This window comes from Herpetosiphon giganteus, assembly GCF_016907925.1.
GTDB classification, from domain to species: domain Bacteria; phylum Chloroflexota; class Chloroflexia; order Chloroflexales; family Herpetosiphonaceae; genus Herpetosiphon; species Herpetosiphon giganteus.
Genome location: NZ_JAFBCZ010000028.1, coordinates 1 through 81620, shown reverse-complemented (window position 1 = coordinate 81620; position 81620 = coordinate 1). Strand labels below are relative to the sequence as shown.

Here is an 81620-nt window from a genome sequence, read left to right as displayed (position 1 = left end):
CAAACCGTTGCGTGGCTGCCTAGACCAACACATGTTCGCTTGGTGTGTGCCATCCAAACGACAGACATAGGCATACTATGTCGTTGCTGAGTTTCTACCGTAATGTATTCGTCACGTAGCACACTAAGCCATAGGTGAGTAATATATAACACGCAATCCCGTTAGTAGAGCTGTTTCATCTCATTGCAGTGCCATAAATACACATCAATGGTGATGATAAAAGTGACAAATCCTTGGATAATGCTACCATGGTGAACGATCGGTATGTGTTACCAAGACAATGGTTTACCGTGTCACGTAGTATTTGGATGACATTATCTTCTAGGAGAAAATGATGGAGTTGATTATTCCTAAAAATATGGATGCTGAGCTATTGGCGTATCTTGGAATTGGTGTTTTGACCGCAATCAAGCATCAAACCCTTCGACCAGAGATGGGAATCTGGACGTTAGCGCTTCCAAAACTTATTAAAATTATCAACGATCATCCTCTAATCTCACCTTTCTTGCTGGATTGTTATCGCAATGGTGATGAACTTGATCTCCTTTTCAGCCTAAATCCTAGTGATTTTGACCTCCTAATAAGCGATTTGCTTGAACAATTACATAATGTATTGAAAGTTAGTCCAGACCCATCGTGGATGCAATGGACTTTCCGCAGTTCTTAGTAACGCTGGTAGAAATAACTCGCAAACATTGATAGATGGTATCAGTGTGGGGTTAAACACAAGACCACTCAAATAGGGTTAAACCCAAGATTGACTCTGCTGGCGAACCCTCAACCCGATGCCACGAGCCGCGACAGGGCGCTCCGACGCGGCGGTGTTTGGCGCGACTGATCGAGACACGCGCCGATGCGAATGACATTTAATGCCACCGCACTCAAGACATGCTGAAGATGGGTTTTCGCCAGCCCAATAAAGCGCGTTCGCCGCAGGCCTACGTGGCGAATCCCCTGGGAAATACTGCTCTCGATGCCGGAGCGCAGCGCGTATTCGCGATGAAATGTTGGGGTTCGTTGCTACTGGCGTGCCTGCTGAAGCGCTTCATGATAGATTTGAGTGCGGATGGTCACGGAGCGTGGTTCGTGTTTGCCGCGCGTGCAGTGCGTGCGAACCGGACAGGGACTACAATCCTTCCGCAAAAAGCGGATGTGGACCACCGCTTGCGCTTGCCCCGTGATATCCTGCTCGAAGCGCCATTTGCCACTCGTATGCCCTTGTGGACACCGCGCCTGCTTAATACCAGCCATGACCGAGAAGGTCGGTCATGGCTGGGTCTGCTCAATCATTGGGGGCAATTCATGCATGGTCAACCCTTGAGTCTCGATCTATCAGCGATCGCAGCAACATGTTATCAGCTTTTTGGCTGGACTCCCGATCGCCAGATCGATCCTTCGGTGCATCTCGCGGCGATTCAACACGCGAACTATCCCCTATTTCCACGTGCAGCAGCATTTCTATCCCGCTTTGGGGGCCTTTCAACCCTGTCGGTTGTGCGAACCGCTGGAGCAAATTCGATCTATTATCACCAGGCCATTCCGTATATGTTTGATCGCAATCGGCTCTTTGAGGATTTTATTCCCGCCAATGCGCAGCATTGCGATAGTGAGACGGCACCGGATTGGCGTGAGCATCCGTTTATTAAGCGGCACCAACGGCAGATTTGTCCCATTGGTTCCTATGATAACGATGCAACGATCTTTTTAACCGATGATGGCTGGGTCCTCCTTGGGAAATTTTATGGCATTCCGACCCACCGCAATCGGCAACCCATGATGAGTATTGTTGGAACAAGTCTCAGTGATGGCCTCAATCGGCTTGTTGACCGAGCAGTCTGCTATTATCATCGTACTGAGGAGCGTGGGTGATGCTGGCTTCTATCCTTGAACAACTCATGGCCGATTCACCGTGGAATCCGGCGATCCGTCCCGATCCAACGCCGTGGCTCAGCGCATTGGCGGCGCATCAGTATCCCATTTTCCCAGCAGTCGAAACCGTATTGCGCCGCTATGGAGGATGGACGTTTAATACGGCACCATGGCATGACCAGTACCTTGCACTGACCGATGATCTACAGGGAATCTTTGAATGGTCAACTGACCAGATAGCCATCCACATTGATCCGCATGCTGCCAAGGCGTTAACGGAAGCAGCGATTTGGCAAACCCATCCCTATGTGCGTCACAATAAGCTTCAGATTGCCCCCATTGGGAAGCTTATCTCCCCAGTACAGAATGAAGGATCGCTGTTTATCGTATCGACTGGCCATATTTTGCAGGGCCAGTGGGTATTTAACCCTGCTGATTGGAAGCTTCCATCGGTTCCGGTATTAAAAATGCTGGGGATGAATCTTGCGGATGCAGTGAACGAAATTGTGCATCGTGGCCTCTTAATTATTACCCATGAGGAGCAATGATCCGCCCGACACTTCTCCATGACAAACAAAAGTACAATGAAATGGAGATTAAATCCTCTTAACCATAGGGGCTGATTTGGCTACAAAATCAGTACCCTATCACCCAAAATTAGCTCAATCGCAGGGCGCAGCGGTTCCGCACTTAGGCCGCGTGTTCTACCCCAAAGCCACTATAGGGTCGTTTATAGGGCGCAAGAAAGGCAAGGACAATGGCGTGTTTCGGGATGCCCTGCTCCACCAACTGCTCGGCAATACCTGGCTCAGTACTATCGGTCTGAATCCAGACTTGGCCATCCTTAAGATCGCAGTGAATCAGACAATGGGCAATCCGGCGTGGCCCCTGCCAGCCAACCGCCATCAGCATGTAATGATCATGGACGGGATCAAGAATCAGTTGCCGCTCCAGCGTGGAGTCGGCATCCTTGGTTCGCGTATGATAGTCGGTTAACACCGCTTGGAGAATCATCCGATAGGAGGATGTGGATTCCATGTCAGCACCTCTGGTTGCACAGGGTCATAAATCAACAATCGTACCCCATAACGGTCACGCGCAGTTTGGGCAAAGGGCAGTTGAAAAAAGGTCAGGTACGCATCGAGCGGCACGGCCAAATACAACTGGCGGGTTGGATCGGTCTGTTCCAAGGCCAACTGATAATTCAAGAATTGCCCTAAGGCCGCATGAAAATCAGTAACCAAGGATGGCCCCAGAAAGCTTTTAATTTCGACGGCGATCTGCACCCCATTCCGCTTGGCGGCCACCAGATGTTCGGCACCCAAATCAATCGCAAAATCGACCCCACCAACGGTCAAGACGTAGGGATCGTGGGTAATCGTCCAGCCATGGGTTTCCAAGGCGGAGCGGACAAGCGCGTGAAAGAGATCGCGAGCGGCCATTGCGGTCTATCCTGTCCTACACAAACCATCCTCTGGGTACTCTACCATACATTTGTCATCAGGGGATCGGTTTCAGCATGCATGGCCATATGGCGAAAAACAGCCCTAGCATGAATGCTTTTTCATGGTGGAGCGTTCGGTAGCCAGCATCGTGGGGTTGTGATGAAACGCGAAAACGTTGTTCATCAGCGAAATCGCAAGAAGCGGTCATTGCCGCGCTTAACGCTGATCCCAGCGCACGGTGGGGAGAGAAACCACTGCCTGTATCCGCTGAAAATCGCTATCCATCGAGACCAGCGTGAGCTGGTATTGCAACGCAATCGCGGCAATCCACAGGTCATTTTCCGAGAAGCCCAGTTGGTGGAGCGCGGTATGCCGTTGTTTGGCTTTTTCCTTCGGGCCAACGTGCTGCAAGACGGCGGCCTTGAGGCTGCCATAGGTATGGGCCGTGATCTGGTCAATCGAAAAGATCGTGATTTCACGCAAGAAGGCATCGACGGTGCGGCGGTTTTCGGCACGCCGTGCTGACCGTTCGGCCATCAGCATTAATTCACCTTGGACAATCACACAGGTCATCACGGGCGTTTGGTCAATGGCAGCCAAGTGCTCCAGCATCACGGGATTGCCTTGGAGAATCAGGCTGCAATGGTTGGTATCCAGTAGAACCATTAATCGAGACCCGCCAGTCCACGCAGTTGGGACACTTCTGCCAGTCGCTCATGCTGATCATCGCCCGCCCAGCGGCCACGAAAGGCGGCCAGCGACTGTCCCGTGCTGGGTGCAGGTTTCAAGGGACGAGGGGCGGGTGCGGCTGCACGGCGAGCGGCCTTCTGATCCAAGACCCGCAGGCGCTGCGGTGATTTTTTTGAACTTTGGATCATGGGAGTCCTCCGTTGGTCGTCTACTGGATATAGCGCTATTTTAGCATGACGTTGGTCGATGCAGCTCCGTCATACGCTCGATTTTCCATAGGAATGGTACGGTTTTCGCCTGCCTGAGCAACGTGCTTGGCTATGATGAGTTCTGATACAAACGACACTATCAGTACTCTACACCCAAAAAAAGACTTTAATCGAGCGTCATGTCCAAATGTTCCCAGTGCAGATTTTCGAACGCCATTTCAATCGATTCATCAGCATTTCCCGCAGCGCTGCGCCCATCATCAGCCGTTGCAAAACAGGCATAGCGATAGTGCGGATTTAAGCGTGTGCCATGAATGGAATTGTAACGAATTGCAGGCAATTTTTCGATAGACTATGCCCCATTGCTCTTATTCCACTATTGTTCAAGATAATGGAATAAGAAAACGACCCAATGCTGGTTGGAACATCAGGCCGTGGAAAATTTTGTAATACCCTTGTCGTCGGGCCATCAAACCAAACTCCTATGCATCCACTTTTTTGGATAGAAAAGCCGCTTACTGTGTTCATACTCAGCTAGGACTATTCGGTCTGTGATCTGAGCGACGAATAGAACGAATAAGCCATGGCTTACGAATGGTACCATGGCTTTAATTTCAATGATTATTAATCCTACCACTAAAATTTCGTGTTTCTTGACTTACCATCTAATTATGGTAGGTGAGATTGGATATAGTGAGCATCCATAATTAAAATCCCGCCTGCACGCATACTTAGATGTTTCTTCCCTTGTATTGCTGAGACTTCATTAATGAGAGCATTTAATTTATTTATCGCAGCCTGATTATTACCTCGATCATGAGCATCAATTGCTCCATCTATCTTTACAATAAGTGAGTTTGTGATTCCTTGATTTGTAATCTCACCCATTGTACTGAGACGTAAGACGGTTGCACGCAAACTCTGAAGCGTTGCAATAAGTTCGTATGGGGCAGTATCACTTGCTTCCCATCCAGCAATATCAGTGGCTGTTACATTTAGAGTATACTCTCCAAGATTCCACCAGAATAGGTCAATTACAGCTCCACTATTTACTATTATGCCATTCGTCTCTGCAGTAACGCGATCAATACCAGAGCCTGGTGTAGGATCCTCGGCTATATAACGAACGATAAAGGGATCAATACGCGTATACTTCGACTGATCAGTCCAAGCATCAACGACTGGTCGTCGAGTATCAATTTTGACTGTGTACTGCTGGATAACTTCCTCATTCCCAGCAATATCTACCGCAGAAACGTCAAGGGTAGTTATTCCTTCAAGATTGATCACAAATGGAAGTGTAAAAGTCTTCCAATCAGACCCATTTAATCGATATCGAACCTGGTCTAGCCCAGAATGTACATCAATACCTGTAATACCTACACTAACAGGGGTAATATACCATCCATTTTCCCCCAATGTTCCACTAATCGTCGTTGTTGTAGCTGGCATCACCATATCAATACGAATTTCTCGTGTTTTTGTAGATTCTTGATTCCCACTCGAATCGACTGAATATACTTCCAAATTGCTAAGACCATTAGTATCAATTACAAACGGAGTTGTATATATCTGCCAACTACCACCATTAATACGATATTGGGTTTCGCGAATCGATGATTGGGCATCTATACCACGTAACGAAACAGTTACTGAGCTTCGATACCATCCTGCATGACCTTGCTGCCCCATAAGTTGTATAATCGTCCTTGGAGGAACAGTGTCAGCTCCAGTAGATGTTTCTTCTATAGTAGTTATTACATCAATGAGTTGAAATCCTTGACCATCGTATTGATAGATTTCGTTTGTAGTTCTTAAGGGAAATGAAGCACGCGTTATTGCGATAACAATACCATCTTCAAGAACAGCTGTTAAGCCTCGATTACTAGTAAAACCTCCAATACCAATGTTGGTACTGAGATCCTCAAGCTTTGTGCCTTGAACTTGAAAAATGCGGGTAAGCACAGAGTTAAGGCCGACTGGTGCATCTAATACAAGAAATGGTCGCTGTTGTCCGCTAATCTGAACAATCCGTATTTGTCCAACACCAAGAACATTATCGGTTAGAGTAGTGGTCCACATCACCGGACTCGTGGCATCTATAGACTCATGAACAGATACAATAACGGATCCTCGACCAAAAGCATCTGGTGTATGTATCAGGGTAACAATTTGCTGTATTCCATCATCGTCAAGATCAGTAATAAGAGATTGGATAATCGTTGGCCCTGTCATTTGCGCTTCATTTGATGCTGTACTCAGGTTAGTATCTGAGTCCGTTTGCTCCTCTATAGTATTGACTGGCATATTCATGTTCTGAAATGTATCTATAAATTGTAGTGCAACTGTCGGTTGCACTGAAGCGACTCCACCATCGTTGTACCATTGAGTAACATTTGGAACATACTCGGGTAGACCACCACCATTATATTTATTCAGTGTGCTAGACCACGCTGAAATATCGATTGAATTTGCGGTTAGTATCCCTTCCTGTCCATTTGCCTTGCGAGCATCACTTAATATCCGTGCAGAAGTTTTAATAACAAAGGGGGCATCATATAGTTGCTCTGGTGGACCAGGAAATTTATTATAATGCCAACGATAAACGACTTGTCCCAAACCATAACTAGCACTAATACGATATTGGGCTGTAATATTAGCATGTTGCAGATCATTCAGCCACGATTCCCAGGAAGCAAGACCTCGATAGGGACTAGTACAACTCTTGTATGGAGATTGAGTCAACATCGTGTAAATTGTCGTCCCCACTGGAACACTAAAGCCAGGAAGATTATCTGGTCCTTGACCAATTACCGATTGACACGGGCGTACATTATTTTGTGGAGGATTTCCCGGCAGTACCCAAGGCTGAAATTCTGGCCTACTTAACTGATTTTGTGAAGTCCAATCAGTATAAGGCTCATAGAGGTAGGCTAATGCTGGATTAAGGCCATTCGATGTGCCTAACCCGGCGGATTCATGAGCAATCATTGCTTTTAAAAGTGCTGGGGGCAGATTATAATTTTCTGCTTCACGTATAATGTCTGCATCCCACTTATTCCAATACATGCCATTTCTCGTTGGTGGCTGCCCTAACTGATACTGAGTGTTAAGGGTTGCGAGACTCTGGCGGTTAGTACCGAAATCCATAGGATAAGTACCACGTTTCATCGTATTGTGTCCGAGGTTACGGACTTCAATGGCGTATTTTACCGTTTGTCTAAGAGCAAGATCAACTTTTACAATAGCAAAGTTAGAGCTAATGGGAGTTGCTTGATAGGTTTTAAGAAAGCCATCGGGTTGTTGAACAAAAAAGTCGATTTGGACAGGATCTGTGCCTTCAATATCTTCATCTTCATACCCTGGCGCACGTTGGAAAGGAATAAGGATCGCAACTTGTACGCGATTATTAGGGAGCGGCTCCCATATACAATCACGCATTGTTGGTGTCCAGCTGCAATTTGAAGGTACTGGTCGAGGAACAAATGGATAATACGTATGCAGTTCAAAATTATTTGCTCCCCTTGGCCAACCAATAAATCCTCGCTCAAAATGCTGATAAGCACTACCTTCATCAAAATCATAGTATACTGTGGCCTCTGCTGCCGTAAAAACACCCTCATCATCTTCAGGATAGCCAATCCAGGCACTTATTGGTCCACCAGCTGCACTATAGACATTCTCAATATCACCGTGGAGTACAAAGGCACGCCCGAAGAAGGGATTATAAATAATTGATCCCCAGCCCCCCCCCCATTCAGGCTTCTCCTGAAAGTTTTGGGTAAGATATTGAACCCCATTAGCCTCGCTCTGTCCCCAGGTATGTACTCGATTAGTCATTTCGACGATATGAGTAGAGCCTCCCACCCGCTCATATGCACGCTGAAAGCTCAGGCGGATATCCTCAGTTGGTGCACCATCACCTGGTAAAGGTTGGTTGGATTGTGCCTTTAATCCTCTAGGAGTAGTTGATAAGGCCAATATGAAAAGCATAAATGATAAACAGATTCTGTGCCAACGTCGAGCTTGCACCCACATAACGCCTCCTGATAATTCAATTTCCAATCTTAAGGTGTTGATTATTCAATGTTGAGTACATCTAGATGACACGCTGGCCTAAGCCATTCATAGTTTCTCTGCGTTTAGCACCTCTAATTCGTATTCTCGAACGGCGTGTTCACTAAGCAATTCACAAATATTCACTTACTAGATGGCGGATACCTTATTCATTTGACCTATTCTCAACGTTTTGGTCTAATGCACCAGCTCTCCTGCTAGACATGAAACGCATCGTTAATGGTATGAAACATGCACGAGACGGCTGGGGAATTGGGGCGTTACTCGTCAGGTGCTCGACCACCCCGTCCTAACGGCGGTTTGGATCACACTACCGACAACTATGTCCTGCATCAGGTATACACATCGTGCATCCGACGCTGGTAGTGGTCAAACAGCTGAGTACGAAATCCGCCACGGGTACGCGGGACTGGTAAATCGTCGATCACGCCAGCGGTCGTGCAAAGGGTGCGCGAACGATGATCACGCCGTTTGTCCATGCATTCATAGGGCTGCGTACCGATGAAGGCGGCGATTTCCTCTTCCAGAATATCGATAAACGTGGCGCGAATCGCCTAGTGAATCTAGTGATTCACCAGTATCCATAATCGGGAGGAATGCGTGAGTGTATGGCCCGTTTGTCGCGAATCCTTACCATACCTCCTCATGGTTGTGGCTAAATCTTTGTGACTCACCGTCAGATGATCTGGGAATGGACATCTAGTCATAGCTATTTACCTCTGGGTACTCCTCCTGTATTAAGATCAGGCAGCGCTGTGCCGTGGTATTATTTATCTAGACTCCGCGCTGGCCCACTGATGGCCGATATTGGTAGCATACGCGTGAGGACTGACTTAAACTATAGGTTTTGTCCAAAAAGACTCCCAAATTCCTTTTTAGGTTCATTCTATGGGGAGGATATATGAGCAACGATTCAGACGGCTTAGATTCATTTGCATGGATCACGCCCACCGTTGTCGAGGGTGCTTTGAGTAAGTGGGGTCGGCGTGCGCTTGGTAACGATCACTTGGCATGGCTTTTGATTGTGGCTGCTCGTTGCCACGATAGGGGACTTCCGTTCCAAAATGTTACGGCTCGAGCAGAGGCACTACAGACAATCCTTGAGGAAATTATTCGTGAACTGAGGCCGTATGATGAAGAACCAGATTCACACAACCCTGCCTGGCATTCTTATCTTATAGCACAGAAACGGTGGGTTCACAGCGAACAGGCGAAAGTAGTTTACAAAGATTTGGACATTCCTCCTTCAACCTACTTCCCCAAACAGAAGGCTGTTCTTGAAGCTATCACAGATGCATTAGTCAAACGAGAAGAGCGACATCAATCGACCCTAAGGCCGTTGGAATGTAAGGGGCCATTTATGGCTCCTTTTCGGATGCGCTATGGGCTCGTGGGACGGGATGATCAGCAAGAAGCATTGCATAACTTGGTGAGAAATACCCATCGGGTGTTCGTTTTTGGCCCTCCTGGAATTGGCAAAACCACCTTAGTTTCTGAGGCTACCTATCACCACGAAATCTTAAGTTTGACTCCTGATGGGGTTTTGTGGGCTGGGCTGGGAAATAAACCTAATTTGATGACTGTATTGATGGCTTGGGGTCGAGAACTAGGTATCAGCAACGAGGATTTGGTTCAAGCATCCGATCTAGATTTGCGAAGCATCTTGATAAGGGATCGTATTGGCCCCCGAGCGATGCTACTGGTGGTGGATGACGTATGGGACATACATCACCTGAACCCTTTTTTGAAGGCGCAAGGGGAGCAATGTAGGATTTTAGCTACTACACGATTAAGACTATTACCGGAGGAAGCCGAAAGCTTCTCTTCTATTTCGTTACCATATTTGTCATCCAATGACTCAATCACGCTTTTATCAACTTTAGCACCTCAGGCTATGAAACGCTACCCTCATGAGGTGAAAGAACTTGTACGTGAACTTGATGGTCTACCGCTATCCATCATTCTCGTGGGGCATATGCTTAGTGAAAAGCATCCTGTTAATGAGCCAAGACGGCTTGGTGTTCTCTTAAAGCAGCTTCGTTCAGCAAAGGAGAAGATGAGACTAAAAATCCCACGATCTTCTCCACAGTCATACCCAGGACTACCCCTTGGACCAGTAATCTCTCTCAATGCGGTCATATCTTTGAGTGATGCTGCACTACCAGATGATAGTCAGGTAGCGCTTCGATTGCTATCTGTCTTTCCTGCAAAGCCCAATTCGTTCTCCAAAGCAGCAGGGATGTATGTAACAGCGCTTCCTTTTAAAGCAATCGTTACGCTTTATGAATATGGTTTGCTAGAAAGTTCTGGTTCTGGTCGCTATAGTATGCATCAATCGATTAATGACTATAGCGCGGAATATATGGAAGGAACGGCTGGTAAAAAGCGATTAGTCTCCTATTTTTGTGAATTTATAAGGACTCAATCTCATGAGTTTAGACATATAGATCCAGAACACGCAAATGTTTTAGCAGCATTATTCTATGCAGCCGAGTTTGCAATGAATAGTGATCTTATCGATCTAGCAATTGATTATTTTGGCTATCTAGAGGCTAGAGGACTTACCTTAGAAGGTAAACCTCATCTCCATGCAGCAATGCTTTCTGCTCATGTAGTAAAAGACCAAGGTTCAATTGCAAAGCTGGAGTTCTTTTTAGGACGATCTGCTCATCAGACCAGTAATTATAGAGAAGCAGAAGAATGGTACGAGAAATCGATAAAAAGCGCACATCTAGCTAATAGAAAAGATATTCTTTGTGATATTTTATGTCAATATGGCTTAATGAAGGCATATAGTGGACGTAACAGCACATTGGCAGCCAATCTATTAAATGAAGCATTGAATTTAGCTAAATCACTGAAAGATTCTAAAAGGATAGCATTTGCTTTACAAATAACTGGAACTATGTATTTTCAAATTGATAATTATGAATTAGCTTTTAAATATTATAAAGAAGGAATTGGCTTTGCATATGAATCAGAAGATAATGAAATAATTAGTGGAATATTACAAAGTCTTGGAGCTGTGGCGTTTAGGCTTTGTAATTATCAAGAGTCAGAAATATATTCATTGAAATCTCTAAATTTAGCTAGAGAGCTAGGCAATATTCAAAGACAAAGTTCATTATTACTCAATCTCGGTGCTATTACTACTAACCAAGGAAAATATCAAAAATCATTGAACTACGCTTTAGAGGGGTTAGAGCTTTCAAGAAAATCTGGTAATCGACAAAGACAATCCCTAATCATGATGAATATTGGAGCTACTCATCAGGAGATCGGAAATCTTGATGAAGCGTATATTTGGCTTAAGAAATCAGAAAATTTAGCAAGAGATATACAGAATAATGAAAGACTATGCCATACTTTATTAAACTTATCGTATCTATCAAATACAATGAAAAATTATATCGATGCTATAAATTATGCAAAAAATGGCCTTGAACTTGCCAAAGAAAAGAATTGGTACAGTCTTACTTGTGAGCTTTTGATAGCTTTGTCTGCTGCAATGATTTCAGCTAAAGATTACAACGTAGTCACTCATCTCGATATGGCGATAGATTTAGCAAAACAATCTAAGCGCAAAGATTTATGGTCCAATGCGCTAATTTATAAAGGTGAAATTGATTTCCTCAATATGGAATACCAAAAAGCGAGAAATAGCTTTATGGATGCAATTGATATTGCAGATGAAATAGAATCACTTGTTAATAAAGCTGTAGGTTTATTTGGTATGGCAAAAGTGTTAATGGCAGAAGATGATTTGAGTCAAGCTAAAAGTATCGCCTCTATCGCCAAAGAGCTACTTGAGAAAATTGGTCATCTGAGAGCAACGGAAGTTAGTGACTGGATACATCATAATTTCGGTTTTTAGGAGAGCACAAAAAAGTCGGGGGCATGCGCCTCAGGGGTTGGTGGTTCCCGCTGCGGACGCATCGGCCAAATATTTATACAGCGTCGGCTTTGAAATCTCCAGCATCCGGCAGATCTGCGCGATCGTGTACTGCTTTTCGTTATACAGTTTCACCGCCAACGCCTGCTGATCGGCGGACAGGGCTTTCAGCCGCTGAACTTTATAAGTGCCAAGGGAGAACGAATTGCATCTGCTGGGGCAGCAAATGTGGATACCGCACTCCAAGCACTTACCCGTGATTTTCGGGAGTATCTTCGGTTGCTATGCCAACGCCAGTCGATCATCATTGATCACCCTACGCGCTGGCAGCGCTGCATCGAAGGCCAGTCGTTCGTGGCCCCGGATACGGATCAGTTTCCGTTTCGCTATGGGTGGGATGCGACACACCAGACATGGGTCGATGAGCAATCAGCACAACGTCGGGATAGATTACGGACTATTGGTCATGGAAAGAAAAAGCGGCGCTGACAGTCATCGCTTCTACGACGGGTTATCTGCCTTTATGGCTGCTCGTAATGCGGCAAGATTCCCACGTGTGTGCTGGGTATCCGGATGCTCCACACCTAATACCGCTTCCATATTGGCCAATGCCCGTTCATATAAATCCTGTGCCTCGCCATACCGCCCTTGCAGCTTCAAGACCCCCGCCAGATTGTTCAGACTCCGCGCTGCATTCGGATGCTCTATACCCAAGCGCTGCTCCACAATTGCCAATGCCCGTTCATATAAGTCCTGTGCCTCGCCATACCGCCCTTGATGCGTCAAGACCATCGCCAGATTGTTTAGACTCGTCGCCGTATTCGGATGCTCTGCCCCCAACACTGCTTTCATAATTGCCAATGCCCGTTCATATAAGTCCTGTGCCTCGCCATACTGCCCTTGCCGCGCCAAAACAAACGCTAGATTATTCAGACTCGTCGCCGTATTCGGATGCTCCGCCCCCAATACCTTTTCCCTGATCGTCAACGCCTGTTCGAACAAGGGTTGTGCCTCGGTATACCGCCCTTGATAGTCCAAGACCATCGCCAGATTGTTCAGACTCATCGCCGTATCTCGATGCTCCATACCGAATAGCTTTTCCCTGATGGCCAACGCCCGTTCGAACAAGGGTTGTGCCTCGGTATACCGCCCTTGCTGCTCCAAGACCCCCGCCAGACCGTTCAGACTCATCGCCGTATCTCGATGCTCCATACCGAATAGCTTTTCCCTAATGACCAATGCTCGTTCGAACAAGGGTTGTGCCTCGCCATACCGCCCTTGCGACAATAACGCTATCGCCAGATTGTTCACACTCTGTACCGTATCGGGATGTTCCACACCCAACATCTTTTCCCTGATGACCAACGCCCGTTCATGCCATGCCTGCGCCGCCGCATAGGCCCCCCGCAGGCGTTCAAAGAAACCAAGACTATTGGCAAGGCGGGCTGTGCGTGCATCATGATAATCCAAGGCATGCATGGTTATATGGCGTAGATGGGATTCAAGCGGCAGCATTGATTGTGGCAACCCAGTCCCATTCGCACGGGATGCAGCAGCATCAATCCGCTCCTCCACCATGGCCAGCATATCCGTCGATCCCAATCGTGCCTGAACAACCTGGGCCAGCAAACGATGCAGCACCACGGCATCTGCCCCATCCAACAACCCCAATTGCTGCAAGCGACGCAGCGCATCAATCGCAGTGGTCTGGGCCGTTCCATCGGGTACAAATGCCAAGACCAGATCACGCGGAATCGGCATGCTCGGCGCACACCACGCCGCCCCATCAAGCATGCCCAAGGCCACGGCATCAATGGTTTTGGTCGGATCAAGCTGGTTAAAACTGAGCATAAACGTCGCTTCAACATTCTGTTCATGTTCGGTTGGCGAGTCAAACGCCCCATGCCCGTGCAGCGATTCATGGGCAATACTCAGAGCAGCGCGATACGCCGTGATGGCAGGCCGATAGGTATTAAGATAGCTTCCTGCCAAATGTAACGCGAGCGGCAAATGCCCTAGATCAGTGGCAATCAGATCAGCCTCAGCATCCGTGAGGTCCGCATAGAGCGCCTGCAACAGTGCTCGGCTTTCTGTGGATGAGAGCACCCCAAGCCGCACCTGAGTCACGGTTGGCCACTGATCCGACCGCGCCGTCACCAATACCCGACACCCGCCGATGGTGGGCTTCCACCGTTTGAGCAGCGCCCGATCCTCGCAATTATCGAAAATCAACAAGCGCGGCATGGGCGATTTCCATGCATGGAGCACCCGCTGCACCTGTTCATCGAGCGTCATTCCGGTCGGGTCGATGCCAACATCCAGCGCACAGGCCGCGATCTGACTCGCCACCTGCTCAGGATCGGCACAGTTCAACCAAAACACCCCACCATGAAAATAGACCCCATAGCGATAGGCAAATTCCGTCACGAGGCTCGTTTTACCAATACCACCAAGGCCCGTGGCCACTGCTGGCATGACCACCGCTGGCTGCGCCGTGCCAATTGCAGCAGCCAATTGTTTCAATTCAGCCTCACGGCCAACAAAGTGGGGACTGGATTCAAAGGGCAAGCGTGAGGCGTGAGGAAGATCGATACGGGGTTCCGGCACATGGTCGAGTGGAATTGAGGCGAGCGCAGCGAGGGCAGCGGGCAGTGGATCAAGCGGCTGGGGCTGGTGAATAGTCTGATTAATTGGCCCATAGTTATCGCGGACAACAACCCCTGAAACAACACTCTCATTGATCGTGATATCCCCATGGTGGATCGTAGCTGGTAACGAGGCACGGGCAATGAGCGCAGCGAGGGTCGGATCAATCGGCTGCGGGAGGTGGACGGTGATCGTGTGACCTGCATGCACATCACCGATGGTGATTGTGGCATTGGTGAAATCATTATTCTGGCCAAACAGCATGGAGATCGTATTGTTACCAAGCAACGCAGGATGGCCAGAAAAGACCGATTCGAGCGCTGTAGACACACTCACGCGGTCATACTGGGGGCAGTGGGCAAGAATGGCATTGGCGACGATGGCAATGAGTGCATGTACATCCATGGGGAACTCCTCACACGGCGATTGAGCGAGAATTCTTCTTTATCCTGTAGAGCGATCCTATTGTCGCACATTTTTGGCATGCAGAGCAGAAAATCACCCGCATGGGAATACAAACCTAAGATTCGTGCTACCGAATGCCACGCCATTAGTGTTTTTAATGTTGGGGCCGTTTTTCGCCGAATGGACATGCAGGGCATGGGCGCGTCCCCAAGCAGATCACCTCAGTTTTGTGTATTGAACATGCGTGCTGAAGTGGGAGTTTTTGGGGAATTTACTGCTGGAATGAGCGCGAGCTGGCAACGAGTGACCGGTACAGTGATGGCGAGCCTGTCCCCCATACGCCCAAAAATGGCAATAGGCCGCAGCGGGTGCTTTAGGTCTTGAAGTGTTTTTGAGCGAGCATTTCAGCAAACGTGATCACGGATTGCCGATCATCGGGCGATAGCTGAGCCAAGGGTACAAGGAAGGTATACAACTCAGGAACCGCCGTCATGAGCAGGTGAACCCGCTGGGAGTCGTCGAGCGGCGTTGTGGTATCAAGGTCAAAACCGCATGCTTCGAGCAAGCGCCGCAGGGGAAGTTCGAGTGCCTTCGACAGCGCCGCCATAGTTTTGAGTTCGGGGATGTAGGCGACATCGTTCATAATGCGTGACAGGGTGGGTTCGCTGACCCCTGATTCTGCGGCGAGCATGCTGCGTCGCCAGCCGCGTTTCTGCAATTCGGTGTCAAGGATGATGGACAGGCCGAGCATTGATTGATCTCCCCATAGTGAATGACGGCATAGCTGAGCGCGTAAACCCAGCTCGCCCCGAATGAGTGCAGCGAACGGGTGTGCTGATATGAATGTGTTTACTGTGATGCGTGTAGTTGGCATCCAAAAGCTAAGTGACGAATATTTTCCGGTGTCCTTCATAACGGTGGAAAAATGGCCTTAAATTGAAAAGATCTCTGTCGCAACGCGCCAAATACCAGTGTTGGCGATCCATAAAACCACATAATGGTGAGTCCAAGTGCCTCTCCTACATAATGATTGTTATGCAGGAGAGATGCGACAAAGAAGAGCATTCTATCGCGCTATTTCGTGGATGGCTCGTTCCATTGTATGAAGATTATGTTGGAAAGCGTAAAAAAATTGCCAGGTAGCTTTTGGATGCCCTGTATCGCTTATATCGATCAGTGCAGTGGCTTGCTTCAGCCGGAGGATGATGGCAGGGTCTATGCCTTTGCCCATTTGACATTGCAAGAGCAGAGCGCTGGTCGTCATTTGCTCTTTTATGAATCGCTTGATCAGCTGATGTCCCTCCGCCGCGATGACCGTTGGCGCGAGCCGATCTTCTTAGGGGTTGGCTGCCTGACCAAAGTAGGGCTTGGGAGTGCGAAAATTGACCAACTCCTGACGACCTTGGTTGATTCCGATGGGTATGAAGCGGGAGAGATGCACTCGTATGACTGGTATCGCGATCTCATCTTGGCGGCTGAGTTAGGCGCGGATTGCGACTGGGGCTTGTTGCACGGTAAACAGATCAAGGTGGATCGTATCCAGCGACGGTTGCGGGCGGGGCTGGTTAACCTGCTTGAAGACCGTGCACACGCCCAAGCGGCGCTGGAACATTACAACGGACGCCTCATGGATCCTGCACCATTATTGGTACGCGAACGGCAAAAAGCTGCTGAACTCTTGGCAGGCTTGGGCGATCCACGCTATCCGGTGAGTATGGAGCAATGGCAGCAAGCAACGCGCCAGCTTTCTCCCCAGTTTGGCCGCGAGGGTGCGCACTATTGGCGGTTTATCCCTGCGGGGCATTATCAGGTTAGCAATTGGGATGAGAAGCCAGATGTCACAACCGTCGATCTTCAGCGGTACTGGGTTGGGCGGTTTATGGTGACGGTCGATCAATATCAGGCATTTATCGAGGCCGGTGGCTATACCAACGACGATTGGTGGACAAAGTATGGTTTAAGATGGAAAAAGGAGGAAAAACGAACTGAGCCTCGCTGGTGGAACCGTCAAACCGAGCAGGAATACCGCAATCAGCCAGTCTATGGCGTGAGTTGGTATGAGGCGGTGGCGTATTGCCAGTGGCTGACGGAGCAGCTTGATATACTGTTGCTACGGGGTTATGAGATACGTCTTGCCAGCGAGGCCGAATGGGAAGTCGCTGCGGCGTATAATTCCCAAGGTCAGCGTCAAACATCACCATGGGGTGAGCATCCAACCACACCGGAGCATGCGGTCTACGATTGGAATGAAGAAAATCGTCCTTTATCTATTGGCGTAGGACTGCTAGGAGAAGCAGCGTGTGGAGCACTGGATAGTGTCGGCAATTTGTGGGAGTGGACAGCCACACCCTATGAGAAGAATGGTGGCGATGTGCAGCAGGTGCTTGCGGATAGTGATGACCCCATGGTGCTGCGGGGGGGGGCATATTATCAAAATAGAACAAAGATTCTCTGTGCAGCACGTGACAGGCTTCTTCCCAAAGGTGGATATGACCAAGGATTTCGTTGTATTCTGGCCCCTCGTTCTTAGGTACTGTATGCTGAATTCGAGGAGGTTGACCTATGCCACAGAAAAGCAATGCCGCTAAAGGATTGATTTGTACGATAATCAATCCTTCAGTGGTGTTTTCTTGCTCCTTCATCACGGCGCATCCATCCGCGCGAGCGTCGGAATCCGCACCGTCGTGGCCATGGCCTCACTCGTGGTCACAAACCCCGCTTGGGTTGCGTTAATATGCAGAAAGTCACTGGGGATGAACTGCCCGACCCACGCCATATGCGCCTGCATGCCGTGCGTCACCACGACTGCTCCCGCCTGCGCCGTATGGGGTTGGGCCATCGTAATCGGTGTCCACGGTTCAGCCCACTGGCTTTCCCACGCACTGGCCACGTGCAGCTTGTCCCGCGCGACCCGACTGAGGCAGAGCTGCGCCCGATGGCTGCCAAAGGGACGGTCGGGAAAGCGGCAGGTTGTCAGCAGCAGCACGCTGTTGGTTTGTGGGTCGTGCAGCAGCGGATTGGCTTCGACAATCACCGAGGACGGCGTGGCGAGCCGCGTGACCTGCCAATCCTCGTCGAGCGTCGAACTGGCGAGCCACAGCACCCGTGCCCCATATTCTTCATGCATCATAACCATGCGATCCCCTACTGCACTCAAGGCCAGCGCATGCGGCGTAGCACTGGCAATGGTCTGTGGTTGCCACGTTGCTCCGTCTTGCGTTGTGGCAAGTTGTACCCCACCGGCCATGCCTTGAGCAATGACGAGCTGCGGCAACCCTCCCTGATCGCTCCGCACGTTGTCCCGCTGCCATACCGCCACCACCGCACTGGCGCTAGGAGGCAATGGATTGGCAGCCTGCCACGACCCACTGCCTGCGCTGGTTTCGCTGGCGATGGTCAGATGAAACTGCATGCCACTGCGGGTGAGCAGTGCCAGCACGGCGCGGCCATTGGGCAGGATGGCTGGCTGGGCCGACATGGCGCGCACCGGACTGGCCAGCTCACGCCACGTTGCCCCACCATCGCGGCTTTCCCACAGGCGCACCGTGCTATCGAGGGTTGCCGCGACAATAATCCGTCCTTGGCGCGCCGTGATCGCCGTTGGGCCAGCGCTGGGTTCGCCCTGCCACAATCGTCGTTCATAGCGATCGCCTGCGCGGGTCACGCCCTGCACAATCAGCGCACTATGACTGGCATTGGCCATAAATTCGCTGGCCCGCAGGTAGCTGGTATGGGCATAGCCCTGTTCATCGAGCGCGGTGGCCAATCCGCGGATCACGCCGATGTCCCGGCCCAGCGTGCGTGGGGTATCAAATGCCCATGCGGCAGTGGATGGGTTGACGGTTGGGGTTTGGGCTGTCGTCACTGCTGGTGTCAAAAAACACACGAGCAGGATAAGCAGGAACAGGCTCCGCCACATCATCGCAGCACCCCCATGCGTCCGCGCCACGACCACAGACCCAACAGCATAACCCCCACAATGGCCACGAGGGGCAGCCACGTTGTCCATGGGCGCGCTGCTGGTGGGGTGGGGGGACTACTCGGCAGGATCGCCAGCACGGGCTGGCTGCTGGTGGGAACGGCGCTGGGCACGCTTGTGGGTGGTGCGACTGGCAGGGTCGTTGGCATGGATGTTGGCAGGAGCGCCTCACTGGTTGGCAGCTGCGCGACCGCAGCGGTGGCAGTTTGGGCGGCGATGGCGGTTCCGGTGGCGGGTGGTGCTAAGGCTGCGGTCGGGTCATCGGCTTGGGTTGGGCCACCCGCCCAATCTTGCTCCAGCGCGTGATGGGCGATGCCTGTCACCGGGTCGATCTGCACGGTCAAGGTCGTCAATCCCACAATGGACTGGATGGGATAGCCGCCTGCATACGGCGCTTCCCACGGAATTGTGCTGCCATCGGCAGCGGCCAGCGTGACGATCACGCGATCAGCGGGTAGTGTGACAACGGTCACACCCTGCGCGTCGCTGATTGCCGTGATTGGTTGGCCACCAATCGGCGTAAAGGTCACCACCACGCCCGCCATGGGCTGCATGGTGGCCATATCCTGCACCCGCACGGTCAGCGGGGTCGTTTGGGCGAACGTGCTGTATGGATGCATAAGCAGTATGAGCACAAGAATGAACCAACGCATCGAATCCTCCTTTTAATGAACTAGCGATAGGGATTCACGAAATAGCCAGCACCCCACAGGCGCGGCGTGCCATCGGGCCATGGCGCAACCAGCCACGGCTTGGTCAGCCAATTGTCCTCAATCCGAATGCCCCATGCGGGACTCAAAGCATGCACGAGATCCGGTGTGCCATTGCCATTGAAATCCCCGATATACATGCCGACATGGGTTGGTGGGCTGCTGAAGCGGCTGCCATCGGTGTGGAAAAAGACCAGATCGCCCGGACGCAGCTCGCTGATGTCAATCCGCTGGATCTGCGCGCTCTGCCACATCGCCTGCGAGGTGCGCGGCACGGTCAACCCGACGCTGCCATAGGCGGCGTACATCAGACCCGAACAGTCAAAGCCGCCTTCGGCCTCGCTTTCGCCACCCCAGACATAGGGCCACGCTAGCTTGCTCACGGCGTAAGCCACGAGCGGATTCGTGCCGGGTGGCACGGCGACGGGCGTGCCGTTAATGGGCGCGCCTGGTCCACCACCTGCGGGTATGGTCGGGAACGGGACGCGGGCGATATTCCCTGCACAGGTTGGGTCACGGCGGTTTTGCACCACAATCACGCCGTCGGTCGGCTGCGCACGCAGCAGGGCATCGCTCGGCGTGCGATACACCAGCACAAACACGGGCTTGCCCAGCGGCGTGCGAATCGGAATCTGGCCGCGCCATGGCATGCCCGCCTCCAGCCGCGTCGGCAACGTGATTGCGGTCGTGGCCAGCGTCGCGGTGTCGGTTGTCCACCAGCCACGGGCCGCTTGCCCCGCATCCTGCTCAACCTCGCGGATCACCACTTGGGCGGCCAGATCAAGCGGCAGTGACACGGCGCTGGTCACTTCGAGATCGACCCAGCGCAGCTGCCCGCCGCCAATCGCATCGGGAGCCGTTGCGCCGTCGGTGATGCCATGGACCGTCACGCGCATGCCGTTGCTGACGATATCTTGGCCCAGCATAAACTGGTCACGATGATAGTAGGGCGTGACCGTGGGCATGGCGGCAATCGCGGTCGGATCACCGGCCACGATGGGCGTGGGACACCACCACTGGGGCTTGCCCGTGATGGTATTGGGGGAGGTCGCCGGAAGCGGGCGACCTCCACAACTGCTGAGTAAAATAATTATGACAAGTCCGATGCTGACGAGTCGGAAACGGGTGGGCATAGTGCCTGTTCCTCCATCCATGTGGCGACGAGTGTCCAGCGCTCGCGGTGGCGCAGCTGCGTCTTGGCCTCATCGGGCACGCCGGTGAGCGCAAAGTGGTGATTGCCCAGAATCCGGTGTTTGACATGCAGCTCGACCTCGGTCTGGATGCGCATGCCGGTAGCGAGCGTGGGCAGTGCCTCGGCGACCGTGATGGGCACGAGCAACGGCACAATCTGGTGCTCGATGCGCTGGCCACGGGCGGGTGGTGGCCGATCAAAGGCTTCGGTCACGCGCATGAGCACCACCAGCTCCTGCTGGCGGTCAAAGCGGTAGCGTGTGGTGGGCTGGGTAATGATCCCCGTCACCGTGCCCGACAACTGGCCAATTAAATATTGCTGGCGACTGGCATCACCGCGCGTAAGCGCTGCACTGCCGACCAAGACATAGGGCTGGGTCTGGAACATGCCGCCAAACTCACTGGTGCGGGCATAGCGGCCATCGAAGTGGGTGCGCACCACCAAGCGCCCGCTGACGGTCAGCATGCGCCCCGGCTGAAACGCGGCATTGAGACTGGCGGCATCACGCGGCACCAGCATGACCACGGTCGAGATCTGGGGCAGGACGGTATCATCGCTCTGGACCTGATCATAAATGGCCACGGTGTAGCGATTGAACGCGCCCCCTGCCGTGGGCCGCACGACCGTCACCGGATCATTGGTGGCGCGTCCCACCACGGTTATATGGTTGGTTCCCCAGCGGTCGGCGTGGGGCGCAAAGGCCTCGAACGTCGAGCGGGCGCGGGGTAGGCGCGGGCCAGCATAGCGCGGGCGTTCGGGCTGAACGATGGGCGCAGCCAGTCCCGTTGGGGGTGGCGTGCTGGGTTCGGTCGGTCGCATCGTGATCGATTCTGCCCGATGGCGATCGGGCTGACGCGGCGCGGCAGGATTGACCACCACGGGCTGCGGCGCTGCGTCCACGCTGCGCTCGGCGGCTTCAGGTGTGGCCACGGGCGGTTGGATTGGCTCGACAATTGCCGTGACCGCCCGAGGAATCACGACCGTGATGGGCGGTGTGTCGACGATTGGCGCAGCAGTGACGGGTTCAGACACGGCGCTAGAAGCCGTATCGGCCTGATTTATTTCCTCCTCCGGCGCTGCGGTTTCCTTGAATCCATCATTCTCGACCATACGACCTCCAAGGCGAGCAAACGTGGTGCGCCGACGGCGCGGTGGAAGCATGTGAGCGGTCATGCGAAACTCCTAACAACACGGGGTCATGAAAACACCCTTCATATGAAAAACACCGACGTTAGCGAGCGAGCTGCGTGATCGGGACGGGCGGCGGGATGGCCTTGCCATCGATGATGGGCTGCCACGCCACGTCCGTCCATGGGCCATCGGGCGGAGCATCACCAAGCACGATCTGCGGCCAATGGGGAGTCCAGGCATATTCCACGAGTGCCATGCGCTGCGGCGTGGTCAGAATCAGGGGAATCGGCACGGGAAAGCCCCGCGTGGTGGCCAGTTCGCGATACCAGCGTGCCCGCATGGCATGCTGATCGCGTGAGACCTGTTCGTGGTCGGGAACCAGCAAGTACCACGTATCTTGCTCGCGCTCGCGGGGAGCGGCGGTATTCCAGCGTAGGATCGGCACCGGTGATGCCGGACGACGATGCGGTGCGCTGCGCGTGCGCAGGCCCACAATGCGGCCACCACCGCGATAGGTATCCAACACCGTCGTCTGAACGCTGACCAAATCGGGCAGGCGCTGCGCGGTTTCGAGCAGGGCAGCGGCCATGCGAATCGGCGGCAGAATCGGATCAGTGATCGCACCCACCGCCGTGGCGTGGTAGCGCATCGCAATCCGTTGCCGTCCTTTGCTGATCACCGTGGCGTGCAACAGGTGCTGCTGAACGAGTGGCCGCAAGATCCGCCGGATAGCCTGATCGCCCTTGGTGGGAAACCAGATCCGGCCAATTGCAGTACGGTCGAGTGGCCCCAAGGCCGTGAGACCTGCATGCAGGCTGGCGACGAGAATAGGATCGTGTGGCACACGGCAGGAGGTCATGCGATCACCGCCTCAGCCCAGCTTGAGCGCAGCAAGGGAACGTTCGCATGCAGGATGCGTTCGCCCTGGATGCGTTGTTGATGGGTCCAAATCGGAGCCAATGCGCCATGGGCATGAATGGCATCGAAGGTGGTGCAGCGAATCGGGCCACCGGGCCAGCCACGATCCCAGGCATCGAAGATCACCTGCTGGCGGCGTTCGGTCGGGACGGCAAAGGCGATCAATGGCCACTGAAAGCGCTCTTTCCATGAGCCAGCATCATAGAGTTCGCCATAGGAGCGGGCCTTGCCCGTAATAATGCTGGCTTCTTCCGTACCGCGATCGATCTCAATCGCAAACAGCTCGTCGATTTGTTCTTCTTGGCGGGCGACCAGCAGCCACGGATAACAGGACGAGCGCTCGTCAAGGTGTCGCGTGGAATCTTTCCAGCGGCGCAGGACGATAATCCCATCGGCACGGGGTCGAGCCTGCTCGCTGAGATCCATCTCAATGTAGCTACTCATGCCGACCATCCCCGGAATGGTGTCGAGATCCCGCAGGATACTGGTGACGAGATCGGCGTATTCGATTTGATGCTCGGCTTGATGGCGCGGATTGAAATAGGTCGGCGCAAGCCGTTCGTTCGTTTCCTCAAGGTGGGGAAAGGATGCTTTGAGATAATCCCAGCCTAAGGGCGTGAGGCTATAGATGCGACCATGGCGTTTCCACAGCTGATTTTTGCGCGTTCGGCGATTCGCCGGTGGGGCTTCAAAGTGTTCGATATAGGCGACTAATCCCGCTGCGCTTAAGCGATTCAGGTAAATATAGGCATTGCGCAAGGTGGTGGTTGGCCACGCAAGATGCAGGTGACGCGGCAGGAGACGACCAAGGCGGGCTAAAAGCACCAAGCATTGGGTTTCCATCGCGTTCGGAGCATAGCCGGTTGAACTCTTCATCGATTCCTTTCTCCAGCCTGATTGTGGCTGGTCAATCGCTGGATTGCATATGGTGGCTTCGCGGCTGCTTAAAGAGTGCCGAGGCCACCAAATGGCCGTCGCGGCCTCTCTGGGAGCAGCTTCATGCCCCATGACGGTAGTGAAATGGTACTGAAACCGTACTGAAACGGTAGTGAAATGGTAGTGAAATCGTCGCAATGCCGCTCCCAGCACCAACCAAATGGCTGATCGTTGCGTCATACACGCCGTCCTTTGCGAACGGGAATGGCTGCGGACGATGCACTGGCCGCTGCTGGTGGCTGCGGTTGCGCGTGCTGATCACGTGGCGCATTTTCCGTTATGTCAATTCCTGATACACCCGATGCAACGCTGCGCGGCGGTGTTCCCACGCGCGAGCGTGACCGCACGGGTCGCGTGCTCGCTGGCGCAGGCGGCGAGGATGGTGCGGGCGCATCCACGGCGGTTGATTGGGCTGGTTCCGTCAGCGCTGCTGGCGTTGCCTGCGCGTGCGCCTCGTTCACTATGGATGGTTTCTGCGGCTGGGCGCTCCCCGCATGGGGCGTTGGATCAGCGTCTGTTGGGGGAGCGCTGGTCGCCACGGGTGATCCATCCGTTGCCGCATGGGGCTGGATGGTTGGCGATTGGTGGCGTGCCATGGGCGCAGGAGCCTGCATGCCTGGGGTTGCCGCTGTGCTCGCCGTCGGTACGCGTTCTGGTCGGGAAGCCATGGGTGTCATCGTATGCGTCTGGTGTGACGCAGCATGCAATTCTTGCGTTGGCGGTGTGGGCAATACCACGGCTGATCCACGCGCGGCGCTTGGCGGCGGAGCGGGTGCTGCGGTGGCAGCTGGAGCCATGGACGCACTATGCGCTATAACCGACGCATCCGCATGCGCGGCGCTGGCCGTGGTTCTTCCTTCCTGATCACCGGCCACCACTGGCGATGCCGCAGCACCCGCTTCCTGTCGTGTCGTCGCTGAGACGGCTGCCAGCGGCTGCGTTGGTGGCAGATCGGCGGCTGGTGGGCGGGCTGATCGCGGCACGGCGCGCGTGGGCAGTTCTTGGGTGGGCGACACCGCTGGCGTTTCAATTGGCCGTCCCGCTACCGTGGTGCGGCCTGCACCATGACCGCTGTGGGTGGGGCTTGCCGGGCGGGATTGTGGCGCACGCGGTGGTCGAGCGCTGGCAGGGTCAGACGCGGGCGCAAACAGCCATTCTGGCGTGACCTCGTTTTCATGGGCATAGGTCACCCCTGCGGCAATTGCCTTGCCCCCAATCATCGTGGTGATGGCCTGATCCGCGCGGTCAAGCTGAGTATCCGTGCGCACTTCGCTGCTGCGCAGCATATGCGCTTCCGTGACCTCAATCTGGTGATCAAGCTGCTGCACGCGCTGCACGGTGCGTTGGGCCGTCTGCTGCATGCGCAATGCCAGCCCACGGGGATTGATCAGTGACGGCAGCGCCGACCTGGTGCTGGTGTGCGTGCTTGGCGTGGTTGGCGTGCCCTGCGTCGATGCCAACGCTGTGGTTGCTGCATGCAGCTGTGGCTCGCGGGCCAAGGTAGTGGTGGCCAGCGTGGGCTGCATGGCAGCGGTATCGCTCGTGGCGGTATAGTGTCCGGTTGCGGCCACACGGGCTTCGGTCGCCGCAGCGGGCTGATCGCCGAGCAACCGTTGCAACGGCTCGCGACTCACCACGGTGCGCAAGGCGGCAAACCCCTGCCAACTGAGGCGCATGGCAAAGCGCAACACCCGCCATTGCACCCAGACAAACAGCGGCAGCACGACGAGCATGGTCGGATAGGCCATTGCAATGCCTGGCTCGTCTGGCGTGCCAAACAACAGAAAGGTCGCGAGATTTGTCCCGACCACCAACACCGTTTGCCAGCCGCTAATGGTAAAAAAGCTGCGATAGACCACCGCAACCCAGTGGCGTTGGTTCCCAAACATGCCGATCGGGGCCACGACAATCCCCAAGAGAAACAACAAGGCTCCACAGACGGTCATCAGCGCCTGGGCCAAGGTAGGCATCAGGGTCGCTAGCGCGGCAAGGATGCCTGCCACCGCGTGCAGCGTGCCAATACTGGCCGTATTCAAGGCTTCCCGACGCTTCTGCATCCCACTGGGGTCGCTGGTAAACGCGCCGCCGTACCACGGTTGGGTCGCATCAGGATAAAACAGGGCCGCAAAATCCGGTGGCAAGCCATCCAATTGGACGGTGGTACTGCCATCGGGCGTGGCATGGGTGATCCCATCAATGCCGCTGATGAGGCTTGCCCGGTCGGTACGCCAGAGCGCCAAGACTGCATCTAACGGCGCATACATCGGGTGATCGCAGCTGCGGCCACTCGTGACCATGGTGGCACAACTGGATGCGGTTGGGGGAATGGTCAGCACCGCCGCGCGGCTGGCATAGGCCGGATTGGCGGGGTCGAAGGGGGCAACCGGATCGCCATCCTGTGCGACCGTAATCCACGCGGCGCGAATCGGGGGCAACCGATCGACAATCGATGGCAGCACCAACGCCGGAACTTGCGTGATCAGCTGAATCGTCGTCCCATACAGACTCGGCGCGCCCATGGCCAAGAGCACCATGACCAGCGTCCAGCGCCCAAACGCGCGCGGCTGCACGAGCTTGATGCGCATGCCACTGCCCATCAGCATCAAGGTTAAGCCTAAGCCCAGCATGCCCAAGGCGAGGGCACGACTGTACCAATTGCCAATCAAGGTTGCGGTGAGCAGCTCCACCCAACCCGGCAAACCCACCTCCGGGGTCGCAAACGCTCCGCGCATGACCACGCTGAGCACGACCGCACAGGTCTCATGCATGAGGATCAGCATGCGCGTGATCCACCACGCAGGCATGGCCAGCCAATACTGCATCAGGTCAAGCAGCAACCCCTTGTTTGACGCATCCATTAACTGATCATTCATCAGTCCTGTCTCCTTCCTCGGCAATGACGAGGGCCATGACGGCGCGCCGATCGAGCTGAACACGCGGTGGCACGGGATCGTCCCACGGCGGAACCTCCATGATCGGTGGCGTGGTCGGTGGTTGTTCCGCGTTTACCACAGCGCCTCCGCCGTGAGCGTGAGGGGAATCGAATACCAGATGCCACCTTGGCTCCGGCGTTGTTTGGCTTGGTGAAGCGCATGGGCTAACAGCGAGGGGAAGCCGAGCCACATGCCGAGCGGGGTGTTGGCCGCTGGCGTGGCCGTCGCACCGCCATGCGCCAGATGAACCGTGACATCGAGATCCGACACATGCAGGGTGTGCATGCCCTCGGTGCGGGGCAAGACCCCATATTCCTGGCATTCCAGAACCTCGTGTAATGAGAGCACGGCACAGGCGATGCCGGTTCCATCGGGCGTGGGGGCGAACAAGTCCATCGAACACCTCCAAATGAATGCAGAAGAACCCACTGCTGGCAGCATAGCGGGTTCTGACGAGCATGGTGTCGCGTCCGTGCGTGGACTGTGCGCCGTGCATGCGGCGATGCGGGGGTTGTGTCGGGGTTGTGTCGGGGTTGTGCGGGGGGGGTGCGGCGATGCGGGGGCAATGCGGGGGTTGTGCGGGGGTTGTGCGGCGCTGCTGCGCAAAGCAACGACATGACGACTGCACGATCGGGTCTGTCAATCCCTACAATCGAGAAAGATGGTTTTCTCGAAAGGAGGTTTTGATGATCGTTCGGCGCTTAGGCGCATGGCTGGCGGCCCTCACCACGATTGTCGTGAGTTGGCCCACGCCGGAAAGCGACCTGCGACGGTTGCCACCCGCGCTGATCACCCCCGTGGTGCAGCTGGTGGCCCAGCCGCAGGTCGCGCTGCCAGGCATGGTAGTAACCGTGGTCGTGACCCAGCCAGCTGAAGCGGTGACGACCACCCTGACCCTCACGCTTGCTCCAGCAGGCGCATGGGATCGCGTGGCCACGAGCCACAATCGGGAGTGCACGATCCATGGATCAGGCGTGATCTGTGGCCCGCTCCATGATCCGATGCTGCCTGCGGTCGCCACGCTGGCCTTTATGGTTCCCGTCACCGCCACCGATCCGCTGGTCATCACCGCACACCGCAGTGATCGCCCGACTGATCCGGTGAGCACGACCGTGCTGCTTGATTTGACCAACCCGGGTACACCACTGCCAACCGCGACGGTGGTCGAGCAGCCCAGCGCCACCGCAACGGTGTGGATCGCGCCAACGGACACCCCCATCATGCCCAGTCTGATTCCGGCAACGGCGACGGTGGAGCCAACGGCCGTGCCACCCGCGACCGCGACCACGCTTCCCACTGCCACACCGACCGCCAGCACCACCCCAACCAGCGTGCCAACGGCGACGCGTGTTGCGACGGCCATGCCGACGGCGAGCAGTACGCCCCTACCCATCGTTTCAACCGCTGTTTCGGTCGATATTGGCCTGCCGCCGATCATTGTGTTTCCGACCATGACGACCGTGCCCGCTGCGCCTGTGGTGGACGCGCCGAGCGGCATGACCACGCCGCCCGTGCCAACCGCCTGTGTCATCGATGGGCAGCCGGTGGCCGTCGTGGATAGCCAGATTCGGGCAGGGGTCGAGCCGTGTGCGCTGCTCAGTCTGCCCTTGGCGATCCAGACCATTCCTCCAGCGCTCGCGCATGTCGTAGCTGATGCCGAGAGCGATCTCCGCGCCGGACCTGGCATTGCCTATGTCCCACTCGCGCATATTCCACGCGGCTACAACGTGACCTTAACGGGGCGCATGTTTCAAGGCTATGTTGAGGTTACCGCCTTTCGGGTGGGGGCAGCGCCGTTGGCAGGCTGGGTGTGGAGTGCGGACTTAATCGTGCATAGTCTCTTGACCACGCCACTACCGACCATGACCGATCCGGTGGCCGTGCTGCCCTCGCCGAGTGCGCCGCACCCAACCAGCCCTGATCCGGTCGGGATACGACCAACGGCCACGCTGCCCGTCCTCGGCTGGCGCTTTCAGGCGCTGCCTGCATCGACCCGCATGGTCACGGTGCAGGTCTGTCGCGGGACGGCGACCTGTGGCCGTGATCAGGGGATTGGTGGCATGGCGGTCGTCGTCGATAGTCCCTCTGGTGATCGGCTGGCGCAAGGCTGGACGGATCGCACGGGACGCTGGGTGGTGACGCTGCCCATGCAGGATGGCTTGGTCGTGCGCGTGCCGTGGTTGGGGCAGGTGATGCCGCTCGCGGCGAGTGCAGATCGCGTGCATCTGCCCGTGAGCGAGGCGGTCATGCCGCCCACCTTTGGAGGCGCACCATGACCAGTCCCTATGACCATGAGTTTCAGACCTTTTTGGCTCCGCTGCTGGCGGGGTTGTCGGTGGCCGGACGACACGCCGAACTTGACCGCTTGACCGACCTTTGGCAACGCGAAGGTGCTGTTCCGGTCAATGGTCAGTTGGTCTGGCTTGGTACACCGACCATAACCCGTCCCACGGCGACCGCTTCTGCTGCACCAGCGCCGCGTGCGTCGCAGCGCTGGATCGGGGTGGTGATCATCGTGGTAGTGGTGCTGGGCTGGCTGCTCCTTGGTCGCCGCTCGCAGGCTGCGCCGTTAGCCGAGGGCGTATTGCGTCCGGTGACGGTGGCCACGGATAGCGAGGCGGCTCCGGTGCAGCTGCTGATCGGGTCACAGGCATTTACGGTGCAGGCGTTTGATCCCGCGCTGGGCTGGCCTGATCCCACGGGCGTTCCCGCAACCACGGCGGTCTGGGGCGGGACGCGCAGTCAGGTCGTGCTGGGGCTGGATGGGGCAGCACTTGCTCCAGATGCCCTGACCGTTGGGTCATCGCTAATGCTCCAGCAGGTGCGGGGCGACCAGCGCGTCCTGCGGGTGGTGGCGCGCCAAACCGTGGCAGTCTATGCCAGTGCCACGATTCCGCAGCAACAAGTGGGCGTGACCCTTGTGCTGTGGGATCAGGACGACCTCAGCACGCGCACGCTGGTGCAGGCGATTCCTGCCGATCAGCCGCTGCTGGCCAGCCGTGATGGCGCGGTTCCGATGACGGTCACGGGGATGGACTGGACGCTCCTCGCGATGCAGCCCACGCTCATGGTCAGTGTGACCGTTGGGCCAACTGATCAGGCGGGGAGCGTGACGCACCATGGGCAGCCGCTCGTCACGCTGCCGGTGGCTACCGCGACCACGATCAGTATTCCGGTCACGGCCACGGCCATGCCTGGCACACGCGTCGATCTGCCGCTCGCGGTTGCTGGGCAGGCCGTGCCCCTCAGCATCGCTATGCCGGAGCGACCCGTTTTGCAGGTGGACTGGCAGTCGGTCACGGCGACACCCAACGGCCTCGCAATCACGACCGTGCTGCGCAGTCCGGCCACGGTGCTGCTGGCCGCCGATGCGACCTGTACGGTGGGGGGCACTGCCCAGCCACTCCAGCCAGATCAGCCGTGGCCGCTCACGATCACGACCGCCCAGACCGTGGTCTGGACCTGTCCGCTTAACCCGGCTCAGCCCGTTCCCGTGACGGTGCAGATCGGGTCGGTTGGTCAATCGATTCTTCCCTAGGTGTTTTGGAGGTTTGTATGGCTCGCATCCTTGTGGCCGCTGGTAGCTTTGACGTGATGGAGTTACTCAACAAGTTCGTCAATATCGACAGCTTGTATACCTTCGCGTGGGTCGTCTTTGGCTTGTGTGGCCTGATCTTTGGCGTGATGTTTGTGGCTGGCTCATTTGCCAGTGCGCTCGCGAAAAAGCTGCGGATTGCCTATTTCCTCGGCGGGATCATGCTGATTGCCTTAATTCCCATTATCTTGGATTTGGTGAAGCCCGCCTTCAAGGCGGTTGGGCAATAAGGTTGTGGTGGATGGAACGCTGTGCAGCACGACCGCTGCGCAGCGTCCTTTGTTTCAAGGAGGTCTCTCATGCAGGTATTTCGACCCTTTTTACAGCCGCCCACCACGATTATCAGCGTGCCCGCGCTGGGCGGCTTGTCTATCGGCGATCTGGTCACCCTTGGCGGTTGCGGCATCGCCATGAGTGTCGTCCTTGCCCCCATCGGATTGCCACTCTTGGTGCGGCTGCTCGTTGGCGTGGTGCTGGGCCTCGTGGTGGCACGCGGAACGTATCAGGAGCAACCATTGCGGGGGCTGGTGTTCGGCATGCTGCGCTATGGCCTCGTGCGAGTGCTGGCTCCGCAGCGCTTGACGGTGGATTGTCGCACGTTGGGGCAGGGCGAAGCCACGGGGCGCACAACAGCGACGGCGGTGATGCAGCCCGATGGGACGCTGGTCAGTTTGGCTGATCGGGGGCTGGAATGACCACCCCGATGCTTCTCCAGTTGCACGGCCTTGAAGTCTTGAATCTCCATCCCCAACAATGGGAGGTGGCGATTGATCGCGTGCGGCAGGCAGTGCAAAGTCTGGTCGTCGATTGGCGCTTAATCAGTGTGGTTGCGCCCCGATCGTTGGCCAATCGTCGTCAGCGGATTCACGACCAGCTGCGCTTGCTTGACCCCACCGACCCCCAGCATCCACGCCTGACGGCCCAACTGCTGCACATGCAGGACTTGGAACAGCACGCCATGACCAGCATGACCCACTACCTCGTCGTCTGGTGTCCGCCGAGCCTTGCCCAGACCACGGTCGAACATACGCTGGGCCGCGCCTGTGGCGGGGCAACGCGCCTGCGCAGTCTGCCCTTGCTGTTGGGCGCGCCAACGGTGCAGATGACCGCAGCGAGTTGTATTGCGGATACGCCCACGGGCCAACGCTGCTGGCAGGGGATGCTGGCCGAGCGCTGGCATGGATCGCTCTCGCCCTTGCTGTTTCGCTCGCTCTTGCTCGAGCAAACCCATGCAATCATCGTCGTCGATGCGCTGACCATGGCTCCTGACCGCGCCCGCACCACTATGGATGTCGCACTGCAACGACTGGATGCCCATGCGGCGCTCAATCCGACCTATGACGAAGCCCGTCGCCATGCCGTGCAAGATTGGCAAGCGGCCTCGACCCATCTGGAGCGCGGCGCGTTGTTGCACACGGTCCAGGTCGCGGTCTTTGTCGGCGGGGCCACGCCGGAGCTGGCGCGCACCCAGGCCCAAGCAGCCCGCCAAGCCTTGGGATCAACCATCAGCTTCCATCCGATGCGTGGTCGCCAACAGGATCTGCTGCCCATGCTTGGTACGCATGCGACCGCCACCCTTGACCTGCCCACCACAGGCCACCCGATGATTACCGCGCAGCTGGCGACGCTGTTACCGATTTATCTGGCCCAACGCTCGCAACCACCCGCAAGTGCCTTACTGGCAGGCGTGGACGAAATGCGCGGCACACCATTGCTCTTAGACTTGACCGCCTTGCCTGCACTGCATGGCTTTTTCTGTGGCGCAACCGGGAGTGGGAAGAGTAGCTATGTGGCCACGCTCGGATCGCGCCTGGTCGATGATGCAGGGTATCAACTAATTCTGCTCGACCCCCAAGGCGCATTTGCTCCCCTCGCCGAAGCTTACGCGGGGCGGGCCTCGGTCAATCGGGTGGCCTTGGATACGCTGCGGTTGAATCTGCTCGACCCGATTGTTGACCTGCAGCACGACCTCGTGACCCAAGTGTTGCATGTCGAAGAAGTCCTTCAGTGGCTCCTCGATGGGGCATTGACCCAGCTGCATCGCCAAACCCTGCGCCGGGTCTTGTCGGTGCTGTATGCCACCCACGCCGCGCCACGCTTGTCGGATGTGGTGACGCTGTTGGCCGAGGACAGCACGGGCCTGCGCGACCTCATCCTGCCATGGACACTCTCGCCGTTTGCCGAGGTCTTTGATCAGCCCTCGACGATGGACTTGACCCTTGATCCCACGACCCCCGTTGTGATCTATGACGTGTCCGATGCGACAATGCCCGACCATATTAAACAGTTCTTTCTGATCTTGATCGCCAGTGCGATTCAGCGCGAGATTCGGGTCAGGCCACGGAAGGCCATTATTGGGATCGATGAGGCCGGGGTCTTGTTTGCTAATCCCCTCTTGGCCAGCTTTGCTGAGCGCTTGGCCAAAACCGCGCGGCGCTTCGGCGCGGGGGTGTGGGTGATCGACCAGACGACCCATTTACTCGGCACAAAAGCGGGTGCGGAGATTTTTGAAAACAGCTTCGTGACGGTGATTGGCACGATGCGCAGCGACCAATTGTATGCGTTGCGCGAGCGTTTCCCCATGGTGACGGACAGCCAGTTGCAGTGGATCACGGGCCTCGGCATGACGGATGAGCAACGGCAGGAACGGGCAGGCCAATATCTGATCATTGTCAATGAAACGCCCTACTTGATTTATAACCATCTCTCGCACTGGGAATGGCAGCTGATCCCGCAGCGGGCCGTGCTGCACGCGGAGGCCAACGATGGGCGTATTTGATCGCTGGTTTAGCCCCGCAACGGCAGATCCGACCGTGGCAGCCCGCCAACGCGCGGCAGCATGGGGGGCGTTTCTCGCTGCCCAACGCGCCGCGTTGCCACCACGGACAGGTGATGGTGGCGCGCCGACCACGGCAATTCCCGCTATGCCGCCCGTTGCGAGTGCTGCGCCGACCACGGCAAGCACCACCGTGCTGGTCATTGAAGATGGCGAGGAGGTGGTATGAGCCTCCTAATGGTCTTCCTTCTGGTCGGTGGCGTGGGCTGGCTCCTCATGCGGGTGCTGGCGACGATCACGACGGAGCAGGCGCAATGGTCGGCGTGGCGGGTACGGATTCCCGCTACGGTGGATGCGTCCACGCTGCGGGATGCACTCGTCGATGGCGTGGGGATGGGCGCGGCATGGCTGTGGCTCGTGCCCACCGCGCACGGGCGGCAACTGCTGCTCCAGACCACCCCTGCCACCCACACTCTGCTCATGACGACGCTGCGCGAGCGCATCCCATTGGCTACGCTGCGTCCCGTGACCCTGACCATGCCGATCCTGCGCTGGCGGCGGGGTGGTGCGGATGATCAGACGATGCAGGGCTGGGCGCTGCGCAACGGCGTGGTGCAGGCCGTTCATGCGACCCCGCAGCGCTGGGGTTCGTCCCTTGCGTTCGTCTGGTTGCTCGGGCTGCTGCGGCCACAGCCGTGGGTGGGTGATTTGCCGCTCGACGAGGCCGCGCTGCTGCCCGATCTGCCGTCGTTGCCAATGCAGCTGCCTGCGGTCGCGGGCGTAGCATGGCAGTTCAGCGCGGATGTCGCGCTGCCCCTTGGCACGCCACTCGATCTGCGTGGCCCGGCTGCGCAGCGCTGGGCCACTGTCGCGCAGCTGGTCGACCAGAGCCTGCGTGCCCATGCCAGCGTCGTGGCACTCGTTACACCAGCGCATGCCGCAACCCTCGTGCCGATGCTCGAACCGCTAGGGGAGCGACTGCGGGTGGTCGATGGTCGTCAGCCTGCGGTCACCACGACGCTGGATGTGGCCGCCTGGCTCGACGACACGGCCATGACCACCCTGCTGGGCCAGATGGCGGATTTACAACCGCACGATTCCCTGTGGCAGACGATTCCCACCCTGCTCGCCCAGTGGCGCAGCCGCGCGCACCCCAGCCTCGGCGATCTCATTGCGCTGGCTGGACAGGTCATTGCCGCGCCGAATCGGGCGGCGATTGATCAGCGCATGGCGGCCCAGCGCTGGGCGGTACGGTTGCGGCGCTGGCGCACGCTCGACTGGCTGAGTGTGTTTGCGACTCCCGGCGATGATCTGCCGCTGCTGCTCCAGCGCGGTGGGGTGGTCGTGGTCGTCCTGCCGGATGATGCCGAGCAGGCAGCGCTTATCCAGCGGATTATCGCCATGGCACTCCCGTCGTGGCAGGCAGTCAGTCCGCGCCCACTCCTCACAGTGAGCGACCTGCCGTGGGCGGAAGCCACGCTGCAAGGTGGCGATCAGCTGGCTCCGCGCGTCGCATGGCATGGCTATATCGGTGGTGGGGTAATTCCAACCACAACCGTGCTCAAGGCGCATGGGCTTGATCCATGGATGCTCGTCACCATGCATGGTTTGCTGCTCGCCCATGCCGAGGTGTGTGTCCATGTGGCTGCGCCATGGGACGCTGCTCCTGGCATGGCTGCGCCAGAAGCGCCACCGTCGCATGTCTTTTGGCAGTGTGATCCGACCGATCTCTTTCAGCCCGTGATGGCCTTGCCCTCGACCGCAGCGGGAACAGGAGAACCAGTCAGCACCGCACGCGTCACCGCACCCGTTGAGCACCCACTCATCGCGCGGTCGCTGCCACCCGTCGCACAGGTTTCCCACGATGCCGTGCTCAGCGATGACCAGCTGCACGCACTAATTGAAGCGCTGCTGGCCGACCGCCGCAATGGGGTCTCGACGAAACAGGCTGCAACCGTGTTAGGCGTGGATCGTGGACTGGCTGAGCGACTCGTCGCGTTGGCCACCGAGCGGTTGGCCAGCGTTTTAGGCACGCACTCGCGCCATGGGCTGCTGCTCAAACGGGAGGTCATGGAGGCCGAGGTTTGGGCACTGGTCGGGATTGATGCTGATGATGAGCGCACTGAGGCGGTGCTGGCGGAGGAACTCATATGCATGGACGCTTAATCCTCGCGGTCTATGGCCGCACGCTGGCAGGAATCGGGGTCGTGTTGATCGGGGTGCTGCGGCTGTTCTGCCCATGGCTGCTCGGTCACCTCACCAGCCCGCGCCTTGCGCCCTTGGCCACGCTGGTCACACGGGTACACCAGATCAGTGGCTGGCTTTTGCTCGGCTATGGGCTGTGGGTGCTCGCGACGTTGGTCGCATGGCTCCGGTTGCGGCGGCGACCAGCCGTTGAGGGACAATGGTATCTGTTACGGATTCCCAAACCCATGACCACTGATCCGCATAGTAGCACGGCGGCGCAGCTCGGCCAGCGTGACGCGGCGACCGCAGGCGAATTGGTGCGCGTTTTGCAGGCCATTGTGGCCCATGCCTCTGCCGATCGGCGAATTGCACTTGAACTGTGGTACATCACGGAAGGAATTGCATGGAGTTTGTGGCTTTCCCATCCTGACCTGTATGCGCCCGTCTTTAGTGCGGTGCAAGGCTTTGTGCCCGGTGGTGATCTGCTGGCACGGACTGATCCGGTCGCAACCACCACCCCCGCATTGGTCTGGACACAGCACACGCTGACGCAGCCCGCGATCTATCCATTGCGCCGCGCCGATGCCATGGTGGGCGACCCGCTTGATGCGCTGATCGGTGGCCTGCGACCCCAGCACGGCGTAACGGCAATTGGGGTCTCGTTGACCCTTGGCTCTGTACCGGAACGCTGGCAGCAGCAGGGGCGCGCCATGGCCGATCTGCTCGGGCTGAGCGCCAAAGACCACCAGTCCAGTGCCAGCAAAGAAACCGCTACCGCCATGCTGGCCAAACTGCAAAGTCCCGCTGTGACAGTCACCCTGCGCACGGTGGTGCTGGCCGAGACTGCCGCGATTGCCACCGCCCAGCACCAAATTCTGGTGGGCGCGCTCGACAGCTACACCGCGCAGCACGACCGCCTACGCCAAGCTTGGACTCATGGCCGTATCCAGACAACGATCACCCCTGCGATGCGCGATCGGCACGCTATGCGCTGGCTGTCCATGCCGCTGCCGCCGCTGCTGCCAACGCCAACCCTGCCCGTGCTGAGCCTGCCCGAAGTCACAGCGCTGTGGCACTTGCCCACAGGACGACACTTAACCGTGGCCATCTGGCGCAATAACCGCTTTGCCCCTCCCAGTCCAGCCTTGATGATCAGCACAGTGGGTGCTGAACCGCCTGCTTTTACGGACGCAACACCCTTAAAGGATCGGATGGTGCGCCTCACGGGTGGCGTGGCCGCCGATGGGCGGCAGGTCTATCTGGGATTCCCGCTCAAAAGCTACACCTTTCATCAGCAAATTACGGCCTCGACCGGGGCAGGCAAGAGCCACGCCGCCAAGGTGCAGCTGGGCGAATTGTTGCGGATTGGAGCAGGCTTTGGGGTGATCGACTTTAAGGGGGATCTCGTCAATGACCTGTTGACCATGATTCCCGATGATCGACTCGACGATGTGATTGTGTTCGATCCACTCGACCCCGATCACTGCCTTGGGCTGAACCTGCTCGACCCGACCTATTTAAATAAAGATACCGAACCCGACTTTTTGGTTGAGTTGCTCGAAGCCCTCGTGGCCAGCACCAACAGCCACTGGGGCGATTCGGCGGGGATGCAGGAAGCCTTGCGCTATGGGGCCTTGACCTTGATGGAAGGCGAGCCAACGCCGACGATTGCCCACTTGTACCTGCTCTTTTCCAGCAGTGCCTACCGCGCCACGGTGCTGGAGCGCGTGACTGATCCCGACTTAGTGTTGTTCTGGACCTATCAGTTTCCGAAATTGAGTGACACCCAAAAGTCCTCGATGACCGCCTTGCAGCGCCGCTTGAGCCAATTCCTGATTAATCGCACCGTGCGCATCACCTGCAACCAAACGCGCACGACCATTCCCTTCCGGCAGGTCATGGATCAACGCAAGATTGTGTTGGCCAAGCTGCCCGTTGAATTGATTGGCGCGACCGCAGGCGGGATTCTGGCCAATGTGCTGATTAACCTCGTGCTGGCAGCGGCGTTTAGTCGCTTGGATACGCCGGAAGAGGAGCGTGAGCCGTGGGTCTTGCTCGTCGATGAATTTCAGGAGGCCATGCGACGGGGCGATCCAGCCAATTACCAGAAGATTCTGGAACGGCTGCGCTCGTTTGGGATTGGGTTGGTCTTGATGCACCAAGGCACGAGTCAACTACCTGCCGAGATGTTGGCCACCACGCTGGAGATTGTCCAAACCCGTCTGATCCTCTCGGCCTTTGGCCCCGATGCCGCCGTCTGGCAACGCCAATATCCCGATGCGCGGCTGACCATGCAGGACTGGGCCGGGATTCCCTTGCGTGAAGAAGGCTATGCGGCAATCTCCATTAATGGCTTTCGCCAACCGATCTGCACGATCACGCCGCTGCCGCTCTGGCCTGCGCTGCCGCAGGGTGGCGCACCCCGCGCCATGACGACGCTCGCCCCACCGCCACGCGATGCCCTCGACGAACGGCTGCGCGCCTTGGCCCAGTTTGGCCGCGCGGAACGGTTGCGCTTACTACGCGATGCGCCACCCGCACTCTGGGACGCGATCCTGGACCGGATGCAGGCGGATCGCGCTGATCGCCATGCGCAGCTGCTGGCCCCGACCTGTTCCTTGCCCCGTGCCGCGCGCGTGCTGGCCTTGAGCCATGCGAAAGCGGCGACCCCGCGTGATATCGCCTTAGCCGCCTTGACCCGCTTGACCCTCAGCATTCCGCGTGATGCGGTCGACGACGAGCCGCCTGCCAAGGGCAAACGCGGACGGGGTGGCGCGCCAGAAGCGACCTATGAGGCGAATCCCGCAGGCGGTTCTGTGGCGACTCCGGCGGTCGTGGTCAATCCGCGCAAAGTGGGCGTAGCCACGGTGATGCAGGCCGAAGCGACGGCCACCAGTTTAATCAAACTACTAGCGGAGAATCCTGATGCGGGTCTCTAAATATCTCATCATCCTGATCATCCTCATGGCCGTACCGCGTGCTGCGCTGGCCACCGTCACACCCTTCAGCATTCATGCGGTTGGCACGACGGTGGTGATCGCGGGCGTGCCATCCCAACCGACGACGATGGCTATACGTAGCCTGAACGCTGCCGCGCCAACCCTCAGGCTCACGCGGGAAACGACCGCACTGCCGCACCGCGATGCGGCGTTGCGTGCCGAGCTGCCAACCGCTCCGGTAACTCTCCTGCGCAATGGCAGCTATCGCGGGTATGGTGTGTGGGTCTACCTGGTCCAGCCGATCATCCAGCAGCGCGGCCAGATCCAGCAGGTGACGCAGCTGCACGCCGTGTTGGAGAATGCAGTCCTAATAGAATCGCCTGCCGATCTCCAAGGCGTGCCGCGCATGCCCTTTGGCGATCCGGTACCGCCAACCAATCCACTCGCGTTTGCCGATCACACGTGGACGCTGACCGTGACCGAACCGGGCATGCAACGGGTAACGGGGGCGATGTTGGCCGCAGCGGGGATTGACCTCACAACCCTCAATCCGGCGACCGTGCAGGTACAACATCACGGGGTGGTGATCCCGCTCGATTGGCGTGGGATTGGCGATGGCGTGGTCGCTGCCCATGACGAGGTACGCTTGTATGTCAATGCGGTTGGTGATCGCTGGAACCGTGCTTCGACCCTCTGGCTGACGACCGCAGCGGCCACGCCCTCACCGCCGATGGCCTCGCGCTTAGCATTAGCGAGCACCGCCCCGTTGACCGATACCATCTGGATGACGAATGAATGGGACGACCCGCAGCTGATTGAGAGTCGCCATGCGGGGATGCGCGGCTGGCATACCTTCAGTCGCCGCTTGAGCAGCATCGCGGGTGGCACTGCCGATGCAACCACCATGCTGCTCACGCCCACCCTGCCGCTGGCCAGCGGCGTGATGACCGTAACCCTCAGCGGAGCCACCGCTACCAGTCTGCCCGTGCCGCTGCTGGTCAATAGCGTGCCGATCACCGTACCTGCGACTGCGGCATGGCAAACGTCGGTCGTGGTGACCAATACTGCTGCCCTCACGGTGATGCTGGCTGCTCCGGCCAGCGGCGCAGCCAGTGTGTTGCTCGAAACCGTGACCGTGACCCGGCCCATGCACCTCACCACGTCGCCAACCGAGGCGTTTGGAAGTGGCCCAATACCTGCCCGCTATACCCTACCCGCTGCGCCTCTGCTGCGCACGCTCTATGATGTGACCGCACCGGAGCAGCCGCAGATCGTCATTTTGCCTGCTGGCCCTACGCCCGTGCTGGCCGATAGCCTGGTGAGTCGCCGGTATCTGCTCGTTGGCCACGCACCCCTGCCCACGCCAACCGTTCAGCGCCATACCCCCGTCGTTCTGTCCACCGCTGGAACCGATGTGATTATCGCCCCACGCGCCTTCCTGCCAGCCCTCGACCCGCTGCGCACCCCGACCACGGTGCTCGTGGCGCGGGAAGATCTCGATGCCGCGTGGGCGTTTGGCCAGGTGTCGCCGGATGCGCTGCGATCCTTCCTCCAGCATGCAGCGGCGACGTGGCCGACCCCACCGACGAGCGTGCTCCTCGTTGGCGACGGCGCGGCAGACCCGCGTGATGTGTTGGGCTATGGCCAGCCACCGCTGATCCCGCCCTATCTCGCTGAGGTCGATTTATGGCTCGGGGAAACCGCTTGTGAATCCTGTTATGGCCAACTGGACGGTGCTGATCCGCTTGCCGACCTACTGCCGGATCTGCCCGTGGGTCGCTGGCCCGTCAAAACCGTGGACGAGATCCCTGTGTTGATCGCCAAACAGCAGCGCTATGCGGCAGCGCCATGGGGCGTGTGGCAAAGCACAGTCGGGAGTGTGGCGGATAACGCCGAGGGAGCACTTGATTTTCCGCAGCTGGCGGCGCAGAGTGAGGCCGTCTATCCCCTGACGATGACCTTGCACCGGGCCTATTACGACCCGCAGGCAACAAGCACTGATCCCGAATGGTACGTGGCTGATGCGCAGGTCGTCCGTGAACAGGTCCTGGCAATCTGGAACACAGGCGCGACGATCATGCAGTACACCGGCCATAGCCACGCCTACCAGTGGGCCGTGACCGATCCGCTTGTCGAACCGCGTGGGTTGCTCGATCTGAATGCGGTTGCGGATCTGCGCAATGGCGAACGGTTGCCGTTGTTGCTGGCCTTGACCTGCCTGACCAGTGCCTTTCACCAGCCCAGTCCACGCGGGACGACGCTTGATGAGGCGCTGGTGCTGCATCCTGACGGCGGTGCGCTGGCCACATGGGGATCAAGTGGTTTGGGGGTCGCTCATGGCCACGATCACCTCCAGCATGGGCTGGTGGCGGCGGCGATGACCACCGCACGGCCAACGTTGGGGCAGGTGACCGAGGCCGGACTGCTGGAACTGGCGCTCACAGGCCAGTGTTGCACGGATGCCCTGCGCACGACGCTGCTCTTGGGCAATCCCGCTACGGTGCTGCGGGTTGCGCCTGCGCCGCAGCGGGTGTGGTTGCCACTGGTGAAGTGAGAATAAAAAACCACCCGCCGTAGAGCGGGTGGTCGCAACCACGACCGAAGGAGCGCAACCTTAATAGGGCGGCTCGGCAGGGCCGTTATAGCCGCACATCCCCACGCGCGGCGAGTTGACCGCCCGGATGACCTCGGCATCATCATCCGCCGCGTCACGATAGATCGCGGCATGGACATCGCAGCGTGGCTCCCACTGATTGTCTGCACCGAAGCACCACGCACAGAACCATACCGCTGGCTGCTGGCAGACCGTACAGCGTTCGTCCGGTGGCTGATTGCGCATCAAGCGGGCGATGGGATACGGAGTCAAGGCCGCGCCATGGCGAATGCCGAGGCAGGTGATCGTCGTTTCCGAGGATGTCCCAAAATCATAGACATGGGTCAGGGTGCTGCCCGGCTGAAACACTGTGTGGATAGGGTGCTCGAAGGCGAGTTCGGCCCCCCGTCGCCCATGCGAAAATTGACTCAGATGCTCGCAGCATTCCAGCCAGATCGCCCGCAGATAGTGATCGAGGTCGTGCAACCGCGCCGTACCCGTCACCGCAAGATCCAGCCAAAAGAAGGGGGTATGGGCATCCTGTGCCCGGAGATGGTAGATCGTGTCGCGGGTGCTGGTGCGCTGGTCAGCGGCGGCAATCGCGGCCTGATAGGGAGCACATCCGGCAAGATGGGCGATCACACGTGCTGGGGTGGTGACCCCGCCACACCATGCACAGATCCCGGGGTTCGGTCGTCGTCGTGGCATGCCATTATCCTCCGTCGCACGCGACGCTAGCGGGGAATCAAGGGGGTGAGGCTGTCTGGCAGCGCCACCGCGCCGATGCCGCAGCCGCCATAGAGCGACCATGCCGCCATCTCCTGAAGGCGGGCACGGAGTGCCAAACAATCCCCGATCACATCGTGGGTCGGCACCAGCGGCTCCCAGCGGTAGCGCCTTCGGCGGTCATCCCAATTCCCAAACCAGTCGCTATAGGGTTCCAGCAGATCGCACCAGGTGGCATGATCGAGCAGAAGACCCGGGTCATGATCGCGCATATCGAGACTGTTAATGAGGGTGTCGATGTCGTCCTGGTCCGCCACGAGGACGGTCTTCCCGTGGACGATGGCGGCAAGGGCGGGCACAACCTCGGTGAGATCGGGAGCATCGGCATCGATGGCCAGCGTGCTCTCATGGAGCGCAACGGCGGGTCGTTCTGGTTCCCACAGCGGCGTGACCCGTTGCCGCAGGAAGACTGTGCCCGTGTGGTCAATCACGCCAAGTTCGAGAATATCGGGATCATCGTCGTCGGTGGTCTTCAACGCCACGATGACACACGCCGCGAGCCACGCCTGTGCCTGAGCGCGAAGTGCCTGCACGGCAATCCGGCGTTCTTCGGCAGCACAGGCCGCGAAACAGGCCGCACATACCGGAGCGGGTGGTTCCGCACGATCCGTGCGCAAGGAGTCAAGGATGATGCGGTGATCATGGGTTCCCATCGTGCCACATGCGGCACAGGCGATGGGCGGTTGGTGCGTCGTGGTGCTGCGTGGAATGGCGGAAGACGACTGGCGGGGCACGGCGTGGTGGCGATCATAGAGATAGATGGGTTTGCGCTGTTTAGGCCGAACGATAACGGCGACAGGATCGCCCGGTATGAGGCCACACGCCGTGAGGTGGGTCTTGGTGACGTAGTGATCCGGTTTGGCGGGGTCATCAACCCCCGTGAAGCGCTGGAGTGGGAGGTCAGGTCGCATACATGGACTCCCTGCATGGCCCGGTGGGTCGTGTCGAAACGATGCCCACCGGGATAGCGGTGTTGGTTGACGCAGTATACCGCAGAACGCGGTCAATGGCGATGGGGAGCGTTTCCTACGCGAGGATTGTCCGTGCATCAGCCAACGCGGCGACGAAGCACACCGATGGGCTACCGCTGCGCGGGATTGCGGGCAGCATAACGGGCGATGGATCGGGTCGGCCCACAAAAAAACCACGCCTTGCGTGGTGATCGGCCAGCGGCGGCGCGAATCAGCGAAAAAACCTGCCAAAACCCCTCAGGAATTCGTCCAGCCCTCCTCGCCGTCGGGGCGCTGGTTCTAACTCGCACAGGGTACGCAAGAACTCGCCATATGAATATGTTTCAATCCCCTCGCCGTCGGGGCGCTGGTTCTAACGCTAAAGCAGTGATTGATGACGCTAATTACCTTCAAGTTTCAATCCCCTCGCCGTCGGGGCGCTGGTTCTAACAAAGCAGCTGGTGCAACAATGCGCACTCACACACATCCAGTTTCAATCCCCTCGCCGTCGGGGCGCTGGTTCTAACTTCACTGCTCGGATTTTTTCGATCCGGATGAGATTGTTTCAATCCCCTCGCCGTCGGGGCGCTGGTTCTAACCGTTCCCAGAAGAATTGAACAAGGCCATTGAAGATGCTGGTTTCAATCCCCTCGCCGTCGGGGCGCTGGTTCTAACGTTTTATTACTGGTGCCGTAATAGGTTTCTTGGTGATGTTTCAATCCCCTCGCCGTCGGGGCGCTGGTTCTAACAAGGTGGCTATAAGTATGAACTAGCTTGCGTTTCTGCGCGTTTCAATCCCCTCGCCGTCGGGGCGCTGGTTCTAACCGGGTTAACTTCCGAAACGTCTTCGGGCAAGCAATTAGTGTTTCAATCCCCTCGCCGTCGGGGCGCTGGTTCTAACGCGTTCCTGGCTCTCGCTCTGCTGATCGCACTCGTGTTTCAATCCCCTCGCCGTCGGGGCGCTGGTTCTAACACTAATATTGTAAATGAGTTCCGGTTCAATCTACAGTTCGTTTCAATCCCCTCGCCGTCGGGGCGCTGGTTCTAACGTAGAGATGTACAACGGATGGCGGTCAATCCGGGTGGGCGTTTCAATCCCCTCGCCGTCGGGGCGCTGGTTCTAACTACTCAGAACTCTGATGAGTTTATGGCTGTTATCAGTTTCAATCCCCTCGCCGTCGGGGCGCTGGTTCTAACTGCAACATATTCGCTCGATGTGGTGAATGGTGGAGTCATGTTTCAATCCCCTCGCCGTCGGGGCGCTGGTTCTAACAACGATTCAGAACTTAAGTTCTCAAAGCATACTTAAGGTTTCAATCCCCTCGCCGTCGGGGCGCTGGTTCTAACTCCTCTGTGTCCACTTTCGGAATGCGAGCAGCTCCCCGCGTGGATTGCCAGCCGAGATGCATGCCACGCGATTTGTGCCATGCACCACAAGTATAATTATGGTAAACTTGAAGCGGTTGCATCGATCATTCCCTGTCCAATCAAAGGTCGTGTTATGCCCTATTCTCCCATGCCTGTCAAGATCCTCACCGCCCACGCGTTTGCGTCCGTTCCCATTCGCACCTTGCGCACGCTGGCCCATTATACCCACTATAAACGCCCTGCATCCCAAACCCGTGCGGGCCTTGCCACCGACCTGCTGTGCCATTGGACAACGCCGGCATATCGTCGCCTTGTCCGGCAATCCTTGACCGCTGCCGATTATGCCCTGCTCTACGCCCTGTGGCATGGGGATCACCCCCTGCCTGATCCTGATACCCTTGATCTCTGGCGCTGGCAGGCTCCATGGCCAGCCCTTGCCAGCCTTTCCTCGCTCCAACGACTGGCCGTCTTGGGCTTCCTCCTGCCCATCCGCACCCAGTTGGGCCGCCAAACCGTGCTGCTTCGCGATACGACCCGCTGGCTGCGGCGGATGCGGCCTGTTCCTGCACCGCCCGCCCCTGCATCGTTCCAATCGCTCTTTCAGGCGGTCGCCGAGGTGCTCATCCAAGGGTCGATTCAGCCGCTGCCTGCTGCCACCCCCGGCTCACTGGCCCGCACACTGGCCCAGTCCGCAGGCTGGCTCGTACTGCGACTGGATCAGTGGCGCACGACACCACGCGGGATTGCGTGGATACAGGCCAGCCTCGCCGAGCAGGAACGGCTGCTCCAGCACCAGCTTGTGCGCTGTTCCCCGCCGGACAGTGGCCTGCCTGCGTGGCGCAATCCCGATTGGGCGACGCTCTGGCAGGCCTTTGCTGCGCTCATGCACGATCACGCACCACGGCGGCTGTGGGATGTGCTGGCGTTGCTCTGGGCGCATCCAGCGTGGGGCACGCTGCCCGACGACCAGCGTGGGCGGCTGTTTGGCCAGTGGCTGCGGCAGGTACTCCAACCAGCGGGGGTGGTCAGTCTCGCGCAGGGCTGGGTGTTCTGGCATGGCTGGGCAGCGGTGACGGTGACTGCACCCCCGTTTGATGGACTCTTACTACCCGCCACGCCTCACCTGCCCCCGCTACTGCGGTGGTGGGCGACTTATTGGGGCCAACCGACGCAGCATGGCTGGCGCATCAGCGTGGCAGCGGTGACAGCACGGGTGCAGCAGGATGGCGATCTGACGGGGGTGTGGGAGCCACTGGATGCGTGGTATGCCGTCCGTCCGACGGCAGTGGAATCCGTGGTGGCCACGGTAGCATCGCGACCGCGCGTGCGGCTGCGGCAGGTGACGTTGGTGGAAGGCAGTGCTGAGGCGTTGACGGTGTTGGAGCAGCAGCGGGGCATGCAGGGCGTGGTGCAGGCGGGCTGGACGGCAACCCACCGGGTGATTTCGGCGGGAGCAGCGGCCCAGGTCGCGCGGGCCGTGGGGTTGCCGTCGCCGCGCGATCCTGCCCCGTCCCGTGAGGTCGAAACGCTGGTGCTGGCGTTGCGGATTGCGGCGCAGCAGGTTCCGCGCTATGCGGCGGCGTTTCAGGCACAAGCGCAGCAGTTGCTCGCCGAGCTATCGTTTGCGCAGCGTTGTGTGCTCGACGAGCAATGGGAGGGGGTGCATTCCAGTCTCACGCCGCCGCTGGCTACCGATATGGAACCGCTGGCCGTTGGGCAGCAGCCACAGGCCACGATCACGGTCGAACAGACACGACAGGCGGTGCAGCAAGCGATTCGTTCTGGCCAAACCCTGACGGTGCGTTATTACACGCCGTCAGCGCATCGGATCACCACGCGCACGATACGCCCGCTCGAACTGACCAGTACCGGGGTGCGTGGCTGGTGTGAATTGCGGCAGGAAGAGCGGGCCTTTCGCTTTGATCGGGTGTTGGCGATTGCGGCGGATACGGGCTAATTGCGCGGATGAAGTGATACTCGTATGCTAGGACATAATATCTACCATGGTGTGATACGACCAAAAATTCCATTACTTGGCGTGAGTGTTATAAGTGGACGAATTGTTGGTTCACCCATCCCCTGCCAATAAATGTGACCATGTTGTATTACCGTTGCTAAAACAACAATCATCTCTACCATAGCGAGATGATTTCCCAAGCAAATATGAGGCCCATCACCAAATGGTATATAGGCTCCTCGAGGAACATTAGTAGAATCATTTAAAAATCGCGTTGGATCAAAAATTGTAGGATTTTCCCAGTAGATGGATCTTCTATGGACAATATAAGGTGAAATACCAACATTTGAACCTGATGGAAGATGCCAGCCGTCAGGCAAGGTAATATCGTGCATTACACGTCGATTTAGAATATACGCTGCGGGGTAGAGACGAAGCACTTCGTGCACAACGGCCCGACAATAAGAAAGTTTTGGAATCGAATCTTGGCTTACTGGATTAGTGCCTAACACAGCATCAATCTCTTCTTTTAGTTTGTAAATTACATGAGGATGAGTTGAAACAAGATACCACATCCAGGTCAGTGTGATCCCAACTGTTTCATGTCCTGCAAAAATCGTAGTTGCTAACTCATCGCGGATTTGTTGTCGATCTGTGTGAGTCGTTAAAAGATGATTCAAAACATCATCATCTGGGGTTGGATTTATATTGCGTTGATCAATCCAAGAAAAGAGAAATTTATCAAGCTCATTTATAGTCTGGTTTAGATGACGTGTATGTTTGTTTAGAAATGTCCATGGTAATTCAAAAAGTCGCGTTGATTGATAGACTATGGCTTCCGTCAAGCTATCGATCAATGTACGAAAACGAGGAACTGTGTCACTAATATCCTCCGAGAAAAGCTTATAACCAATGTTTCTTAGGGCAAGCTCCATCATCAAAGGTAATATATCTATCGCCTTATCACCAGGAATACGCGAAAGAATATTGGATGTGATTTTAACAAACGTCGGAATAAGTATTGGAATAGTAGATCTTTGAAAGGATGGCATTATTCGCGCACGTTGCGGTTTGTGAAGCTGATTGAGTGCATTCAGTGTCCCATTACCCAACAGTGGGAAAAGAGTTTTCCTAATACGAGGAACTTTTTCTGTAGCATCATTATGTAGGGCAAGAAAGGAATGAATAAGCTCTGCATTATTCAGCATAACAACATCATGTGGCCCAATCGAAAACATTCCTATTTCACCACACTGTTCTTCAATACGCTGAAATAACCCCAACCTTTCTCGTTGAAAGGCCATGAGGTGTCCAATGAACGGCAAACCCTCTAGTTTAGGGATATTCCTTTGAGTCATAATATAAACTCGTTTTCTACTAAATAGTTAGTGATGTCTTCAGATTTGCGGCCATATACTTAGCAACCTTAATATTATGGGTAAATAAGTCGTCAACAGGCCGAATGGGATGAATTCCAGAAGATTTGTAAAGCTTGTTATCTTTGAGTATACGACATAAAAGTAGAGCTTCATCCTCAGCAGTAACAATATTTAAATGATGGCTATAGATAATTCTTCTTGCATCACTAATTTCGGTTAATATAGAAACTTGCATCATATCAATATCGTCATAATCTAGTGGAAAATGAACATTTGGAACTATCTTTATTATAATTTTATGAAGATATTCTAGAAAATCTTGATTCACCTTCTGTCTTCTATTAATAAATTTATTAAAAGGCTTCATTATAAAATTTAAAAGCTTATCCGTTCCCATAAATCCTACACAAAACAACATACCGAATAAAGGTATTAATATATAATTTGATAAATTACTAATGATTATATTAATATTATTATAATTATAGTAATTGATTTTGATAAAAATATTTAAAAGACTAGATATGCAAACTAAAACACCAACTGAATAGGCCAATACGCAAAGTAATCTTCTTGCAATATATATTATATCTTTATAATGACCTAAACTGTTCCATAATATTGGTATGGCAATGCTTGCAAAAAATAAAAGATTTAAATGATAAGCAACGTAAGAAATAAAATAAAATATATCAATATTATTTGGAAGATAAATTATATCGATAGAAAAGAAATTATTTCTTCTACTATAGTCTGCAAATACTATAACTATTGTAGATATTAACGTAAACCAAAAATGTTTCCCAAAGAAATTAAGCGATCTTTGTGAAATAATTTCTGATATTGCCCCCAATCCTATTGCTGCACACCATAAAAAGCTTATTGCTCCTATTGTAAAAAACCACCATGGAATATCAATATTATTTCTTTCAAAGGAAAGCTTTATCGTCCAGATTAGTAAAAGTGTATCGGCTACTATTGCTTGTTTAAAAGCGGATCTGTTTTTTAAGTCTAAAGAACTTTCTGCTGATTCTTGGTTAAATCGGTAGATAAACAATATTAAACCAAGTGCTATCAATAACGCATTAATAACGGCGCTTATGCCGAGCATTGCTAACTCCTAACGAAACATATGACGAACATGAGGGGGTATTGTAGACTCATATCTATAGTCAGCTGCCAGCAAGAAACGCCCAATATATTCTGCTTCTTGCTCCTGTCTGGACTCGTATCTATTATCTCTATATAAGACTATCTTTGCAAAATCTTCCAAATTAAAATTATCTAAGGAAGGTGTATCTGATCCAAATGATACTAGAGGAATATGTCCAGCTAATAGGTGACCCATTTCATGGGTGCATATAGCTTTGACTAGTACATCATCAACATTAGCTGCAATCACAATCAGATCAACATCTGCTAAACCAACAACAAAACCATTAATACTATTAGGTATAGTAGCTCGTTGAATTAACAGGGGCTTGTTTCGGATCTGTTCAATAAAACATCTTATTGAATCTATTGAAAAGTCTTTTCCGAGTTCATCTATAATTTTAAGAGTGAGGGTTTTTATCTTAGAAAAACTTTGAATTGACATGTTAGTCTTTAGGTCTTAAAGATCGGATCAGTGCAGCAAGCTTTTGTTGAACATCTGGTAATACACCTGAAGATCTTAATGCAATTTGCATCATCATTTCTGGATCAACAGATTCTTCATTTGTGTTTTCTGCCAACTCAGGAAAAAAATACGAAGGAGGAACGCGAAAAAATCGGCAAAGAGCCAGTAGCGTATCTCTACCTGGATTGGCTATCTTACCTTTACGTAAACGAGAAAGATGAGAAGTTTCAATCGCATTATCTAAACTATCGCAAACTTCTTTATTGGTATATTCACGACCATCAGGACGCAAATGTGAGCTAAATAGATTGTTTATTAAATCTGCGACAGTGATGTCTTCGGAATTATCCATTGGGAACCTCAAAAAATGGATGATAGTTTACACGATTGACAAAATACAATAGGCTACCTATAATTGGTCAAAAGCATTAGTAGTCTCATCCTACCCTCAACCTGAAATAATGTCTACATGCATTGATTATGCACCTAAACAATAAAACGTCCCTGATCATACCATTAGTGGATATATTGATCAAAGCCCATAATCGCAGGCATATAAAAGCGATTTTGATAGAGGGGATGCTATCAAAACTTACTTCGCAATTTAGTGCAAGTAGTGTTATACTTGCCTTCACGTTTTAAGCAAAGTTTTTTATTTAGATAAGTCCTAACAAAGAATACTCTTGAGGAGACAAAGATTAGCAGATAGTGCTATATCCTGCCGTATATAATACGGGTCTGTTGGCCTTACAGACATATAAATGAGGCTAAAAACAGAAAAGAACGCGTTTACGTGCGGCCAAGCTGTTTTCGCGTTCTCCTGTATGAGTTGTACTCCCTTTCGGGAGGTATTTTGCTGCCTTTGAGTATACGCTGACATCATGAAAATGTCAAGCCTTCCAAAGGTGGTAAGGGATCGTATACCCTATGCCATCAACCCACCCGAGCGGTGGGGCGGAGGTCATGCGCAATCCCGCATGGCTGGCCGCACCTGACCGTTCATATCTCTGGTTCCCGACCAAATTAGCGGAAACCCTTGCTCATGCCCCGCTCGCGCTTGGCATCTATGCCCTGATTGCGCGGCGCTGGCTCGTTACCCATACCCCCGTTGCCCTGTCCGCTCACGATATTCAGGCCTATGACCCATCACTGACCCGCGCAAAGATTCGCACGGCCTTGGCCCAGCTCATGGCTGGCCACTGGCTCGCCATTCCATCCGAGCCACAGCACGGCTGCAAAATCGCCTATGTGCCGACGTGGGGCTGGCAACGTGAGGGCGTGCGTCACTGGGAAATGACGCAATCCTTCAATCGGGGCCGCGTGGCGACGCATCGGCTTGACCGCACGATCCTCGACCACTACCTTGGCCGCATCGAGCCACGCCCGCACGGCCAGCCTCTGATTACGCGCTATCTGACCACGCCAGCCCTGACCTTGACCGATGTGGGCGTGTATATGTTGCTCGTGGCCGGAATCCCGCATCGTCATAGCACGGCCACACTCCAGCGTCGTGGCTTATGTCACCAAAACGTGCCACTCGCCGTGCCAAGCATTACGGAGATTCTGGCGCAGGGGACGATGAGTCTGCACGGTGCACAGCGTTTGCAGCTCGTTCCTCGCGGCGGCGTTATGCGGCCCAGCGACCCTGATCCGCGGCCCACGCTTTTTTTTGTGGAACCGGACCTGGCGACGATCATGGTGATGACCATGGCGACGAACCTGGCGATGACAGACAGGGTGTCCGAGGACGGTTTTGACGCATTAGAAAGCGAAAAAATAGCGGTCGCCAGTGAACAATGGAACGTCACAGGCAGATCATGCAGAATAGACAGAGAAGATCAACCACCAGAAACCGATCTGCATAGCATACAAAACGGTGGTGGAGTCTCTTTTTCTGATAGGAATAACGAACGAATAGAACGTGAATCCGAACCGGATGTTCTGGAACCCAAAACCAGAACAGTTCCGGCGGCGCGAAACATTATGTCAATTCCAGATACCCCGCAGGTTGCACTCCTACGGTCACTGGCGATTCGGCCTAAACAACTTGCCGAATTTGCTGCTATCGATTTGGCCATGCTGGAAACCGTGGTGACCGATGCTCGCCAGCGCACGGGCATCCGTGATATCGGCGGGTGGGTTGTCAGTATTCTGCGGGATATTCAGGACTACGGCTGGGAACCCGCTGCCGCCAAGTGGCAGATCGATCAGCCACGAGACTTCGCAGCCTCGCTCTCACGGTGGACCACGGCATTGGGCCTTGATGAACCTGCCGGAGCGGATTCCGAGGACGCTGCCGGAGCGGATTCCGAGGACGCTGCCGACCCTTCCATCGAATCTGATCCACCGTCCGTCACGGTTGACTGGGCGGCGCTTGAACCCGTGTTCCTGAATCCGGCGACCGATCTATCGCAGCTTCCTGTCTATTTACGTCAGTTGTCTGCGCCGCCATGGATACCAAAATCGCTCTGGGATCGAATCCGCCCTTCGATCCAGTGGTTGCTCGTGGGTAGCCGACTGGATGTTCGGGGTCGGCTCGATCGAACGAGCATTATCGCAAGCGATAGCGTTCGCCAAAATCAACTTGCTGATCCTTCCTATCGCACGGTGCTTCCGGCTTTGATTCACGCCTGCGAAGCCCTGCGGGAGTAACACAAATGCTGATAGATAGTGCGCCCCTTCGCGTGGGGATGGTGCGGGTGCTGCGGACGGCGCGGCCTCGCCGAACGGTGGAACGGGTGTTGGCGACGATTCCGGCAACCCAGTGGCTGGATCAGGCCGTGTTTTGGTTGATGTACGATACCCAGTTGCGGGTGCTGCCGCTCTGTCGCTTGACCATGGCCGATCTTGATTTGGCTGGGCCGTTGCCCCTGGTGCGCTGTGGCGAGCGTTGGCGACTGTTGACCGAAGCCCCGACCGTGACCGCCCTGACCGCGTATCTGTCCCTGCGATCCCCGACCTCCTCCTGCTTCGCTCTGCCTACGGGATTGCCCCTTGATTTAGCCTACCTTGACCAGCAGTGGCGGATGTATTGCCAGCGAGCTGGTGTCAACTGCACGTTGCGCGAGCTGCGCGGCGGCTAGCGAGTATTGACTAACTGACTCTGTTTATGTGTCCCCGGCGTGGTTTCACGGTGGGGTTTTGTATGCCGTTTTTTTGGACTCTGTAGGAGGTCGTTATGCATCGATGGCGTTGGTTTGGGATTGTTGGCGTGCTGTTGGGGCTGCTCAGCCTACTCCCCGCAGCGGCGATGGAACCGCTGGAACCCCACGATCCCGGTTTGCCCCCGGTCGCGGTAGCAATTGGCAGTCCGGCGGTGGGGCAGGTGGTGACGGACACGGAGACGACCGTGACCGGAACGGCGACCGCTGGCTCGCGGGTGACGGTGTGGCTTGATGGGAGGGCAAGGCAAACCCTGACCGTGGGGACGAATGGCCAATGGAGCCTGCCTGTGAGCGGCCTCGCGGACGGAACCCACACGATTTCCGCGACCAGTACGGTCGAATCGGGGACGTGGCTCTATATGCTTGATCCTTCCTGTGCGACGGGCCGCGAGACCTGTGTGCGGATTGCTGATCCGGCAACAGCGACGATTCACACAACGATTCGCACCAGCCCCGATTCGGCAGGCGGCGAGTTGCTGATTGCGCATCCCACGATAGATCGGCTCTACATTGGCCATTCGACTGGGGTGGATGTCTACACCCACGACGGCGTTTTTGTCACGCGGATTCCGCTGCCGAAAACCGTGCGCATGGGGGCACTCACCCCCAATGGGCGCGAGCTGTGGGTGCCGCAGGATGCGAGTGATGGCCGGGGCGGCATGGCGGTGATTGACACCACGACGAATACCGTGATGACGATCTTTGATACCGCGGTCTACGGGACGGGCAATACCGTCGTGACCGCGAGCGCTGCCCAGGACTTAGTGTTTTCGCCCGATGGCCAAACCGCCTACGCGGCGGATATGGGTGACTACAGTCTGACGGTGCTGGATGTGGCAAGTCGCACTGTTCGTTCTCGGCTCATTCGCGAAGGCGACGCAGCGGTTGGACGGCGGGTGTTGCTCAATCGGGACGGGACGCGGCTGTATTTGGCCACCCGCCAAGGCAATGCGCTGTACGCGGTCGATACCGCAACCAGCAGTTTTACCCGCATTGCCGTAACGAATCCCTATCGTCCCCAGCTGGAGGGGATTGTGCTTAGCCCCGATGAGTCAAAACTCTATGTGGTGGTGTACCGCATCGGCGATAGCTTCACGCCGCAGAACCGCGCACTAATCTTAAACACGGCGACCAATCAATGGTTGCCCAACGAACTCCGTTGGCCAGCAGCAAATCCGGTCTGGGGCGCACGTGCGGCAACCCGCCATCCGGAAACTGGCATGCTCTATTTTGGGGGCGGGAATGGGGTGATGGTCTTCGCCGACGACGAGCGTCAGCCCACGTTGGACATCACTGCTGGACTGGATAACTCGGTTTATGAGTTTGACTGGCTCCGGCGCGTCGCAACCGCAACCGCGAGTGTGACGTTCCGGGTTGATCTGAGTGCTGACTTAAGTGTCCAAAAGACGCATGCAGGTGATTTTGTTGTCGGCGAGGAAGGCGTGTACACCATCGCTGTCACCAACCATGGCCCCGCTGCGATGCCTGTGGGAACGACGATCACGGACGTGGTGCCCGCTGATTTGCGCGTCGTCAGCGCGAGTGGCCCGCATTGGTCGTGTACCGTGGCTGGCCAAACCGTGACTTGCACCGCCACCGCAGCAATGCCTGCCCTGGAAACGGGCACGGTGCAGATCCGGGTTATCCCCGAAGCAGCGATCGGGAATCAGGTGGTAAATCGGGCCTGTGTCGATACCACCAATGACCCCAACCCAACCAACGATTGTGACGACGACTCGACGACCATCCTGCATCCAGACCTGGGCATCGTCAAGCGCTCGAATCCACCCAACGGCACGGCGGTGGCGGCTGGGAATACCATTACCTACTTCCTCGATGTCACCAATACCGGTACCGCCCCGCTGACCGGGGTGACGGTTCGCGATGCGATTCCCGAGGCGACAGCCTTCCTCGATGCCGATCCGGCAGTGGCTCCAGTGGATGGGATGCTCACGTGGAACATTGGCGATCTCGCGGTTGGGGCAACCCGCACGGTGCAGTTTCGCGTGCGCGTGCTGCCGATTGGAACCACGGTCGCAATTCGCAATGTGGCACAGGCCGATAGTGATCAAACGATCGACGAAGACTCGAATCTGATCATCCACCCCTTCGACCCAACCAGTATTAGCTTGGTATCGTTTGCAGCCCTCGCGTCGGGTAAAAATGTCGATCTGCACTGGGTGACGGGCAGCGAAGTGAATACGCTCGGCTTCCAACTCTATCGCAGCACGACTCCGAATAATGACGCAACCCGCGTGACCACCAACCTGATTCCCTCACAGGGGGCAACAGGTGGCAGCTACCGGATAACGGATACCCATGCCACTGGGCCGCTTGGCCAGTGGTCGTATTGGTTGGAAGAAGTCGAATTGAATGGCCAAACCACCTGGTATGGCCCCGTGACCGTGCGCATGCAGACCGTCTATATGCCTGCCGTCGTGCGGTAGGAGGAGGAACCCGATGCTGAAACGTATTGAAACAATCGCCTTTGGGATGTTCGTGATGGTGGCGCTGGTCATGGGCATGGCCAAACTCTTTCCCGCGCAATCGAGCGCAGCCCAGCAGGCGCTGAGCCTCACGCCCTCACCCGAACCAACCGAACTGCCGACCGATGTCCCGACGGCAACATTCGCTCCAACGACGACCCCACGGCCCACCGACGAGCCACAACCAACGAGCACGCCAAGCGACGGTGCGACGGTGACCCCACGCCCAACCCGCCAGCCATTCGAGTTCACGGCAACGCCGATCGAGCTGACCCCGACGGCGACCACGACCATGCTCCCGACCGCAACGCCGAGCGACGGCGCGACGGCGACCCCGATAGCCTTGCCTGATGTGGTGCTGGAAAAAACAGCAGATCAGCAAACGGTGGCTGTGGGCGATAGCCTGCGCTGGACGTTGACGGTGGCAAATCACGGCAATGCCCCAGCGGCCAACGTGCTGGTGCGGGATGTCTTGCCCGGCTTCTTTCGCGGCTTACACGTCACGACCAGTCTCGGCGAGGCAACACTCACCGACGGGATCGTCAGTGTCACGATTGCGGAATTGTCTGCTGGACAAACAATCACCATCTGGATCGATGGCACCGTGGCCTCCCTCGACGGCCCCTTGACCAACCTTGCACAGGCAAGCACGACCACGACCGAAACATCCACCGAGAACAACACGGCGTGGTCGAGCGTTACGCCCAAGGTCGCTGGGATTGCCCAGCCAAGTGCCACGCCCCGACCCGCTGCCCAGCCGCAGCGCACCTTTCCCGTAACCGCCAGTGATGATGGGATGCCCGTTGGGCTGCCGATTGGCTTAGTGGTGCTGGCGACGCTGGTCGTGGCCTGGATGCTCTGGCCCCGGAGGCTGGGATGAACAAGAGCGAACTGACGATTTTGACCGATGCTGCGCGGGGAGTGCTGCTGGGCTATAGCACGGCCTATCCTCAACCGCTCTACCTCGCGTGGCGGGCGGGATTGGTAGTGCAGCTGCTGCACCCCGCGCTGGCCGAGGCGACAACCCTGCTCCAGAGCCTGATCCCGCGCGTGATGCAGCGTGAAGGGGGGGGCGGCAGTAGTGCGGTGGTGCTGGCTCCGCAGGCGGTGGCCGAGGCGCTACGCTATCTGCCGCAGGTGCTGCTGGTTGATCTGGCCGATATCGCGACGCAAGCCGAGGCATTGGAAACAGTCTTAGTCGGGCGCGGCACGGTCGTGATTGCCCTGCCTGTGGGAGTAGCCACCACGCAGCTTATGCGGATCGTGTGGCCATGGCTGACGCAGGTCATGGGCCGTATGCTCACGCCACCCTATCTGGTGACATGGGATGATCCCGCGCCGCTGATGATTGCTCGCGCCACGGCGCAGTTGGCCGTGCATACCCGCCCCACGCCGCCGGTGATCGGAACCCATGCCACGCTGGTGGCCGATGGCGATGGCTGGCTGCTGACGGTCGTGGGCGAACGCCAACCGCTGCGGTTCCAGCTCGATGCTCCCACGCTCGTGCCGCTCTCGACCACGACCAGTGTACGGAGCCGACGGCGATGAGTACGGGCATGGACAGTGTGGTGGTGCTCTGGACGGTGGGCTGGTCGGTGGTGACGGTGCTGGCGCTGTTACTCCGGCGCTGGCTGGTCACGCGACTGGCAACGGGGGTGGTCACGCTGCCCCCGCCGCCGCTCGGTGGATGGTTGCCCACGCAGGAGGCGGTCACTCCGGTGCTTGGCCCATGGCTCGCGCAGGTGGGGGTTCCGCCGCTGCCGTTGGGGGAATGGTTACCGATTGATTGGTCACTGGGGAGTCCCGCTCAGATCCCCGTGACCCAAGGAGTGCATGATGAAGATTGACCTGACCCATCGCCTGATCCCCCTCGTCACCGTGCTGGTGGCGGTGGCCGGACTGGGCATGCTGAGCGGCGTGGGCTGGGTGGTGTGGTCGTTTGTCGCGACAACGCAGGCGGTCCAGGCGCGGCAGGCTGCCCTGCCGCCATTGCCGAGCGTGCGGCCCGTGGTGGCAGCGACCGCGACGGTGGTGCTACCGACCGTGACCCCGCTGCCGACGGCGACGGCGACCGTGACCGCAACCCCCGCACCGACGGCCCTGCCGTTGCCGCCGCTCGATGCCCTGCGCATTCCGGTGATTAATCTCGCTCGACCCGTGCTGCCTGCGCCGTTTGTCGCGGGGGCGTGGGATGTGCCACAGTATGCGGTCGGTCACCATGTGGATAGTGGCCAGCCGGGCGACGGCACCAATATTGTGCTGAATGGTCATGTGGGTGGCAGTGATCCGGTCTTTGCCGATCTGGCGCTGCTTCAGCCGGGCGACGTGCTCTGGCTCTATCGCGGCACATTGGCGACGGCCTATGTGGTCAGTGACACCCTGCGGATTCAGGTCGTGGGTGCTGCGCCGGACCAGGTGGGAGCCGAGGCGGAGCGGTTGCTCAGTCCCACCGATCACGAGGTGGTGACCCTGATTACCTGCTGGCCGCCCACCGGGCCGAATGCCTTTGACCAACGCCTCATTGTCCGCGCCGTGCGCCAGGAGGAACAGCCATGAGTTGGATTGTGACGATTGGCTTGACGGCCATGCAAGAGCAGCAGGTTCGGGAAGCCGGGACGGTCGTGATCGCGACATCCAATGTTTTTGCGGCAGAGTATCAGCTACTCGCCTTACTCGATAGCGATAGCCCCAACCCCGGACTCGTGATCTGTCGGGCGGTCGATGCCCATGGGGTTGCGACATGGCTCTTAGGGGCGGCATTGGCGGTGCAGATGCAGACCGGAACGCTTCAGCGCTGCGCCATGGCGGTGCTCGATGAGGATCTGGCGACGATTGTGCATACCCAGCTCGTGCCCGGTTTGCAAATCGTGACCCCCATTCTCCCGACCGCGCTCACGCCACTGCTGCGTGATCTGCCCCTGTTGGGTGCGCCAACGGGAAGTACCCAGCACGCTGCGGCGACCTATCGGGCCTTACGGCGCTCCTTGCCATTGGTGCTCGATGCCCGCACCGTGGTGCATCGGTCGGGTTGGACATTGGACGACGTATTGACGGCACTCCACCTGGTGTCAGGGCGGTTGTCTCGCGTTCCCGATGCCCTCCAGGCGCGGCTCATGGATGTTGGCGGTATCGAGGGATTCCGTCGCTTGTTGCTGGCTCAGGCAGAGGATGGAGGCTGGCGCAAGGAAGAACAACAGATTCTCTTAGGATTGGCCAATGGCAAAACCTACCGTGCGTTAAGTTATGATGTTGGGCGATCGCGTGAGGTGATTAGTCGGATGGTTCGGAGTCAGGTAGCTCCGGCGCTGGCTGCGGTGTTGTAGGTATGGGGAGTAATAAACGATGGGACGACGATCATGGGTACTGGGGTTGGTGCTGGGCGGTATGTTGGTCGGCTGTGGACAGGGCGATGCGACGATCGTCGTGGACGCATTGACCGTGCCAACCGTATCCCCTGTGCCGACCATGGCCTTGAGTGGGGCGGCGGCGCGCCACGCGACCAGCACGGTGGGAGCGGCAACCCGTGCGCCGATTCAGACGGCGTTCGCGCAGGATGAACAGGCCACAGTGGCGGCACAGCCTGCTGAGCAGTATCTGACCCTGCGCGAAGCCTTTGCGCGGGGCGGAATCCGCGAGCGTGGCACGGCGTGGGCCAGTGATGCGGTATTGGTCGATGCTGGAATTGGCTACCGTGCAGAAGGCCGGGCGCAGGAAGGGATGTTTGAAGCGATTGCGGCCAATGATGGCACGGCTCGCTGGTGGGCCTTCACGTTTGCCTCAGCGCGTCTGAAGCAAACGCTGGTGATTCTGATGCAGGACGGGCTAGTAACCCGTAGCTATGCCGATGAGCGCAGTTACCGCGACCTGTTTGTCAGCACAACTCCTGTGGATATTCCCCTCGAATCCACGCCCTTTTTGGATAGCGACCAAGTGCGGATCTTGTTTTTGAATTTTGGTGATTTATGGGAAACGATGGGGCGACCCAACCACACCTTCCGGCTCTCCAGTCTGCCCAACGAATACGCCGCAGGGAATCCCATCTATTGGTGGATGCAGGATTCGTATACGAATGCCACGCTGCTCGACCCCATCACGGGCGCGACGATTGATACGGCCCGCAAGCAACAGACAACCATGACTCCACCCGCTAAAACCCTCGTGCCGCTCCTCGCTAACCCTGTTCCGACGCTCCAACCGACAGCAACGCAGCCATGGCAAGAGTCGGATGTTGTGCAGGTCTTTTGGCCTACCCCACGGGCGGGTAGCCAACCGATGCGCGTGGTAGGCCTCTATGCGAGCGATGGAATTGATTATTGGATCTATCGCCAAGGACGGTGGGATATGCTGCGCCGTGCGGAAGCAGAACGGGTTAATTTACTTCGGTTGGGCTTTCCGCTGGAATTGGTTCCCTAAGCTGCCGAAAAAGAAACAGGCCATGCCCAAACGGCATGGCCTGTTTCTTTATGCCTTACACGGCCCGATACTGCTGCTCCCACGCGGTAATAGCCTCACGGAGCATTACGAGATCAGCGGGAACCAACGCGAGCACCGTACCATTGCGGCGTAAGGCAAGGCCCCACATCGTCGCAAGAATCCCCAACGGGCTGGCAGGTTGCGGGGTTCCCCAGTCGGCGGCGGTCGCTTCTACATCCTCGAGCAACGCTTCGGCCATCGTATAGGCTTCGTCGTCATTCACACCTTCTTCTTCGCGAATGATCACGGCGAGCTGGAGAATCCGACTGACCGCTGCGAGGCGGACATGGCGGGCGGTCATGTTGACATCGCGTGGAGTCATGGCTATCATCCTTCTGCGGGTGAGGTTTCGCTCTTCAATTCGTGGCCTCACCCGTGCTTGACCCTTTATCCCTTTTGCGAGGGATGAAGGGTTTATTTGTTGTTGGCCGACATGCGGGCATGGATGTGGGTGCGAACACATTGCTCATGGGCTTCAATCTGCTGGGCATCGGCATGGCGACCTGCGAGGGTGGCGCGGAGCCAGTTGCGATTGAGCAGGATGAGGGTGGCGGTCAAGGCTTCGAGTGGGGTGGCGATATATTGTTGGGGGACGGGCGCGGGCATCGGGCGGAGGTCGGTGATGTGGAATGCCAGGTGCAGATCGGCTCCAAGCACGGCGAGGGGCGGCAATGGAGCGTCGTCGAGATCCTGCAACCGGACGCGGTGTCCAGCCATGGTCGCCTCGATTTCCTTAGGAAATGTCCCCAGCGACACACCGTCAAGGATGGCTTCATAGCGGTTTTGATCGGGCAAATAACGAACGTTGGTGGATGGGAGTGCCATACAGTCCTCCTATAGAGAGTTCATGTTATGACAAGTATACCATATGTGAGGCATAGAAGTCAACAAAAAATCAGCATATCATCTGATAATTTGATGATTTCTCCTGGCCATGGTATGCTGTAGGGAAGCAATGGTGTTCTCTCCAGGAGGCGTTATGGCAGTGCATGCAGCATTGAAATTATTGATTACCCAAGAAAATGTGGCGCGGCTCCAACGACGTGAACCGGCGTTGACCATCCAGATGTTGGCGGAGTTGACTGGGTTGGCTACCTCAACGATTACGGGCCTGACGACAGGGCGGGCCAATCGGATTGATTTTCGGACGATTGATACCCTGTGTCGGTTTTTTCAGGTACAGCCTGGGGCGTTGCTCGTGTGGACTCCTGAGGATGAGGATGCAGCCAACGCCCCGGATGGGGTCTGATAGGCGTGGCGAAGGCTGCGTGGTTAGGTGGTGGGAAGGGGAATGATCGTCATAAGCGCCACTGTTGGGTCATGGATAAAGGCCGTAATGGCCTCCCAATGGGTGCGAAGCAGGGCTTCCATGGCGGCAGTGGTACAATTGCCGATGCGGAGCCACAGGACTTTGGGTGGTGCGCCAAGCAGCACGCTTAAATCATTGAAGTCGGTGTCCTTGGTGACAATGAGCAGCTGGTGAGTTTGGGCATACGCCCACACAGTCCGATCATCGGCTGCTGCGAGGCCAACCGTCGCGACATGGGTGCTTGCAGGTGCGAGATCAGCGAGACGATCAACGAGGCGCGGCGAACAGTTATTATCAAAGAGCAGCATGGCTATGCCGCCACCAAAATGCTCTGCCGTTCGCGATCTGCCGCATACTGAAGACAGGCCACAATATCGTCATGGGTTAGCATGGGAAAGTCCTCAAGGACTTCCGTGATCGTCATGCCAGCCGCGAGATAGCCAAGAATATCGTAGACCGTGATGCGAAGACCGCGAATACAGGGATGTCCACTGCGTTTGCCTGGCTCGAGGGTAATACGGGATTGATAGGATACCTTCATGATACGCGTCCTTTCTGGTGTTCATGCTCCTGCTAGTATACCCCGATTTATCACAGCGGTGGTTTCTGCTGAAGGAGGATCCATGATTGATGATGCGGAGTTGATGCAGTTAAACGACCAGTTCTGGTGTGTGCCAACGTTGGCCGATCTCATTGCGGAACAATCGCCACGGGTGATTCAGTCGTTGGATGATTTTGCTGCTCCATGGTGGCCGGATGAGGAATCGGCTGAGGCGTTTGTGGCGTTTCTGGCCGAATCCCGCGCTGAACCGGAGCCACCGCGCTATTTCCTTGATTGCTAACGCTGCTGATGCGGATGCATCCTGATGATCGCTGGAGTCGGTCTGTGATCGGGTGCTGCCCGATCCTCGGTGGTTGCTCGTCACCAGAAAGGATTTTTATGAGCCACCCAAAAGACCCTCGGCGACGGCGAGGCCCATTGTTAGCAACGAAACGCTTTCGGATCACGCTGGACGTGGATGGAGCCTTTACCGATCTGCGGAAATCGGATCTCCGGCAGCGCAATGCGGCTGATCGAGCGTTTCTGAAGCGCCAACAACGGATTATGCAGGCCGTGCTTCAGCATTCGGTGATTCTTCGTGCGTTCATGGCCCGAAACGCGATATTAGCAGCGGCGAGTTATTGTGAGGCGATGTAGTATCGAAGTCATGAGCGCAGGGATGATGCGCAGTTTATCGCGCAGATTTTGGATGCGTTGCCAGCGGATGATCAAGCGCTGTTGCGGGCGGCGATTGTCAGTGATCGCTTGATCGAGCAGAGTGACGTGGCCATCTCTGATGCCTTGGATGGGGCGGTTGCATCCATTAAATTGGAAGAATATGCGCCCCACGAAGCACTGATGCTTGAATCGGAGGCTGGGTGTGATTCGACGGAATCGCCAGAAGCGGTTAAAATAAAAAGCCCCCTTCCTCTGGTCGAGAGAGGAAGGGGTGAGTTCGTAGCGATGGCCGCTCAAACGCATCGCTACGAACGCCACGAGTAGTATAGCATAATAATTAAATCACGTCCAAATTTATCGCCCCTTTCTTCCCCGTTTTTGTCGTGTCCGCATGTACTCTTCCATCGCACGGGTTGTTGTAACCCGTAAGCCTTGATGCTTTTTGACATTTGCTTGAACACGAGGCTCTAACCGTTCCCAAAGGACATCAGGAATGTCTTCTGGTGAAAGAATCTGTGATGCAATACGTCCTGCGTGTACATATTTAAGAATGCTGTTGTATTCCATATCATACTCATAGGCTGCTTCACGGAGCGTAATGTACTCATTCGGCGACGATTGAGCGTGATCGTCTGTCACCCGTTTGGCCCTCCTTCTGATAGATAGCGATCAGGTAAATTGTAGCAGTGCTCCCCTCATGCTGATGTATTGGTTCCATACCTCTAAAACGACAACAAATGTTGTTGGTTTATTGTCGCTTTATTGTCGCTATCAGCATGTCATAGCGCTATAGCGTTAACAAAGCGACAATAAATATTGTTGGTTTATTGTCGCTTTGTTAACGCTTATTGCTCGATATCCGTGCATGATGTGTGAAAACGACAATAAACATTGTCGCTTCATTCGCGCTTCATTGTTGCTTCGTTAACATTCCTCTGCTATACTGGCTGGTAGCAGACAACAAATGTTGTTGATTTATTGTCGCTTTGTTGTCGTTTTGATGCTGATTCGATGAAGGAGCATGCCATGACCCTCTTAGAACGCAAACGTGCAACCGTCTATGACCATGTGCGGGTGAGCCAACCCCTGCGTGATCTCCACTACCAACTGCCTGCGTGGATCACGATTGCTGACCAACCTTACCTTGCAGTGGGCGATGACAATGGTAATGGGGCCAAAAAGATTGCGGTGTTGGATGCCAAATCGCGGTTGATTACGACCCGCACGCCCACCGCCTATAAATTGGCCAAGGCCATTCGGGCGGGCCAAGGGGTGATCACCTATCGGGTCAATGGCGGCGATAGCTTTTGGATTGGCGATGATGCCTTGCGCTTTGATGGCGATGCGTTGCCCATCGGCGGCACCAGCCAACGCCTCTCCGACACGCGCCAGCGCTCGTTTAATGCGGCCTGCATGGTCGAAACCCTGATCAAAGCGCGGTATAAGCCGGGTGTCTACCCCTTAGCTGTGGGCTTCGCCATCCCGAATGAAGAAATTGAGTCGCGGGACAATGACAAAATGGGGGTGAATCCTGAGACCCGCACGGCCCTCAAGACCCATTTGAATGGGCAAACCTTTGTTGTGGAGCGCACCGATGCCTTGGGCGTGGTAACCAACTGGACGCTGCGCTATGAAAAGATCATCCCGCAAGCCCAGTCGATTGGGACGTTGTATGCATGGTCACGCACCGTTGATGGCTCGTTAGAGGCCGACGGGATTCGTCGCGTCTCGATTGTCGATATCGGTGGAGGCGATACCCAACTAACCGAAGTGGAATTGAATCCCTATCGGATGAGTGCGGAACGCTTGGGTGCAGGGACGATCAGCATTGCCCGCGAGTTGGCGGCGAAGTTTCATCGGTTACGGTTGAGTGATGCCCAAGCCCAATATGCGCTCGAAACGCAGTTGTTAGAGGAGTCAGGTCGCGAATTTCCGATTGAAAGCGAAGTCAATGCAGCGATTCAAAGTGCCGGACAGGACTTGGTTGGCCGGATGCTGAAGGTACTCCAGCAGCCGAGCGCCTACGTGATCATTACCGGTGGTGGGGTGAAACTGCAAGGGTTACGGCGCTTGATTGAAGAACGGGCCGAGGCATCGGGCAAAACAGCCCCTCGCAACTACACGATCATTGATCCGAGTGTGGCCGATATTCTCAATGCGACGGGGGCACTGCTGGCGGTGGTCTATGCGGCGGCAGGGAAAGGAGCCTAAGCATGGCGGTGCGTGTTAAAGGGATTCGCTGTACCGAGGATGATTTAGAACGAAATCGGCTGTTGCGGGTGCATCGGGACGATGATGAGAGCGAATCGGAGTTGATGCTGAAGGCCATGCGGTTGGGGATTCGGATCTTAGCAGCGGAGGCATGGGCAGCGGGCGAGGGCCAATATGGCGGGTATGATCCGCAGGTGCTAGCGCAGCGGTTACAGGCTGATCTCTTGCCAGTGCTGGAGTTCTTAATGCGTCGAGATGCGCTGCCTGCCCTACTCCAAGGCCAAGGGGTGCATTCAACGGGTGTCGTTCCGACAACGGTTGTACCAACTCCGCCCCCTGCTGGGATTCAGCGGGAAGCGAGTGGGGCCGTCTTGGCCTTTAGTGGTGGTTTTTTGGATGATGATGAGTAGCTATTTGCGTGATTAAACAACAAGGGCGATGGTTTCTAACCATCGCCCTTGTTGTTTAATGGACGTTGCTTATGCTGCGCTTGCGGTCGGCATCGCTGTCGGGGTTGGCATGAGTAATCCTGCGGCATCACATACCAAACGGACATTGTTATACCCTGTTCCACCGACCGCATTGTAGACTTCTCGACAAACAGCCCGTCGAGATGTGGCCCGTGCGGCGACCGCGAGAATCCGCCGTTGTTCGTCAGCGGGAACCAAGTGGGTCGCTACGGGAAGCGCTTCTGAGGGATGGGTGACGCTTGATTGTTGCGTAGCGGTCTGTAGCGCTTCTGGATGAGTCGAGAGCGCTTTTACCCCATTCTGATGCGCTATAGCGAGCATTGATGTAAGCAGTTCATCTTGTGATTTTTGTGCTAGCGCTACGCGGTTGGGAAGGCATTCCATCAGATAGTCAAGGTCTCGATCATCGATTAAGGTTGTTCGCACATTGAGGGCTTGGTTGCCTTGCACCACACAAAAGACCCCACCTGCTTGGTTGTTAGGGGATGGTAGGCTACTCGGAGCTACCACATGCAATGCATCGAGTTCATTGGTAGTCAATCCAACATTCGGTGCATCCTGTGATGGGATGGGTTGGAATCCCGCCATAAATAGACTAATTTGACTTCGCCATTGGGTACTGAAGTTGCTGGCGGTTTGTGTTGCAATGATATAGCGTATCCCGAATGCCCGTGCTGCCGTCAGTTCTGCATTCAGCCATCCGGTGAGTTGACTTTTTCCAACTGCATTTTCGAGTAGCAATAACTCGCTGATAAATACCACGAGAAGTGGTAAATCTTTCCCTGTATATTTATCCCATTTGGTGACCCCTGCGTCTGCCAAAATCGCCCGACGGCGCTGCCGCTCAGCGGTCAGCTTCATCATGGCCTGTTCAATATGTTCAGGGTCAGTAGCAAGCAGCCAGGTATGTTCTTTCTTTTCCCATGCCAACCAATCCAGACCTTTGCCATCAACAATGGCAAATTGGCATTGTTGTGGGGTTTTGGTAAGCGCCAATGAGAGCAGCATGCCTAATGCAGCATTATCTTTGCCGCTATCGCTTTGTCCTGTCAAGAGGATGTGATTGACATCACGGACAAACTGCGCTGTTTGCAGGGTTGCCCCTTTAAAAGAAGAATACCAGCCTAAGGGGAACCGATAGGCATCAGTCCCTTTTCCTTGAAGTTCGTCGAGCAGAATGCGAGCTTCGCGTGGGGGATTGGCTAAAGCGCTCCCTGCCCCTGATAAGGGGGTTGGATCAAGGATTGAAGTTTGAATGACTGGTTGCTCGGTCGGTTTATTGATATGGAGCGGTGGGGTCGATTGTAACCCTGCATTGGCCACAAGCACCCTAAGACTCTGGAGTTCGCGACGCATTTTCCAGATCGCTAAACCTCCCCAGAGTCCCATTGCAAGGAACAAAACACCAATCACAACCAATTCATTCATGCCCATAACTCCCATAGTTCACGTGTTGCCCACCGGGCCATTTTTTCAGGGGCGAAAGCAAAGACAAAGCTAATAATAATGGCAATACCATGAAGGGTCATGCCCGTGCTGGGAATCTGCCAGCCTGCACCTAAAGGCAGCATGCGCCCTGAAAGTGTCGTTGTCAATCCATGCCAGCTCGTCAAAATATCCAACGCGAGGACGACGAGGAAAATAATGATACTGGCAGGTGCGACTCCGCGTTTTGGCATGAGCCACAGCTCAACGGCGGTGATAGCGAGTGGCAATGACCACCACCAGATTGAGGTATTAATCGTTGTAATTGATCGCACTGCTTGTAGGGTAAAATAGCCCCCAGCTACCCATAAGCCGATAGCAAGGACCAATCCCGCAAGACAGGCAATGGTGTACCCCAGTTTATCGTAAGCACTTTGAGCAAATGTTTTTGCCATCACCCGCGACGGCTTCGCTTGAGTTCGCCGTGGCGTAGTACTAGGCGTGCTTGGGCTACTACTGGATTCAACAATGCTGACAGGTGCTGCGGTTGTTGTAGCCGATGATGAGGCTGGCATAGGAATTGTTGCTACTGGTGTGGACTGTGTGCCTCGTTGGCCCGTAAGAATATTTTCCATACATCCTCGGATCTACTAGGCCGCGCTGGAGAGATATGATAGAATACGCGCGGCGTGATTGGCTTTGCAATTGCGCCCATAACCCCGAACGTGAGCGCGTTGCGGGGTTTTTTTCTATTCATGGTGGCGTAAGCATAGCAGGTCAATAAAATTTGGTCAATATGTTCTAAAATAAAACGATTTGTATCAATAATTTGATGGTAGTTTGAATACTATTAATCAATCATATTTAAAGCCAACAGGCCCGTGATCGCTGAGATCACGGGCCTGTTGGTGTTTAGAACGGCAGCATGGTTTGTTCGGCCTTTGGTGGTATCACCGTCGGCGGTTTGGTCAGTGGCAGATGGCAGCGCGGGCAGCGGTCATGCCACTCAGCAAAGAGCAGATGGCTCTCCCGATGTTCACAGCGAGCATAGGCCTCAATGGGGCGATAGGTGCGGAGACGGGCAAACCAGAACTCAGCGGTATATGCGCCTGCCTTTGGAATTTTTGCGCGCTGGCGATCAAGCGTTGCCAACGTGGCAGGATCAACGACCTCCGCTACGAGGCTCCGTAGCTCTAATCCCTTGATTTCACGCAATCGATCGTTCGTTGCAACACGTGCAAGCATTTCGTCTTTCGACTGAATAATCGCCGCGAGATCGCTGGTTGCTTGCTGCTCGGTGACCAGCCAATCGGCCAATGCACCGCCGGGGTGTAATTCGGCGGCGAAGAGTGGGTAGCGTTTGCGCAGGCGGTTGTTTTTGCGGTTGGCCCGCCGCCGGACACGCTCGTCGAAGGTCAGCATCCGCCTTCCTCCGGATCAAGCGCAATCAACGCAGCAGCCAAGACATGCTTGCAGAGTTGTCCCCCACCATGACTCCAAAAGCCTTTGCATTGGCATGTAAAGCCCTCAGTATGGTCGATGCCATTGGCCAGCGTGACGATGTACGCTTTCGACCCCTGCACGGAGAAGGTGGTCGCATCGCTACGGGTCACTTGCTGGCTAAGGACGAGCACGACCGCATCATAGAGTTGGCGGCGCGAACAATCCCCGGCAATTAACAGGGCTTGCTGCACCCGAAAGCACCAGCGGTCCTCCGCCGTGGTGTTGCTCTGGAGCAACGTGGCCAAGGGGCTGCTCGGCGGAATCGGTTTGAGGGCCGTGGCCGTGATCGAGGTGGGTGCACAGGAACTGGGCACAATCTCATCACAGCGAGCCAGCAACAGTGCTGCCGAGGTATGCAGCGCTGGAATGGGTGCGGCCATGGTGATCGCCGCAGCGAGTTGGCCGAAGTGGGTGCGCATGGCGGTTTGGATGACGGTGTGCATGGGTCGATTCCTTTCTGATTCATTACCACGCAAGTTGTCGCTCGCGCATGCTGGTATAGCTGCCTTTGCCGATGATGAGATGGTCAAGTACATCGATCTCCAAGAGCTGGCCTGCCTGAATGACCTGCTTGGTGAGTAGGATGTCCTCTGGCGAAGCCCACACCATCCCCGACGGGTGGTTGTGCGCGAGGATGATCGAGGCGGCATTGCGCCGCAGCGGTTCGCGAAACAGGTCGGCGATGCGGCAATGGGCGGTATTGAGGGTTCCGACCACAACGGTATGCATGCTGATGACGTGCGCTCGCGTTGAAAGGCTGATCACCCGCAGTTCTTCCTGCGGTAAGTGACTCATCTCGGCTTGGAGCAAGGCCACCACATCCATCGGACTGGTGATCGGCTCGCCCATGACGGCTTCCGCGAGTTTGGCGTGGCTGATCGCGAAGGCGGTGCGGAGTCGGATGGCATGAGCACGGCCAACGAGTGGGATCAACTCCTCCTCGGTCATCCGATAGAGGGTATTCCACGACTGGTCGGCGGCCTGCCAGAGGTCGGCAGCACACATCTGATCGCGGGCGGTTGGGCGGGTCGGATTGAACAGGTCAATCAAGGTAGGAATGGCATCAATCGCCATGGGTAGACTCCTTCACCGCTGGGGAGCAGCGGTGCGCTACTCCCCAGTTGGGGAAGAAGAATGGGTTGGTTTAGCGCTGCAACCAGCGCATGATCATGCCAAGACCGTCATAGACATAGTTGCCAATCACATCGGAGATGATCGGGGCCACAAGGATCTTGACGGCGACGAGGCTGGTGATCATGCGCAGGGTCTGGATGCGCTGCTGGTTTTGCCGTCGTCGCGCGCGATCGCTCCGGCGGTTGGGCCAGTGCTGGCTACGGCTGCGGCGACGGTGGTAGGTATGGTGCTTCATGCGTCATCTCCCTGCGTTGCCCGCCACCTGTCCATATCGAGCATGTCCCATTCGACGATGGTCGTGTTGGGCATGTTCGGAACAGTGGAGCGGAAACAGCCGCGTGGCAACACATGGCGCTCCGGTATGACGAATGGCGCAATCCATTCATTGGCCGCGAGCGGGCTTTGGTCGAGCACAACGGGGTGACGCGGCGGGGCGGAGCGGGTAAACGCACAGCCCCAGCGCCGCAAGACGGTCGGTGTGGTATGGATCACGCGCACGACCACCCGGTCATGGGTGATCAGGTCGCGCATGACATCATCGAAGGCGACTGCTGCCCATTCGCTCGTCGCGATGCGGATAAGCAGCTGCATGGCGCGCCGGGTTACGGCCACGGATGGCCATGGCAGACGGTCGCCGTAGCGAGTAAAGGCGGGTGGGAGGTGGGTAATCAGGGTATCCATGGTGTGGCTCCCGTGCCATTCCGCCACGACGCGGAACAGCACACAGGGTGGTGTCCCAAATCGTCGTGGGGGCATGACCAACGGATGCTTACAGCACCATGGCGAACTGGTGGGCGACCTGCGTTGCTTTGCAGGTCGGGACATCGACGACCGTGAACAAGGTATCCCATGCGATGGGTTGCTCAACAGGTTCGTCGATGGTTGCTGGGGTTGCGGTCGCAGGCAGCACCAAGCTCGGTCGTTCGGCTTCCACTTTGATCGCCTGTCCGACGCTGCGGAATTGATCGCGGAGGGTATTTGCATCGTCCATGGGGTTGGCGCTGCGTAATTGCTTGGCCAACTCTTGGAGCAAACTCATGCCCGGATCAAATTCCAGCAAGCCGCCTTCGCTGTCGTCACCACTTAACATGGTTGCGGCAGCGGCTTTGCGGCCCACAATCCCTAAGGCGCGTTGACTCATGGTCTTGGTGTAGCCAAGAAAGGTGACTTCGCAGCCCTGGGTTTGGGTGGGTCGGAAGGCACGGCGCTTGGCCTGAAAGAGATCGTAGAGGCTGTAGAGCGGCTCGACGACCACAATGCTGGGCCATGCGATCAAGTTGAGGCCGGTTTTGACCAAACGGGGGTTGCAGATCACCACGTTGGCTCCCTGTGCGACCTGCTCGGTAAACCACGCGTTGCGTTCGCCCGGAGCCACGGTTGTGGCGCGGAGGATCGCAATCTTGAGGGTCGTTTGGTGCTGTTCGTGGGCAAGGGCGGTGACTTTTTCCGCCAGATCGACGGCAATGTCATCGTTCCCGGTATGTTCCGCAAACAGCAACACGCGTCGGCCCTGCTGGATCTGCGCGGCGCAATACTGGGCCAACCACGTATGGTGGGGCAGGATGCGTTCGGCAGGCAAGACGGGGGTCTTGACCTTCTCATTCACCAGTTGCGAGCTGATGTATTTCAGTCGCCATGGCTGATAGGGCCATGACAAGGTGGCTTGGAGGTAGGCTGAGAGGGCATCGTAGCCGCCGTTGCCAATGATCGCTTTGCCGTCGTCCTCGATGCGCCGATACTGGGCCTGCATGTCGGTGGGCAGATCCAGCAGCACGACATCCTCACGGTAGTCGGGTAACTGAAAACCCATATCCTTGAGCAGGACGGTATAGGTGCAGTTTTGGACGATGGTGATCAGGTCGGCGGTAATGCCTGCCCGCTCTTGCACCTCGGTGCTGGTGCGGGTTTGGCCATCGTAGTGTCCAGCGGTTGCCGCGCGCGTGATTTCCTTGGTCATGACATCGACAACCCCCACATCGCGCACAAAGGCGCTGCGATTGTTCCAGCCCCAGCGATCCCGAATCACGGTGTTGCCAAGGCGAAGGAGCAAATCGTAGAGTGTCGAGGCCATGCCGCCATAGGCGGTGCCGGTCATGCCAACCGTCGTGCGGCTGGCGGCGACCATCGCGCCAAAGGCGTGGCCGAGCGCGGTGCGTGCCCCCTTCGTCTCGTGCGCTTCATCATGAATGAAGAGATCGACGCGTTGGGGGTAGCGGCGCTGGATGAAGGATGCGAGGGCCATCCGAGGATTCGAGCGCGGACGCTGGCCCCACGGAATGGTGCGGCGACCGTTGGCATCGACGGCGTAGGTTTGCCAGTCATCGGACTGGAAGATGGGCAGGCTGCGATCCTGCACATTGTCACGCTCACGGCATTGTTGGCCGAGGTGGTCGTGACAATGCGGGCAGGTCACGGTGGCGAGGCCACGGTGCTTGAGCTGTTTGGCATCGAGCACTGCGCCATCGGTTTTGCGTTGCAGCCAGCCACAGCGGGGGCAGGCAAGGCCACCCATACGCAGCAGCGGGATCGCACGCCGAATGGGGCGATCCGTCGCGGTTGCATCAGCGGCAATACGGCCTTCGGTGCTGGTTTTGGTTTTTTTGGCGAGTGCGATGCGGGTATCGGATTCATGGGTGGCACTACCCCAACGGGCATCAACCCACTCCTCACGACGCATCAGCATTCCCTCAATCGTGGCCAACGAGCCAAAGCGGGCATAGCGCTGTTGCATGGCTTCCGGCAGGGACTGCCAGTAGCGGTGCAGGTGCTGGGCCGTGTGGTCGTAGTCGCGATCCTCTGCACCAAGCACATAGCCCGACTCCAATTTGAGTTTGGAGTTCGAGATAAAGCCGACGCGCGGCAGGTCGGGATGAACTTCGGCAGCGCGCATAAAGCGACTGACATCACTGGGCGATTCCAGAATATCCATCGCCCAGGTATCGCCGAGAAGTTGATCCCATTCGGCCCACCATGGCGGCAATTCGCCCGTGCCATGGGTGTAATAGGCCGCGACTTGCTCGGACGTGCCAACGAGGTGAATTGGGCCAGCAACGATGGTGGTAAAGGCCGCTTTGGTTTTGGTGGTTGGTGTGGTCATGGCAGGGACTCCTGTTGATAGCGAGAACGCCCTGCGCTGACCATCCCCCACGGGATGGCCGCATGCGTGCGGTTCCCGTGGCAGAATCATTCGGTTTATTTCGTCAGTGATTGTTGGTGGAACCAGTGGGCAATCGCAATGCCCATGGTGGACTTGCCTGAACCCATTTCCGCATTGAGCAGCGTGCCTTTCGGACGCGTGCCCGTGCGCGGATCAGGGGTGGTCAGGTAACGGGTAATTCCGGCTACGACATGTTTTTGCATGGGCAGCAGGCCATTCTCGTAGCCTGGCAACGTGCGGCCATCCTTGCGTTTGAGCATGGCCAGCGTCGCGGCGGTCTGATCATCCATATCGTAGGCATAGACAGGTGGGGCGACCTCGGTGATGGCGGCGAGTAACGCCTCGGCGGTGGCCGGATCAGCCAAGAGTTTTTGCAGTCCAGCATCGCCTTCATAGCGGCACACACTGCCATCAGCCACATCGACCGTCATGACCACCGGAACCTGTCGCGTGACATGGTGGGTGATCAGGGTGGTCGTATCGCCTTCTTCCTTGGTTTCCACCCAGACCGTTTGGTCTTCGGTGGTCGAGCCTTTGATGATATGGGGCCGACCGTGAATGACGATGGTCGCGCCGTTAATTTCCCCGGTCGCAATCCGTGCCGCCGCAGCGGTGGCGGACAGCGGGCCGAGGGGACGCAGATGGGCGATACGGAGGGCATCAATCGCACTGCGATAGGCGCGGGTATTCGTGGCTCCACCGGTTACCACCACATCGGTGGTGGCTTGGTCGGGCGTGCCAATGGTGGCATCCTCCCAAACCATGGTCGCGTTGGTGGCCACCGGAATGGTATAGCGCGGCGCGGCTTGCGCGGTTAATTCCGGCAAGGGCTGCGCGAGCTGGGTCGTAAGGGTGGTGATCAGGTCGCTGAGCGCTTGGCCACTGCGGGCACGGGCACGCCGAACGCCGATCACGATGGCTTCCCGCCAGCGCCGCAGGGCGGCAGGCAGGGCCATGATGGTGAGGTTGTCATAATGACGGGCGAGATGCTGGGTGACCGCAGGCTTGGCAAATACATCTTGGGGAGTCACGAGGATCGCAATTCCACCTGGCTGAAGCCAATTGCCTTCTTCAATCACGCGGCGAAAGAACTGGAGTTCACTCCGTTCGTCGCCTGCGGCTTGGGTGCCGAAGGGTGGGTTGAGATAGACCACTTGCAGCCCATGGCGATTGGCACGGAGCCAGCGCACGGTGTCACAACTGGTGGTATTCGGGGTTATCCCTCGGCAGGCCGCCGCCCGCTCCGTATGCAGTTCGTTGAGATAGAGTCGATCCGCTGGAATGCCCCATGCACGGGCCAACTGCCTCGCAGCTGCGCCTTCGCCTGCGCACGGATCAGCGATCCGACAGGCGGCAGGATTGGCCGCAGTGACGTAGGTGGCGAGCAGGGCAACGGCAGCAGGATCGAGCGCTTGAAAGCCATGATTGGCGGTGTTGGCTAAACGGGCCATGGAAAACTCCTTTGGATAGAAGGCATGACCCGACGACCCGTGGGGCCGCAGATGCACTGCCCCAGGGGGATGAAGCATTAACGAGCTGCGGCCTTTTCTGCCGCAGCACTCTTTTTGCCGATGGTCGTAACCGCTACGCCAGCGGTGGTAACGGGCGATTTCGTGACAATGGCGCGGATAATCCGTGCCCAGTCGGCAATCGCGGATGTTTTGAGCCAATAGCCAGCGCAGCCCCATGCGGGGAGTTGGACAATCAGCCCATGGGTGCGGCCCACGTGCCAGAGATCATCCAGCCAGTGGGGCTGGAGTGGCAACGGACAGGCCCGTTCAAGTTGCGCCCACAGGATGGCATGGTTGGGAAGCCCGTCCATACCCGTGAGGTGCAAACAATCCTCTCCCGCCTGTGGTGTGAGCACCGAGCGGTGGAGGATGGTGGTGGTGGCCAGTCGCGAGGACGGCAACGGCGTTTCATTGCGCAGCGTGCGGTATTGCTGGGTTCCTGCGGCTTTGTGGGCAACCTGTTTCCCAATCTGGTGATAGGGCAGATCGCCACCGAGCGCAAGGAAGGGCGTAAGAGGCACCTGCGGAAGGGTGATGGCGTGGCGCGACCCATCAAGGATCGAGGCCCACGCAGCAGCACATTTGGCGCTACTGCCAACGACGGTCAACGCCCCAATGGTGGGGATGTCGCTGCCGGTTGGCAAGAGATTCGGGGGAAGAACACACCACGCAACCACGGGCACGGTTTCCTTGGACGGGAGATCGAGCATGCGGTGGTGGAGGGTGTGGGGACGACCCCGAAACGGATTGGTGGCGGCGAGTGTCCGACTGACATGGGTGTCAGCAACAACCCATGGGGCATCGGGACACGCGAGGCCGTGGAGCATGATCGCGGTCAGGATTTGGTCGTGGGCGGTTGGTTGTGCGCTGAACAGGCCAGCGCGCGATCGTTGGTGCATGGTGATCAGGGCCTGCTTCATCGCATCGGCGCTGAGCGTTTGGGTGATGGAATCATCAGGATTGCGGTGGCTGGTGATCGCGGCCTGCATGGCCTCGACCACCGGAAGCATGCCCACAAACACCGTTTGACTCATCAGGCGGTTGGGGCTGTGCATGGCAGTGGCAGCTGCGACGGCGGTGATGAATGGATCATCCCATTCCTCCTGAGAAAGCAGGGGGAATCGACGCAGGCGGGTGAAGGCGTGCCAGAAGCGATGGGCTTCGGGCAGGAGGGCAAACAGGGACGACATGGTGACATCCTTTCGGATCACGAGGCCGTCCCCACGAGGAGCGGGCGCATCGTGATGATACGCCCGCACTTGGGGCAACAGAACAGATTAATCGGCAGCGGGTGCTTCGTCAGCATCGCTGCTGGTGGCTGGCTCATCGGTTTCCGTCGGGACAACGCCCTTGGTAAGCCGATTGTAGACCAGTTGGTTTAAGCGCGTTTCGCCGTCGAAATAGGTTGGGGCATAGCCCACCAGTTCTCCGTCCAAATACAGGCCGAAATCGCCCGTTGTGCGATCATACACAATGGTTTTACCACTGGGATTGATCACGGGGACGAAGGGAATGACGGGTGCGCGTTTGGCTTTGGTCGTGCGTTGTTTGGTCGCGGCCATGGGGGAATCCTCCGGATGAGCGGTGGAAACACCATGGCCACCCGCGTTGGGAGCCATAGGGCATTCCCAACGGGGATTTGACATAAAAACGGTTTGGTTGATTAGGCGGCATCCGTCTCAGCAGTGCGCTGCGCAAGGCGCTCGCGCTGCTCACGAATGCGGTGGTATTCATAGCTACCCTGACGGTGACGCAGATGGGCTTCCAGTTCGAGCGCCAGCATGGTCATATCGTCCACACTCAGCCGGATATCGGCAACGCTCGTTGGTTTCCCAATCGGGCTAATGCCGCCCGTGTCCAACAATCTGCCTGGTCCCACGCCAATGACGATGCGCCATGGCATGGATGCAAACTGGCCGTTTTGTCCCGCGTCGAAGACGACCTTCAGAATGCGAGACTCCACCACGCCGTCGCGGCTACTCCCGCCAATGACTTCAAACGCGAAGCCGTCGCTGGGCGGGTTGACCGCATCGAGGATGCGGTGGATTAAGAGTCGGACTTTGGGCACCGGGATGTAGGCCGAGAGCATGGGGATGACCTTCTGGCCGTAACCGCCGATGGCGATCTTGATCTTGCCAATCAGCAAGGCCGAGATGACATAACAATAGCGGCTGCGCGTGACCATCGTCCAAATATCGTAGTCAGGGTTTTGGATTTCGTGCGTGGTCATGGGGATGCTCCTCTTAAATAAAGCATCGCCCATGGGATGGCCGATGCAGAGAACGGCCACCGTGGTGGTGGAATTAATACTCAGTTTCCCGCCACATGCGCAGGATCACGCGGACTGGGACACGGCGCGTTCGTCGCCAATTCCGCCAGAGGCAGAGGACGAGCGGCGTGCGTACCCAATGGATGCGGATCGGCACATGCAGTTCGGCAGCAAGGCGTTCCCAACGCTGTCGCCAGCTTCGGCGGAGGTTGGTTGCGTCAAGCACAACCCACTGACCGTCGAGCAAGGCGGCTTCCACGCGCATCTGGGCAATGGCCAAAACATCCCTGTTACGGGACTGATCATTGACATCGCCGAGGTCGGTGCGGATCGCATCGAGGGACACAACGACTGCGCCAAGGGCTGCAAGGCGGCGGGCGAGGGTGCTCTTGCCACTCCCCGGTAGTCCGGCGAGCAGGGTGAGTGAGGGCATTTCACAGAAAATCATCGGGTGGTACCTCTCTACAACGCTTTGACGACCGCACCCGTGTGGGCGCAGCGGATTTCAAAGCGGAAGCAGGTGCCAAGTTGGATTGCAGTTGCGTGGGCAACAAGGGCTTCAACGGAAGATGAGGTAAACGATGAGACACGTTCGCGACCGTGGCGGCCAATCAGGGCTAAAGCGTACATCTGAGACTCCTTAAGAGAGAGATGCCGCCAGCGAGAGACGGCAATCGATACAATCGAAAGACCGTCCCCCTGATGGGAGACATAGCAGCGGGCAAACCAAAACCGGACACGCAAAAACACCCATCCGTGTAAACACGCATGGAATGGCGCATGGCCAGTGGGTAAAAACGTCAAAACTGACGGAGAAAAAAGCGGACGGATTGTCCACCGTGAAGCGCCGCAGGGAGAGGATGCGGCGATGTCCCCCACCACGCAGTTGCAGAAGCCTCTCGGCGTGGTGTTCGGTTTGCTATCCGTTCTGAAGGTGCGTGCAATGCTGAATTGGAATCGGCTGATTGGTCAATCTGGGTGTCGGGCGACTGGGCGGTGGTGGCGACTGGCGGTTGGGGTTGTGTGTCAAAAGACATCCCAACGGCGGGCAGCGACCATGGCGCAGCGGCGCGATCCTTCGATTGAAAACCAGCGAGCCGTGATCGGCATCACATGGGGATGAGTATAGCAAGCGGGCATGGGCTTGTCAACTCGATCTTGACGCATGGGCTAGGATAGAACCAGTGTTGAACGGAAGGATAACGCATGGAACGCGAACCGATTCACTGGCAACCGATCACGATGCTGCCCACACTGGTGATGATGGCCGATGAAGCCTTGGCCGAGGCTGAGGAGCAGCTGGAGAATATGCAGGTCGCGGTGCAACGACCGGGCCTGCTTGATGCGGCCACGATTGATCGTGCGGTGGGGATGTACGAAGAACAACGCCATTTCTTGACGATCTACGCGGAGCAAGGTCGCCGCTGGCAGCAGCTCAATCCCACCGGAGTGTCCCTACACCAGCTTGAAACCCTGTTGGCCACGACCGCCAAAGCGACCACGGTCAATGCCGAATTGCTGGCGGTATTGGCGCAGCTGCAAGCCCAGCCAACGAGTCCGCAGGATGAAGACTGGTACACGGCGGTTGGCGAGATTGCCATGGCGTTGGCCGATGGGCGGGTAGTTGAGGCCATGGCGTGGGCGGATGAGGCGCTGGAAACAGTCGGTTGGACGGCGCGGCAGCGGGCCGAGTTGTTGGGTTTGCGCGGCGTGGCATGGATAGATTATGGCGAGTTTGGGGAGGCTGTTCGCGACTATCGGGCAGCACTGGCACTGTGGGCGATGTTGCCGGAGGATGCGGATCGCATCAAACATATCCAAACGTGGGATTTGCTGATTCAGGCACTTTTACATCAGGAAGATTTCCCGCAGGCAACCGAGGCCGTGACACTGTTGGTGCAGCTGGTGGATACGCATAAAGCCAGCCTGTTTACGCAGGCAGATGGGCCACGGCTGTGGATGGCGACGGCCTATCACCGTGCCTTGGTGGCTGAGTTTGCGCTGGACTATCCGACCGCTGCAACATGGTATGCGGAAGCCCATCAGCGAGCGCACACGATTGCCCTAGCTCCCGATCACCCGCTGGCTCGGCTGATTGCTGAAGGAATCGAGCGGAGTCGGCATAATGACTAATAAAACAGCCTCTATACTAGACATAAAAATAGTATCTAAAAGGAGGTCTTGATGAGAACCGAAGAATTAATGACCCTTGATAAGACATTATCCCGTATGAATAGTGAATTAATGTTGATACTTTTTATTAATGAACAGTTTTTTCTCGATCATAGTGATGCTATTAATGCTAATCACGATAAGCTCACTGATACAATATTTATGAATAATAAGTATAATAAAAAATTTAATGAAAGGAATTCAAGATTTTTTAATATATCTGAAAGTAGTATATCAATTATATTTCGTAGTTTTTATTCTTATATATTTGAGGCATATAAGATATATATAGAAAATATATTGTATAGATCTAGAGATATACTAAAAAGTAGTTTGGTTCAAAAAAATAAAGAATTTGAGTTGGATTTTCTGTTTAGGGTTCTTGGTTCAGATAAGGAGAGTCATATGTTGACTGATGAGGTTGATACCCTTGATTATTTTCGCCTTAGAAGAAACAAAATAATACATCAATCAGGTGAAATACAAAGAGAGTTAAAGGATATTATTGAAAAAAAAGGATTATTATTAAATAAATTCTGGAATAATAATAAAGTGGTTTTGAAAGATTTGGATTTTTCATCATTATCAGTAACGAAATTAAGCGAATTGGAAATAATTGATGTGATTAGAATAATACGAAGGATATGTTCTAAAATAGATGAAGCAGTATTGAGTCGGATTCCAAGAGATGTCATAATACAGTATGTACTTACAGATTTCAAAAAAGATCATATTGATAAGATCAAAAAGCTTAAACAATCAGAGAAGCGTATTAAAGGTATGTTTTGTAGGATTTTGGAACAGAAATTCAATCTCGTTATTACAGAACATGAGCTTTCCGGCTTGGACTTTACCCTTCCAGAATCTGATAAGAAAACCACGTAATCTATGGTATACTTAGAATATCTATAGGGGGGTGTAGCTCAATTAGAGCCCTCCCTTGGAGAGTGCTTCGTAGAGAAGCTCTGTCCAAGGAGAAGATGTAGGTTCAAGTCCTACCACCCCTTCCATCATTTCATCTTCATAAAAGATGAAAAAAATCTTAATTCCACTATCTTGTGCGATGCTGGAACAATTCGGACAATCTGCGCATTGCTCCACCAAAAATCCTCCAAAACGCCCAACAAATCATTGACATTCACGCACAATCACCTACAATTCCACTATCTTGCATGATAATGGAATGGAGAGCATGTGATGCGACAAATTACCGCCGAAACCTATGATACTTGTGCGACTGAATGGGAAACCTATCTGCGTGAGCGCTTCCCTGATTGCCGCTGGACGTTGGCTCGCTATGCCGATCTTGAGTCCAATCATCAGGTGTCACAGGATACCGATGGCAATGACATTACCGTTGGATTCATCGTCGTTGGAGCCAATCCAAGGGGTGAGGAATACAGCCTGATGGTGGCCAATCACGATGCGGCTGCGGGGCTGGTTCCGCTGGCGGCGGTGCAGGCAACACTCGACGATGTGGGGGCGACGATTGAACGGATGCTGGGTATTGACCTCCTCCGCGCCGCATAACGAAGGAGCTGCCCATGCCCAATCGCCGTGTGACCGTCAACAGCCATACGCGGGTCATGCCGCTCAAGACGTTCGCCATCATCTGCCGCTGGTGTGGCAATCGAGCGACCGTCGAATCATACCCTGGTCGTCCACCAACCCTCTGTAGTTCGGAATGTGCCATCGAAGCCCGCAAGGATCACGACCGACGGCGCAAGGCGGCCAAAAAGGCGGGCCAGCCAGCGCCGCGTGCCGCCGTAGTTGCGCCAATAGCCCTGCCCCAGCGCTTCGTGCTCTGGCCATCGCAGGTTGATCGGACATTAGATCGGTCATTATTGGGGCCGTTTGGGACGGGTTTGTTGGGGACACTCAAGACCAAGGCCGATGGGCGGCAGGTGCTGGGCATCCTTGATAGCCTGCTCGCAGAATCGTGGGCGGTGACGGTGCGCTGGGTGGTGTTGGAGTGTGTTCGGCGTGAACCAGAAGCCTTGACGGCGAGGCTGGCAGTGGCACTTACGCCCGACCCACTGCGCAAGGAAGTCCAGTGGCAGCGAGAGGTGGACGATCTGCGCAGCCAGATGATTGGGCAAGGACGGTTGAATCGAAGCCAGCGGGATCAGCTGCGGGCACTTGGCGCGGACGTGTCAAATCATGTCGTTGGTGTCCAGATGCGCGGTTTGGGTGAGGAAGAAGCCTTGACGGCGACGCAGCGTGTGGTGGCTGAGCGCGAACTGGCAGCGGCGTTGGTGCAACTGGAGGCGCTGGATGGATAAGGGACACACGGCGCAGGTACTTGGTGTCCTCGCCATGGGCTGCATCGTCCTTGCGATTGGCGCATGGGCATTGGCGCTGGTTGGGGCAGCGCCATGGCGGCGCTGGCTCGGCACGGTCACGTCGTCTTGCGTGCTGGCTGCCATGGTGTTTGCGGGCGTGAGCATCCTGATGGCGATTTCGCCTGAGCAGGCCGCCGAATGGGATCATTGGCTGCGTGGCGGCGAACGGCCACTGACTGGCCCTGCGTTCTGGTGCGTCGTGCTGGCGTTGGGTGGGGTTGGGGTTGCGATTGGGGCGAGCCTTGCCGCGATCTATAGCCCATCGGGCTGGATCAGACGATTCCAGATGCTTGCACACTATGCTCGCCTAACGGCGTTTGGGTTCGCACTGGCAAGCGTCGTCTTATGGAACTAAAAGTAAATTCCCCCAAAAACTATCACTTCCGCACGTTTGAGCTATTTCATGCTGCAACAACCCCTTCGGGCCGATACGTGTGGTTCGCCAACGCCGCGATCAGTGCCTCCAGATCAATGCGTTCAGGGATCGTCACAAATTCATAGCGGCCATAGAAATTAATATGTTGCCATGCAACCGGAGCAATCTCGGCCAAAACAGCGGCACTCACCATATCCCCAGCCGCCTCTTTCTGGGCTATCAGGCGATCAAGCAGCGTCAAATTATAGAAGATGATGCAATTCGCAATGAGCCGACTGCATTCGCTCCATAATTCCTGATCTTCTTCGGTCGTAAACCGGAGCTTGCCGATATTGGCATATGAGACTGCTCGCCGTAAATGATGATACTGCTCCCCGCGATTGAGCGCCCGTTGCACATGCTGGCGCAACGGAGCCGAGTCCACATAGTCCAACATATAGAGGCTGTTGAGAATGCGGTCTAGCTCCCAGAGTGCCTGCCGAGTGCTGTTACGGCGTGCATAAGCGCTGAGTTTGCGCACGATAATGTGCTGGCTGGTGGTCTTTAGTGCCAGCGACGCAAAGATTCGGAGCAGATTATCCCACTCGGCCACAATCAATTCCGTGTTGATCTTGCGGATGGGGGCGAGGAGCACATCACCGTATTGGCGCGGATGCTGAAACCCATAGAGGTTGGTCGCCATCGTGCGCGGGAGATTTTTATAGCGTGGGGCGAAAGCATACCCAAAAAGGTACAACAAGGCGGAATTAACGTGATTGGTGCCGTGGGTATCGGTTGAGTGCCGGACGGGGCGTAGGTCAGTGGCATTGTTTTTGAGCACATCAAAGACGTAGTGGCTTTCATGCTCGTGCGGACCAATCATGCGAGCCACGATCGGCAGATGGCTGGCCACCAGCGTGTAGGAAACACGACCCTTCTTGCTGCGGCCAAAATACTTCGGGCCATAGCGTGCGCCAAACGTCACCCGCTGCGCCTCAAATTTCTGACCGTCACTGCTGGAGTGGACGTGATCACCCAAATCAAACCGATGAAAGCGCGGCATTGCCACCATGGCATTGCAGATCAGATCATTGGCGTGGCGCAAGGTTTCTAAGCGCAGGTAATTTTCTGATGCCTGCGTGAGCGGTGGTTTGTCAAGAAGTGTGCAAAATCAATCTAGCCAGGCATGCGAATTTTACGAAGCTGGAGCGTCCGAACGACCGCATAAAAGAGTAATAAA

The 81620-nt window shown here is 56.3% G+C and carries 80 protein-coding genes, 1 tRNA gene, 1 pseudogene and 1 CRISPR repeat array; of the genes and pseudogenes, 37 read left to right on the top strand and 45 right to left on the bottom strand.

Annotated elements, in window-relative coordinates; translation table 11 throughout:
* Positions 1–331: 331 nt before the first annotated feature.
* Complete coding sequence (locus JOD20_RS20900; protein WP_204757131.1) at positions 332–667, top strand: hypothetical protein; 336 nt, start codon at positions 332–334, stop codon at positions 665–667.
* A 110-nt stretch (positions 668–777) separates the two neighbouring features.
* Here JOD20_RS20900 and JOD20_RS27085 read toward each other — a convergent pair whose 3' ends face one another.
* Positions 778–963 carry a transposase gene (locus JOD20_RS27085; protein WP_476702822.1) on the bottom strand — a complete coding sequence of 62 codons (186 nt, stop codon included), beginning with the start codon at positions 961–963 and terminating at the stop codon, positions 778–780.
* On the opposite strand from JOD20_RS27085, the gene JOD20_RS26555 reads away from it, so the two are divergent.
* Positions 898–1869: an SUKH-3 domain-containing protein gene (locus JOD20_RS26555; RefSeq protein ID WP_239583994.1), complete on the top strand. Its 972-nt coding sequence runs from the start codon at positions 898–900 to the stop codon at positions 1867–1869. The genes JOD20_RS27085 and JOD20_RS26555 overlap by 66 nt on opposite strands.
* On the top strand, positions 1869–2417 hold the full coding sequence (locus tag JOD20_RS20880) for an SUKH-3 domain-containing protein (RefSeq protein WP_204757128.1): 549 nt from the start codon (positions 1869–1871) through the stop codon (positions 2415–2417). The genes JOD20_RS26555 and JOD20_RS20880 overlap by 1 nt, the downstream gene beginning before the upstream one ends.
* A gap of 142 nt (positions 2418–2559) precedes the next feature.
* Here JOD20_RS20880 and JOD20_RS20875 read toward each other — a convergent pair whose 3' ends face one another.
* The 6 genes from JOD20_RS20875 to JOD20_RS26550 all read right to left on the bottom strand — a co-directional run bounded on the left by JOD20_RS20875 (position 2560) and on the right by JOD20_RS26550 (position 8841).
* Positions 2560–2907: a XisI protein gene (locus JOD20_RS20875; RefSeq protein ID WP_204757127.1), complete on the bottom strand. Its 348-nt coding sequence runs from the start codon at positions 2905–2907 to the stop codon at positions 2560–2562.
* Entirely contained in the window at positions 2880–3311 is a 432-nt protein-coding gene (locus JOD20_RS20870) for a XisH family protein (RefSeq protein WP_204757126.1), read from the bottom strand. The genes JOD20_RS20875 and JOD20_RS20870 overlap by 28 nt, the downstream gene beginning before the upstream one ends.
* Positions 3312–3530: 219 nt before the next feature.
* Positions 3531–3980, bottom strand: coding sequence for a type II toxin-antitoxin system VapC family toxin (locus tag JOD20_RS20865; RefSeq protein ID WP_204757125.1), 450 nt, complete (start codon positions 3978–3980; stop codon positions 3531–3533).
* 399 nt (positions 3981–4379) lie between these two features.
* On the bottom strand, positions 4380–4553 hold the full coding sequence (locus JOD20_RS20860; protein ID WP_204757124.1) for a hypothetical protein: 174 nt from the start codon (positions 4551–4553) through the stop codon (positions 4380–4382).
* A gap of 329 nt (positions 4554–4882) precedes the next feature.
* On the bottom strand, positions 4883–8245 hold the full coding sequence (locus tag JOD20_RS20855) for an LGFP repeat-containing protein (RefSeq protein ID WP_204757123.1): 3363 nt from the start codon (positions 8243–8245) through the stop codon (positions 4883–4885).
* A 377-nt stretch (positions 8246–8622) separates the two neighbouring features.
* A complete protein-coding gene (locus JOD20_RS26550; RefSeq protein ID WP_420828958.1) occupies positions 8623–8841 on the bottom strand; it encodes a transposase in 219 nt (72 codons plus the stop codon).
* A 350-nt stretch (positions 8842–9191) separates the two neighbouring features.
* Here JOD20_RS26550 and JOD20_RS20845 point away from each other — a divergent pair, with 350 nt between their 5' ends.
* Complete coding sequence (locus tag JOD20_RS20845) at positions 9192–12164, top strand: tetratricopeptide repeat protein (protein WP_204757122.1); 2973 nt, start codon at positions 9192–9194, stop codon at positions 12162–12164.
* A gap of 30 nt (positions 12165–12194) precedes the next feature.
* Here JOD20_RS20845 and JOD20_RS26780 read toward each other — a convergent pair whose 3' ends face one another.
* From JOD20_RS26780 to JOD20_RS20830, 3 genes are all read right to left on the bottom strand, one after another.
* Positions 12195–12428 (bottom strand): helix-turn-helix domain-containing protein, encoded by a 234-nt coding sequence (locus tag JOD20_RS26780; RefSeq protein ID WP_275580652.1) that lies wholly within the window; start codon positions 12426–12428, stop codon positions 12195–12197.
* Positions 12429–12683: 255 nt separating this feature from the next.
* Positions 12684–15233: an FxSxx-COOH system tetratricopeptide repeat protein gene (gene fxsT / locus JOD20_RS20835; protein ID WP_204757121.1), complete on the bottom strand. Its 2550-nt coding sequence runs from the start codon at positions 15231–15233 to the stop codon at positions 12684–12686.
* Between the two features lie 373 nt (positions 15234–15606).
* The gene (locus JOD20_RS20830) at positions 15607–15984 is read right to left on the bottom strand and encodes a helix-turn-helix domain-containing protein (RefSeq protein WP_204757120.1); all 378 of its coding nucleotides are present in this window, start codon (positions 15982–15984) and stop codon (positions 15607–15609) included.
* 351 nt (positions 15985–16335) lie between these two features.
* On the opposite strand from JOD20_RS20830, the gene JOD20_RS20825 reads away from it, so the two are divergent.
* Entirely contained in the window at positions 16336–17763 is a 1428-nt protein-coding gene (locus JOD20_RS20825) for an SUMF1/EgtB/PvdO family nonheme iron enzyme (protein WP_204757119.1), read from the top strand.
* Between the two features lie 111 nt (positions 17764–17874).
* Here JOD20_RS20825 and JOD20_RS20820 read toward each other — a convergent pair whose 3' ends face one another.
* The 8 genes from JOD20_RS20820 to JOD20_RS20785 form a co-directional block, all read right to left on the bottom strand.
* Positions 17875–19155: a sialidase/neuraminidase family protein gene (locus JOD20_RS20820; protein ID WP_204757118.1), complete on the bottom strand. Its 1281-nt coding sequence runs from the start codon at positions 19153–19155 to the stop codon at positions 17875–17877.
* Positions 19152–19865 (bottom strand): hypothetical protein, encoded by a 714-nt coding sequence (locus tag JOD20_RS20815; RefSeq protein ID WP_204757117.1) that lies wholly within the window; start codon positions 19863–19865, stop codon positions 19152–19154. The genes JOD20_RS20820 and JOD20_RS20815 overlap by 4 nt, the downstream gene beginning before the upstream one ends.
* Positions 19866–19885: 20 nt before the next feature.
* On the bottom strand, positions 19886–21055 hold the full coding sequence (locus tag JOD20_RS20810; protein WP_204757116.1) for a C40 family peptidase: 1170 nt from the start codon (positions 21053–21055) through the stop codon (positions 19886–19888).
* Positions 21013–22224, bottom strand: a complete 1212-nt coding sequence (locus JOD20_RS20805; protein WP_239583993.1) for a hypothetical protein — start codon at positions 22222–22224, stop codon at positions 21013–21015. The genes JOD20_RS20810 and JOD20_RS20805 overlap by 43 nt, the downstream gene beginning before the upstream one ends.
* A gap of 121 nt (positions 22225–22345) precedes the next feature.
* Positions 22346–23104: a hypothetical protein gene (locus JOD20_RS20800; protein WP_204757114.1), complete on the bottom strand. Its 759-nt coding sequence runs from the start codon at positions 23102–23104 to the stop codon at positions 22346–22348.
* Entirely contained in the window at positions 23101–24039 is a 939-nt protein-coding gene (locus JOD20_RS20795; protein WP_204757113.1) for a replication-relaxation family protein, read from the bottom strand. The genes JOD20_RS20800 and JOD20_RS20795 overlap by 4 nt, the downstream gene beginning before the upstream one ends.
* A 236-nt stretch (positions 24040–24275) precedes the next feature.
* Positions 24276–26972: a hypothetical protein gene (locus JOD20_RS20790; protein WP_204757112.1), complete on the bottom strand. Its 2697-nt coding sequence runs from the start codon at positions 26970–26972 to the stop codon at positions 24276–24278.
* A gap of 132 nt (positions 26973–27104) precedes the next feature.
* Positions 27105–27428, bottom strand: a complete 324-nt coding sequence (locus tag JOD20_RS20785) for a hypothetical protein (RefSeq protein WP_110519802.1) — start codon at positions 27426–27428, stop codon at positions 27105–27107.
* Positions 27429–27693: 265 nt separating this feature from the next.
* Between JOD20_RS20785 and JOD20_RS26545 the strand changes: the two genes are divergently transcribed.
* The 10 genes from JOD20_RS26545 to JOD20_RS26540 all read left to right on the top strand — a co-directional run bounded on the left by JOD20_RS26545 (position 27694) and on the right by JOD20_RS26540 (position 41083).
* Positions 27694–27906 carry a hypothetical protein gene (locus tag JOD20_RS26545; RefSeq protein ID WP_239583992.1) on the top strand — a complete coding sequence of 71 codons (213 nt, stop codon included), beginning with the start codon at positions 27694–27696 and terminating at the stop codon, positions 27904–27906.
* Positions 27872–29308 (top strand): hypothetical protein, encoded by a 1437-nt coding sequence (locus JOD20_RS20780; RefSeq protein ID WP_239583991.1) that lies wholly within the window; start codon positions 27872–27874, stop codon positions 29306–29308. The genes JOD20_RS26545 and JOD20_RS20780 overlap by 35 nt, the downstream gene beginning before the upstream one ends.
* Positions 29305–30570: a hypothetical protein gene (locus tag JOD20_RS20775; protein ID WP_204757110.1), complete on the top strand. Its 1266-nt coding sequence runs from the start codon at positions 29305–29307 to the stop codon at positions 30568–30570. Before JOD20_RS20780 ends, JOD20_RS20775 begins: the two co-directional genes overlap by 4 nt.
* A 17-nt stretch (positions 30571–30587) precedes the next feature.
* A complete protein-coding gene (locus JOD20_RS20770) occupies positions 30588–30857 on the top strand; it encodes a hypothetical protein (RefSeq protein WP_204757109.1) in 270 nt (89 codons plus the stop codon).
* A 180-nt stretch (positions 30858–31037) separates the two neighbouring features.
* A complete protein-coding gene (locus JOD20_RS20765) occupies positions 31038–31322 on the top strand; it encodes a hypothetical protein (protein ID WP_239583990.1) in 285 nt (94 codons plus the stop codon).
* 8 nt (positions 31323–31330) lie between these two features.
* Entirely contained in the window at positions 31331–33406 is a 2076-nt protein-coding gene (locus JOD20_RS20760; RefSeq protein ID WP_239583989.1) for a helicase HerA domain-containing protein, read from the top strand.
* A complete protein-coding gene (locus tag JOD20_RS20755; RefSeq protein WP_204757106.1) occupies positions 33393–33632 on the top strand; it encodes a hypothetical protein in 240 nt (79 codons plus the stop codon). Before JOD20_RS20760 ends, JOD20_RS20755 begins: the two co-directional genes overlap by 14 nt.
* Positions 33629–35569: a hypothetical protein gene (locus tag JOD20_RS20750; protein WP_204757105.1), complete on the top strand. Its 1941-nt coding sequence runs from the start codon at positions 33629–33631 to the stop codon at positions 35567–35569. The genes JOD20_RS20755 and JOD20_RS20750 overlap by 4 nt, the downstream gene beginning before the upstream one ends.
* Complete coding sequence (locus JOD20_RS20745; RefSeq protein WP_204757104.1) at positions 35554–38529, top strand: type IV secretory system conjugative DNA transfer family protein; 2976 nt, start codon at positions 35554–35556, stop codon at positions 38527–38529. The genes JOD20_RS20750 and JOD20_RS20745 overlap by 16 nt, the downstream gene beginning before the upstream one ends.
* The gene (locus tag JOD20_RS26540; RefSeq protein ID WP_239583988.1) at positions 38516–41083 is read left to right on the top strand and encodes a C25 family cysteine peptidase; all 2568 of its coding nucleotides are present in this window, start codon (positions 38516–38518) and stop codon (positions 41081–41083) included. The genes JOD20_RS20745 and JOD20_RS26540 overlap by 14 nt, the downstream gene beginning before the upstream one ends.
* A 60-nt stretch (positions 41084–41143) precedes the next feature.
* Here JOD20_RS26540 and JOD20_RS20735 read toward each other — a convergent pair whose 3' ends face one another.
* A complete protein-coding gene (locus tag JOD20_RS20735) occupies positions 41144–41830 on the bottom strand; it encodes a hypothetical protein (protein ID WP_204757103.1) in 687 nt (228 codons plus the stop codon).
* Between the two features lie 26 nt (positions 41831–41856).
* Positions 41857–42819, bottom strand: coding sequence for a hypothetical protein (locus tag JOD20_RS20730; RefSeq protein WP_204757102.1), 963 nt, complete (start codon positions 42817–42819; stop codon positions 41857–41859).
* A 307-nt stretch (positions 42820–43126) separates the two neighbouring features.
* Positions 43127–44205: direct repeats of the CRISPR family, unit length 37 nt; unit sequence GTTTCAATCCCCTCGCCGTCGGGGCGCTGGTTCTAAC.
* Between the two features lie 79 nt (positions 44206–44284).
* Between JOD20_RS20730 and JOD20_RS20725 the strand changes: the two genes are divergently transcribed.
* Positions 44285–46183: a WYL domain-containing protein gene (locus JOD20_RS20725; protein ID WP_239583987.1), complete on the top strand. Its 1899-nt coding sequence runs from the start codon at positions 44285–44287 to the stop codon at positions 46181–46183.
* Positions 46184–46224: 41 nt separating this feature from the next.
* On the opposite strand, the gene JOD20_RS20720 is transcribed toward JOD20_RS20725, so the two are convergent.
* From JOD20_RS20720 to JOD20_RS20705, 4 genes are read right to left on the bottom strand one after another with little or no spacing between them, the layout of a single operon-like run.
* Complete coding sequence (locus JOD20_RS20720) at positions 46225–47541, bottom strand: cytochrome P450 (protein WP_204757101.1); 1317 nt, start codon at positions 47539–47541, stop codon at positions 46225–46227.
* Between the two features lie 19 nt (positions 47542–47560).
* On the bottom strand, positions 47561–48673 hold the full coding sequence (locus JOD20_RS20715; RefSeq protein ID WP_204757100.1) for a hypothetical protein: 1113 nt from the start codon (positions 48671–48673) through the stop codon (positions 47561–47563).
* Between the two features lie 9 nt (positions 48674–48682).
* Positions 48683–49159: a hypothetical protein gene (locus JOD20_RS20710; protein WP_204757099.1), complete on the bottom strand. Its 477-nt coding sequence runs from the start codon at positions 49157–49159 to the stop codon at positions 48683–48685.
* 1 nt (position 49160) lies between these two features.
* Positions 49161–49532 carry a helix-turn-helix domain-containing protein gene (locus tag JOD20_RS20705; protein WP_204757098.1) on the bottom strand — a complete coding sequence of 124 codons (372 nt, stop codon included), beginning with the start codon at positions 49530–49532 and terminating at the stop codon, positions 49161–49163.
* Positions 49533–50143: 611 nt separating this feature from the next.
* Between JOD20_RS20705 and JOD20_RS20700 the strand changes: the two genes are divergently transcribed.
* The 9 genes from JOD20_RS20700 to JOD20_RS20660 all read left to right on the top strand — a co-directional run bounded on the left by JOD20_RS20700 (position 50144) and on the right by JOD20_RS20660 (position 59243).
* Positions 50144–51832, top strand: coding sequence for a hypothetical protein (locus tag JOD20_RS20700; protein WP_239583986.1), 1689 nt, complete (start codon positions 50144–50146; stop codon positions 51830–51832).
* 86 nt (positions 51833–51918) lie between these two features.
* Positions 51919–52263, top strand: coding sequence for an integrase (locus JOD20_RS20695; RefSeq protein ID WP_338034206.1), 345 nt, complete (start codon positions 51919–51921; stop codon positions 52261–52263).
* A gap of 245 nt (positions 52264–52508) precedes the next feature.
* Complete coding sequence (locus JOD20_RS20690; RefSeq protein ID WP_338034205.1) at positions 52509–54791, top strand: DUF7507 domain-containing protein; 2283 nt, start codon at positions 52509–52511, stop codon at positions 54789–54791.
* 13 nt (positions 54792–54804) lie between these two features.
* Complete coding sequence (locus JOD20_RS20685) at positions 54805–55710, top strand: DUF11 domain-containing protein (protein WP_239583984.1); 906 nt, start codon at positions 54805–54807, stop codon at positions 55708–55710.
* A complete protein-coding gene (locus tag JOD20_RS20680; RefSeq protein WP_204757094.1) occupies positions 55707–56378 on the top strand; it encodes a hypothetical protein in 672 nt (223 codons plus the stop codon). Before JOD20_RS20685 ends, JOD20_RS20680 begins: the two co-directional genes overlap by 4 nt.
* Before the next feature lie 8 nt (positions 56379–56386).
* The gene (locus JOD20_RS20675; RefSeq protein WP_239583983.1) at positions 56387–56677 is read left to right on the top strand and encodes a hypothetical protein; all 291 of its coding nucleotides are present in this window, start codon (positions 56387–56389) and stop codon (positions 56675–56677) included.
* A complete protein-coding gene (locus JOD20_RS20670; RefSeq protein WP_239583982.1) occupies positions 56664–57386 on the top strand; it encodes a sortase in 723 nt (240 codons plus the stop codon). Before JOD20_RS20675 ends, JOD20_RS20670 begins: the two co-directional genes overlap by 14 nt.
* Positions 57383–58153, top strand: coding sequence for a hypothetical protein (locus JOD20_RS20665; protein WP_110519274.1), 771 nt, complete (start codon positions 57383–57385; stop codon positions 58151–58153). Before JOD20_RS20670 ends, JOD20_RS20665 begins: the two co-directional genes overlap by 4 nt.
* Before the next feature lie 19 nt (positions 58154–58172).
* The gene (locus tag JOD20_RS20660; protein ID WP_204757092.1) at positions 58173–59243 is read left to right on the top strand and encodes a hypothetical protein; all 1071 of its coding nucleotides are present in this window, start codon (positions 58173–58175) and stop codon (positions 59241–59243) included.
* Positions 59244–59298: 55 nt separating this feature from the next.
* On the opposite strand, the gene JOD20_RS20655 is transcribed toward JOD20_RS20660, so the two are convergent.
* Together JOD20_RS20655 and JOD20_RS20650 are read right to left on the bottom strand one after the other, a co-directional pair.
* Positions 59299–59625 carry a hypothetical protein gene (locus JOD20_RS20655; protein ID WP_204757091.1) on the bottom strand — a complete coding sequence of 109 codons (327 nt, stop codon included), beginning with the start codon at positions 59623–59625 and terminating at the stop codon, positions 59299–59301.
* A 92-nt stretch (positions 59626–59717) separates the two neighbouring features.
* Complete coding sequence (locus JOD20_RS20650) at positions 59718–60128, bottom strand: hypothetical protein (RefSeq protein ID WP_204757090.1); 411 nt, start codon at positions 60126–60128, stop codon at positions 59718–59720.
* 154 nt (positions 60129–60282) lie between these two features.
* On the opposite strand from JOD20_RS20650, the gene JOD20_RS20645 reads away from it, so the two are divergent.
* Positions 60283–60552: a helix-turn-helix domain-containing protein gene (locus JOD20_RS20645; RefSeq protein ID WP_204757089.1), complete on the top strand. Its 270-nt coding sequence runs from the start codon at positions 60283–60285 to the stop codon at positions 60550–60552.
* A 23-nt stretch (positions 60553–60575) separates the two neighbouring features.
* On the opposite strand, the gene JOD20_RS20640 is transcribed toward JOD20_RS20645, so the two are convergent.
* Complete coding sequence (locus JOD20_RS20640) at positions 60576–60920, bottom strand: DUF5615 family PIN-like protein (protein ID WP_204757088.1); 345 nt, start codon at positions 60918–60920, stop codon at positions 60576–60578.
* 2 nt (positions 60921–60922) lie between these two features.
* Positions 60923–61153: a DUF433 domain-containing protein gene (locus tag JOD20_RS20635; protein ID WP_204757087.1), complete on the bottom strand. Its 231-nt coding sequence runs from the start codon at positions 61151–61153 to the stop codon at positions 60923–60925.
* A gap of 82 nt (positions 61154–61235) precedes the next feature.
* On the opposite strand from JOD20_RS20635, the gene JOD20_RS20630 reads away from it, so the two are divergent.
* A complete protein-coding gene (locus tag JOD20_RS20630) occupies positions 61236–61454 on the top strand; it encodes a hypothetical protein (RefSeq protein WP_204757086.1) in 219 nt (72 codons plus the stop codon).
* A gap of 140 nt (positions 61455–61594) precedes the next feature.
* On the opposite strand, the gene JOD20_RS20625 is transcribed toward JOD20_RS20630, so the two are convergent.
* A complete protein-coding gene (locus JOD20_RS20625) occupies positions 61595–61738 on the bottom strand; it encodes a hypothetical protein (protein ID WP_204757085.1) in 144 nt (47 codons plus the stop codon).
* Between the two features lie 120 nt (positions 61739–61858).
* On the opposite strand from JOD20_RS20625, the gene JOD20_RS20620 reads away from it, so the two are divergent.
* On the top strand, positions 61859–62155 hold the full coding sequence (locus JOD20_RS20620; RefSeq protein ID WP_204757084.1) for a hypothetical protein: 297 nt from the start codon (positions 61859–61861) through the stop codon (positions 62153–62155).
* Positions 62156–62185: 30 nt separating this feature from the next.
* Here the strand turns inward: JOD20_RS20620 and JOD20_RS20615 are convergent, their stop codons facing one another.
* Positions 62186–62470 (bottom strand): hypothetical protein, encoded by a 285-nt coding sequence (locus JOD20_RS20615; protein WP_204757083.1) that lies wholly within the window; start codon positions 62468–62470, stop codon positions 62186–62188.
* 387 nt (positions 62471–62857) lie between these two features.
* Here JOD20_RS20615 and JOD20_RS20610 point away from each other — a divergent pair, with 387 nt between their 5' ends.
* Both JOD20_RS20610 and JOD20_RS20605 read left to right on the top strand, forming a co-directional pair.
* Positions 62858–64042: an acetate and sugar kinases/Hsc70/actin family protein gene (locus tag JOD20_RS20610; RefSeq protein ID WP_204757082.1), complete on the top strand. Its 1185-nt coding sequence runs from the start codon at positions 62858–62860 to the stop codon at positions 64040–64042.
* A 2-nt stretch (positions 64043–64044) separates the two neighbouring features.
* Positions 64045–64452, top strand: coding sequence for a hypothetical protein (locus JOD20_RS20605; protein WP_204757081.1), 408 nt, complete (start codon positions 64045–64047; stop codon positions 64450–64452).
* A gap of 69 nt (positions 64453–64521) precedes the next feature.
* Here JOD20_RS20605 and JOD20_RS20600 read toward each other — a convergent pair whose 3' ends face one another.
* The 14 genes from JOD20_RS20600 to JOD20_RS20535 all read right to left on the bottom strand — a co-directional run bounded on the left by JOD20_RS20600 (position 64522) and on the right by JOD20_RS20535 (position 76141).
* A complete protein-coding gene (locus JOD20_RS20600) occupies positions 64522–65940 on the bottom strand; it encodes an FtsK/SpoIIIE domain-containing protein (protein WP_204757080.1) in 1419 nt (472 codons plus the stop codon).
* Complete coding sequence (locus JOD20_RS20595; RefSeq protein WP_239583981.1) at positions 65937–66392, bottom strand: hypothetical protein; 456 nt, start codon at positions 66390–66392, stop codon at positions 65937–65939. The genes JOD20_RS20600 and JOD20_RS20595 overlap by 4 nt, the downstream gene beginning before the upstream one ends.
* 457 nt (positions 66393–66849) lie before the next feature.
* Positions 66850–67359, bottom strand: coding sequence for a hypothetical protein (locus JOD20_RS20590; protein ID WP_239583980.1), 510 nt, complete (start codon positions 67357–67359; stop codon positions 66850–66852).
* Positions 67353–67883 carry an SWIM zinc finger family protein gene (locus tag JOD20_RS20585; RefSeq protein ID WP_204757078.1) on the bottom strand — a complete coding sequence of 177 codons (531 nt, stop codon included), beginning with the start codon at positions 67881–67883 and terminating at the stop codon, positions 67353–67355. Before JOD20_RS20585 ends, JOD20_RS20590 begins: the two co-directional genes overlap by 7 nt.
* A 22-nt stretch (positions 67884–67905) precedes the next feature.
* On the bottom strand, positions 67906–68514 hold the full coding sequence (locus JOD20_RS20580; protein ID WP_204757077.1) for a JAB domain-containing protein: 609 nt from the start codon (positions 68512–68514) through the stop codon (positions 67906–67908).
* A gap of 70 nt (positions 68515–68584) precedes the next feature.
* Positions 68585–68809 (bottom strand): hypothetical protein, encoded by a 225-nt coding sequence (locus tag JOD20_RS20575; RefSeq protein WP_204757076.1) that lies wholly within the window; start codon positions 68807–68809, stop codon positions 68585–68587.
* A complete protein-coding gene (locus JOD20_RS20570; RefSeq protein ID WP_204757075.1) occupies positions 68806–69255 on the bottom strand; it encodes a hypothetical protein in 450 nt (149 codons plus the stop codon). The genes JOD20_RS20575 and JOD20_RS20570 overlap by 4 nt, the downstream gene beginning before the upstream one ends.
* A gap of 88 nt (positions 69256–69343) precedes the next feature.
* Entirely contained in the window at positions 69344–71671 is a 2328-nt protein-coding gene (locus JOD20_RS20565; protein ID WP_239583979.1) for a hypothetical protein, read from the bottom strand.
* A 95-nt stretch (positions 71672–71766) separates the two neighbouring features.
* A complete protein-coding gene (locus tag JOD20_RS20560; protein ID WP_204757073.1) occupies positions 71767–73182 on the bottom strand; it encodes a DUF6094 domain-containing protein in 1416 nt (471 codons plus the stop codon).
* A gap of 77 nt (positions 73183–73259) precedes the next feature.
* Positions 73260–74432 (bottom strand): hypothetical protein, encoded by a 1173-nt coding sequence (locus JOD20_RS20555; protein ID WP_204757072.1) that lies wholly within the window; start codon positions 74430–74432, stop codon positions 73260–73262.
* An 87-nt stretch (positions 74433–74519) separates the two neighbouring features.
* Complete coding sequence (locus JOD20_RS20550; protein WP_204757071.1) at positions 74520–74804, bottom strand: hypothetical protein; 285 nt, start codon at positions 74802–74804, stop codon at positions 74520–74522.
* A 101-nt stretch (positions 74805–74905) separates the two neighbouring features.
* Positions 74906–75472, bottom strand: a complete 567-nt coding sequence (locus JOD20_RS20545; protein WP_204757070.1) for a hypothetical protein — start codon at positions 75470–75472, stop codon at positions 74906–74908.
* Positions 75473–75545: 73 nt separating this feature from the next.
* The gene (locus JOD20_RS20540) at positions 75546–75944 is read right to left on the bottom strand and encodes an AAA family ATPase (RefSeq protein ID WP_239583995.1); all 399 of its coding nucleotides are present in this window, start codon (positions 75942–75944) and stop codon (positions 75546–75548) included.
* A gap of 29 nt (positions 75945–75973) precedes the next feature.
* A complete protein-coding gene (locus JOD20_RS20535) occupies positions 75974–76141 on the bottom strand; it encodes a hypothetical protein (protein ID WP_204757068.1) in 168 nt (55 codons plus the stop codon).
* A gap of 313 nt (positions 76142–76454) precedes the next feature.
* Between JOD20_RS20535 and JOD20_RS20530 the strand changes: the two genes are divergently transcribed.
* From JOD20_RS20530 to JOD20_RS20500, 7 genes are all read left to right on the top strand, one after another.
* Positions 76455–76634 (top strand): hypothetical protein, encoded by a 180-nt coding sequence (locus tag JOD20_RS20530; protein WP_204757067.1) that lies wholly within the window; start codon positions 76455–76457, stop codon positions 76632–76634.
* Positions 76635–76717: 83 nt separating this feature from the next.
* Entirely contained in the window at positions 76718–77644 is a 927-nt protein-coding gene (locus JOD20_RS20525; protein ID WP_204757066.1) for a tetratricopeptide repeat protein, read from the top strand.
* A gap of 51 nt (positions 77645–77695) precedes the next feature.
* Positions 77696–78568, top strand: coding sequence for a hypothetical protein (locus JOD20_RS20520; protein WP_204757065.1), 873 nt, complete (start codon positions 77696–77698; stop codon positions 78566–78568).
* A gap of 27 nt (positions 78569–78595) precedes the next feature.
* Positions 78596–78693: transfer RNA gene (locus JOD20_RS20515), tRNA-OTHER, on the top strand.
* A gap of 187 nt (positions 78694–78880) precedes the next feature.
* Positions 78881–79213, top strand: a complete 333-nt coding sequence (locus tag JOD20_RS20510) for a hypothetical protein (RefSeq protein ID WP_204757064.1) — start codon at positions 78881–78883, stop codon at positions 79211–79213.
* A gap of 14 nt (positions 79214–79227) precedes the next feature.
* Positions 79228–79965, top strand: coding sequence for a hypothetical protein (locus JOD20_RS20505; RefSeq protein ID WP_204757063.1), 738 nt, complete (start codon positions 79228–79230; stop codon positions 79963–79965).
* Entirely contained in the window at positions 79958–80380 is a 423-nt protein-coding gene (locus JOD20_RS20500; protein ID WP_204757062.1) for a hypothetical protein, read from the top strand. Before JOD20_RS20505 ends, JOD20_RS20500 begins: the two co-directional genes overlap by 8 nt.
* 46 nt (positions 80381–80426) lie before the next feature.
* Here the strand turns inward: JOD20_RS20500 and JOD20_RS20495 are convergent.
* A pseudogene (locus tag JOD20_RS20495) lies at positions 80427–81512 on the bottom strand (Tn3 family transposase); the annotation flags it as partial.
* Between the last annotated feature and the right edge of the window lie 108 nt (positions 81513–81620).

What these genes read in the sequence shown, in the direction of transcription:
- JOD20_RS20505 (WP_204757063.1), top strand. Translation starts at nt 79,228, where the DNA reads ATGCCCAATCGCCGTGTGACCGTCAACAGCCATACGCGGGTCATGCCG.
- JOD20_RS20565 (WP_239583979.1), bottom strand. Translation starts at nt 71,671, where the DNA reads ATGACCACACCAACCACCAAAACCAAAGCGGCCTTTACCACCATCGTT.
- JOD20_RS20865 (WP_204757125.1), bottom strand. Translation starts at nt 3,980, where the DNA reads ATGGTTCTACTGGATACCAACCATTGCAGCCTGATTCTCCAAGGCAAT.
- JOD20_RS20585 (WP_204757078.1), bottom strand. Translation starts at nt 67,883, where the DNA reads ATGCACACCGTCATCCAAACCGCCATGCGCACCCACTTCGGCCAACTC.
- JOD20_RS20810 (WP_204757116.1), bottom strand. Translation starts at nt 21,055, where the DNA reads ATGCCCACCCGTTTCCGACTCGTCAGCATCGGACTTGTCATAATTATT.
- JOD20_RS20610 (WP_204757082.1), top strand. Translation starts at nt 62,858, where the DNA reads ATGACCCTCTTAGAACGCAAACGTGCAACCGTCTATGACCATGTGCGG.
- JOD20_RS20500 (WP_204757062.1), top strand. Translation starts at nt 79,958, where the DNA reads ATGGATAAGGGACACACGGCGCAGGTACTTGGTGTCCTCGCCATGGGC.
- JOD20_RS20625 (WP_204757085.1), bottom strand. Translation starts at nt 61,738, where the DNA reads ATGCTGAAGCACGGCCTGCATAATCCGTTGTTGGCGCTTCAGAAACGC.
- JOD20_RS20560 (WP_204757073.1), bottom strand. Translation starts at nt 73,182, where the DNA reads ATGGCCCGTTTAGCCAACACCGCCAATCATGGCTTTCAAGCGCTCGAT.
- JOD20_RS20870 (WP_204757126.1), bottom strand. Translation starts at nt 3,311, where the DNA reads ATGGCCGCTCGCGATCTCTTTCACGCGCTTGTCCGCTCCGCCTTGGAA.
- JOD20_RS26555 (WP_239583994.1), top strand. Translation starts at nt 898, where the DNA reads ATGGGTTTTCGCCAGCCCAATAAAGCGCGTTCGCCGCAGGCCTACGTG.
- fxsT (WP_204757121.1), bottom strand. Translation starts at nt 15,233, where the DNA reads ATGGATGTACATGCACTCATTGCCATCGTCGCCAATGCCATTCTTGCC.
- JOD20_RS20775 (WP_204757110.1), top strand. Translation starts at nt 29,305, where the DNA reads ATGACCAGTCCCTATGACCATGAGTTTCAGACCTTTTTGGCTCCGCTG.
- JOD20_RS20570 (WP_204757075.1), bottom strand. Translation starts at nt 69,255, where the DNA reads ATGGATACCCTGATTACCCACCTCCCACCCGCCTTTACTCGCTACGGC.
- JOD20_RS20645 (WP_204757089.1), top strand. Translation starts at nt 60,283, where the DNA reads ATGGCAGTGCATGCAGCATTGAAATTATTGATTACCCAAGAAAATGTG.
- JOD20_RS20575 (WP_204757076.1), bottom strand. Translation starts at nt 68,809, where the DNA reads ATGAAGCACCATACCTACCACCGTCGCCGCAGCCGTAGCCAGCACTGG.
- JOD20_RS20600 (WP_204757080.1), bottom strand. Translation starts at nt 65,940, where the DNA reads ATGAATGAATTGGTTGTGATTGGTGTTTTGTTCCTTGCAATGGGACTC.
- JOD20_RS20545 (WP_204757070.1), bottom strand. Translation starts at nt 75,472, where the DNA reads ATGACCACGCACGAAATCCAAAACCCTGACTACGATATTTGGACGATG.
- JOD20_RS20720 (WP_204757101.1), bottom strand. Translation starts at nt 47,541, where the DNA reads ATGACTCAAAGGAATATCCCTAAACTAGAGGGTTTGCCGTTCATTGGA.
- JOD20_RS20635 (WP_204757087.1), bottom strand. Translation starts at nt 61,153, where the DNA reads ATGAAGGTATCCTATCAATCCCGTATTACCCTCGAGCCAGGCAAACGC.
- JOD20_RS20595 (WP_239583981.1), bottom strand. Translation starts at nt 66,392, where the DNA reads ATGGCAAAAACATTTGCTCAAAGTGCTTACGATAAACTGGGGTACACC.
- JOD20_RS20530 (WP_204757067.1), top strand. Translation starts at nt 76,455, where the DNA reads ATGCTGAATTGGAATCGGCTGATTGGTCAATCTGGGTGTCGGGCGACT.
- JOD20_RS20700 (WP_239583986.1), top strand. Translation starts at nt 50,144, where the DNA reads ATGCGCAATCCCGCATGGCTGGCCGCACCTGACCGTTCATATCTCTGG.
- JOD20_RS20605 (WP_204757081.1), top strand. Translation starts at nt 64,045, where the DNA reads ATGGCGGTGCGTGTTAAAGGGATTCGCTGTACCGAGGATGATTTAGAA.
- JOD20_RS20875 (WP_204757127.1), bottom strand. Translation starts at nt 2,907, where the DNA reads ATGGAATCCACATCCTCCTATCGGATGATTCTCCAAGCGGTGTTAACC.
- JOD20_RS26540 (WP_239583988.1), top strand. Translation starts at nt 38,516, where the DNA reads ATGCGGGTCTCTAAATATCTCATCATCCTGATCATCCTCATGGCCGTA.
- JOD20_RS20670 (WP_239583982.1), top strand. Translation starts at nt 56,664, where the DNA reads ATGATGAAGATTGACCTGACCCATCGCCTGATCCCCCTCGTCACCGTG.
- JOD20_RS20845 (WP_204757122.1), top strand. Translation starts at nt 9,192, where the DNA reads ATGAGCAACGATTCAGACGGCTTAGATTCATTTGCATGGATCACGCCC.
- JOD20_RS20880 (WP_204757128.1), top strand. Translation starts at nt 1,869, where the DNA reads ATGCTGGCTTCTATCCTTGAACAACTCATGGCCGATTCACCGTGGAAT.
- JOD20_RS20730 (WP_204757102.1), bottom strand. Translation starts at nt 42,819, where the DNA reads ATGCGACCTGACCTCCCACTCCAGCGCTTCACGGGGGTTGATGACCCC.
- JOD20_RS20785 (WP_110519802.1), bottom strand. Translation starts at nt 27,428, where the DNA reads ATGGACTTGTTCGCCCCCACGCCCGATGGAACCGGCATCGCCTGTGCC.
- JOD20_RS20745 (WP_204757104.1), top strand. Translation starts at nt 35,554, where the DNA reads ATGCATGGACGCTTAATCCTCGCGGTCTATGGCCGCACGCTGGCAGGA.
- JOD20_RS20725 (WP_239583987.1), top strand. Translation starts at nt 44,285, where the DNA reads ATGCACCACAAGTATAATTATGGTAAACTTGAAGCGGTTGCATCGATC.
- JOD20_RS20795 (WP_204757113.1), bottom strand. Translation starts at nt 24,039, where the DNA reads ATGAAGAGTTCAACCGGCTATGCTCCGAACGCGATGGAAACCCAATGC.
- JOD20_RS20680 (WP_204757094.1), top strand. Translation starts at nt 55,707, where the DNA reads ATGAACAAGAGCGAACTGACGATTTTGACCGATGCTGCGCGGGGAGTG.
- JOD20_RS20630 (WP_204757086.1), top strand. Translation starts at nt 61,236, where the DNA reads ATGATTGATGATGCGGAGTTGATGCAGTTAAACGACCAGTTCTGGTGT.
- JOD20_RS20815 (WP_204757117.1), bottom strand. Translation starts at nt 19,865, where the DNA reads ATGCGTTGGTTCATTCTTGTGCTCATACTGCTTATGCATCCATACAGC.
- JOD20_RS20760 (WP_239583989.1), top strand. Translation starts at nt 31,331, where the DNA reads ATGCTTCTCCAGTTGCACGGCCTTGAAGTCTTGAATCTCCATCCCCAA.
- JOD20_RS20550 (WP_204757071.1), bottom strand. Translation starts at nt 74,804, where the DNA reads ATGGCCGCGACCAAACAACGCACGACCAAAGCCAAACGCGCACCCGTC.
- JOD20_RS20900 (WP_204757131.1), top strand. Translation starts at nt 332, where the DNA reads ATGATGGAGTTGATTATTCCTAAAAATATGGATGCTGAGCTATTGGCG.
- JOD20_RS20510 (WP_204757064.1), top strand. Translation starts at nt 78,881, where the DNA reads ATGCGACAAATTACCGCCGAAACCTATGATACTTGTGCGACTGAATGG.
- JOD20_RS20685 (WP_239583984.1), top strand. Translation starts at nt 54,805, where the DNA reads ATGCTGAAACGTATTGAAACAATCGCCTTTGGGATGTTCGTGATGGTG.
- JOD20_RS20780 (WP_239583991.1), top strand. Translation starts at nt 27,872, where the DNA reads ATGGTAGTAACCGTGGTCGTGACCCAGCCAGCTGAAGCGGTGACGACC.
- JOD20_RS20805 (WP_239583993.1), bottom strand. Translation starts at nt 22,224, where the DNA reads ATGGTCGAGAATGATGGATTCAAGGAAACCGCAGCGCCGGAGGAGGAA.
- JOD20_RS20790 (WP_204757112.1), bottom strand. Translation starts at nt 26,972, where the DNA reads ATGAATGATCAGTTAATGGATGCGTCAAACAAGGGGTTGCTGCTTGAC.
- JOD20_RS20555 (WP_204757072.1), bottom strand. Translation starts at nt 74,432, where the DNA reads ATGTCGTCCCTGTTTGCCCTCCTGCCCGAAGCCCATCGCTTCTGGCAC.
- JOD20_RS20525 (WP_204757066.1), top strand. Translation starts at nt 76,718, where the DNA reads ATGGAACGCGAACCGATTCACTGGCAACCGATCACGATGCTGCCCACA.
- JOD20_RS20820 (WP_204757118.1), bottom strand. Translation starts at nt 19,155, where the DNA reads ATGATGTGGCGGAGCCTGTTCCTGCTTATCCTGCTCGTGTGTTTTTTG.
- JOD20_RS20825 (WP_204757119.1), top strand. Translation starts at nt 16,336, where the DNA reads ATGAAGATTATGTTGGAAAGCGTAAAAAAATTGCCAGGTAGCTTTTGG.
- JOD20_RS20650 (WP_204757090.1), bottom strand. Translation starts at nt 60,128, where the DNA reads ATGGCACTCCCATCCACCAACGTTCGTTATTTGCCCGATCAAAACCGC.
- JOD20_RS20660 (WP_204757092.1), top strand. Translation starts at nt 58,173, where the DNA reads ATGGGACGACGATCATGGGTACTGGGGTTGGTGCTGGGCGGTATGTTG.
- JOD20_RS26545 (WP_239583992.1), top strand. Translation starts at nt 27,694, where the DNA reads ATGGTTTTCTCGAAAGGAGGTTTTGATGATCGTTCGGCGCTTAGGCGC.
- JOD20_RS20590 (WP_239583980.1), bottom strand. Translation starts at nt 67,359, where the DNA reads ATGCTGACCTTCGACGAGCGTGTCCGGCGGCGGGCCAACCGCAAAAAC.
- JOD20_RS20655 (WP_204757091.1), bottom strand. Translation starts at nt 59,625, where the DNA reads ATGACTCCACGCGATGTCAACATGACCGCCCGCCATGTCCGCCTCGCA.
- JOD20_RS20705 (WP_204757098.1), bottom strand. Translation starts at nt 49,532, where the DNA reads ATGGATAATTCCGAAGACATCACTGTCGCAGATTTAATAAACAATCTA.
- JOD20_RS20715 (WP_204757100.1), bottom strand. Translation starts at nt 48,673, where the DNA reads ATGCTCGGCATAAGCGCCGTTATTAATGCGTTATTGATAGCACTTGGT.
- JOD20_RS20640 (WP_204757088.1), bottom strand. Translation starts at nt 60,920, where the DNA reads ATGCTGCTCTTTGATAATAACTGTTCGCCGCGCCTCGTTGATCGTCTC.
- JOD20_RS20750 (WP_204757105.1), top strand. Translation starts at nt 33,629, where the DNA reads ATGAGCCTCCTAATGGTCTTCCTTCTGGTCGGTGGCGTGGGCTGGCTC.
- JOD20_RS20675 (WP_239583983.1), top strand. Translation starts at nt 56,387, where the DNA reads ATGGACAGTGTGGTGGTGCTCTGGACGGTGGGCTGGTCGGTGGTGACG.
- JOD20_RS20830 (WP_204757120.1), bottom strand. Translation starts at nt 15,984, where the DNA reads ATGCTCGGCCTGTCCATCATCCTTGACACCGAATTGCAGAAACGCGGC.
- JOD20_RS20735 (WP_204757103.1), bottom strand. Translation starts at nt 41,830, where the DNA reads ATGCCACGACGACGACCGAACCCCGGGATCTGTGCATGGTGTGGCGGG.
- JOD20_RS20520 (WP_204757065.1), top strand. Translation starts at nt 77,696, where the DNA reads ATGAGAACCGAAGAATTAATGACCCTTGATAAGACATTATCCCGTATG.
- JOD20_RS20755 (WP_204757106.1), top strand. Translation starts at nt 33,393, where the DNA reads ATGGGCGTATTTGATCGCTGGTTTAGCCCCGCAACGGCAGATCCGACC.
- JOD20_RS20535 (WP_204757068.1), bottom strand. Translation starts at nt 76,141, where the DNA reads ATGTACGCTTTAGCCCTGATTGGCCGCCACGGTCGCGAACGTGTCTCA.
- JOD20_RS20800 (WP_204757114.1), bottom strand. Translation starts at nt 23,104, where the DNA reads ATGACCTCCTGCCGTGTGCCACACGATCCTATTCTCGTCGCCAGCCTG.
- JOD20_RS20770 (WP_204757109.1), top strand. Translation starts at nt 30,588, where the DNA reads ATGGCTCGCATCCTTGTGGCCGCTGGTAGCTTTGACGTGATGGAGTTA.
- JOD20_RS20710 (WP_204757099.1), bottom strand. Translation starts at nt 49,159, where the DNA reads ATGTCAATTCAAAGTTTTTCTAAGATAAAAACCCTCACTCTTAAAATT.
- JOD20_RS20665 (WP_110519274.1), top strand. Translation starts at nt 57,383, where the DNA reads ATGAGTTGGATTGTGACGATTGGCTTGACGGCCATGCAAGAGCAGCAG.
- JOD20_RS20765 (WP_239583990.1), top strand. Translation starts at nt 31,038, where the DNA reads ATGAGTGTCGTCCTTGCCCCCATCGGATTGCCACTCTTGGTGCGGCTG.
- JOD20_RS20580 (WP_204757077.1), bottom strand. Translation starts at nt 68,514, where the DNA reads ATGGCGATTGATGCCATTCCTACCTTGATTGACCTGTTCAATCCGACC.
- JOD20_RS20540 (WP_239583995.1), bottom strand. Translation starts at nt 75,944, where the DNA reads ATGCCCTCACTCACCCTGCTCGCCGGACTACCGGGGAGTGGCAAGAGC.